Here is a 113,998-nt window from a genome sequence, read left to right as displayed (position 1 = left end):
AATACCTCTTCTAAAAGTGGTATTTTACAAAACCCCACTTTATCACCAAATTTATAACTTGCATCTAACTTGCATAAATCCTCATATACATAATTCCGAACCGCACCTTTTCCATTTGTTGTTCGGTCCACCGTTTCATCATGAATGACGACAACTTTTCCATCTTTCGTTAATTGAACATCAAGTTCAATTCCATCCGCTCTAAAAGACTCAGCCGCTTCAAATGAAATCATTGTATTTTCTGGGTACGTTCCAGCCGCACCACGATGTGCAAATATAAGAGTCATCCTCACTCCCCCAATCTTATGCTATACTATACGAAAAAGGAGGTACTTCTATGAGACCATTACAAATTTCTCCAGATACTGCAGTCCGCTTATCAAAAGCACTAGGTGTTCCACTTGAACAACTCATGCACATGCCGCAGCACATTTTAATTCAAAAGCTAGTTGAATTAGAAAAACAAAATAAAGACGAAGAATAATACAGTCCTGTTTTGCAGGGCTTTTTATTGCCCTCCATTATACCATGGATACTTTCCCTACTAAAATTCTTTAATAGATGTACTTCGGTGCAATTTAGCCGTTCCTTCATCATTTAATAATGAATCATATCTTTTCTTTTTTGTTACAAGTCATAAAGAAAGCAGACTATTTATTTATAAGTCCCCATTGCATCCTTAAAACACGATAATACAAAACTAGAAAGCCTTTATATTATTTTTTATTGAACGTGCGGAGCATCCCCTGATTCGTATAGTTCTTTCGCCTTTTCCTCCCCGAATGTAGTTAAAATATAATGTTGCTCTTCTAACGCATCCATTGCTCTAGTTGCTTTACAAACGTTATCTTCTTGAGCATCCGAGAAATAATTGTGATCTTCTACAATTTTACTAAAATCTTTTTTCACCCATCTATCAGCAATTGCTAAAAGCTCATTTTTCTTCGCAAAGCTACTCTTATTTATGATTTCTTTTAACTTTTTAGCATTATTTTGAACAATTGGGATAGAGCCCGATTTTCGTTCTGCCACCACTTTTTGATGAGTCATGTGATGCATCGCTGTAATGACTTCGCTTTCAGTAGAATTTTCAGTAACATACACATCAACAAAGACTCCATCTACCTCTCTACCTACTATCGTTTGGTCTTCTTTTTTGTCTATTTGAGCACTCACCTCTTTATCTGCTGGATTATCGGCAAGTTCTAACATTCCAAATGTAACTGCTACAGCAAGAACTCCCATAGCTGCTACTATTCCTAACCAAGTTAAAATTTTATTTTTCATTCCCCTTCTCCCTATCTATACCTATTTAATTACCTTATAAAAAACTCACTTATATGTAATATTACTAAAAATAGGTTTTATTTTCCATAGTATGAAATAATCTCTTTTTCTCAACAAAATAAAAAGACCAACGAATCATAAAATTCATTGGTCATTGAGTGAAAAGTTTATTGGTTTTAAAATTGATATTAAGTATAGATTTCAAGAATTTGTCGGCTTAGCTAAAGAGTAAACCCTTACTATCTTTACTCTCAGCTAGCTTTATGTTCAAGTCTCAGCTTATCCGCAACCATTGCGATAAACTCAGAGTTCGTAGGTTTTGCTTTTGACATGGATACTGTATAACCGAATAAGGACGAAATAGAATCAATATTCCCACGGCTCCAAGCTACTTCAATCGCGTGACGAATTGCTCGCTCCACACGGCTTGCTGTGGTATTATATTTCTTTGCGATATCTGGATACAATACTTTCGTAATCGATCCTAATAATTCGATATCGTTGTATACCATGGAGATTGCTTCTCGTAAATACATATATCCTTTAATATGAGCGGGTACACCAATTTCATGAATGATACTCGTAATACTCGCATCTAAATTTTTCGGTTTTCCATCTACTGTTGTTGCTGATCGGAATGATGGTAGTGGACGTTTAATCATAGCATTTGCTTTACCACTCACTTGACGAATATGACTCGTTAAATTCTCCATATCAAATGGTTTTAATATGAAATATGAGGCACCTAAGTCAACTGCTTTTTTCGTCACATCTTCTTGCCCGAATGCTGTCAACATAATTACGCTAGGCTGTTTTAACCTTTCAATATGTCGCATTTTTTCCAATACAGCTAAACCATCTAAGTGTGGCATAATAATGTCTAAAACGAGTACATCAGGTTGCTTATCTGTTAATAAGTTTAAACACTCTTGACCATTATAAGCAGTACCGATTACTTCCATATCATCTTGAGCAGCTACATAGCTCTCTAACATTGACACTAGTTCTTTATTATCATCCACAAGACATACTTTAATTTTCTCCACAGCTTTTCCTCCCTTACCGAATCGATTCTCCGACATGTGTATCCTTCTAGGCTACATGAATTGTTCGACAATTGTGTGAAAATTCCCTTTTAAAGTTTCTTACTTTCCGATAAAATCACAAAAAAATATGTTTATCGTTCATTTATTCCCTTTCGCAACACATTCCATCATAGAAATACAACGAAACGTTCAACCCTTTTCTTTTATTTTACAACAAAAAACACCTCTTGCGGAGCTTTTACAAAATTTCAACGAATTTTTCAACAGAAAAAGCGAGCTAATATGTATTAGCTCGCTTTTTTCTCTTGATCATAAATATTAATTCCAGCTTGATGTAACATCCATTCAATATGAACACCATATCCTGATGTTGGATCATTTACAAATACATGTGTAACAGCACCAATTACTTTTCCATTTTGTACAATTGGACTTCCACTCATTCCTTGTACGATACCGCCCGTTTTCGCTAATAGACGTTTATCTGTTACTTTTATTACCATACCCTTTGTAGCTGGGAATTTTTGCTGCACTGTACTAACGACTTCAATATCAAACGCTTCTACTTTATCTTGATCAATAACTGTTAATATTTTTGCCGGTCCTTCTTTTACTTGATGAGATAATGCGATAGGCATTGCTTTATCCATTATACCGTTTTTCATATTCGTATTTAATTTTCCAAAAATACCATATGGACTATTAATTGTAATATTGCCAATCACTTCACGATCTGGTGAAAATCTTGCTAATTTCTCGCCTGGATTCCCATGACTGCCTCTTTCAATTGATGTAACTGTCGAGCGCATAATTTGTCCATCTTCGACTTGAATCGGCTTTTTTGTATCATTATCAGAAATAACATGACCAAGCGCCCCATATTTCATAGAATCCGGATGAACAAATGTCATCGTTCCAATTCCAGCTGCCGAATCACGGATATACAAACCAATTCGATAAGACGATTCACCATTGTCTTTTTGCGGCGTTAGCTTCGTGCGAATATATTTTCCATCTCTTAACAATACAAGATTAAGCGGTTCACCTGTTTCTCCACTATTATGAATAAACGGTGCTACATCACTCATTCTTTCAATGGTTTTACCATTAATTTCAGTAATCATATCTCCAATTTGTACACCTGCTGTTTCACCAGGAGATATTTTACCTTTTTCAGTTTGAATTAAATGATGGCCTACAACAAGTACACCTTTTGTATTTAATTTCACACCAATTGATTGTCCACCTGGAATCACTTTAAAATCTTTTAACACTTTCACATTTACTTTTTTCACTGGAAAACCCGCAAGCTGAAATACCATATCAGCTTCACCATTTTGATGAGAATTTACCATAAGTCCTTGTTTTTGTTCATTCGAACTCACTGTAAATACATGACGATTTGTGGATGAAGCTTTGAAAACTGGTAATGATGATATTTCTGATTGTTGTCCTTCAAAAACAACAAGTTGTTTCGGTGATGAAATAAACGTTCGAAGCGGTTTAAAACATCCAATAAAAACTAAAGAAACAAGGAGACAAAGACCTATTATTTTTCGAAATTTTTCTAATTTCAACTTGTTCACTCTCCTCGCTCCTACCCCACATTCAGCCTCTTGGCTTCACTTTTTAATCTCTCCTTGCAGTGCTTTATTTATAACCGGAAGAATTAAGAAATCGTCATTTGAGAAAAAAAGCTATCCATTACTGGATAGCCTCTGCTGTCTGTTTAAAATGATGCGCTTGCGTAAGTAATTCTTTCGCATGCTCCGTCGTTAAATCTGTGATTTCCACACCAGAAATCATTCGAGCTATTTCTGTTACTTTATCCTCCATAGTTAAAACAGTAACTGATGTAATTGTCCGATCATTCGCTACTTGTTTTCGAATAAATAAATGCGAATCTGCCATTGAAGCTACTTGAGGTAAGTGCGTAATACAAAGCACTTGCGAGTTTACTGATACTCGATAAATTTTTTCAGCAATAGCCTGTGCGACCCGGCCACTTACACCCGTATCCACTTCATCAAAAATAACAGATGCAACCCCTTGATGCTTAGAAAAAATGCTTTTTAAAGCTAAAATGATACGAGATAACTCTCCGCCAGAAGCAACCTTTGAAAGTGGTTTTAGCGGCTCTCCTGGGTTCGTCGAAATATAAAATTCCACATGATCGTAACCATCCGCCGTAAGTCTTACCGGTGCACCTTCCACAAGGGGCTCTTCTGCATTTCCTTCTCTCTTCATAATTCTCACTTCAAATTTCGTTTTTTCCATATATAATTCTTTTAATTCCTGATGGATTGCATTTGTAAGGTGTTCTGCAAGCTCATGACGCATATTACTTAACAACGTTGCTTCTTTCAGAATAACACTTTCTAATTCCTTCAACTGTTTCTTCGTCGTTTCAATATGAACGTCTTTATTTTCAATTGTAAATATTTCTTGTTCAATTTTATCTGCATACGCTAAAATCTCTTCTACAGTATTTCCATATTTTCTCTTTAGCATACGAATTTCATTCAAACGTGTTTCGATTTCATCTAAACGATTTGGATCATATTCCATCATATCGAGCTTTTCTCTCAGTTGATATGCAACCTCTTCTAATAAGTAATAGCTATTTGCAATTGAATCATGATTCTCTTGATACATTTCATCTAAATGTGTAATACTTTCCATTTGTCCCATTGCGCTTCTTACATTATCTAATCCTTGTCCGTCAGCACTCAATGAACGATATGCATCACCTAATGCTTTATAAATCTTTTCAAAATTAGAAATTTGCAATCGTTCCTCAGTTAATTCATTTTCTTCATCCATCTTTAAATCGGCTTTGCGAATTTCTTCATGCTGAAATTGAATTAAATCTAAGCGATGTGCCATCTGTTGTTCATTTTCACTTAACGATTTCAATTGTTTTTTTAATTTTTCATAGTCAGCGTATACGTTTTGATATATGTCTAGTTGTTTAACGATTCGATCCCCATCAAAGTGATCAAGCATAAACAGATGTCGTTCTTCATTCATTAAATCTTGCGTTTCATGCTGTCCATGAATATCAACAAGTGTTTTCCCAATTTCTTTTAATATGCTAAGTGTAACAAGCTTCCCATTTACACGACATACACTCTTCCCGTTCGCAGCAATATCACGCTTTAAAATAATCATGCCATCTTCTATTTCTATATCTAACTCTTCTGCCTTTTCAATACATGGATGCTTATCATCTTCAACATAAAACAGCCCTTCAATCTCAGCCTTTTCTGTTCCATATCGAACAAATTCTGCTGACCCACGGCCACCTACAAGTAAACTAATCGCATCAATAATAATCGATTTTCCGGCCCCTGTTTCACCGCTTAAAACCGTTAAACCTTTTTGAAAAGAAATATTTAATGCTTCAATAATAGCAAAGTTTCTAATCGATAATTCCGATAACAATGCCCCATTCACCTCGTTATAAAATAATCCCTTACTAAAGGATTTTCTCAGTTCTTCATTCAAATAATCATGCTATATATTTGTATGTATATACTCTTCTAACCCGCTTCATTGTACCAAACATTTGTTTTACGGGTCAATCCATCTATTTTCTAACTTTATGCAAACAAAATATTATATTACAATTGAAAAATCATATTTTTGACCAATAAAAATATCTTGTTCACTTCCCACTTTACGATGGAAAGCAAACAAGATTTTTTGTTACAACATATTTAAGAAACGATCAGAGACAACACCTGTATCGTCAGGTGTACGGCAAATAATTAAGCAAGTATCATCACCACAGATGGTTCCGATGATCTCATCCCACTCTAAATGATCAATAAGTGCTCCAAGTGAATGAGCGTTACCAGGCAATGTTTTTAGCACAAGCATATGTCCTGCCGTGTCTAATTTTACAAATGAATCCACTAGATTTCGTTTTAATTTTTGTAACGGGTTAAATCGTTGATCTGCTGGCAAGCTATATTTATAGCGCCCATCATGTAATGGCACCTTCACTAAGTGCAGTTCTTTAATATCGCGCGATACTGTTGCTTGCGTTACATTAAATCCCTCATTACGTAAAATATCAACTAATTCATCTTGTGTTTCAATTTCTTTGTTTGCAATAATTTCCCTGATTTTAATATGGCGCTGACCTTTATTCATACATTTGCACCTCACACTATCTCTTACCATAGTTTAAACATTGGTATACCTCACTTATTTATGTTAACTTATAATTCGTTTCTTGTACACAATTGTTTTTACAATCATTATACAATTACAGCAAAAAGAGGAACAACATATGTTATTCCCCTTTCCCTTTTTGTTTTAGAACGTCATGCGCTTCTGTAACAACTTGCTCTATAGAAATCGGAGAATGATTTTCGCCATTCTCACGTTCACCATGCCATTTCAGATGAATTAAAAATTCAATATTACCATCCCCACCCGTAATTGGTGAGAATGTTAAACCTTCCACATCATAGCCCTCTTTTAAAGCAAACTCGACAATCATCTCTACAACAGCTTCATGTACTTTTCTATCACGAACGATACCCTTTTTCCCAACTTGCTCTCTTCCAGCTTCAAACTGCGGTTTAATTAACGCTGCTACATCTCCGTTAGGCATAAGCATTGTTTTTAAAACTGGCAGTATAAGCTTTAATGATATAAATGAAACATCAATACTTGCAAATTGAGGTAAACCACGTTCTAAGTCTGCTGGTGTCACGTAACGGAAGTTTGTTCGTTCCATTACAACAACACGCTCATCTTGACGTAATTTCCACGCTAGCTGATTGTATCCTACATCTAATGCATAAGATAATTTCGCTCCATTTTGAAGCGCGCAATCTGTAAAGCCACCAGTTGATGAACCAATATCTATCATAACTTTATCTTGTAAATCAAGATGAAATGTCTCTAATGCCTTTTCAAGTTTATAACCACCACGACTTACATACGGCATAACTTGTCCCTTCACCGTAATCTCAGTATCTTGCGAGATTTTCTCTCCTGGCTTATCAAGTCTCATCTCATTTGCATATACGAGTCCGGCCATAATGGCGCGCTTTGCTTTCTCACGCGTTTCTATAAGTCCTCGCTCTACTAATAGTACATCTACTCTTTCTTTTTTTACGCTCATTTGTTACGCCCTTTTTTGTTTTGATGGAATCATTGTATGAATACGGTCTACAACAGCATCTGTCGTTAAACCAATTTCTTCTAATAATTTTGTTACACTTCCGTGCTCTATGAAGCGGTCTGGAATACCCATTCGTTCAACTAATGCACTATGGTAACCATTTTCAGATGCAAATTCAACTACTCCTGTTCCAAAACCACCGATTAAACAAGCTTCTTCAATCGTTAAAATCGGTATATTCTTCCCTAGAAGATCATGTAAATATGCTTCATCCATTGGTTTAATAAAGCGAGCATTCACTACTTTCACTGAAACCCCAGCTTTTTCAAGACGCTCAGCTGCTTCCATTGCCATTGGTATTGTCGTACCAAACGTTAAAATAGCTACTTGTGTACCCTCTTTTAACGTCTCCCACGTACCGATTGGAATCGCCTTTAATTCTTCATCCATATGAACGCCAAGTCCATTACCACGAGCATAACGCAATGCGATTGGTCCATCTTCATATTGCATCGCCGTATAAACTAAATGTTGCCCTTCATTTTCATCTTTCGGCATCATAAGCACCATATTCGGCAAGTGACGTAAGAATGAGATATCAAATACGCCTTGATGCGTTTCACCATCTGCTCCTACTAATCCCGAGCGATCTATTCCGATGAAAACATTTAAATTTTGGCGGCATATATCATGAACAACTTGGTCATATGCTCTTTGTAAAAATGTCGAATAAATTGCTAAGAATGGCTTCATTCCTTGCGTTGCCATACCTGCTGCCATTGTTGTAGCGTGCTGTTCTGCAATACCTACATCAATCATACGATCTGGGAATTCTTTTTGGAATTTCTCAAGTTTTGATCCAACAGGCATTGCAGGTGTAATTGCTACGATACGCTCATCCGCTCTCGCCAGCTTAAGTACTGTTTCACTAACGACAGCACTCCATGCTGGTGCAACTTCTTTTGGCTTAACGAAGTCACCTGATTCAATTTTATAAGGTCCTGTTCCATGCCAAGTTCCAATAACGTCACTCTCAGCCGGTTTATAACCTTTTCCTTTTTTCGTAATAACGTGAACAAGTACTGGGCCTTTTGTTTTCTTTGCATATTGCAACGTTTCGAATAACTTTTCATAATCATGCCCATCGACTGGACCTAAATATGTAAAGCCTAACTCTTCGAAAAAGACACCAGATACTAGTAAATATTTAAGACTATCTTTTATTTTCTCTGCTGTCGCAGCCACTTTCCCGCCAACTGCTGGGATTTTCTTTAATATATACTCTAATTCATCTTTTACCCAGTGATATTTTCCTGCGGTACGTAAACGACCGAGTACATTATGAAGCGCACCAACGTTTGGTGCAATTGACATTTCATTATCATTCAAAATAACAATCATGTCTGTTTTTTCATGTCCAATATGGTTCAATGCCTCTAAGGCCATTCCACCTGTTAAAGCACCATCTCCAATAATTGGTATAACATATTCTTTCGTTTTCTTTAAATCACGTGCCAGAGCCATTCCCATTGCAGCCGATAACGAAGTCGAGCTATGACCAGTTTCCCATACATCATGCTCACTCTCGCAACGTTTCGGGAAACCACATAGACCTTGATATTGCCTTAATGTACCAAACTCTTTCGCGCGTCCAGTTAAAATTTTATGTACATAGGATTGATGTCCTACATCCCATAAAAATTTATCTTGCGGGCTATCAAATAATTTGTGCAGAGCAATTGTGAGTTCTACTACACCTAAATTAGGTGCAATATGTCCACCTGTTTGAGAGAGCTCTTCAATTAAAAACTTACGAATATCCTCACTCAATCCCTCTAGTTCACTGATAGACATATCTTTCAAAAAACTAGGGTTTTGAATTTGCGTTAGATCCACATGGATCACTCACTTTCATTTCATAATCTGTCAACATGTCAAATATTATAAAAAACATTTACACAAAACAAGAAATTCTCTTTTCTATTTTTCGTCTTGTCCCGCTATTAACCAGTCTATTGCGCCTTAATCCTATTATAAACCATATTTCTTTAGGCGATGAAAAAAATAGCCGCTAACACGAAGTGATAACGGCAATGTAATCTACATATATTTTTGCCAATAACAAGAAAAGAAAAACCTTTTCCTACATTTATATCATAAAATGATGAATGACTCAACAAATGAAAACGCTGTTATATTAGTTATTACGTTTTGCAATCAAATCGCAAATAGATAGTAAATATTCATCTTGTAATTGCAAGGAGCTAATTGCACCTTTTGCTTCTGCAATTGTTTCTTCTAAAATATCCTTTGCTCTATCTACAGTAAACAACGTCGTATATGTGCTCTTTTCATTAGAAAGATCGCTACCAATCGGTTTTCCAATCTCTTCTTCGGTGCCTTCGACATCTAAAATATCGTCTCGAATTTGGAAAGCTAGACCGATATATTTAGCAAACGCAAGCAACTTTTCTTCTTGCTCTTCTGTCGCATCAGAAAGTATCGCACCCGCAAGTACAGCAAATTCAAGCAGTTTTCCGGTCTTATGTTTATGGATGTACTCCAATTCATCAATCGTAAGGCGTTTCCCTTCAGCTTCCATATCTGCCACTTGTCCGCCAACCATTCCTTCTGGTCCTGCTGCTTTTGCAAGTTCAAGTACAAGTCTTACTTTTTTTTCTGCAGAAATTTCTTTTTGCTCATATGCCATAATAACTTGAAAAGCATACGTCAATAAGCCATCTCCTGCTAAAACTGCCATCGCTTCACCAAATACTTTGTGATTTGTGGGCTTTCCTCTTCTTAAATCATCATCATCCATACAAGGTAAATCGTCATGAACTAACGAATATGTATGAATCATTTCAAGAGCACAAGCTGCACCTACTCCAAGATTTCTTTCTTTCCCAAACGCTTGTAATGTTGCAAACAAAAGTAACGGGCGGAGACGTTTTCCACCCGCTTCTAAAGAATATGCCATCGCTTCACGAAGTACATTTGGACATTGTAATTCATTTGCATAGCTTACAAGTTTCTCTTCTACGAAAGTTTTACTTTCCTTCAAAAAAGTATCAAAAGCAATCGTCACTATGCTTCATCTCCTAAAGCAGTAAACGGTTCAAGCTCTCCATCTTCCCCAAGAATAACTGCCATTTGTTCTTGTACATTCTTCAACTTCTCATCACAAAGCTTAGATAATTCCATACCCTCTTTAAAATAAGAAATCGCTTCTTCTAAAGGTACGTCACCTTGTTCTAGCTTAGAAACAAGATGCTCAAGTTGCGAAATTGCCTCTTCAAAGCTTAATTTATTTTCCATTATTCAATTCACGCTCCTCTATGCCTGATACGCTACAATCTAGTATTCCATCTTGTAATTGAACTGAAACAGCATCTCCAAGGCTTACATCTTTCACACTTTTTAACACTTGCTTCTCTTCATCATATACAAGCCCGTACCCTCTCATCATTACTTTAAGCGGACTTAACGCTTCAAGTTTTTGAGCAGCTCTTACAAAGGCAAATTCTTTCGTTTGAAGTAACGTTTGCATTTCACGTTGTAATTGCTTTTGCAACGTTTCAACAGCTACCTTCGTTTGAATAATTTTTTGAGATGGGTGGTGCTTCTCTAAATAAAATGAAAGTTGCTTTAACTGATTCACCTTTTTATCAATATAGCGCTCTTTCGCTAAAACAAGCTGTTCTAGCGCTCTATCTAATTGCTCTTCCTTTTGCTCATATACTTGTCTTGGATAACGGAACGCATACGATTTTTGCAACACTTGTAGTTTTTCTTCTTTTTTATGTACTAACTCTTTCATTGCTCTTTGCAATCTCAGAGTTCTTTGTAATACCTTTTCTTGTAACTCTATAATATTAGGTGCTGCTAGCTCAGCTGCTGCAGTCGGTGTTGGCGCGCGTAAATCTGCAACAAAATCTGCGATTGTAAAATCCGTTTCATGGCCTACTGCCGAAATAATAGGAATTTCACTCTTAAAGATTGCTCTTGCAACCATTTCCTCATTGAAAGCCCATAATTCCTCAATAGAACCTCCACCACGACCAACGATTAGTACATCTATCTCTCCCATTTCATTCGCTGTACGAATCGCTTGTACAATCGAGGGAGCCGCTGACTCCCCTTGTACAAGTACCGGAAATACAATAACATTCCCAATTGGATAACGACGTTTAATCGTTGTTATAATATCACGAATCGCTGCTCCTGTTGGCGACGTAATCACACCTATTGTTTTAGCGTAAGGAGGAATTGCTTTTTTATAAACTTGAGAAAAAAGTCCTTCTTCTTCTAAGCGAACTTTTAACTGTTCGTACGCTAAATGTAAATTTCCGACTCCGTCAGGCTGCATGTCTTGAATATAAATTTGATAAGAACCACTCGCCTCGTAAACAGAGATTTTCCCTTTCACGAGTACCTTCATCCCATTTTCAGGTTTGAATTTAATATTACGATTATGACCCGCAAACATAACCGCTGCGATTCTTGCATTTTCATCTTTCAATGTAAAATACATGTGGCCACGGCTATGATTTTTAAAGTTGGAAATTTCACCTTTTAACCAAACAGACTGCAAATGCGGATCATATTCTATTTTTGTTTTTATATAGCGTGTTAACGCTGTAACGGTTAAATATTGCTTCTCCATTTCTCTCTCCTCATAGCCGACTCAAATTATTTACAAACGACACCTGCACGTTTGGCAGATTCAACAGTATTATGAAGAAGCATTGTGATTGTCATTGGACCAACACCCTTTGGCACAGGTGTAATGTAACCCGCAACATCTAACACGTTGTCAAAGTCAACATCACCACAAAGTTTTCCTGTTTCTAAACGGTTAACACCAACGTCAATTACAACCGCTCCTTCTTTAATATAATCCGCTGTTATCATTTTAGGTCGTCCAACAGCTACGATTAAAATATCAGCTAACTTCGATAACTCTTTCATATTTTGCGTCTTAGAATGACAATATGTGACAGTTGCATTTTCATTTAAAAACAATTGCCCCACTGGTTTACCGACAATATTACTTCTTCCAATTACTACTACATGTTTTCCAGAAATATCAAGATTTGTTTCTTTTACTAATTCTACAATACCATGCGGTGTACATGGAAGGAATGTATCTTGTCCCGTCATCATACGTCCCACGCTGATTGGGTGAAATCCGTCTACATCCTTTTCTGGTGAAATTCTTTCAATGATAGCTTTTTCTTCAATATGTTTTGGTAAAGGTAATTGCACTAATATGCCATTAATACGGTCATCGCCATTTAAGCGATCGATTTCAGCAAGCAAACGTTCCTCAGTAATTGTTTCAGGAAGTTCAATTAGCTCTGAGTAAATCCCTACTTGTTCACAGCCTTTTTCTTTTCCTTTCACATAAGAACGAGATGCTGGATCTTCTCCAACTAAAATAACTGCTAATCCTGGTACAATACCTTGCTCTTTCAACTTCACAACTTCTTCTGTTAATTGTGCTCGTTTTTTCTCCGCAACTTCATTTCCTTTGATGATTACTGCTACCATTTTAAGATTCCCCCTTAAAGAATTTACAGTGTATCTTTTATATTAGATAAAACGCCGTTAATAAAACGACGAGATTCCTCATCCCCAAATGTTTTGGCAATTTCAATTGCTTCGTTAATTGTTACGTTGTGTGGAATTTCTTCCATGTATTTCATTTCATACACAGCTACACGTAAAATACTGCGATCAACAATGCTAATACGCTCAAGCTTCCACTTTTTTAAGTTTTGACGAATCGCTTCATCGATTGCTTCTTTATTTTCTACAAAACCTACTACAAGTGACTCTAGAAACTCATTTGTTTCTTCGCCTTCATCTAGCGTGTTTTCCACTGCTACTTTCGGTTCTAATTCACCTGTAATATCCATTTGGTATAATGCTTGCATTGCTCTTTCTCTAGCCGTCCTACGTTTCATTGTAACTCTCCTTTATGCTTCAAGTCTTTCCTTATACTTTGTTATATTATTATAATTTATAAGCCGTCAATTCACTTACTCTTACAGTTTTCATTGATTTTCCAACCTTATAATACAATGATAATAACACAATTTATCGTTTCACACACGGGTTACAAGGCTGAAAAATAATAAAAAGATTAACTTCAAGTTCCATATCTTATCACAATGTACGTTTTTTGGAAAAACGACACATTTTCTTGTTTATTTCTTATTTTTTGAAATAGTATAATAATTAGAGGTTTGTAATTTGTGAAGAAATGAAACGATAAAAAAGATGCCTATGTTACTAGGCACCTTTTCATTCTTACACTGGTTCGATTTCTGTTTTTTGTGTTTCGAATGTTACGCCAACGATGTGAACATTCACTTCTTTTGGCTCAAGTCCTGTCATCGTAAAGAGTGCTTGGCGAATATTGTCTTGAATCTTTTGTGCAACAACTGGAATTGCTACACCAAAATACATTACAACATAAAGGTCAACGATAATATCTTCGTTTGCTAATTCAACCTTTACACCTTTACCATGATTTTTCTTACCTAACTTCTCAACAACATCTGTAGCAAAATTACCGCGCATTGCCGCTACACCTTCTACTTCAGCAGCTGCAATACCTGCAATTACTTCAATTACTTCTGGTGCAATTTCTACTTTACCAAGAGTTGTATCTTGACCCATATCTAACATATGTTCAGCCATGAAAAAAACCTCCTTTAATGTATCACTGCGTCACAAGTTCATGCTCTTCCAAAAATTTCGTATTAAACTCACCTTTTACAAAATCAGGATGATCTAGCAATTGCAAATGGAACGGGATTGTTGTATGTACGCCTTCAATGACAAATTCACTAAGTGCGCGCTTCATTTTTGCAATTGCCTCTTCACGTGTTTTTCCGTGAACAATTAATTTAGCAACCATCGAATCATAGAAAGGTGGGATTGAATATCCCGGATATACAGCTGAATCGACGCGAATACCAAATCCTCCTGGTGGTAAGTACATTTCTACTTTACCTGGAGATGGCATAAATTTTTTGGCAGGGTTTTCCGCATTAATTCGACATTCAATTGCCCAACCATTAAATTGTACTTCTTCTTGCTGTAACGATAACTTTTCTCCTGAAGCAACAAGAATTTGTTCTTTAATTAAGTCCATTCCCGTTACCATTTCAGTAACCGGATGCTCAACCTGAATTCTCGTATTCATCTCCATGAAATAAAAGGTTTTCGTTTTATATTCATAAATAAACTCAACCGTACCAGCACCTGTATAATCAACCGCTACCGCCGCTTTAACTGCCGCTTCACCCATCTGCTTGCGAATATCTTCATCAAGTGCAGGTGATGGACTTTCTTCTAATAGTTTTTGCAAACGGCGCTGAATTGTACAATCACGCTCTCCTAAATGAATGGCATTTCCGTGTGTATCTGCCATTATTTGAATCTCAACATGGCGGAAATCTTCAACGTACTTTTCTAAGTATACACCAGGGTTCCCAAAAGCGGTACTAGCTTCTTGCTGTGTAATTTGAATTCCTTTTATAAGCTCTTCTTCATGGCGTGCAACACGAATACCTTTTCCGCCGCCACCTGCAGTCGCTTTAATAATAACTGGATATCCAATTTGATTAGCAAGCTCGATCGCTTCTTCGGTATTTTTAATAATTCCTTGTGAACCTGGTACAATCGGAACCCCTGCTTCTTTCATTGTATCACGAGCAACGTCTTTTGTGCCCATCTTTGAAATAGCTTCTGGACTTGGACCAATAAAAATCAAGTTACATTCACGGCATAACTCTGCGAAATCTGCATTCTCTGCTAAAAATCCGTATCCCGGATGAATAGCATCGCAGCCTGTTAACTTCGCAACGCTAATAATATTCGTCAAATTTAAATAGCTTTCTTTCGAAATCGTTGGTCCTACACAATACGCCTCGTCTGCAATCTGTACGTGAAGTGACTCTTTATCTGCTTCTGAATAAATTGCAACTGTTTCAATATCCATTTCTTTACAAGCACGAATAATTCGTACAGCAATTTCCCCACGATTGGCTATTAATACTTTTTTTATCATCACAAAGACTCCCTTATTACGCTTTTACAAGAAATAGCGGTTGTCCATACTCAACAAGCTGTCCGTTATTAACAAGAATTTCAACAATTTCACCCTCTACATCAGCATCAATTTCGTTAAATAACTTCATAGCCTCGACAATACATACGATAGAATCTTTCGATACTCTATCCCCAACACTTACATATGGAGGTGTATCAGGTGAAGAAGAAGAATAGAATGTACCTACCATCGGTGATGTGATTTTATGTAGGTTTTCATCTTGAACAGTTTTATTTTCTTCTTGTTTTGGCGCTTCTGCTTGTGCTGCTGCTACTGTCGTTTCAACTTCAACAGGCGCTACTGGTTGCATAGCTTGTTTTGCTGCAGGTGCTTGCACAGCAACAACTTCATTACCACGCTTTTTCATTTTGATTGTTGTACCGTCTTTTTTGTATTCAAATTCATCAATATTAGAGCTATCAATTAATTTAATTAATTCACGAACTTCTTGAATTTTAAACATGTAAAATCCACTCCCATACTCTTGTTTGTCCCGTTTTTACAGATTCTCGTCACGAAAACTAGATTGACTGTAAAAATACGATGTATTCTATTAGAAAATATATTTCATTAACTAATAGAAATATTTACTATTTCCATCTTACGATAAATTTTTTAAACATTCCAATTTATATTTCTTTATAATAAATCGAAACTCCTGTAAAAATATTATTCCAATAAAAATTTAATACCTAGTAATAATACCAAGTTTCACATGAAATTGGCAAGACCACTTCTTAAAAAACATTCACTACTTTAGCAAAACGTTACACAGCAAACATGCCATTCCCTCTCCACTCTTCACTACACCTATAGTCAATAACATATTTTTACCAAATATTATTTTTTTGTTTACACGCCGTTCATCATTCCTTCATATAAGAATAGTATGTTCAAAGTGTAGAAAATATATTGTGTCGAGGTGTGGAAATATGATATGGCTCATTCTCTTTTTACCTGCTGTAATCGTTTGGGCATGTGTTCTTTGCATCCACGTCAAATCCGGAAAAAGTAATCATCAGTACCATGAACCATTAATCTTTTACTCGCAACGTGTTTCTCCATTCCGAGTTGAACATAGTAAAAATAACTACAAAGACGAAATAGAAAAAAGCTATCGAAAATGATAGCTTTTTTCTATTCACACGTTTACTTACATACTCTATTTTACTATTTGCATACCCTTGGCTTAGTAAAAGATAATAATCCGCAGGGAAATCCCTGCGGATTAAAGTTTCACTTATTTCGCTGGTGGATCAAATTTCACACCTACATCTTTTGATCCGCCTTCACTTCTTACAAGTTGAATAATTTTATTTGCTTCTTTCTGTGAATGTTTTGCCGCTTTAACCGTTACTCTAATGTCAGTACCATCAGCTCTTACAAGAGCATCTGGATATCCTCCTTGAGATTTAATTACTGTCTCAAGTAATTCTTGCTTCGTTTCCATTGTCGTAATGGCATCAAAATTTTCTTTTGCTTTATTCTTTTCTGTTGCTGAAGCTTTTGTTGAACTCATCACTTCTTGTAATTTTGCTTTCGCTTCACTACGCTGATCTTCCATTTGCATACGTAAAGCTGTGAAATTCTCATCACTTGATTGAACTGATACATTGCCCTCTTTTTTACTTGTTTCTTTTTTTGCATTTTCTTTTTTGTCTGTTTCTTTATTTGTTGTTTCCTTACTTGTATTTTCTTTTTTCGGAGTTTCTTTAGGCGCTTCGTTTGTTACTGCTTTATCAGTACCTTGTTTTTCTTGTCCAATCTTTTCACCTGTTGCCGGCGATGCTGTATTCATTTTGTCAGGAGTTGTCACGTAATACACAGATAGTACAACAACTAAACTTAACATCGTTAATAACCAAACTGTTTGTTTTTTTAACACTTTATTTCCTCCCTATCAATTTTTCGGTGAAACTGAAACGCGATGGGCCGGTACATCTAGCAGCCTTATCACAGCTTCTTTTACCATTGCTTTAACTTGTATATTATCCACTCCCTTTGCTACGACAAGAACACCACGTACTTTCGGCTTCTCTGTTCGTAAAACAACAGGAGTTTCCTTATCCCCTTCACGTATAATGACAGTCTTTTCATCAAGAGACTCGTCCTCTACTTCTCTCTTACCGCCTGTTTTATCTGTTTCACCTGTTGTTTGTGAGCGTTTCACTGTATTTTTTTCTAAAATTTTTTCTTCAGATGAATCTAAATTCACTTTAATCGTTACGTCTTTTACTCCTGCTATTTCTTCTAAAGCAGTTTTTAATTCTTGTTCATACGCTTTTTCATATTTTTCTACATTTGACATACTATCATTACTTTTTTGTCCGAAAGTTGGTACGTCTTTTTCTTGATTTTGAGTTTTTTGTTCTTTAAATACAGGTACTTCTTCTTTTTTACTTGAAAAGAGACTACTAGAAAACATAAGCAAAATTCCAAGTATGAGTAGGACAAGTAAAAACTTAGGTGTTACCTTTTTACCCTTCTCGTTGCTTTCTTTTTGATCCCCATTCAATAAGTTTCGAAAAAATGAGAACTTCGAATTTTTATCTTTATTGTCCATTTACTCTACCTGTCCTCCCTTCCATTTGAACTTGGATTTGTTTACCCTCTAGTTGCCACCTGCTTGAAAAGAAATCTTTCATTTCTACATTCGTTTCTTCCACTTTTTTTGGCGGCTCTTTCGTGTTAATTTCAATTGGCTTTACTGTTTCGATTGCATCATTTTTACTACGTTCTTTTTCTTTCAACGTCACAACAACAGATTGAATATCTTTCGCTGACTTTACTTCTTCTGTATTTTCTGCTGCGACTATTTGTATCTCAGAGACAGTCATACCATACTTTTTCTCAAACTCTTTTCCTACTTCTTTTTTCATTTTGGTAGCCATCTCTTCTAAACTATATGCACGTGTTAGAGCTTGTATTTCTTTTTTCTTCGAATCTATTGAATTTTTTACAGATCCTTCTGCTACGTACTTTTCTTCATTAAAATTTGCAATTACTTCATTTACATCTGTCTGCAATAGTTTAAAAAGGGGCGTTAAAATTAATACGACTAACAAAAGACTTACAACGAATTTAACGTATTTTTGCAAATTCGAATTTGGAAGAATAAGATGAAGCATTGTTGCTAAGAGCAAAAAAACGATAATATTTCTGATCCACTCTGTAACAAATTGCATACTCTTCACCTCCTACCGCATCATAAGTGTAATATTCCCCGCAGCAATAATAATTGTAATACTTAAAAAGAACATAAATGATACGATAGCTAAGCAAGCAAATACGTAAATGATGCTTCGTCCAATAATGTCTAAACATTGAATAATTGCTCCGCCGCCAACCGGTTGCAATACTGCTGCTGCGAATTTATAAATAAATGCAATACAGAAAATTTGAATCGCTGGAAAAGCAACAATTAAGCATAAAATGACGAGCCCAATAATTCCGACTGTGTTTTTCAATAATCCTGATGCGCTAATAACAGTATCTGCCGCTTCTGTAAACATCCTTCCAACTACTGGAATGAAGTTTCCTGTTACAAATTTAGCAGTTTTCACAGCTATTCCATCAGCAACAGCTGTTGCTGTCCCTTGTACAGATAATACTCCTAAAAAAATTGTTAAAAAGACACCGATAATCCCTACGCTAACGTTTTGCAGAAGCTTGGATAATTTCGTCACTTTATATTGATCACTCATTGTACTTACAATACTTAATATCGTTGCCAGTAATAAAAGTGGTAGAACGATATAATTCATAAGAAGCCCACTCGTATTCATTAAGAAAATGATAACCGGATGAAAAAATGATACAGATACAACCCCGCCCCCAGTTGCTATAAGCGCCAGCAAAATTGGCAATAACGCTAATATGAAATCTACCATTGTTTGTATCGTTTCTCTTGCATATGTCATAACGACATAAAAACTATTTAAAGCAAAAATAATAAGTACCATATACACAACAGCATCAGCAATTTTACTTACGCTACTTTTTGAAAAAGCGGATTGCAGTGATTGCAACAATGCACTAAAGATTGTGAGCATAATAAGTGTGCCAAGCAGTTTTCCATTAGCAGCAAGCTCATGAAATAAATATTTTAATAACCCTATCATCCACTCTTTTAGAGAGAATTCTTTTTCTCCCTTTACAAACTCCATAAAGCTCCCTTTTTGACTCTCTGGCAAATAGCCTCCATATTTTGTAACAAGCCCGTCCCAAAATTGCTTCACATCTTCAATTCCGAGCTTATCCAATTGTTGATCAACGACGTTTGTTTCTACAGGAGAAGCTTGTACAACAACCGGTAAAGAAAAGAAAAGGAAGCAAGCAAATAGCAGCTTAGCTCCAAACCTCCTCAACATTCACTCCCCCTTATCCCGTCGGTAAAAATCCGAGAATAGTTTCAATTACAACCGTCAAAATAGGAATCGCCATAACGAGAATTAAGATTTTCCCAGCAAGTTCAATTTTCGAAGCGATGGCACCTTGACCAGCATCTTTTGTAATTTGGGCTCCAAACTCAGCAATATAAGCAATTCCAATAATCTTTAGTAACGTTTCCACGTAGACGTTACTAACCTTCGCTTCACTTGCTACTCTCTCAATCATTTGTAAAATAGAATGAATTTGATCGATTAAAATAAGAAACATCACGCTACCTACGAACACAATAAATAAAGATGTAATACTAGATTTATGCTGATTCAAAACAGCAGCTAAAAACGTAGCAACGAGGCCTAATCCGACAATTTGTATAATTTCGATTCGAACCGCCTCCTTTACTGGAAGAGAAAGACACTTTTAATCTTGTCAAATAGCGTGTTAATTAAAAATGCAACATGAAATAAAATGACGACAAAACCGACAAGGATAACCCAATTTGCAATATCCTCCCGCTTTAATTCTTTTAGTACAGTATGAATGAAAGCTAAAACAATGCCGATTCCGGCGATTTGAAATATTAATCCAACATCAATGGACATCGCCTTTCTCCCCCCCTATAGCAGTAAAATTACAATAAGTAGCCCTGCTAGTACCCCTAAGCTCTTAATCATTTTTTCGTATTGCAGTTGTAGCGCTTTCGCTTCTCCTTCTTCTCTCTCCAAATGTGTAATACATAAGCGAATATGTTTTTGTTGTGATTCACGATCATGTTGCCCGAGCGTTTCACCAAATTGCTGCAGTATTTCATACTCAGTTTGTTGAAATGCGGTTAACTTCCAGTTCTCTTTCAAACTATCTATCCACGCTTCTCTTACTGTTTGTTCCCCGCTTTGTAGTCTTCTGGCGAAACTTTGAAATATCCAATTTAATGGCTTTGGCATTTGTTTAACTAATCGCTCGGCAGCCTCAGATAAAGGTGTGTGTCCATACATAATTTCTGCTTCTAATGATTGAAGTGCTGATTTTAATAATCTAAGTTGCCTCGGCCTCTCACTATATCTTTTAGCGTATGAAAACCCGAAAAAGGTGCTGACCGCAACGATTAACACTGCACCGAATATTTTCACCATACGCCCTCAGCCTTTCTACTTGATAGCACTGGTTTTCCATATTTATCTTTCACCTGCATAACCGTTCCTGGACCCCTCGCTTTTGACAACTCCACAAACCTATCAAATATACCAAGCTCTAGCACTGCCTTTAGCGATGGACGTCTCACAACATCCTCATAGGAAAATCCGTGTGCACTTATAAAAAGCTGAACACCTGCATGCACTGCCTCCATAATTGCTTCACTATCTTCTTTACGGCCAATTTCATCTACGATCAAAATATCAGGACTCATAGAACGAATCATCATCATCATTCCTTCTGCCTTTGGACACGCGTCTAACACATCGACTCGGGTACCAAAATCATATTGCGGGATCCCTTTCACACAGCCAGCAATTTCTGACCGTTCATCAACGATCCCCACTTTACAAGAAGGAATTTCCGAAGCACTTACTCCTTGACTCATGCAACGAGCTACATCTCTTAAAAGTGTCGTTTTTCCCGTTTGCGGAGGGCCAATTACCATCGTGTTTAACCATCTTTTTTCATACAAATATGGCAAAAGAGGTTCAGCAATCCCTATTTTTTGACGAGCAATACGAATATTAAAGGAAGAGACATCACGAATCATTTTCACTGCGCTTTTTTCTGTAATGACTTTTCCCGCTAATCCGATTCTATGCCCCCCGCGAAGTGTCACATACCCACGTTTTAATTCCTCTTCCATCGTATAAATTGAGAATTGACTTAACTTATTCAGTAAGTAAATAGCATCCTCTGCAGTAGTGATATAGTCATAAAAAAACACCTTTCCGTGTGCAATACACTCTAGCGGTCTTCCAATTCGAACACGAATTTCCTCTAAAGCATCGTATTGTTTACATTCTTCAATTAAATACTTCATCGTTTTTGGTAAAACTTCTAATACCTCTTTCATCGGCTTCTCCCCACTATACTCGACTTACTATTTCAGTAATGCGATAAAAATACAGCAAATTCCAAGCGCTAGAAAAAAGAGCTTCAAGAAAGAAATTTCACTTGCTACACTCGCTATCCCAATTGTCATTGTTAAAATTAATACGGTAGGTCCAACAAACGCTAACATACCATTTATAAACAACGCTTTCTTCGCATCATTCACATAAAGCATAAGCAAAGCAGCAAATATCTCCGCACTACCTGAAAATAATCGAAGTGCTCCCATAACAAGCACGGATGTTTCCATTGCCGCTAGCCACTGTTTCATTCTTCCACCTTCTCCCGTAACAGTTACTAACTTCGTATTCTTAAAAAGAATATATTTGTACAACCATATGCAGAGGTTGTCTATTTCAGAAGTAAAAACATAATTTTTCTCTAAAGCCCGAATTAGAATCTGAATATTCATATTATTTTATGGTATATTATGGTACATTTAGTTTAAAAGGGGTATAAACCATGCAGCACGTTACTTTATTACCACTCGATTTACGCTATACAAATGTGATTTTCGAGCTATCAAGTGATCCACATATAAAAAATGCATTAGGGATAACGGTAGAAAACATCGAAGACACAAAAGCATTTCTTCTTTTCGCAATAGAAGAAGAACATCAAAAGAAATCCTTATCGAGAATGATTGTGAATGAAGAGAATGAAATAATTGGCCTCACCACACTTAAACATATTAATGATGAGAAGAAGCAATCTCACATTGGTAGTTGGCTCGGCTATCCGTACTGGGGAAAAGGCTATAACAAGGCTGCTAAAAAAGAAATCTTTAAAATCGCCTTTTTAGACTTACAACTTTCCTACGTATTTGCTGGTGCTAAAACGAATAATACCCGCTCGTTAAAAGCACAAGAAAAACTACCTTATATTTCATTGCATATGGAAAACAAGTTTCCAGACGAATACGCTGCACTAGAGAAAGAAGTAAAGTCAACTTGCTCTTTGCATGTCGTGTCACGTGAAAATTTTTTAAACTGGTTGAGATTACAGAATGAGGGGGAAAAATATGAAGACATTGAAAATTAGTTTAACCGTTGTAGTAGAATTAGCTCTTATTTATCTTTTTTCCTTATTGGTCGGTTGGTCATTTATAGAGACATTTTTCCTTGGTAGTTTAGCAATATTTGCAATTATGTGGTTAATTATTATGAGTAACCATAGAAATAACATTACAGATCACGCAATAAGTAAAACATTAACTGGTGTTGAGACTGGCGAAATAAAACCATTTCAAATTATTTTGACTCCATCTATTATGGGTACTCTTTCACTTGTTTTAGTCAGTTTTATTATAACAGCTATTTACTATCTACCCTATTTCCTATAAAAAAAGCACTCGTGAATTATCACGAGTGCTTTTCTACTATGCACGAGAAACGTATTTACCTTCACCAGTGTTGATGATAAGCATTTCGCCTTCGTTAATGAAGATTGGTACTTGTACAACAAGACCAGTTTCTAATGTAGCTGGTTTTGTTACGTTAGAAGCAGTATCACCTTTAATACCAGGCTCTGTTTCTGACACTTTTAATTCAACTGTATTCGGAAGTTCAACACCAAGTACTTCGCCTTGGTAAGTCATGATTGCTACTTCCATGTTTTCTTTTAGGAATTTAAGCTCGCGCTCGATTTGGTTTTCACCAAGCTCGATTTGCTCATAAGTTCCGTTATCCATAAATACGTGAGCCTCACCACTTGCGTATAAGTATTGCATACGACGGTTTTCGATGTGTGCTTTTTCTACTTTCTCACCTGCACGGAATGTTTTCTCCTGAACAGATCCTGTGCGAATGTTACGTAGTTTAGAACGAACGAATGCAGCACCTTTACCTGGCTTTACGTGTTGGAAATCAAGTACTTGCCAAAGGGCATTGTCCACTGAAATTGTTAAACCTGTACGAAAATCGTTTACTGAAATCATGTAAAAAAATCCTCCTGTGTATTACAAAATAATAAGTTCTTTTGGTGATTTCGTAATTACTTCATTACCTTCACTTGTCACAATGATATCATCTTCAATACGTACGCCGCCAATACCTGGAATATAAATACCTGGTTCTACTGTTACAGCCATACCGGGTTCAAGTACTGTATCAGAACGGAACGCTAAACCTGGTGCTTCATGGATTTCAAGACCTATTCCATGACCAGTAGAGTGTCCAAAGTATTCACCATATCCTTTTTCCGTTATGTAATCACGCGTTAGCGCATCAGCCTCGCGACCTGTTAAACCAGCTTTAATACCGTTCACACCACGTAGTTGTGCTTCTAAAACGATATTATAAATTTCTTTTAATTTATCAGATGGTTCACCGACTGCAATCGTACGAGTAATATCAGAGCAATATCCTTTGTAATAAGCGCCGAAGTCTAATGTAACGAAATCTCCTGTTTCTATCACTTTTTCAGATGCCACGCCGTGCGGTAATGCCGAACGAAGACCTGAAGCAACGATAATATCAAACGAAGAAGATGTTGCTCCTTGTTTTCTCATGAAAAATTCAAGTTCATTTGACACTTCAATTTCAGATACTCCCGGGCGAATGAATGATAGAATATGCTCAAAGGCAGCATCTGCAATCTGTGCAGCTTCCTTTAATATCTTAATCTCTGAATCAGTCTTTATCAAGCGTAACTTTTCTACAAGTCCAGAAGTTGGGATAAATTCAGCATCAATCGCTTCCTTATGCGCTGAATAAGAACTATATGTAAGAGTATCTTGCTCAAAACCAAGCTTTTGAATTCCAAGCTCTTTCACTTGCTTTGCCACTTCATCAATGATTAATCCTGCGTGCTGTACAATCTCATATCCAACCGCTTGTTTACTTGCCTGCTCGACGTAACGGAAATCTGTAATAAATTGCGCACGATCTTTTGAAATAAGAACTACACCTGCTGTTCCTGTGAAGTTAGCCATATATCTACGACTATGTTCATTTGTTAACAAAATACCGTCAATGCCAGCCTCACCAAATGCACTTCGTAATCTTTCAATTTTCTCCATTACTTTATGCCTCCCTCAATTTCTCCATTAATGCAAATAACGCTAACTTATAGCCATAAAAACCAAATCCAACAATTTGTCCTGCACAAACAGCTGCCGTCACAGATTCGTGACGGAACGATTCACGCTGATGAATGTTAGAAATATGTACTTCAATAACAGGAATCGAAATGCTCGCAATGGCATCACGAATCGCATAGCTATAATGCGTAAATGCTCCCGGATTTAAAATGATCCCTTCATATATATCTTCCGCTTCATGAATAATGTCGATAATGGCACCTTCATGATTCGATTGGAAACATTCTAACTCCACTCCCATTGTTTCCGCTTCTTGCTTCATATCTGCTTCAAGTGTCGCTAGCGTGCCCTTTCCATATACATTTACCTCACGAACACCGAGGCGATTTAGGTTAGGACCGTTTACGAGGAGTAACTTTTTCATATTCTTAAAACTCCTTAATATTAAATATCTATACAATATTTTAACATAGGAGTTACTTATTTGAATAGTTCGTCTTCTCTTGCCCTTCTTGCTCTACTTTATTGCTATTTACTGCGTAAGAAACAGAATATGCTATAAACACACCATACAATATAAAAATACATATTGTCGTTACAATTGTCTCTTTTGGTAAATGGAGCGCACTTTTAATAACAGGAGCCATTAAACCCATCCCCAAAAACAGTAATGCCCACCAAAATAATCCATAAATAATTCCCGCAATAATCCCTTCAAACTTCGCAAAAAATGCTTTATACAAAAAGGCAATCAAAATTGAAAGAAGTCCCATACAAACTATTCCTGACACATTCCCCCATACACCTTCCTTCCAACTTCCAAACGCAAATGGTAAAAGGAAATAATTCGGTCCCGCCTCCGTGAATGAAAATATATGAAGGAAATACCATATCCCGCCCCAAAAGATTCCACCAAACAAACCGATTTGTACAAAATTCCTTGTTCCTAATTGTTCTTGACTCACATCGACACCTCCGCTCAATAGTATGCCCGAAACTATTTTGAAGCATGTTTAAATCCTGCGAAATTTGTCTATAAAAAGAATAAGAAATGTCCGACTCTCATAACATTTTCCCTTGTCATCTACTTGTATTTGCCGATAAAATAAAGGAAACTCGGTGATTGTCTTATTTCAAAACGACAGAACCCAGTATGACAATTGCCTCTTTTTCTACATAAGAGAGAAACAAATACAGGTTGGTGTTAACATGGCAGAAGAGTCAAAACAAATATATGGCGGGCAAGCGGTCATAGAAGGAGTTATGTTTGGCGGTAGAGAATATACTGTTACAGCGGTTCGTCGTAAAGATAAATCGATTGAATTTTATCGATTACCACGCGTTCGTAATAAAGTATTATCTATCCTAAAAAAAATTCCATTTTTACGAGGTATTGCCGCTATTGTGGATGCAAGTGCGAATGGAGCAAAGCATTTAAACTTCGCTTCAGAACGATTTGACGTCCACCCAGAAGATGATGAACAAATTGCAAATAAAAAAGAAGAACAATCAAAATTAACGATGGTATTAGGAGTTGCAGCTGTTGGCGTTTTATCTTTCATATTCGGTAAAGTCATCTTCACAGCAGTTCCTGCACTATTAGCTGAATTAACGAGACCGATTTTCCCATCTCATACTGGGCAAATCATTGTCGAAAGTGTCATTAAGCTCATGCTATTATTGAGCTATATATACTTTATTTCTTTAACCCCACTTATTAAGCGGGTATTTCAGTATCACGGTGCAGAGCATAAGGTAATCAATGCTTATGAGAATAACCTTCCTCTGACTGTAGAAAACGTTCAAAAGCAAACTCGCCTCCATTATAGATGCGGCAGTAGCTTTATTATATTTACAGTCATTATTGGAATGTTCGTTTATTTCCTAGTCCCTACAGATCCTCTTTGGGCACGAGTTATAAACCGAATTTTATTAATTCCAGTTGTACTTGGTATTTCTTTTGAAGTATTGCAATTTACAAATCGATTAAGAGATATTCCCGTATTACGCGTACTTGGATATCCTGGGTTATGGCTACAACTATTAACAACGAAAGAACCAACAGATGACCAAGTGGAAGTAGCAATTGCATCGTTTGAAGAATTATTACGTTTAGAGAACAAACAATAATTATTTAAAAATGGTGTTCAACTCCTTTCCTCATCGTTAATATACTAATTTTAATATACGTTTTTAGGAGGTGTCCCTTATGAACGGTCGTTCGTTTACTTTCGCTATATTTGTGCTTATTATTGGATTGGCAATATTCGGCCTTGTTTCATCTGTTATTACAAATCCCATGGGTGTATTAAGAAATATCGGGTACATGTTACTTGTTGTCGGTATCTTTTACTTGCTATACAAGATGTTTACAAATTCCAGTGGTTCCGCAAATTCGCAAAGCTCATATAAGCGTGCGGCAAAACAATCGAACCGCAAACATGGGAAACAAAATGTAGCACCCCTAGGCAATTCTTTCTTTAAGTCAAATACTTCTAATGACAAAAGTAAAAAAGGGAATTCTTCCACTTTGAAACGAAAAAGAAAACAGTCTCATTTAACTGTCATTGAAGGAAAAAAAAGTAAAAAGAAAGACCGTGCTTCCTTTTAGGAAATACGGTCTTTTTTTATACTTTGAAGCACTTCTTTTAAACTTTTCTCTCTCATACTTTCAATTCGAAGATGATGATTTTTAAATGGTAAATTCCGTGTCACATCATTAGGTACAACAACGCACGTTAATCCCGCTGCAACTGCTGCTCTCAATCCATTTAATGAATCTTCAAATACAACAGCTTCAGATGGCTTAATTCCTAATTCTTCTATTGCAACTCGATAAAGAGCTGGATCTGGTTTTACCTTCTCAACATCTTCTCTCGTTTTAATTACTTCAAAATATTCTCGAATCTGTAGCTCTTCTAAAAAATGAATAACCCATTCTCTAGACGAACTAGAAGCTAGTGCGATTTTTAATCCCATTTCTTTCGCTTCTTCTAAATATTCTTTTACCCCGTCACGAGCTTCTGGTATTTTCATTTTCTCTTTATGTAAAGTTGCCACTTTTTCTTTTAATACACTTTTGTTAAACTTCTCTTTTAATTGATCATTTAAATATGCATAAAGTACCTCATCTGTTGTTCCAATGCATTTCGCAAATTCCTCTAAAGGTAGTTCCCCGCCGTATTCACGAACAGCATCTCTGAAAGAGTGAAACCATATCGTTTCTGTGTCCACAATTAATCCATCAAAATCAAAAATAATTGCTTTCATAATTCTCCCATCCTTTTCGAATTGAAATAAAAAAGGAAACGCCATCCGTTCCCCTTAATTACTTTTCTCTTCATTTGCTTTTTGAACACCACGAAGTGTTTCCACTCGAACCTCATCTTGTTCAAAGTATTGTACTAAATCACCGATACGGTCAATTGATTCCCAACTTAAATGATGTTCAATTCCTTCTACATCATTATAAATTTTACTTTCATCCACACCGATAATGCGCATAAACTGTTCTAACAATTCATGTCGATATACGAGACGTTCCCCGATTTTTTTACCTTTTGATGTTAATACAAGCCCTCTATATTTTTCATAAATTAGATATTCGTCTTTGTCTAATTTTTGTACCATTTTTGTTACAGAGGATGGATGTACACTAAGCGCTTCAGCAATATCAGATACACGGGCATAACCCTTTTCATCAATCAACAAATAAATTTGTTCAATATAATCTTCCATACTAGGGGTAGGCATCGGTTTCCTCCATCCAATTTCATTTTGCTTATTCCGTACGAAGCAATCAATAAAATGATACACCAGAAAGAATAACGTGACAAGGTGGAAACGAGCCTAAATCTGCAAAAGTGAAAAGAACCTGTATTCAAATACAAGTTCCTTTCATGTAAAATATTGAATTTCTGCGTCAGGAAAAAAGTGATGAATATATCCTCGAATCGTTTCCTCCAATACTTCTGCATCATCTTTTTTATATACATATTTCCCAATTCCATATCGTCCCCATTTATACTTTCGCTTCTCTTCATCCATTTCAAGCTTCGTATTTGGATAACGCTCTTGAATAACCTTTTTCGCTGGTTTCGTAAAACGATGCTGAATTAATTCAAACGTTAAATTTGGTATCGTCATATCTTTCAGCGCATTGTACAGTCGCTCAAATAGTTCACGATATCCTTCTTCCCATCCTTCATGCATATAAAGTGGCGCGACTATAAAACCAAGTGGATAACCTGCACCTGCTACTTTACGTGCCGCCTCAATTCGCTCCTCAAATGGCGATGTCCCTGGTTCAAAATTTTTAATTACATATCGTGAATTTATACTAAACCTGAAACGAGTTTTCCCATTATGCTTTGCATCTAATAAATGATCAACGTGCGAATATTTCGTGACGAAACGTAAGCGCCCATATTCACTTTCTCCAATGAATTCAATCGCCCGCTTTAATGCATGTGTTAAATGATCAATCCCAACAATGTCTGATGTACACGCTGCTTCAAATCTTGTTATTTCAGGTGCCCTTTCATCCATATATTGCTTTGCCTTCTCAAATATTTCATCAAGATTCACATACACACGAACGTAAGGCTTACTCCCAAGTGTTGTTTGCAAATAGCAATAATGACAATGTCCCATACACCCTGTTGCGAGCGGAATTGCATATTCAGCTGACGGTTTTGACGTATCAAACTTTAGCGTCTTCCTTACTCCAACGACAAGTGTAGCCTTTGCATTACGATACTTTTGCAAATCATTTTCTCCTGGCAAATTTCTAATTTGATTATGTGATGTCGTTTCACGAATTTCTAATCCCATCTTCGTAAACTTCTCATAAAGCTCTTTTCCAAGCGGATATTCAAGTGCCTTTGGTTCAAAGTAAACGAGTTTTGGCATAAATGGTTTCATGTGCTTCCCTCCCTCTCGTTAGTATGGGAAACGTTAAAAAATTAACACGCATTAAAGTTTTCCACTTCAGTAACTTGCGTTGCAAGTTACTGAATGTTATAATTTGGATAACAGCTACCTTGCAACGCAAGTTACCTGAGTAAAAGGTGGTGAAATCATGCACAGCCAAATGTTAAAAGGTGTACTAGAAGGTTGCATCCTATACATCATTTCACAAGAAGAAGTGTACGGATATGAACTGAGCACAAAATTAAATAAACACGGATTTACATTCGTAAGCGAAGGAAGCATATATCCGTTATTGTTACGTATGCAAAAAGAAAAATTGATTGAAGGAACATTAAAAGCCTCCTCACTCGGTCCAAAACGAAAATATTATCACGTAACCGATAAAGGATTAGAGCAGCTTGAAGAATTTAAACAAAGCTGGGGAATGGTTTCAACTACGGTAAATAACTTATTACAGGGGGAGTGATAGGGATGAATGCACAAGACATGATTGAATTGAATAATAAAAAACGTGAGCTTCTAACACCTGAAAATGAAGTTGCTTATAGCGATATGTTAGTTTATCTTCGTTTATCTAACGTGCCAGAGCAACAAGTAGAAGAACTATTACTAGAAATATTAGACCATCTCATCGAAGCACAAACAGAAAATAAAAATGCTTATGACATTTTTGGTGATGACTTACAATCTTATTGTGATGAACTCATATCGGCTTTGCCGGTTCAAACAATGTTAGAAAAAACTTCTTTAATCGGCTTTGTTATTAGCTTACTTCTCGCTATACAGTTTGGAATGGACACCATTGCTTCTCTTTTCATTTTCTTTTTTGAAAAGAACACCGAAATAATAAGTCCACCTTTTAGTATCCTTGGAACTACTTCGTCTGTTTCAATAATTATACTAGGTATACTATTTATTTTATATTTATTAAAGCGGTACTCCTTTGATCAGAAAGTGAATTGGAAAAGAAGAATTCTATTTGGATTCGCATTTGCTATCCCGTTTTGTTCCGCTATATTCTTAAATATTTATTTTAAAAAACAACCTTATCTCATTTATCATCTAACCTTTTGGCAAAATGCCTTAATCGCTATCTTATTTTTTATTTTATATAAATTACTATATAAAAAATCAAATTTTTAACAGCCCTTCAAAAGGCTGTTTTTTCTTCTGTCTAATTTTACAAATTGAAAAATTTCATAAAGAAAATAAGAAAAATGCAAAATAATTAAAGTTAATTGTTGACGTGATGCTTTTATTATCGGTATCATAAATCTTCGTGAGCAATTATTTTTCGTTATACGATTTTTTTATTATTACTGAATTTTTGAGAGGAGAAATTAGATGTCAGTTAAGAAGAAAACGCAAGTACGCACCGGCAAAATGGTACGTGAACTAATGTTAGCAGACGAAGATGTAAATGCTTCGCTAATTATGGTATATAGTGAAAACGGTGTAAACGCAGAAATTAAAATCGAGGGCTTAACGCCGAAATGTAACGAAGAATTATTTTTGAGCGGAAACGTGGATTGGAACAAGAGTGTTATTTATAAAATTGTTGATTTCACTGGGAACGCTGAAGTTGGTAAAGTTACATTAACAGCGATGAACAAAAACAATGTTTCTCTAGAAATTGAACGCGTTATGTGGAGCAAAGAGAATAAAGAAGCTGCTGAGCAAGAAGAAACTGTTGTAGAAGCTACTCCGAAAAAAGAAGTAGTTGTAGAAGCGCCAAAAGCAGTTACACCTGCTCCAAAACCTGTTACGCGAGTAGAAACACCTGCAGCACCTAAACCTACTCCGGTACCAACACCGAAGCCAGTAAGTGTAGAAGCTGCTATGGAATTATCTACTCCAGCACCTGTGAAAAAAGCAGTACCAACTCCAGTTACAAAGCAAGAGTCTGCACCGGTTGCGCCTGCAAAACCGAAGCAATCTGCTTTGACTGAAACAAATACAAAACTACAAGAAAATTATGTGAAACTCGTGAAAAAGACAATTGAAGTTTGTCAAGATTACGAGCTTGGCATCGACATAGATGATTCTATTGAAAGCTTAAAAGAAGAACTACAAAGCCAAGGTATTAGCGTTACATTTGACAAAGAAATTATGGACGTTGTAAGTCGCCTTCGTTCTTTACAAGATAAAGGAATCAAAGTAGAAAAAGTACTTAATTTACTATAAAAAAATAAGAGGTGGCAATTGCCATCTCTTATTTTTTATAATTCCACTCATTACTTTCATACTTTTCTTTCGCTAACGTTTGAACTTCATGTAACTGTTCTTCTGTTAATTCATATGGAACAAGTTCTACATCCAATCCTTTTTCAAAGCCAACTTCAAACGCTTTAATTAACTGTTCTATCGTAAATGTACGGTCTGTTAATTCATTAATTGCTACTGCTTTAGAAGAGAACATACTCTTCATACGTTCCTTCACACGTTCATTTGGGAATAAAAATAGATCATATAGTTCATCTAAATCAATTTCTAATGGAATCGATCCATGCTGTAAAATAACACCTTTTTGACGTGTTTGAGCACTACCAGCAATTTTTCTTCCTTCCACTACAATTTCATACCAAGATGGTGCATCAAAACATACACCTGAACGTGGATTTTTCAAATTTTCACGATCTGCTTCTGTTTTTGGAACTGCATAATATGCTTCTAACCCTAATGCCTTAAAACCATCTAATAAGCCTTGCGAAATAACACGATATGCTTCTGTAACTGTTTTCGGCATATTCGGATGATCTTCAGACACAATAACACTATACGTTAACTCTTTGTCATGTAGTACACCCCTGCCGCCTGTTTGACGACGAACGAATCCATATTTTTTTTCGTTAACTACATCCATATTAATATCTTTCTCAACACGTTGAAAATATCCAACTGTTAATGTTGGTACTTCCCATTCATAAAAACGAATTGTTGGTGGCATTTTCTTTTCACTTTGCCAATTTAACAAACATTCATCTAACGCCATATTAAATGCCGGTGAACATTGACCAGAGTTAATATAACACCATTTTTCTTTTCCCATCCTGCACCTCATATAACCAATTATTTTTCACATTCTCTAGTCTACCAAATTCGACAAAATTTGTGAAAGAATACGAAATTTCTTCTTATATGCAAATGAATCTGTTGCATAAATACATATGGGCATTATAATATTGAAAGTAGGATAAGAAAAAAGGGAGCGATAGAATCGTGTCAACAACTTGGATTATTTTATTAGCCGTAATCGTAGCATTTATCGGCTACACTGTATGGATGTACTTCTATCAGAAAAAATTAATTAAAACTCTTACAGAAGAAGAATTTCGCGCTGGCTACCGTAAAGCACAGCTTATCGATATTCGTGAAGCAGACGAATATAACGCAGGGCATATTTTAGGTGCACGTAACATTCCGTTATCACAAATTCGCCTTCGCCATAAAGAACTTCGTCAAGATCAACCTGTTTACTTATATTGCCAAAGCGGATTCCGTACAGGTCGTGCAGCGCAATACTTAAAAAAACAAGGCTACAAAGATTTCTACCAATTACAAGGTGGATTTAAATCTTGGACAGGCAAAATTAAAAAGAAATAATAACATACAAAAAACTAGCTGAATAAATCAGCTAGTTTTTTCATTTCATCTTATTCGCAATGTATAATAAATTCTGCTTGATTACCTTTTCATCGTTCTCTTCTACATTCCGATACAGCAGCTGATATTCAATTCCTTTCTCTTTCCATATAAGCGTAGCAAATTCGTCACCACGTTCATAATCATCTTTATTTTTAAAATAAGCAGACGTTCCATTATTCAGTTTCATTTGTTCTTGAAATCGCTTCTCTTCCATAAGATCCGGAAAACTATAAGGAAAGTTCGCGACATTTAACTCAATATACTCATTTCTACCTGGCTCCTTCTGTTTATATTTAATCGTTAAGACAGCGTTCTTTTTCCCAAGCGTTCTTACTTCACCCTTCACATCACTTGTAATGTCGTACGGTAAAAACGTTGGAACTTTAAACTTCACCGGAAAATATTTTGGAAGTTCCTTTAGCGGAATAGGATCCGTAACACGATCCATAGCTCCTCCTGTTGTTCCCACAAAGTGTTTTCCTTCTTGCATCGTTTGCTGAAACGAACACGAACTAAGTACAAAACTAGAAAACACGAAACAAATGATTCTTTTTTTCAATTTGTTTCCGCCCTTTCATACCGCTCTCTTAACGAACGAAGCGTTGATATGCTCTTCATATTCGCTTTGTCATCAAACTCCACCTTTGAAAACTTTCCACGTTATTCTCACACATTTTGACAACACTTTTTGCAAACAAAAAAGACCCCTATCATTCTTACGCCCAAGTGAAAAGGTTACGCGAATAAAAAGAAGTCTTATTAATACCATAGTTTGTGAAAAGCTTTTCAGGTCAAGATTTTTTCTTTCTTATTATTTTCCCTTTATAATAAGGGAAAGAGGTGATACATATGGCCAATATAAAACAAATTGCTAAAACTGCTGGTGTATCGATATCAACTGTTTCTCGTGTTCTGAATAATCACCCTTACGTAAAAGAAGAAAAGCGTAAGCGTGTTCTAGACGCTGTTGAAGAATTAAACTACGCAAAAAATATAAATGCTGTCCATTTAATAAGAGGGAAAACATATACAATTGGCGTTATGCTTCCTTTCATTAACCTCCCCTACTTCAGTACCATTATTGAAGGAATCGGTAACGAAGCATTATTAGCTGGATATCACATTAATTTATGCCAAACAAATTACGATAGCCTTGAAGAAATTCGTGTTCTTGAAATGATGAAAATGAAACAATTTGATGGGATGATTATTTGCTCCCGAACGAGCTCTTGGGAACAAATCGAACCTTTCGCAAAATTTGCCCCTATTATTTCATGTGAAAAAATGAAGCACCCCCTCATTTCATCCATCTACGTAGATCATTATGAAGGTTTCCGTCTCGGTACTGCCTATTTACTAAGTAAAGGCCATGAAAAAATCGGAATTTGTTTAGCAAGAAAAACAAGTGTAAATTCCATGGAGCGCGAAAAAGCGTTCGCCGATACCCTTCGTAACGAAGGGAAAACGTTGCATCCTGAATGGATTTTCCACCAATGCTATACAATGCAGGACGGAGCACAAATACTCCATCGTATTTTAAATATGAAAAATCGTCCAACTGCTATTTTTACAGCGAACGATCAAGTTGCAGCTGGTTTATTAACAGAGGCTCGAAAACATGGTATTCGAGTACCTGAAGACCTTGCTATCCTTGGATTTGATAATCATGAAATTTCAAAGGCATTAGAAATTTCCACAATTGAACATCCCGGTCTCGCAATGGGCTCACATGCTTTTTCTTTATTCCATAAGCAGATCCAAAGCGAGCAAATTGTCGGCAGTGCAAAAGAACTTTCATTCCATTTAATTGAGCGAGAGACTGTCTAAAAAGAGCGTTACCTATAACGCTCTTTTTCAGCTCTTCACCTATTGACATTATATTTTTCATCTCATATAATGAACCTAACGAACGGTAGGTAGGGGATGAAAATGACAGCAAACCGCATTAAAGCTGTAGCACTTTCTCATTTCGCACGCTACGGCTATGAAGGAACTTCATTGGCAAATATTGCTCAAGAAGTTGGGATTAAAAAACCATCGATTTACGCACACTTTAAAGGAAAAGAAGAGCTATATTTCATATGCTTAGAATCTGCTCTTCAAAAAGATTTGCAGAGCTTTACAGGCGATATCGAAAGCTTTTCCAATTCGTCCACTGAAGAATTGCTTTTAAAATTATTAAAAGGCTATGCAAAACGCTTTGGTGAAAGTGAAGAATCAATGTTTTGGTTACGAACTTCTTATTTTCCGCCTGATGCATTTCGCGAACAAATTATTAATAAAGCAAATGTACACATTGAAAACGTCGGAAAACTTTTATTCCCTGTATTTAAAAGAGCAAGCGAACAAGATGAGCTGCATAACATTGAAGTAAAAGACGCCTTAGAGGCTTTTCTATGCTTACTCGACGGTCTTATGGTTGAACTATTATACGCAGGTTTAAATCGTTTTGAGACACGTTTAGACGCTTCTTGGAAAGTATTTTGGCGTGGACTTTCAAACTGACGGATTGCTCCTTTGCAATGCGTCGTTTTTAAGCCCTTTACCTAACGACTGGTAGGAAGGAGAAATGACATATGGCATGGATTTATGTAATAATCGCTGGTATTATTGAAATCTTTTGGGTGATTGGACTAAAAAAAGCAGAGGCACCACTTGAATGGGCTGGTGTTGCTCTATTAATTACAATTAGTTTCGTCTTATTATTTAGAGCTTATAAAGATTTACCTGTCGGCACTGTATACGCAGTCTTTACAGGAATCGGAGCTGGTGGAATCGTTCTTACAGAGATTTTCATCTTCGGAGAACCTTTCTCTATCGTAAAAGTTTTATTAATCGGTTTAATCTTCTTTGGAGTAATTGGTTTAAAACGAGTAACAGAAGAAAAAGAAGCGAAGGAGGCCGCATAAAATGGCTTGGGTATTTTTAATTCTAGCTGGTATTTGTGAAATTATTGGTGTACTCTTTATGAAAGTAGCCACTGAAAAGAAAGGCTGGGCACCAAAAGTTATTTTAATCGCTAACTTCGGCGTAAGCTTCTTCTTCTTATCTCTTGCGATGAACACATTACCGATGGGAACTGCTTACGCAATTTGGACTGGAATCGGAACTGCTGGAAGTGCACTTCTAGGCATTCTCATTTTCCGAGAATCAGCGGATTGGCGTCGTCTTGCTTTCTTAAGCTGTATTCTATGCGGCGCTGTTGGCTTAAAACTATTAAGCTAACGTGAGGTGAATGTCATGTGGAAAGAAAAAGGAAAGAAAATATTAGCATGGATCACACTTAGTATCCTCATTCTATTACAAATAAGTTTTCATATAATAGAATCATTGTTTCATAAAGTATTATCCATTCTCACATTCCTTCCTAACATGACACTTGAAATTATATCGATTGTTTGGTCCATTATCGCCTCCATTGCAATCGTCATTATATGGAGTATCGCCAAACTATGGAATAAGTTATTTAAAAAGGACAGTACTTCTGAAAAAGAATAACTGTCCTTTTTTATATTCATTCAGACTTTCTGTAGAAGTTACATGTGATAAGACAAAACAGACCAATTATGGCAATACTTATACCAACCCCTTTATGTAAACTTGGAAATAACAGTGGTATATCCGAGTAAACATTTGCTAATATGAGGCCGATTGAAAATAAAAATATTCCTATTCTATATAACCATTTTCTTTTGTTCATCATTCTCCCCTCCTAAAATTTTTCATACACTCCTTTCTTTTGGACATACTACCTAAAAAAGGAGTGGATAATATGCAAAATTCTATACATAAGCAAATTCTATTTTTATTTTTCCTATTTCTTATTCTCATCATCGTTTTCAGCTTTATATTACATACTCCGAAAGATGTACCAAATAGCGTTTCTTTTTATAAACTACTGCTCTCGTATTGTCGTTATTGAAGAAGGTGCCTTTTTTAAGGCACCTTTTAAAATTCTCTTTTTTCATATATTTTTACTGAAACGAAGATAGATGCTATGAACATGCATATTGAACCAATGAATAACAAGCTGTTATATAGCTGAATTTGTTCTAGGTTGATTCCAAAGAAAATAGAAGAAACAGCCATAGGTGCTATTAGTATAAAAATCGCAATAAAAATAGTTTTCTTATACCCTAGCCAAAAGGATAGCGGTAAAACCAAACTTAAATACACTAAAATAAAACTACTACTAGCAACCATTGTCGTTTCAATAAATTCAAATAAGTTAACCCCACTCTTCATTCTCATCGTGAAACAACCGATCGTTACACTTATAAAAAGAATAATAATTGCTACTATATATTTCGCATACACAATTTGTTTTCTCAATATTGGTAAACTATTTACTATAACTTCACTCTCATTTTTACTATCTGCTTCAAATGTTTTTACCGTTGCCCCAATTGTAATAATTACTGACATAATTATGAACAGATTTTCCGTATCTGTTAAGGCCATATAAAAGAAAACAGGATACAGTATGTACCAAATTAAAAATTTCCATTGAATAATGAAATCTTTTAAAATTAGTTGCTTGATCATGTATTACCCCTCCTAATATGAAAATGCTCCTTCTATAACTCTGCCTCCTGAAACATTTTCATTGAGAGAAACATTGATATGACTATACTTACTAACACTCCAATACTAAGAACACCCATTGCTAGTGTAGCCTCTTGAGAGTGGAGTACTTTTAGCATAATTGTTTTATCACCAAAAATATTACACATAAGGCCAATCATACCTGTTAAAGGCAAAATCATAATAACATTCAAAACAGAAGTCGCTTTATATCCTCCAATGTAATTAGCGGGTATCGTTACAACACAATAGATTAAAGTTGCTACTATTGCTGAAAATACTGCATATCCAGGCATGACTATATCCCTGCCCAATAAAATATTCCCTAATATTAAGACTATAAAAGTTACACTCAAACCAGCCATAATAAATAATGAACTTGCAATATATTTAGCTATAACTATCTCTGTTCTCGTTATAGGCAAGCTCACTAATACTTTTTCCGCTTTACTTTTCTCTTCATAATAAAAAGAAATATATATAATCGTACTACATGTTATAAATAATCCTATTGCAATCCCCATTGGTTCGACGGAATGCTTAAAAATAGATAAAATAGGTATTAAAAAATAGAAAGGAAACATCTTCTTCTGTAAGAAAAACTCCTTCAAAATCAATTGTTGCATATAAATTCTCCTCTCTATAAATCACGCGTTTCATAAATTTTAATTGTAAGAAACATAGAAACGATATAGACACTAGCTAATATCATTCCTCCAACTATAAATACACCAATATGTACTGGATTCATAATCCACTCACTGAATGAAGATGTTGTTTCATTCAGCCCATCACTAATAAATATCCAAAGAATTACACCCACTCCTATTGATGCTGCTGATCCTATACTTCTTACTACCTTCGATTTTGTACCATAATAACTAGGGAAAAACGTGACAACAAAAAATGTGGCATAAACAGCTCCATTTATGACTTCATACCATGGAATTTCAATGTATAGATTAGGATGATATACACCGATATCACTAATAACCACAATACCCCTTATAAGAAAAACAACTAACATCGTAGAGAGAATGGCACCAACAATGAATATTGCACAGGAAATATATCTAGCAATTATGATATCCTTTCGACTTACCGGTAAACTATTTATAACAATGTCACTTTTATTTCTTTCATCCATAACGGTTAACGTCATAACCGATGAAAAGGTTATAAATAGACAACTCATTGGAAATAACAATTCACCACTTGCATCTAACATAAAGAACAAAAGGGGCATAACAAGATTCACTAACCAAATTACCCGAAAAAAGAACAAATCTTTATAGATTAGCTGACGCATAGGCACCTCTCCCTTTCGCAGTGTAAACGATAATGTCATCTAATGTAGGCTTTTCTAGTACAACCTCATTTCCAAACCAATCGATAATTCCTTGTTTATCCTTCGCTAAACCTTCGAAACCGAATTTATTTTTTCGTAATCCAACAAATAGTTCTTTTCCTTCTCGATCTAATAAATCATTGCTTCCCTTAACGATTACGTAGTTCTCCATTAATTCATCTTTTTCACCAGTAAATATAATTTCTCCATCGTTGATAAACGTAATATAATCTGCAATACGTTCTAAATCCGTTGTAATGTGGGTTGAGAATAATACAGATACTTCATCTTCCATTACAATTTCTTGCAACATATCAAGTAATTCACTTCGGACAACTGGATCTAATCCTGCTGTCGGCTCATCCATAATGATAAACTCTGCATGATGTGAAAGTGCGATGGCAATCGCAAACTTCATTTTCATCCCTTTAGATAGCTCTTTAATTTTTTTATACTTTGGAACTTGCAATCTGTGCATATACGATTGGTATTGATTTTCGTCCCACTTTTTATATAACGGTGCAATAATACGTTTCATTTGTTCACACGTTAAATCTTCGTAATAATGATTTTCATCATATACAAAACCAATATTTTGTTTTATGTCCTTTTCAGCTTTCTTATTGTCTTTGCCAAAAATTTTTATATCGCCGCTATCTTTTCTAATTAAATTCATAATCATTTTGATCGTTGTACTTTTCCCAGCACCATTTGGTCCGACAAACCCCATAATATATCCTCGTGGTAATGAAAAACTTATATTTTTCACTGCAAAATCTTCATAACTTTTACAAACGTTTTTTAACTCTAACATCTCTCTCATTCCCCCTTATATAAAAACGCAATCATCTGCTGCAATTCTTCAAGTGAAAGCTGCAACACTTTACTTTCTTTTACGATTTCTTCAGCCTTACTTTCCAATAGACGTAGCCGCTGTTCTTTTAATAGTTCATTATTTTTACGTGAAACATAAGTCCCCTTCCCAGCAACAGTTTCTATATATCCTTCTTTTTCAAGCTCCTCGTACGCACGCTTCGTTGTAATTACACTAATTTGCAATTCCTTCGCTAAGCTACGAATAGACGGTAATTGGTCTCCACCCTTTAAACCACCATTTAAAATAAGCTGGCTTAATTGTTTTCTTATTTGCACATAAATAGGGTCTTGGGAAGAATTCGAAATAATAATATTCATGTTTTCCTCCAGTGTGTGTATATACTGTATATACCTTATATATACAGTATATACACAGCATCCTATTTTTGGCAAGAAAAAAAGACCAACATTTTCCTGTTGGTCTTTCGTATATGTATCACTTTTCAAAGCGATCTAACATCTCGTCTCTCATTCCGAAACTTACTACTGCAATTCCTATATACATAAACAGAAGGAATGCCGGATGAACCGTGTTGTACCAGCTGCTGTCAACGATTAAGTAAATCGTTAATGCCACAACAAGAACAAACGCTAAGATAAACATATAAAAGTGTCTTGTACTACCCATGATAAACTCCTCTCTTCTCACTTCACCATTCAACAGTTTATTTTATCGAATAATTCGATATGACTCAAGGTTAACTTTCTGTTATGTAATCAAGTTCCACCTTTACAATGTCCTCACATGCTATTGAAATGATTGTTCCTTGTTTATCAATCGCCGTCACTTCTCTATTATCCATTACACGATTTGCTACTCTTTCTAACACTTTCCCTTGGTCTCGATAGCAAAATTCTTTTACATCTTTAATTGTTTCTCCATTTTCTAAATGGTATACCATTCTATAACATCGATATCCCACACTTTCACCCCCGTCTTGCTCGTTTTTTCACATATACATAAAAATGAGTAATTTTTGCCTCATCACATCTTCTTAATTTCAATAAAATTCTAACAAAAATAAATACTTTTATCAAACCGACTTTTTCAACAAAACTACCTATAAAACTACACCTTTACACCATTAGGAAACAAAAAATATAATTTTTTAACATTTTCTTCACTATTTCTGCATAAAGTGAAACTTTAATCAGTGGGGATTTTTGTTCATCCCCACTGATTATTAGTTGAACCAATCGGGCATTTACGGACAGTTTATCTCCCACCTGGCTTCTTTGCACCAGCTAAGTTTTGAGTTGGGAGTTTACTGTCCGTTAATGCGGGACAAATTCTCCATACAAAAAAAGAACCCGCCGCAGCGAGTTCTCCTTTTGTTATTCTAATCAAACTTGTACAGGAGCTGGCTTTGCATAACGTAAAACTGGTTTACGTGCAGCCATCGTTTCGTCTAAACGTTTAATGACTGTCGTATGCGGTGCTTCTTGTACAACTTCTGGATTTTCTTCTACTTCTTTAGCGATTTGAATCATCTTATCAATGAAACCATCTAATGTTTCTTTTGATTCTGTTTCTGTCGGCTCAATCATAATACATTCTTCCACATTTAATGGGAAGTAAATTGTTGGTGGATGGTAACCGAAATCAAGCAGACGTTTTGCAATATCTAATGTACGTACGCCAAGTTTCTTTTGACGACGACCTGATAATACAAATTCATGCTTACAATGTCTATCGAATGGAAGATCGTAGAATGGCGCTAATCTTCTCATCATATAGTTCGCATTTAATACAGCATACTCAGTTACTGCACGCAAGCCATCTGGACCCATAGAGCGAATATACGTGTATGCACGAACGTTAATTCCAAAGTTACCATAGAATGGCTTCACACGACCAATTGCTTCTGGACGGTCGTAGTTGAAGTGATAACCATTTTCCGTTTTTTCTAAAATCGGTTTTGGTAAGTACGGAATTAAATCAGCTTTCACACCTACTGGACCAGAACCTGGGCCACCACCGCCGTGAGGACCTGTAAATGTTTTATGAAGGTTTAAATGCACAACGTCAAATCCCATATCTCCTGGGCGTGCTTGGCTTAATACCGCATTTAAGTTTGCACCATCATAGTATAACTTACCGCCTGCATTATGGACGATTTCTGCCATTTCTAAAATATTTTCTTCGAATAGACCTAATGTATTAGGATTTGTTAACATAAGTGCTGCTGTTTCTTCGTTTACAACACGTTTTAAGTCTTCTAAGTCAACAAGGCCATTTTCATTTGATTTTACTGTAATTGTTTCAAAACCAGCTACAGTTGCAGATGCCGGGTTCGTTCCGTGAGCAGAGTCAGGTACAATTACTTTCGTACGGTTAAAGTCACCATTCGCTTCATGGTATGCACGAATTAACATTAAACCTGTCCATTCTCCGTGTGCACCAGCTGCTGGTTGTAAAGTAACAGTATCCATACCTGTAATTTCAATTAAATGCTCTTGTAAGTCATACATTAATTCCATTGCACCTTGTACTGTCTTTTCATCTTGCAGTGGATGAATATTTGCAAATCCTGCGAAACGAGCTACACTCTCATTAATTTTCGGATTATATTTCATCGTACAAGATCCAAGTGGATAGAATCCAGAATCTACACCGTGGTTACGGTTTGAAAGTGCTGTATAGTGGCGCATAATATCAAGTTCAGATACTTCTGGTAGCTCTGCATCTTCTACTCGAATATAATCGCTCTCAAACACATCTTCTAGTTTCACTTCTTCTACATCTAATTTGGGTAAGCTATATCCTATGCGTCCTTCTTTACTCACTTCAAAGATAAGTGCTTGGTCTTGGTTCTTCATTGGATAGCCCCCATTTCGTTTACAAGTGTGTCAATTTCCTCTTTTGTACGAAGCTCAGTTACTGCTACAAGCATATGGTTTTCATGCTCTTTATAATCACGGCCTAGATCGTAACCACCGATAATATTCTTTTGTAATAATGCATCGTTTACTTCTTTCACTGGACGTTTGCAATCTACAACAAACTCATTGAAGAATGGTCCAGCAAATGTTACTGTGAAGCCTTTCGCCTCAAATTGACGTTTTGCATACTGTGCTTTAGAAATGTTTTGACGTGCCATTTCTTTCACACCTTGTTTGCCAAGTGCCGTCATTGCAACAGAAGCTGCTAATGCATTTAACGCTTGGTTTGAACAAATATTAGACGTCGCTTTATCACGGCGAATATGCTGTTCACGTGCTTGTAACGTTAATACAAATCCACGTTTACCATCTGAATCTACAGTTTGTCCAACAAGACGTCCTGGAATTTTACGCATAAATGCTTTCGTTGTTGCAAAGTAACCACAGTGCGGTCCACCAAACTGCGTTGGAATACCGAATGGTTGTGCATCACCGATTACAATATCAGCACCAAATTTCCCTGGTGGTGTTAATGCGCCTAATGATAATGGATTTGAAGAAACGATAAATAATGATTTTTGTTGATGAACGATTTTTTCAATATCAGCTAATTTTTCAACTTGTCCGAAGAAGTTTGGATATTGAACGATTACACAAGCAACTGTATCATCTACTTCACTTTGTAATACGTCTAAATCTGTTACACCATCTTTATGATTAATTTCAACAACTTCAAGATTTTGACCTTTTGCATACGTTTCAAGTACTGCTCTTGATTCTGGATGAACCGCGCTAGATACAAGAATTTTCTTTTTGCGAGTATGGCCAGCTGCTAACATTGCCGCTTCAGCTAAAGCTGTACCCCCGTCATACATAGAAGAGTTTGCTACATCCATTCCTGTTAATTCACAAATCATTGTTTGGAATTCAAAGATTGCTTGTAATTCCCCTTGTGAAATTTCCGGTTGGTATGGTGTGTAAGCTGTATAAAATTCTGAGCGAGAAATAACATGATCTACAATTACTGGAGCATAATGATCGTATACGCCTGCTCCTAAGAAAGAAGCGTATTCTTTTAAGTTAGCATTTTTACTAGCCATTTGAGATAGCTCTTTTAAAAGCTCTGGCTCTGATTTTGCTTCTTTAATTTTTAAATCCCCTTTAAAACGAACACTCTCTGGAATATCAGAGAATAATTCATCGATCGTTTGAACGCCGATCGTTTGTAACATTTCTTTTTTGTCTTCTTCTGTCATTGGAAGATAACGATGCAACATGAAATCTACCCCTCTCCCCGTTACTTTGAACGTTTGTAAAATGGTGTTGGAACAACTACTGCTTTGACGCGTTTATTACGAATTTCAATTTCTACTTCTGTATCAACTGCTGCGTATTTTACATCAATTAGTGCTAAACCAATGCTTTTCTTTAACGTTGGAGATTGTGTACCACTCGTTACTTCCCCAATTTTTTCTTCACCAATAAATACAGGGTAATGCGTACGAGGAATTCCACGTTCGATTACTTCGATGCCGACTAATTTACGAGGCGCACCGTTTTCTTTTTGCTCTTTTAACGTTGCTTTTCCAAAGAAGTCTGCTTCTTTATTTGTTTTTACCGCAAAGCCAATTCCAGCCTCAATCGGTGTAATATCTTTTGATAATTCTTGTCCATAAAGTGGTAATGTTGCTTCGAATCGAAGTGTATCACGAGCACCTAAACCACATGCTTTTAAGCCCTCTTCTGCTCCAACTTCAAGAAGTTTCTCCCAAAGTTTTGCAGCATCTTCACTCTTACAGTAAATTTCGAATCCATCTTCACCTGTATAACCTGTACGAGATACAAGTGCTGGAATTCCATCTACAAGAATATCGTTTTTAAATTTAAAGAACTTAATTTCTTTCAAATCTTCTGACACAACTTTTTGTAAAATGCCTTCTGCTTTTGGTCCTTGAATTGCAAGCTGTGCAACTTCACTAGAAACATTGACTACTGTCGCATCGCCAATTACATGACTTGCTAACCATTCGTAATCTTTCTCGATATTTGATGCATTGATTACTAATAAATAGTCTTCTTCACCACGTTTGTAGATTAATAAATCATCTACTGTACCACCATTTTCGTAGCACATAGCTGTATATTGTGCGCCCCCTACCTTTAAGGTAGATACGTCATTTGTAACAACACGTTGTAAAAATGCTAAACTATCTACACCTTTTACTTCAACTTCTCCCATATGAGACACATCGAACAAACCTGCAGCTGTACGTACAGCTTCGTGTTCTTCTTTAATGCTTGAAAATTGAACTGGTAATTCCCAACCACCGAAGTCGATTGTTTTCCCACCATACTTCGCGTATACATCAAATAACGGTGTACGTTGTAATGTAATCATGCTCTCTCCCCCTTATGCTTTGACAAATCAATAAAAGTTGCTTCCCTTTTCTAAACATTTTCATTCTGAAAAGATAGGATATACGGAATCTCATTATATTTTTTTATGAAAGCGTAAATAAAAAATCACTTTCTTGGATAAAATACGAAAGATTCCACACATTTCACACCATTATCCTAACATCATTCGCTATATTTCATCAATATTCTAGCATAAAAAATAATTTAGAATTTTTTATGTTAAAACACAATAAATACAGCTTTTGAGATTTAATACTTTATTATTGTCTATCATATAGCCTTTAATAACGATAATTATGCCTTCTTTTAAGGCAAATCATCATACATTAAAAAATAATTACTTTAGTTTATAAAAGGTGGGAGAGTCGTAATGAATGTCGATATTTCCGTAGATCGGACGTGGCAAAACAATTTTTTAAATAGAATTGATGAAGATGGTCCTTGGACAAACTGGGATTTATATCACTTAGCTTATGAAACAGAAAAATCGTTACTTGTTCCTACTTTTGATGGACTACAAGCACCGAAACATTTATCCCATTTCACACCGCTTCCGCATCAATTAGAAGTCGCTCAAAATGTAATTGAACAAATGAATGGTAAAGCGATTCTAGCAGATGAAGTAGGTCTTGGAAAAACAATCGAAGCTGGACTTATTTTGAAAGAATACATGGTCCGCGGGCTTGTGAAAAAGGTACTTATACTTGTCCCAGCTTCTCTCGTATCACAATGGGCATACGAGCTGAATACAAAGTTTTTCATTCCCGCTGTAGCACAAAAGAAAAGCTACTCGTGGGAACAAGCTGACGTAATCGTATCATCAATTGATACTGCGAAACGTTCACCACATCGCGATATCGTGTTGAACTTAGAATATGACCTTATTATTATCGATGAAGCACATAAACTGAAAAATAATAAAACAAAAAACTATGAATTTGCACAACGATTAAAAAAGAAGTTTTGTTTATTACTAACCGCTACTCCTGTTCAAAATAAGATTGATGAAATTTTTAACCTTGTTTCTTTATTAAAGCCAGGACATCTAGGCAATCAATCCAACTTTGAAGAATATTACGCTTCCAAAAATCGTTCAGCCGAATCAGATGAAGACTTAAAAGCTCTCATTAACAAAGTAATGGTGCGAAATAGACGACATAATACCGGTATCGATTGGCCGAAGAGACATGTACGTACAATTTTTATTGAGTTTAATGAACAAGAACAAGCTCTATATAATGATATCGAAAATTGGCGAGGACAAGACGCCTTCACATCTGCTTTCTCATCGTTAACTTTAAAACGGGAAGCGTGCAGTAGTCGTGAGGCTGTTTACTATTCATTGAAAAAGCATGTAGAAAAAAGACAGAAAGAAAATGAACATTATATAAAAGATCCACATATCGATGTGCTAATGGACAAAATTAATCATATTCCTTTCAACTCGAAAGCAACTAAAGCTCTAGAGCTTATAAAAGAAATTGACGATAAAGTCGTCATTTTCACGGAATACCGAGCATCACAGATGTACTTACAATGGTTTTTACAACAACACGGTATTTCTTCTGTCCCATTCCGCGGCGGATTTAAACGCGGGAAGAAAGATTGGATGAAGGAACTTTTCCAAAATCGTGCCCAAGTGTTAATTGCAACGGAAGCTGGCGGAGAAGGCATTAACTTACAGTTTTGTAGCCATATGATCAATTATGATTTGCCATGGAATCCAATGCGTCTTGAGCAAAGAATCGGACGTATTCACCGTCTCGGTCAAAAGAATGATGTTCATATTTATAACTTAGCTACAAAGCATACTGTTGAAGAACATATTCTGAAACTGTTATATGAAAAAATCAACTTATTCGAGCGTGTTATCGGTGAACTCGATGAAATTTTAACGAGAATTAATATGAAAAACATCGACGCGCACATTCAAGAAATTTTCGCGCAATCAAAAAGCGAAGGTGAAATTAGAATTAAGATGGAAAACTTAACATCTATTATCGACTTTGCGAAACGAAATGAAGCTGAGGTGCAAGGCTATGCAGCAACATGAAATTCATAATTACTTATACAATTTCTTTGAGGCGAATAACTGTGAAATTTTAGAACGTTCTCCTCATTTATTAGATGTACAGTTAACAATTGAGATGGATAAATTATTAATGAATCGCCCTTTTTATTGGCACTATCTTGAGAAAACAGGAGGCGTACCGAATCCGATGCGCCTTACTCTTATTACAAATCCAGAAAATGAAGAAAATGATGGTGAGCTTATTCACTACGGTTCACCACGTCTACATCAAATTTTCCAAACGACAAAAGAATTAGGCTCTTACATACGTTTATATGAGGATGTAAGACATAATGGGGCAACACATACACCGCTCCACCCTTGGCTCGGTATTAATATAAAAGTTTCCTATCAATGTGATCGAAAAAAAGACATCCTTCACTCGATTGGCATTCATCTCATTTCTGGAACAATGATGGCAAACTTTCATGAAACATTAACAAACATTAAACTTACACCAAAAATACCTGATTTTTGTTTTACGCTCTCGCCCATCATTAAACCTCAAAGTGGTTTACAACGCATAGAAGACGCTTTAAAAAATATAATTGCAGAAGATGACCATACGTGGGCAAAAGAAGCAAGAGTGCGTTGGAATCATGATCTAGACCTTTTAAACCGTTTTTATGAAGAAAGTGACGAACTTCCTGAGAGCTATGAAATTGAAAAACAAGCTCTGCAAGAACAGTATGAACCACATATTACAGTGCAAATTATTAACGGTGGCCTTTTTTATGTTACCGCGAATCATTTTCTATCTTGAAGAAGCTCCTTCTGCTTTAGAAGGAGCCTCTTTTGAGCTATTTTCTACCCTACTCGCTATCGCCACTACGCTCTTGCTGTTTTTTCTGTGCCATACGTTTCTGCTGTGCACGATCCTTTGCACTCACATGATTTGCATCAGTTGGAAGATTTTCTTTCGAACGTCCAATTCCATTGCTCATCTTTCCCACTCCTTTTTGCGTTTTTCAAAATACATGTTTATTTTCAGCTAGAGTTACAATCCTTATACAAAAAAATAAGAGCAGCCATTGGCTACTCTTACTCGCTCACATATTTTTGAAACATATCATGGATGCCTTTATTTACTAGGTTCGAGATCTGCTCGTCAGATTTATTCGGATAACGATCACGCAATCTGATAGATGCCTTCACCATTAAATTTTCTAATACAGAACGGCCACCTTCTCCATAAATAATTTCAGCATATTTAACAAGCCTTCCATCCTCTACTGTTGCTGGATTATGATTGAAGAAAAATTTACTCATTGTCTCCACCTCTCTCTTTTGATAACGTTTACATTTATATAGATTATTTATGTTATTTATTTCACAATATTGTATGCATGTATATTTAATTAGTTTCATTATAAAGCAACATATCGATAGTAAATATGTGATTTTCCGTCCATTTTGTGAACAAACTAAAAATGAAAGCGTTTCCTTTATTATATACTAAAAAAACTTACTACGCTAGGGGCAATTTTTTTCAATCTACTAATCCCTCAAAAATTGATATATTTTTTCTTTTCCCATTAAACCTTATACAATTTTCAGAAATTATATTATAAAATATATGTATGACTTAAGGAGGCTTTGTATGAATCAAAATAAAAAAGCTATATTAGATCTTGTCTTTTATCTCGTAATCCCATTCCTCATTTGGAAATTTGCAAAACCTTATATCGATCCTTATTACGCAATGTTACTTTCCTCTGTTCCGGGGATTATTTATACACTGTATACCTTTAAAAAAGAAAAACAGTTTAACGTGACAGGGTTCTTTATTTTAATTACACTCATTTCTAATACAACGGTAGATCTATTATCTGGGTCAGCTGAACGAATGTTATGGAACGATGCGTATTATCACATCGTACTCGGTATTATCGTCATATGTACAATTTTCATAAAAAAACCACTCATGTTATATTTCGCTGCGGATATTGCAGCGCTGCAAGGACATGATCGCGATAAAAGTCGTGAGCTTTATCGTGATAGTCGTATATATCCAGCACTGCAATATTTAACGTTATTTTTCGGGCTGCAATTTATATTAAAAAGCTTTTTAAAAATTTATTTCATCTCTGTTTTTGGTGTAGATGGCTACGGTGAAATGAGAGCGATTATGACCGCTGTCGGCTGGGGCATTTCTATTTGTATCGGAATAGGGTTCGTATGGGTGAACAATAAAATACATGCCGTTACGGAAGAACAAGAATCCGTGCAGTAAATAAAAATCCCCTAGTGTATTACGACACTAGGGGATTTTTATTTTGCTAGACATATGACTAAAATTTAACTTGATTTTTTTCTTTTACTTTTTACATTTCGATAAAACAAAGCAGCACTCAGCGGCATAACACCAAACCACTTATTCATAAATGGCTCTTTTTCAGCACGGCGTTGTTCTTTCTTTTGTTTTCGATCTTCTTTTGGAGCATCCATATACGACACAAACTGCTGCGTCACAAAGCGAACATAATCATTAGTAGACATATTATCATCACCTCTACTTGATTAGTATGTCCACTTTTTTATACATTAATCTTTTCCTTTAATTCATTCATAATTTGCTTTACAGACTTATTTGTCGTATCGATATGAATATGAGCCTCTTCATAATAAGCTCGGCGTAATTCAAATTTCGTTACAAATGCATCTATATCTTTCTTTTGAAATAGTGGACGTGTCGTATCTTCACGAAGCCTTTCTGCAATTACATGCGGATCACAATATAAATACACGACAGTTCCGTTCTCTTTCATCCACTTGCGATTTTCCGCTCGTTCAATAATTCCCCCACCAGTTGTAATAATGACATTATGGACTGGTAGCGAACGTAACATTTCGCTTTCATATTCCCGAAAAGCCGTTTCGCCTTCTTCGGCAAAAATATCACGAATTGCCTTCTCTTGCTTCTCTTCGATTTTTTGATCAGTATCTACAACATCCATTTGAAGTTCTTGACTTAATGCTTTTCCAATTGTTGTTTTCCCTGCTCCCATGTAGCCGGTTATGTATATAGATTTCATTTTCTGTCCTCTCAATCGTCATTTATTAATTGTTATTATAACGAAAGATGCTACTTTGTTTAATAAAAAAACGTTTTGTTCTTATACTATGAAGAACAAAACGTAACACTCGCTTTTACTTATAAGTACCTCTTCTCACCCACTGCGTTGCAATCCATTTCTCGCCTTTCGTTACAGGTGCCCCTCCATGTAACGTAAGCTCATTTAGTGATTGATCTTGATAAAAATACTCAAAGTATACTGCCATTCCCTTTCTAGGATGTACAGAAAGATTTAATTTCGGGAAGTACGTTTCCCCGCCTTCTTCTACATCATTTAAGTACATTACAAGCGTACTAATACGATTGTTAGCAGCTGATCTACTATGTTCCGCAAAATAATCATAGTGTGCTTTATATTGTTGATCCACTTCATAATTTAAAATGTGCAATCCTTCACCATGCGACGCAGGAACATTCATGATAGATGAAATTCGTTTTTCAATCTTTGAAGTAAGTTCATTGTCTTCCAAAAATGCACCGCTACTTGTTCGAATATCATTTACATCACGTGATGAACCAACTTTAGAACGCTTCATTTTATTTTTAGACATTTCAATCAATTCATCACACTCTTCATCACTTAGTACATTTGCTAATACGACAATAAGAGGTTCTTCGAATTTTGAAATAATGTGTATTTCTCTATCTTCTGTCATAATCGTATTTCCTTTATGATCAAAAATAGTTTGTTCCTTATTTTCACCTATTTGATTGTTGTTTGTCATTTCCCTATTCTCCCTAAAAATAATGATTGGATAGCATGAATATATCACATTCTTTCTACCTTTCTCTTTTTTGAGAAAATTTAAACTTTTAATCGTTATATTTATCCATTTCTTCTAAAAAATCAATTCAATTTACAATAGAAATCCCTGGTTTTTCTTCTTATTTTTACATATTATCCTTCTATCCAATCGACTATTTTTCCATCCTTTTTTCTATACCGAAAGCTCACCGTATAGAAAGCTTCCTGTTTGAGTGTACACTGCAACGCAACGAGAATTAAATCATTTTCAAAGATATAATTTCCACTCACTTCTCCCTTTTCATACTGAAAGAAAAATGCACCTTCTTTTTCTTTTTGCTGTAAGTCTTTTTTTATATCTGTAATAGATCGGTTAAGTAGTTCATCCAGTAAAAACTTTTGTTCTATTTCTATATAAAAATTTTTATCTGTAAACAACATATTTGTTTCGTATATAAAAAAAGAAGTTAATAAAATAAGAAAGATGAGTGTTCCAGGCATTGTAAACCCATTTTGCCCTCTCATACATTCATTTCCATTTCACTATATCGCATAACTACACCTTCATATATTTTTCCGCTAGTATCTTTCACATTTATAATGAGTACATGAGGTGTTAGTTTGTAAGAAACCGTTCCAATATTTTGTAAAACAACTTCCCTCCCGCGCCTATTTACCTTTCTTATAAGACGACTATTCTCTTTTTCATACGATACTTCACTCCCATTACGCGATCGAAATCGTAAAATACTTTCTCCATTTTCAAATGCTAGCTGTTCTCCAGATGATACTTCACGAAACTCCAATTGCATTTGACCTAAAAATACATCCCACTCCCAATCATTTAATCCTTTTGACTGTTTATTTTCCATTTCAATGAAATGTAGGCGGGGAAAGAGCAAAAAAAATATTGATAATAGAAACAGACATACAATCATTTCTATTAATGAAAAACCAAATTCTAATTTATTTTTTCTCCTACATAAAAGCATTGTTCCATCACTCTGTCTTTCACATCTCTCCACATGGTACAAACTTCATTGCCTCCCCAATATGTGTAATACACAATTCCATTTATATTCTTTTCTATTATTCGCTTTTCTTCATTTCCATACATATATATAATTGCTTCCTTTTTTAATAATCCAGATGCCTTATAACGAATTTGTATATTTTTTCTTTCTTGCATAACTAATACTGTTTGCGGTAGTAGTAACGATACAGCCATCATTAAAATACTTAACGATACAATCATTTCAGCCATTATGGATCCTTTTTGACATTTCACGATACGTAAATCTCCCTCTTCCAAGCTGAAATACAATTTCATATTTATAATTTCGATATGAAATTATAATCGTACCACCTCTATTAATATTTCCACTTGGATTATATGTCATCGGATTTGGAAACGTATGCAAATCAATTTGTATATCTTCTTCATACTCCCGCTTGACGATATAATACTTTGTACCTGACTCTTTTATAGCATACATATTTCTATCTTTATGCCAACGTAATGTATAGTGCTTTTGACGATTTATCGCTAATTGCTGCATATACAAAATATCATTTGAAAACTGTCTCAAAAATTGTTCAACTTTTTGTCGCTCGTATAAGGAATGAACACTAAAATACGTAACTACACTTAATACAGAAATAGCAAATAAAACGAGTAACATTTCTAAAAAAGTAAACCCCCGTTGTTTCACAATGCCCTAATTGATACTGCGCCATCATCTGAAATATGAATAGATTCGCCATTCGGGCACTTATCAGTTGTAATATACTTTTCATCTGTCAGTTCTTTTAACGATGGAATTTTATTATGTTGTAATTGATATACTTGTATTTGTGCTTCTATAGATTTCACGTAAGCTGCACACCCTTTTCCTTGGACCGATGAACGCTGTGTAACTACATTTGGAATAATTAATAGTAATAATATAGTTATGACAACCATTACTAATAGCATCTCTAACAGAGTAAATCCTTCCTCATTCTGCATACAAATGCCCCCTAAATAGAATTCATCATTTGAAACATCGGCATAATCATCGCTAAATACATAAGGACAACGATTCCTCCAATACATGTAAATAAAATAGGCTGAATGATAACTAACATATGTTTAATTTTCCGTTCCATCTTTTCCATAATAAGATCGCTATAGTCACCTAATTCAATCGCTAAATTGCCGTTTGCTTGTCCATGCGTAATAACATAAGAAAGTTCTTTCTCGTAATACCCACTTTTAGCAATGATAGATTGTAACTGTTCTCCTCCAATTAATTGTCTTTCAATCCGGCTCGCTTCATATTGAAAGAACGGATGATATCTTTGCTCCATCATTATTGTTAAAGCTTCGCATACTGATAGTCCACCATTTAATAAACCACTCAACTGAGTAGCAAAATAATGTGAATGCTTTAAAATAAGAAATGTTTTGATGAGGGGCATACGAAGCATGATTTTTACCTGGCTAATATGTGGAAGTTTCCTAAAATACAACATATACAAACTACATCCAATAATAACAGTTAAAATAGCGGTTAAAATAATGTAAGGTAGCAGTTTTATTGCACTTAAAATTTGTTCTGTAAGTAGTGGTGTATTAGAACCGAACGAACTATAAACCATTTCAATCTGAGGTAATAAAATGAGGTTGAAAATAAAAAGCATGATTAGTAGAAAAAACATTAAAAACATAGGATACTGCATGATTTTCATCATGTCTCTCCTATACTTATCTTTCTTATAAAGAAGTGCACTTCCTTGTTGCAAAGCAAAAGAAATATCACCATGTTGCTCGGCATAAAATAAATAACTTAACATGTCCTGATGAAACTTTAACTGATGAAAAGAATCGTGTAGACTTTTCCCATCTTTTAACCCCTCAATCATGTGCTGCAATTGTACTTTCTTTTCTACAGGTAATTGAAACTGTAAAAATTCTAATGCTTGTAAAAGAGAGTAGCCTTTTTCTAGTAATTCTCCTAAACGTTTCAACAATACTACTTGATCACTTAAACTCCAAGTTTTCTTAAACATAAACATCATCTTCTAAAAAACCTAAAGCATATCCTTTTCTTATTGACGATTCTAAAGTCTCATGTTTGTAAGTAACACATTCTCCATCTGCTTCTTTAAGCGCTTGTTTTAACTCATATCCATATAGCAGCTCATAAATGCTTGCTTGCCTTACTTGCCTCATTGATTTACATAAAGTTGAGCACTTTCCTCTGCAAAACGGACACTTCAATTCGACAAGTCGCTGTGCAGCTACAGCCAATAAAGACTGTTCAATCTCTTGCCTCGTTATACCATAATCCATGAAACGAATGATTGCTCCTTTCGCATCATTCGTATGCAGCGTTGTCATGACTAAATGTCCTGTCAAACTTGCTCTTATAGCTATTTTTGCTGTTTCTTCATCACGGATTTCACCGACTAAAATAATATCTGGATCATGACGTAAAATAGCCTTTAATCCTGTTTCATATGTGAGACCCGCTTTTTCATTTATTTGAATTTGTAATACATCGTCACTTCTTTTTTCAACCGGATCTTCAAGTGTAATGATGCGACGTGTTTTCTTTTTTCTAATTACCTCTAATAATGCATACATTGTCGTTGTCTTCCCAGAACCAGTCGGTCCAGTAAACACGAGTAGCCCCTGTGAATAGCGTAAAAACGAGAGTAGTTTTGCTGCCGTACTTGGAAATAACGAAAGATGTGATAAGGGCTGCACAGATGCTTGTAAATGAAGGCGAATAACGAGACTTTCTTGATATACTGTTGGAAGTGTTGAAAGGCGTAAATACACTTCTTGTCCATCAATTTGCAAATACAACGAACCATTCTGTGGCTTCCGTTTCTCTCCTATGTCCATAGATGCTAAAAATTTAAAATGTGAGACAAGTTTTTCTCCAAACTCCTTTTCAATACAATGTCTCGTCATTAAATCTTTTCCTACACGTAGTTGCACCGCTACATCCTTCTGCCGGGGCACAATATGTAAATCTGACGCTTGTACCCTACACGCTTCTTTTAAAATTGTATTCGCAAAAAGTTCAATCCCATTCATCACTTTTCCCTCCTTACTATGTATATAGCATGAAAACATGCACAATAAAAATTTGGAATTTTGTATTTTCACTAGAACAAAAAGGAAAAATATGTTTGTGAAATTATGAACAATTTCTGAATTATTGTCTGAAATTACCTATACTCATGTTTATCTGTATTATAATGTTATTATCTTGGATAAAGTGATAAAGGTGGAGATCCTCATGGAACAAGCTTTAAAAATTACAGGTGTTTTAGCTGACCCAACTCGTTATTACATTTATAAATATATTTCGCAAAAACATAGTTACGTAACTGTACAAGAAATTGCAGATGAATTCGATATTCATCCAAACGTAGCGCGTTTACATTTATCTAAATTAGAAGATGTTCATATGCTTAAATCGGAAACGAAGAAAACTGGAAAAGGCGGAAGACCAAGCAGATTATATGTCTTATCTGAAGATGTTATTCAATTGCAATTTCCATTCCGTGATTATCAATTGTTAGCAAGAATAGCATTTAATTCTTTACTTAGCCTTGGCGCTGCTGGTGAAAAAGCGCTATACGAAACAGGAAAACAATTCGGGGCCGAATTAATGCAACAACATATGCAACGTTTAAATGTGAGTGAAGATGCTTTAACAGTAGAGCAAAAAGTTCAAATTGCAAAAGAAGCTTTCTCAACAGCCGGCTTATCACCTGCATTTGAATTAAGTGCAGATGGAACAAAAATTTTCTATGATGTACACAATTGTCCATTTAAAGAAGTTGCTGTTCATCATCCAACTGAAATTTGTAACATGCACGGAGATATGATGAAAGGCATTTTTGAAATCCTATTCCCTAACATGGAATTAACTCGACATGATAGTCTATTAGATGGATGTAAATCTTGTAATTATAAACTAACAATTTAATTTATCATATAAAAAGAAGCCAATAATAATTGGCTTCTTTTTATATGAATGAATATTTACAATAGTAAGAAAAATAAACTATAATGAAAAGAGGTTTTACTTTTTCTAGAAAAGGAGGGAAATAGCATGGATCGCATGTTTCGCGTTCTCGGTTTTTGGACTGGAATTTTCTCGGTTATGTTTTACGTAGGAGATATGCAACAGGCTGCACTACTATTTTTAGGACAAACAGGTTTCTTCGTACTTTTAAGCTATTTAAAATTAACAGAGCGTATGTATATATACGTATTCGGGGCATATTTAACTGTTTTCTTCATAGGATTTACATACTACACGACATTTTTACTTGTCCCTGGGGCTGGACATTAAAAGATGGCATTTTGCCATCTTTTTTTTAATCCCGGAATTTCCTAGTTGACTTATAGGTTTTATTACCTTATATTCTATATAACAGATTGGAATTAGGGGGAATCAACATGAATACACTGCTTGTCGGAATTAACGTTGCAGTCATGCTCATCTTAGTTGGCGTATTATATTATATGCAACGTAAGCATGTATCTTTTAATAAACGTGTATTTACCGCTTTAGGAGTCGGAATTTTATTCGGTCTTATATTACAATTCATTTATGAGCCAACTTCTAAAGTAATTATTGAATCAAATACTTGGTTTGGCTTAATTGGTAACGGTTATGTGAAATTACTTCAAATGATCGTTATGCCACTTATTTTAGTATCTATTATTTCAGCATTTACAAAATTACAGTTAACGAAAAACCTTGGTAAAATTAGTGGTCTTATTATCGGAATTTTAATTCTTACTACAGGAATCGCTGCAGCTGTCGGTATCGCTGCAAGTGCAGGATTTGATGTATCTGCAACAGGCTTGCAACAAGGTGATGCAGAATCTGCTCGTCTGAAACTAGTTGAAGAAAGATTTACTTCTATTGAAAAGACAACAATTCCAGATAAATTATTAGAGCTATTGCCTACAAATCCGTTTCTTGATTTAACAGGCGCTCGTCCAACATCAACAATCTCTGTCGTAATATTTGCAGCCTTTATCGGCATTGCCTTTATAGGTGTAAAACGAAAATATCCAGAACAAGCAGAGCTATTTAAGAAAATGCTTGATGCTGTATATGCAATCGTAATGCGTATGGTAACATTAATTTTACGCCTTACTCCATACGGCGTATTAGCTCTTATGGCAAAAACAGTTGCTGGTAGCGATATAAATGCTATTTTAAAGCTTGGTAACTTCGTGTTAGCCTCTTATGTAGCACTTATCGTAATGTTTATCATTCACTTATTATTAATTGCATTGTCTGGTTTAAATCCAATTCAATATTTGAAAAAAGTGTTCCCTGTACTAACTTTTGCATTCACATCTCGCTCTAGTGCTGGTGCGATGCCATTAAATATTGAAGCTCAAAAAGAAAAGCTTGGTATCTCCGAAGGAATTGCAAACTTCGCAGCTTCATTTGGGGTATCTATCGGACAAAACGGTTGCGCAGGTATTTATCCAGCAATGCTTGCAATGATGGTCGCTCCAACTGTAGGAATTGATCCATTACAACCACAATTTATTTTAACTTTAATCGCTGTTGTTGCTATTAGCTCATTCGGTGTTGCCGGAGTTGGTGGCGGTGCAACATTCGCAGCTTTAATCGTACTATCTACAATGAACTTACCAATCGGTATTGTTGCTCTAGTTATCTCGGTTGAGCCATTAATCGATATGGGTCGTACAGCTCTTAACGTAAGTGGTTCTATGACAGCAGGTCTTATTTCAAGTAAATGGCTTGGTGAATTAGATCAAGATACGTACAATCAAGATGATACAAAAACTGGTGAAATTGCTTCATAATGAAAAAAAGACGCTAACATACAATTGTTAGCGTCTTTTTTATTCCGTTCCCTCTTTATAGATCTTATCTTGAGAATTATCACTCCAAGTATTCTTCTAATTGCTCTTTTAACTCTTCCTCAATCTCATAACAAGATTCATCAGCGAGTTCTCCTACTTTCTTACTACCCAAAATGTTTGATTGAATTGGCATTCCTAAAAAGATTCTTTCACATTCCTAAATTGGAATATCGTGAAATTTAATCATCTCTTTTTCTTCATCTAATATAGCTATAGCAACTGTTGAATAATAACCCACCTCAAAGGGATTCTCTTTTTCTCTTGCAAATCCCATATCTAATTCCATGTTTTTTTCTATGTATAAATGCGAATACTCTTTATACAATTTAAGTGACATTCGCTCTATTCCTTCTCCATACATTGAATGTTCTCTTTTAACTCCAACGTAAACTCCTGTTCTTTATATTTCATTTTCGCCTCCTTAAACATAGAAAAAGAGAATACAATAATATATTCTCTTTCCTCAAATATATTTCATTATCTCACAGCCCGTCCTTTTCACAAATAACCATTTTGTTCGCACCATTTATGAAATTGTCCTACGTCTACTCCAACTAACACGATATCCTTTAGCTCTACATCAATAATTTGTTCTCCAATTACAATAGCAAACTGCGATGCTAATTTTGTCTCATTTTTCTTTACAATTCCAATTCGGTTCCGATGCGGTCCATCTTTTATATATGCTTTTTGTCCTACAATATCAAAGTTCAAGATTCTCACCTCTTTTACTGCGCTCAAATTGGAAATACGATCTCCACCTCGGAAAATTTCCTTTCATTGCACTATTTCTCTATATATATGACGAAACAATAAAAGAGTCCTTCCTTCTTTACAATTATTTTTTCTTTGTTTCATTTTTGTGATTGAAACGTAAAGTTTATAATAAAATACACTTGGAAGCGCTTTCTATGTAATTTTTTATGTTATAATATAAAAGTAGAACTTCGTAAAGAGGGTTAAAAAAATGAATACAAAAATGATTAAAAAAGTAATTGAAGCATTAAAAGTATATGGCTTTCAGGATGTATCATTCTGTGACAAAACGAGGCAATTTTTATTTCATAACGAAACCGATATTATGAGCGGCTATGCAGAAATAACATATAGTAGTCAATTTGAAAAATTCAACGTACAAATTCATCCAATTGAAACACATCACCAAGCAGAGTTACAAGAGGTTGAAAGACATATACAAGCTTGTATAAGAAAAGTGGAATATTTAAACGCACTTCTTACCGGGCAGACAAAACTAGATGATAAAATTATTATTATGTAAAAAAAGAACGTGATTGAATCACGTTCTTTTTTCATTATATGTTCATCTTTTCCTTTAGTTGTAATCCTGTAACAGATTCTAATACATCCATCGATTCTCCAAATGTCATATCAAAAATTGTATTGTCCTCTATGTACGGAAACTGTCTGAAACGCTTTTCTAACACCTTTACAGCATCTGATGTAAAGTTTGCACTATCAATGCCAAATTCTGTTTCAAGAAGAACGATCCAATCTAACACATGAAAACCTAATCCATTGACGAATGCAATAAGTTTTTCTTCTGGGTTTGAAGATAAGAATACTTGGCGTTCCATCTCACTAAAAAGTTCTTCTCCTAAGATTTCAGCTAACTCATCATCATGTTCACGTTCAACAAGTTCTTCGTAGCCGTAATCATCCACAAGCTCTTCTACTTCTTCACTATCCTGACAAAGCAATTGACTAAGAAGTGCCTCTTTCTTAAATTCACTATTTTGTACGACTTCTAAAAAGCTCGTTTCCCATCCATTTTCTAATTTCATATTATGTACTCCTTTATATACGTTTCTTATCATCACTGTACCCAAAAGATCACTTTTATAACCTTTTAGGTAGTTACTATTATTTCACATGATTCATAACATAAGATGCAAACTCAGCTACATCTCCTTCAAAAATATTTATTTCTGGCAAGTGATAGAACGTTGTTTGGAGCGGGTTTCCTGCATGATATACATATATCGTTTTCTCTAGTGCAATCGCCATTCCAAACTCTGTATGGCTCCCGTTTCCGCCATCTAATATAAGTAAAAACACATCCGCTTCTTTTACAGCATTTTTTTCTGCCTGACCAATTTCTCTTAATTGTTCTTGATTCACTGCTCTTTCGTTTTTGGTCCAATCATATGTATGGTGCCATCCTGCATGTTTCAGTTCATTTGCTACGGAACATACAAGATGTTTATTTTGGAAACCTGAGGCGATATAAAAATTCATTTATATACACTCCTTCATTATGTATCGGGAAACTCCTTTTTAGCGTTATTTGTTATAGCTATAATAAATAACAACTTCAAAAAAAATCCCCATCTTTAAAACTTATTTGCGTTTAAATGATGGGATGCTTCATGGTCTTCTTTTATTTTTTGTTTTTTATAACTTTCATCAGCTAACATTTCTAGTTCAGCTGTTATCTCTGATTTTTCAAGCTCTCTTTCTTGCGAAAATTTCCTTGAAATATAAACAATAACACTACCAACGTACAACACAAAGCATATAATAAGTGCAGTATTTTCATAGAGACTTAGCTCCAACACAGTCACTCCTAATCCATTCGTATTTTCACGCTTCATTAATTGGAATTTCCCTATTAACCCATTTTTGTTATCCCGCTATTTGAGGGCAGTAAAACCCCCTCCTCAAATTCCAGTGAAAGCAAAGAAGTTAGATGGAGGATGCCCCCAACTGATTAAAGTTTCACTTTATTGTAACATAAAAATATCAATTCTTGGAATCTTTCACCCTACTAAAAGAGGCATGATTGTTTCATCATGCCTCTGAAATATTTTGAATGATTGTTTTAATTGCTTCTTTTCCATTATATTTTTTTAGTGCTGTTTTATACTTCTCATTATTTTGATTCAATTCTTCGACATACTTTATAAGAGATTTTACAGTTACATCTTCTTCATATAATACGGAGGCATACCCTTGCCTTTCAAAGGACTCTGCATTTAATATTTGATCTCCACGGCTTGCAAATTTCGATAATGGAATTAAAACCATCGGCTTTTGTAATGTTAAAAATTCAAAAATTGCGTTGGAGCCCGCGCGTGAAATAACAAAATCTGTTACCGCTAATATATCTGGCAGTTCTCCATGTACATATTCAAATTGTCTATATCCTTCTTTATTTTGTAAACTTTTATCAAGGTTACCTTTTCCGCAAAGGTGAACAATTTGATACTTTTTAAGAAGTTCTGGTAATGCTTCTCGAGCCGTATCATTAATTTTTTTCGCGCCCAAGCTACCTCCCATAATCGTAATAACTGGCTTTTTACGTGAAAAACCTAAAAATGCTAAACCTGTTTCACGATTTCCCTTCAGCACTTCTTCACGTACAGGAGATCCCGTATATATTACTTTTTCTCTCGGTAAATGTTTCGCCGCTTCTTCAAATGTAACAAATATTTTCGAAGCAAAACGAAGCGCAATTTTATTTGCTAGTCCTGGCGTCATATCAGATTCATGTAATAAAACTGGTACTCTATTTAGCCATCCTCCAATTACGACTGGTACGGATACGAAACCGCCTTTTGAAAAAATCACATCTGGTTTTAGTTTTCGAATCCTTACATACGCATCCATAACCCCCTTCATTACAAGAAAAGGATCTTTTATATTTTTTAAATCAAAATAACGACGTAGCTTTCCACTCGAAATACTATAGTAGGGAATGCCTTCCTTTTCTATAATCGTTTTCTCAATACCTTGGTGAGAACCAATATAAGAGATATCCCAGTTGTCTTCCTGTAAATATGGGATAATGGCTAAATTAGGTGTTACATGTCCTGCCGAACCGCCACCTGTAAAGACTATTTTCTTCATACGTCTCCCCCTTCTAGACTATAATACACTAAAATATCTTGCCTCAGGGTGAGAAAATACCATAGCCGTTACGGACGCTTCTGGCTCCATCATGAATCCTTCTGTTAATGAAATACCTATTTCCTCTGGATGAATTAAGCGAAATAGCTTTTCTTGATCTGCAAGTTCTGGACACGCCGGATAACCAAATGACACGCGTATTCCTCTATATTTCGTACGGAAACGTTCTTCCATCGTCAGTTCAGGTGAGTCTGGAATGCCCCAGCGGTCACGAATGAGCATATGTGTTTTTTCAGCAAGTCCTTCTGCTAATTCAAGCGCTAACGATTGAATGGCATGACTACGTAAGTAATCACCTTTCGCCTTCCACTCTTCAGCAATGTCCCGAACTCCTTCCCCAACCGTAACAGATAAGAAAGCAACATAGTCCATCTCATCTCCAATTGGGCGCAAATAATCGCCTAAAGTACGATAGGGAGCCTTTCCTTGTCTAGGGAATGTGAAACGCTCTATAACACGCGTATGATTTTCTGGATCATATATTACAATGTTTTGTCCGTCGCTTTGCGCTGGGAAAAATTGATACACTGCTTTCGGCTTTAACCAAGATTGTCCTTCCTGCAATAATTCATCTATTAAATCATTTAATTCATGTGCTCTCTTATCTCCCTCTTTCAAAAGCTTCTTCACATTTCCTTTTAATCCAAGGTGATGCCCAAGTAGCATTTGTCTATTTAAAAATGGAGCGAGATGAAGAGCCGGAATATCACGTAATACAATTCGTTTTGTTGAATCAGGCACCATAACCTCAGCCTTCGGTAATGGCTCAATTACTGTTGGAATTTCTATTTTCTTCTCCTCTTTTTTTACGATATGAAGATGACGTTCTTTTTTATCCTGTTTCATCTTCTCACGCTCTTCTTCTTTTTGAAGCTTATTAATAATATCGAGCCCCGTCATCGCATCACTCGCATAACAAACGAGCCCTTTATATGATGGTGAAATTCGATTATCTGTAAACTTTCTCGTTAACGCTGCACCACCTACAACAATGGGCACATCAATATTTGCTGCTTTTAAATCTTCAGCAGTCGTTACCATTTGTTGCGCTGATTTTACTAATAAACCTGAAAGGCCTATAATGTCCGGCTTCTTTTCTTGTACTTCTTGAACAATTCGATCCGAACGTACATTAATTCCTAAATTAATAATCTCATATCCGTTATTCGCTAAAATAATTTCAACGAGATTTTTCCCAATATCATGCACATCACCTTTTACAGTTGCTAATAATACTTTCCCTTTTTTTGCACTATCGCTAGATTCCATATGTGGCTCTAAATAACTTACAGCAGCTTTCATACTTTCGGCACTTTGCAATACTTCAGCAACAATAAGTTCATTATTATTAAATAGTCGTCCTACCTCATCCATCCCTGTCATAAGCGGACCGTTAATAATATCAAGAGGTTTTCTTCCTTCTTCAAGTGCAAGACTTAAATCCTCGTGTAATCCTTGTTTCGTACCTTCTACAATATAATTTGCTAGTCGTTCATCTAGCGTTAACGTTTCTTGCACAACGACATCTTTCTTTTTAGCGACTCGGTAAAAGTTTGTAAATTCTTCTAACGTCTCTTTCGTCGTTTCAAACAGTAATGCATCTGCAAGGTGTTTTTCTTCCTCTGGAATCGACGCATAGCGTTCTAATTTTTCCGTATTAACAATCGCGTAATCTAATCCAGCCTTCGTAGCATGATATAAAAAGACGGAATTCAATACTTCACGTCCAGCCGGTGGTAAACCAAATGATATGTTACTTACACCTAAAATCGTTAAACACTCTGGTAACGCTTCTTTAATAAGGCGAATGCCCTCTATAGTCGCTGCCGCTGAACCAATATATTCTTCATCACCTGTCCCTACTGGAAACACAAGTGCATCAAAAATAATATCTGACGGGCGTATCCCATATTTCGTCGTTAATAATTCGTAACTTCTTTTTGCAATTTCTAATTTTCTTTCAGCACTTACTGCCATACCATCTTCATCGATTGTACCAACTACAATTGCAGCACCATACTTACGAAGAAGCGGTGTTACCTTTTCAAAACGCTCTTCTCCATCTTCTAAATTAATAGAGTTGATAACAGCTTTTCCTTGAATATAAGTAAGTGCTCTTGCCATAACATTTTCATCCGTTGAATCAATCATAATCGGTACTTTTAACACTTTCGTAACTTCTGTCAAAAATTTCTCCATATCTTCTATTTCATCACGATCAGGATCTGCCATACAAATATCAATAATATGAGCATTTTTCTTCACTTGCGCTCTTGCCACTTCAGCAGCCTCTTCAAATTTCCCTTCTGCTACTAATCGTTTAAATTTACGTGATCCAATAACATTCGTTCTTTCACCTACAAATAACGGTCTCATAGACTCATCATATTGCAGTGCCTCTAATCCACTAATTCCATGTCCTTCTCTCTCATGATGGTCACGAGGCTTAAGAGATGCTAGTGCTTCTTTCATTGCTTTTATATGTTCTGGTGTCGTGCCACAACAACCACCGATAATATTAACCCATCCTTCTTCAGCAAATCGCTTCACCTTTTCAGCGAGAGAAGATGGAGACTCATGGTAATGTCCATCTTCATCAGGAAGACCTGCATTTGGATAACAAGAAATGTAACACTCCGATAAATCAGATAGTGAACGAATATGGTCCCTCATAAACTCCGGACCAGTCGCACAATTTAACCCAACAGATAATGGTTTCATATGTTCTACTGATAAATAAAAAGCTTCAATTGTTTGCCCAGCCAGAGTCGTTCCCATTGGCTCAATCGTTCCTGAAATCATAATAGGAACCGTTTTTTTCAGTTCTTCAAAAGCAGCTTGAATTCCAATATAAGCTGCTTTCACGTTACGCATATCTTGACTCGTCTCAACGAGTAATACATCAACTTCTCCCTTTAATAATCCTCGTGCCTGCCTTGTATAAGCCTCAATCAATTCTTCAAAAGTCACACCACCAGTAACACTAATTGCTTTCGTTGTTGGTCCCATCGCTCCCGCAACATATACTTCCTTACCGCTTTCTTTAACAGCTTGCTTCGCCAAAAGTGCTGCCTTTTCATTTAGTTCTTCATCTAAATGAGACAGCTCATAATCACTTAGTACAATATTCGTTGCCCCAAATGTATTTGTTTCAATAATATCCGCTCCAGCTTCAATATAAGCTTTATGAATCTTTAAAATAACGTCTGGTCTTGTTTCTACTAAATATTCATTACAGCCCTCGTACTCTTCTCCTCCGAAATCTTCAGCAGTTAAATCCTCTTGCTGAATCATTGTTCCCATTGCACCATCTAATATTAAAATGCTATTTTGTAATTTTTCTTCTATACACTTCATCAATTAATACCTTCTTTCACTTCTTGCTTTTCTCTTACATATTTAACAAGATGTTCTGTAATTTCATATTTTAAAAATGGTGTAATAAGATAAATACCATTAAAATATTTCATCGCTGCGTCGATCAATTCTTGCGAAATGCGAATCCCTTCCTCAATTGCCGCCTCTTTCGTTTCGTGTCCATCCATTCTCTCTCTTATTTCTTCTGGAAGAGTAATACCCGGTACCTCAAAATGAAGAAAATCTGCATTCCGCTTACTTACTAACGGCATAATTCCAATAAAAATAGGTTGTTCCAAATGCTTTGTCGCTTCATACACTTCTTCAATTAACGCGATATCGTAAATTGGCTGAGTTAAAAAATATTCCGCTCCAGCATCTATTTTTCGTTCCATTCGCTTAACCGCTGCTTTTAAGTGCCTCACGTGAGGATTAAATGCGCCGCCTACAGAAAACCTTGTCGCCGATCCAATTGATTTCCCTAAAATTGAACGTCCATCGTTCATTTCTTTAATCATTTTAATGAGCTCAATAGAGGACAAATCGTATACAGAAGTTGCACCAGGAAAATCACCAACGCGCGCTGGATCACCAGTTAAAGCTAACACTTCTTCCATCCCTAACGCCGATAAACCTAACAAATGAGATTGTAGTCCAATGACGTTATGATCCCTACACGTTAAATGTGTCAATACCGGGATATCATGCTTCGTTAATAACGCACCCATTGCCATATTAGAAATACGAGGCGATGCTAATGAATTATCTGCTAGAGTAATAGCATCTGCTCCCGCTCTTTTTAAAGCTCTTGCTCCTTCAAAAAACCGCTGTGTATCTAACGTTTTCGGTGGATCTAATTCCACTACAACTGTCGTTTGTTTTTTCGCTTTCTCTGCTAGAGTGACGTGAGCCTTCGAACGTTTCTCATGCGTATGAACAACTTTCGGCCTTTGAATGGTGTCTTTTTCTATTACAGGTGTAACATTCGCAACAGCGTGCTTCATACTTTGAATATGTTCTGGAGTCGTACCACAACAACCACCTAATAACCGAATACCTTGCTCAATAAATCTCGGCGTCATCGCCTCAAAATAAGCTGGGCTTCCCTCATATACGTAACGTCCCTCCACATAATTCGGGAGACCTGCATTTGGGTATGCTGATAAATAGCCATTTTGCGGAATCGATATCATTTTGAAAGCCTCCGTCATATGAAGCGGCCCTAGTTGACAATTTAATCCAACAACATTTGCACCGTAATCTATAAGTTGCTTTAATATTTCATTGACATCATTTCCATTTTGAGTCGTACCTGCTTCATGTAACGCTAATTGAGCAACAATTGGAATGTTCGTTTGCTTACGCAATACTTTAACAGCATGAAGTAATTCAAATTCATCGTAAAAAGTTTCTAATAGTAATCCATCAACCTGTTCTTCTAGTAAAGCCCCTGCCTGTTCAAGTAGCATAAACTCCCTTTCCATATCAGTCGTTGTAACGGCTCCGATATGTTTCATACCACCAATTGTTCCTAAAATTGCATTTTTATCTGTAACAGATGCTTTCGCCAGTTTTACTGCCGCTCTATTAATTTCTGTAACTTGATTTTCTAAGCCGTACATACGTAATTTCGCCTCATTTGCTCCATACGTATTCGTTTGAATTACATCTGCTCCAGCAGCTACATATTGTTTATGAATCGATATAATTAAGTCTGGATCAGATACATTCAATTCTTCAAAGCTACTTTGCAAGCCATGTGAATGCAATAACGTCCCAACCGCACCATCACCTATTACAATTCCTTTTGATAATAAATCTAGTAATTTCACGAATCTCCCTCATTTCTATCAATATAAAAACCCCCTCTTCACTTTGAAGAGGGGGACATAATCGTTCCTCCTCTTATTATGCAAAACATTCGTTTTGCAGGTATTAGCACCGTTTCAAACATTTCGTTTGAAGGTTGCCGGGTTTCACAGGGCCTTTCCCTCCACCGCTCTCAATAAGAGTTGTCTTTATTATTTTATTTATGTAGCTAAAAGGAAATGCGTTCCCCTTTTAACAATGTTTGTTAATTTTTTAATAAATTTAGCATGCACAAAAGTAAAAGTCAATGACACTTGCGGAAAAATAAAAAATATTTAAAATAAAGTTGCAATTCAATTATCTTTTGTTGTAAAGTTAAAAACATAATAAAAATTTCATACGAACATTCTTATCTAGAGAGGTAGAGGGACTGGCCCTGTGACGCCTCAGCAACCATTAACATTTTGTTAATAAGGTGCTAATTCCAGCAAATTGTGAAAGATTTGACAGATGAGAAGAAGACTCTATTCAAACCGAAAGCCTTCTTCTTAGAAGGCTTTTTTTATTTTATATTCACTTAATGTTTCAATTTAAAAAGGAGGAATTTTCACATGTCAACAATCGAAACAAAACTAGCACAAATCGGCAATCGCAGTGAAACTACAACTGGAACGGTTAATCCACCAGTTTATTTCTCAACCGCTTATCGTCATGAAGGAATTGGTAAATCTACTGGCTTTGACTATTCACGAACTGGCAATCCAACTCGAGGTCTTTTAGAACAGGCAATCGCAGACTTAGAATATGGCGAACAAGGTTATGCCTGTAGTTCAGGGATGGCGGCTGTTCTCCTCGTCCTTTCTCTATTCCGCTCTGGAGACGAACTTATTGTATCTGAAGATTTATACGGTGGAACGTATCGATTATTTTCTGAACATGAAAAAAAGTGGAATGTTCGATGTAGATACGTAAATACACAGTCTATTAAACAAATTGAGCAAGCTATCACAACTGAAACGAAGGCTATTTTCATAGAAACTCCAACTAATCCATTAATGCAAGTTACTGATATTGCTGCTGTCGCAACTGTAGCGAAAAGGCACGGACTACTTCTTATTATAGACAACACATTCTACACACCTTATATACAGCAACCATTAACAGAAGGTGCTGACATTGTACTTCACAGCGCAACGAAATATTTAGGGGGACATAACGATGTACTAAGCGGACTTGTCGTTGCAAAAGGAAAGGAACTTTGTGAAGAAATCGCTCATTATCATAATGCATCAGGTGCAGTTTTAAGCCCATTTGACTCATGGTTATTAATTCGCGGTATGAAAACGTTAGCGCTTCGCATGAGACAGCATGAAGAAAATGCGAAAGCAGTTGTTGCATATTTAAATGATGAAGACGGGGTGACAGATGTATTTTATCCTGGAAGAGGCGGCATGATTTCATTTCGCCTTAAAGATGAAGCTTGGATTAATCCATTCTTACAATCTTTATCCTTAATTACATTTGCCGAAAGTCTTGGTGGTGTAGAAAGTTTAATGACTTATCCAGCAACGCAAACACATGCTGATATTCCTGAAGAAATTAGAACAGCAAACGGTGTATGTAATCGTCTTCTTCGATTCTCCGTTGGCATTGAAAATAGTAACGATTTAATTCAAGACTTAAAGCAAGCCATTAAACTTGTAAAAGAAGGTGTAAGAATATGAGTTATTCTATAGATACACTCTTACTACACAACCAATATAAACATGACTCGCAAACAGGAGCTGTGAACGTTCCTATCTATAACACATCAACTTTTCACCAGTTTGATGTAGATACGTTCGGAAAATATGACTATAGCAGGTCAGGAAATCCAACTCGTGAAGCTCTTGAAGATATCATTGCTTTATTAGAAGGTGGAACAAAGGGATTCGCCTTTGCATCAGGCATTGCAGCGATTTCCACTGCATTCCTCCTTCTTTCACAAGGTGATCACGTACTCATTTCAGAAGATGTATACGGAGGCACTTACCGAGTGATAACTGAGGTACTCTCCCGTTACGGTGTTTCACATACATTTGTTGATATGACCAATTTAGAAGAAATAAAACAAAGCATTAAACCAAATACAAAGCTCTTTTATGTAGAAACACCTTCTAATCCACTTTTAAAGGTGACAGATATTCGCGAGATTTCTAAACTTGCAAAATCTATTGGGGCTCTTACTTTTGTTGATAATACATTTTTGACACCACTATTCCAAAAACCACTTGAACTTGGAGCTGATGTTGTTCTTCATAGTGCCACAAAATTTATTGCTGGGCATAGTGATGTTACTGCCGGATTAGCAGTAGTAAAAGATGCAGAACTCGCTCAAAAGCTTGGATTTTTACAAAATGCATTCGGCGCTATTTTAGGACCTCAAGATTGTTCTCTCGTACTTCGCGGTCTAAAAACATTACATGTACGCCTCGAGCATTCAGCTAAAAATGCCAATAAAATTGCACATTATTTACAAGAGCACGCTAAAGTACAAAATGTCTATTATCCGGGATTACAAACACATCTCGGATTTGATATTCAACAATCTCAAGCAACATCAGCTGGAGCAGTCTTATCATTTACTTTGCAGTCAGAAGATGCACTCCGCCAATTTTTATCAAAAGTAAAATTACCTGTTTTTGCAGTTAGTTTAGGAGCTGTAGAGTCAATTCTTTCTTATCCAGCAAAAATGTCACATGCAGCACTGTCGCAAGAAGCTCGTGATGAAAGAGGAATCTCTAATTCATTACTTCGGTTATCAGTCGGTCTTGAAAATGTTAACGATTTAATATCCGATTTTGAAAATGCCCTTTCTTATGTAGAAGAACCTGTAAATGCATAGAGAAAAAAGAAGATATGAGAATAGGTTTTCATATCTTCTTTTTATGCGATTTAGTTATAGTCATTTGAAATTTTTCTTATAGTCCATAAAAAATAAAAGTATATCATCTATTTCTAAATAATGGGTTAATTGATATATTAAGAAATAAAAAAGGGGTAAAAATAATGGATACTTGTGCAGATATTTTAATCGTTATCGATTTACAAAATGGCGTATGTTATGGCGGAGAGCATTTATTTGATTTACAGAACTTACTAACAAAAGTAAATAAAAGAATTTCTTCATACAGAAAATTAAATAAACCAATCCTTTTTGTTCAACATTGTGATGATGATTTAGTACCCGAGAAAGAACTTTGGGCTATTCATACCGATCTTGATGTTCAAAAACAAGATTTTTTTGTAAGAAAAACACATGCAAATTCATTTTATAAAACAAACTTAAAAGAAATTTTAGATCAATTATCTGTAAATCGCATTGAATTTTGCGGTGCCCAAACAGAGTACTGTATGGATGCTACGATTAAGTTTGCCCACGGACTGGGATACGAAAACTTTATGGTACAGAAAACAACCTCTACGTTGAATAATCCTTTTATGTCCGCAAAAGAGACAATTGATTTTTACGAGAACATATGGAATCACAGATTTTTAACGTTGCTAAAAGATGAATTTTAGAATAAATGACTAATGACTTGATTATCCTAAGATTTATCAGCCGTAATCAAATATTTTATGATCACCATAAAGAAGCGAATTACATTCAGCTTCTTTTCTTTTAACCTGTTTTATATTCTATATATATCATTATAATTCCTTTGTCATATTATTTTAAAAATTTTGTATATTCATTTGAAAGAATAAGAAAATCATGATAAAATTGTGTTACAAATATATCTATATCTTTCAATTTTTAAAACGCATCGAAATTTTCACCCAAAAATGTCATTTTACAAAAACGTGCTAATTTACCTATTTTATTTACATCATGGTCTCTTTTCTTACAATTTCTTTACTTTAGGACTTTTTTTCTGCAACAACTATTTTCTTTTCTTTAAATTTTTGGTATGTATAGTATGGTATAATAGCTCACACGGAGGTGGAAAAGAACATGTTAGAAACCTTTCAAAAAGAATTAGAACTATATGAAAGTAATGCAGAATTATTAAAAGTGCTGGCTCATCCTGTTCGTTTATGTATCGTAAAAGGATTAATTGAGCGCGGTCCAAGCAACGTTTCTACAATGTACACTGGCTTAAACATGCCACAATCTACAATTTCACAGCATTTAGCAAAATTAAAAAGCGCTAAAATCGTTTCTAGTGAAAGAAAAGGATTAGAAATTTATTACAAAGTAGAGAACGAAACAATAATTCAACTCGTTCGCGTATTATTAGGTTAGGGACTAATAATCGAAGAAAAAGAACGTATTCTATATTTTTTATCTCATATCTTTAATATAAATATATATCATGAGAGGAAATATATAATACTACATAAGTCGTATTAAAAAACAAGACACAGTATATACTGTGTCTTGTTTTTTATATTGTTACATACCGCTCCAAATGTAAATGTTGCATATCTTTTGTATGTATAACAACATCAAACGCACTCCCTACTCCTCCATTCAAAATCATAGAACGAACTGCTCGATTTTGTTTTTGCGTTTCAGAAAAAGGATTCATATCTTGATGGCTCGTAAGCTGTTCTAATATCCCTGCAGCTAACAAGAACTCAGATTGTTTCTTATGCCATACTGCACTCATTCCTTGCAGACTAAACATCTCCTTTAGCTCGTCCCAATGAATATGAGTAGTAAGATCCATTTCACCTGGATGCGCTAGTGGGTTACGTATTAGCTTATGCTGATAATAACCTCGCAAACTTCCTTCACGGTGTGCTGGATGCATCCATTCTTCTTTTGTGTATCCGTAATCAACTGTAATACATATACCTTTTTGAAACCATTTCGCAATTTCTTTTACATACTCCTCCATCACAAGTGGTACTTCAAAACGTTGCCCTTCAGCAATATGAATATTATATTTCAATAAATATCGACCAATTCTTTTATCTAACGGCCTACATACTTCTGAAAGGTTTCCTTCCTCTGTATATGTAATACGCACTTCATACAACATACCATTTCTTTTCTCAATTATTTCAACAGGAAATGCATCAAACAACTCATTCGAAAAGAGAATTCCCTCAAAAGAATCTCCCATTTCACTATAGGAGGTATAGTACGATACATTAGAAAATGAGCCAAGTTGCTCCTGCTGTAATTTCCTATGAAAAGGGCTCACTTCAATCATTGAATAGTTTAAATCAATAAAGGTTTTTGGAGATAATTGCTTCCATTCTTGTAAAACATCATAGGCAAACTTTCCAGTTCCCCCACCAACCTCACAAATATTCGAAGCAACTTCACCACTTTCAACAAGACGAATAAAAAATTTAGCAAAAGTTTTTGCAAAAACAGAGGATACATTGCTACTTGTAAAAAAATCCCCTTGTCTTCCAATCTTTTCACGTTCTTTCATATAATATCCATGACCTTCTGTATACAATACAAGGTTCATATACGTACTATATGAAATTGAATAATCCTTTTCTTTCCTCATCCATTCTCTTAAAATGAGCTCCATTCCCATAATGATTCCTTATTGTAAAAACGGATTATTTTCTTTTTCAAAACCAATGCTTGTTTCTGGACCATGTCCACATAACACCGCTGTCTCATCTGGTAATACAAATAATTTCTCTTCAATACTTCCAATTAATTCAGCAAAACTTCCACCAGGCAAATCTGTTCTTCCAATGCTCATTTGGAACAATACATCTCCTGAGAATACAGCATTTGCCTCTTTACTATAATAAGAAATACTTCCTGGAGAATGTCCTGGCGTCTCAAAAATTTCAAAATTAAATGATCCAATTGTTAATGTACCTTCTGCATCAATAATATGATCCGCTGGTTTTGCTGTAATACTGCGGTTCATCATAAAAATTTGAGAGCCGTTTACAGTTGCATCTCCTAACCAATCTGCTTCTTCTTTATGTACGTATACAGGAATATGAAAAGCGTCTCTTACCGCATCAACAGCACCGATATGATCAAAGTGAGCATGCGTTAATAAAACAGCCAATGGTTTTAATTGTTCTTCTTGTAAATATGTAACGAGCTTTTCACCTTCGTGACCGGGGTCAAAGATAATGCACTCTTTTTGATCATTCATTAAAATATAAGCATTTGTTTGTAATGGGCCTAACGGCATTTGTATCCATTTCATATGAAAATCTCCTCCAGTTATTAAACTTACTTTTAATGATACAACATTTCTTTCTCTTAGGAAAAGAAAGGATGCTATCTCGACAATCATTTTTAAAACATGTACAATATAAAAGAGTAAATATTCCAAAAACTCATAATAAGAAATGGGTAGACAGAGGAGGATATTGCATGGGCCTTGTTATTATTTTTACACTTGTCACTCTGTTAGCTGTATTTGCTACGCTTAGAACACTTCGTGAAAAAAACTTTTTCGCGAGCGGCTTTGCAATTGCAACTGTACTCGTTTTCGGATGGTTTACGATCATGACTGTTCTATATAACGGGTATCCACCAGCAGCTTAATTCGTTTACACTTTATTCTTCATCGAGATTTCACACAAAAAGAGGAAGGGTTCCCCTTCCTCTTTTCATATTTCAAAACTTATATCATCTTCGCTTCGTATTTGTGCTTTTTTACAAGCCAAGCTCCTCCGATAACACCTGCATCATTACCAAGTGTTGCAATAGCTAACTTCGTGCTCTTTACAGCACGTGAGAAAGCGTATTGCTCGAAATAGCGTTGAATTGGTTCTAATAGCGCATCTCCAGCTTTAGACACGCCTCCACCAATAACAATTTTCTCTGGATTCAACGTACTAGATAGGTTCGCTACAGCTAACCCTAAATAAGAAGCTACTTTTTCTACTACTTCGCCTGCTAATTCATCACCTTGTCCAAGTGCTTCAAAGACATCTTTTGATGTAATACGTCCTTCTTCAGCTAACATAGAACGCAACATGCTTTCTTTATTAGTCTCTTGTATTTTTTGCATAGCAACACGTACAATACCTGTCGCAGATGCTACTGTTTCTAAGCAACCAGACTTCCCGCAATTACATGGGAAAGCATTTTCTGTAACTACTGTAATATGTCCAATCTCACCAGCAGCACCACTCACGCCGTGTACAATCTCACCATTGGCGATTACACCACCACCAACGCCCGTACCAAGTGTCATGCAGATTAAATCTTTTGCACCTTCACCAGCACCTTTCCACATTTCACCAAGCGCTGCTAAGTTTGCATCATTATCAATAACAACAGGTAATCCTGTTTCTACTTCTAATAAATCTTTTAGCGGATAGTTTTTCCACCCTAAATTAACCGCTTCATAAATCATTCCAGATGCCACATGTACAGGGCCAGGAGCTCCCATACCAATACCAATTAACTTGCTCTTCAATTCGCCTAATTCTTCTAGCTTTTTATCAATTGCTTTCGCAACATCAAGTGTAATATGTTTTCCTTGCTCACCTGTATTTGTAGGGATTTCCCACTTATGTAAAATTTCGCCGTATACATTAATAAATGCTAATTTAATCGTTGTACCACCAAGGTCAACACCAACTAACCATTTCTCTTCCATGTTGCTTACCTACCTTTATCTAATTCTTATTTAGCTCTTTTTGAATTTCTTGCTTCAATAAAAATAAAGCTGTTTGATAGTCTTGTGGATCGATTAGCTGTGATTGATTTAATTCACGCAATTCATCTTGCATTAATTGTAAATCTGCAATTCGATCTCCCGTATAAATAATCGTACCAAATTTCTTTAGCAATTGCTGAATATCATAAATAGATACCATTTCATCACCCTCTATGCTCACTTACTATAAAAATTATAATAAGAAAACGTTCACATATTTTATTATAATCAAGAAGAAAAAGTCTCGTCAATTTTTATTTGTCTATACAAGCTCATTTATAAGCATTGTTCCTTTTTCTGTAATAATTTTTTCTATATTTTTATCAAATGGCTCTACCGGAATGTGTTTTACCATTTGAAAATCATATGCTAATGATAGCGTTTTCCCTTTATAATGCACGAGATAACGATCATAATAGCCCCCGCCGTATCCAATCCGTTCTCCTCGCTCTGTATAAGCTACGCCTGGCACAATTTGAAGATCAATGTCATCCGCACTGACTTCTTCCGTAAGTCCCGGAATCGGTTCACGTAAATTCATATACACCGTTTCTAATTGATCAAAATCACTAATTTTCCGGAAGGACATCGTTCTTTTTCCTTTATTACACTTAGGAACTACAACTTTCTTCCCTTCTTCCCAAGCTTTTTCGATAATAGGATATGTATTCACTTCATTTTCCATTGAAAGAGTAATTCCAATTGTTTTAGCTTCAACCCACTCTTTTTGCGCATACAACGAAAATGCAATCTGTTCTGATAAAGTTGTATATTGTTCTTCTGATAAAGAATTCATGTGTTCTATTATTTGTTTACGCAAACGCACTTTCTCTTCTTTCACACATTCTCCTCCTTACAGTGACACTTTACTCTATGATGATAGTGTATCACTTTTAACATAGGAATCGAATAAAAAAAGAAACAGTAGGAAAATATTCCTACTGCTTACTTTGTTTCACGGTGTAACGTAGACTTCTTGTCACGCTTGCAATACTTTTTAAGCTCGATACGCTCAGCGTTGTTACGTTTATTTTTCTTTGAGATATAGTTACGATCTCCGCATTCTGTACATGCTAGAGTAATATTCACACGCATTCTTATTTCCCTCCAGTACTAATAACTTAAATCAGACTATACTATAATACCACTTTTAAAATAAAAATTCTACACCTTTTGATATTGTCTAATTTTTTCTATAAGATTTTTCATGTTTTCCCTTGCTATTACTGGGTTTCTAGCATGTGAATACACTAAAAATTTTGGTTGTTTTGTGTCAGAAACGATATAAGACCACTCTTTTTCAGTATATTTGAACTGTACTCCTTCAAATATACCTTCTCCCTTCCTTTCAATATCATCCAATAATTTCCTCATAATTTTCCCTTTTTCATTCCATGAACATACCACTTCATCATAAAGTAAATAGAGCGGAGGTGATTGCTCTACTATGCTGAGAAACGTTTTTCCTTGCAATGCTATTAGCTCAAATAATTTTCCAATTCGATATAAAATATCTCGCTTCCACCTTACTTGAAACGACTTCCTTTCATCCTGCGTATAAAACAGAAGATAACATTCTCCTAATTTCAAAGACATTGGGTAAATATTTCCTGTAGATTCGAGTAAGAAATCTGGAATAGCTACCTCTTCCAAATCTGTACCCTGGTAAATATTACTATGTTTATCGTATAACTCGAAATGATTTCCTTGCTCAGAAAACATAAGAGCCATATTCGCTTTACTTGATTTCATCAAAGCTTTCACATGATCTTTTTGTTCGCTTGCATAAATCCATGTAACTGTACAACCAAGTCTTTGTAGAAAGAGCATAAGTAAATGTTGCAACGTATCATTTCTCTTATTAATAAGAAGATGAAACTTCTGCATCTGTATTTTCTCGATATCAATATGCCCCAATATAACTTCTATATACTCATTCATAGAAACATGAACCAGCTTATTTCGCCCCATCTCTTTCTCATGCACGTAATAAAATAATTCGGACATATATACTTGTTCTATCTCTTTTTGCTGCTTATACGTTAACGGCATGCCAGCTTGACCATACAACTTTATAACAATCTCATTCTCATTCTCCACTTGAATGAAAACCCCACCTGCACATTGCAAATGATGAACACTATATTGAAAAAGTGACTCGTTCATTTCTTTGCATTCCATCGTATGAATCCCTATACCATGAATAGCATGTAAAAATAAATTTTTATAAGAGGTTGTTTCTATATTTTCTTGACTTCCAATTAATATACTTTCTCCTTTTGTAAAAAGAGAGCCATACGCCATCGCAATCTTCACGATAAACTGGGGAGTAATTTCAACATTCCCTCTTCCTACAATGCGGCTTTTTTGTAACCACCCTGCACTCATTTCACTCTCTTGAATACCAGCCGCTCCTACTATCGAATGACTATCAATCGCCTTATAAGGCCATAGTTTTCCTTTTTGCTTAATTATCGTACTTCTCCCGATATGACAGTGATCCGCTACAATGCTTTTTTGAAACAGTGTAACGTCATCTTCAACTATTGTACGCTCTCCTATTGTCGTTTCTAATAGTTCACAATACTTTCCAATATGGGCATTTGCAAAAACAATACTTTTTTGAAGATGAGAATAATTTGAAACGATACTATTTTTTCCAATAATAGAATATGGCTCAATTACAGCTCCTGTACCAATCTTTGCTCCTTCTCCAATGAAAGAGGGGCCATGAATTTTTGTCCCTTTCCCAATCGTCACCCCTTCTCCCATCCATACCATCGGTAATACTTCCGTATAAGGAATAGGTACTTGTAACTTTTTCGTTAACAAATCAAATTGTGCTTGTCGATATTGATTAAATGTGCCGATATCTAACCAATAACCTTCTGACAAATATGCGAATAACACATTTTTGTTTGCCAATAACGGAAACACATCATGACTGAAATCAAAAAATTGTCTAGGCGGTATGTAAGAAAAGATTTCTGGCTCCATAATATATATGCCTGTATTCACAACATTAGATACTACCTCATTCCAGCCCGGCTTTTCTATATATCGTGTAACCTCCTGGTCTTTATTCATTACAACCAATCCAAATGAGAGTGGATTTTCTACTTCTTTCACAAACATTGTTACCATTCTTCTCTTTTGTTCATGAAACCTAATTCCTTCTGATAATTGAAAGTCAGTTAATGCATCCCCGCTTATTACAACAAATGTTTCATCTAAAAATTGTTCTGCTTGTTTAATACTCCCTGCTGTACCAAGCGGAGGAGAGTCTTCAAAATAATACAAGTTAACTCCCCATTTACTACCATCACCAAAATATCGCTTAATCGTCGTACTCATATATTGAACAGTAATTGCAATTTCACGAATACCATGCTGGCGTAATAACTCAATATTGTATTCTAAAACTGGTTTTTCTAATAATGGTAACATCGGCTTTGGAGTATTACATGTTAATGGTCTAAGGCGTCTTCCTTTTCCTCCAGCTAAAATAACCCCCTTCATATACTTCAGCCTCCACTTATATAATGTTCAGTAGCTCCATATACCATATGTATATTCTCTATCCCACATGAACTAGCAGCATAAACTTGATTAGTTAAACGAATCCTCATTTAAAAGACCCTATAATTAAATTTCCCACCTATAAAAACGTACGTTTAAAACGACAAGAAAGCGCTTACTATTAATTGATAAATAATACTTATTAACGAACAACATATATACTAATTTTCCCATTACATTATGATACATCTTATCATCATAAACTAAAGGAAACAACGAGCTTTTTTTGTCATGTTTTGACTAAAAAAAGCAGGTGATTTCTCATCACCTACTTTCATTCCTACTCATTCAATAAATAATGCTTTCCTTTTACTAAATAAAATACATTTTCAGCAATATTTGTAATATGGTCTGCTACACGCTCAATATATCTCGCCACAAATGATAATTGTGTAATTTGCGTAATTGCTTCTGGTTGTTCCGGAACTGAAGATATAAACTCACGAATTGCTTTTCCATATATTTCATCAACGGAATCATCCATTTCAGCAATTTGTTTCGCGAAAGTTAAATTTTCTTGTTCATATGCTTCTAACGCTAAATGCAACATCTTATTTGCAACCGCAAACATTTCATCCAGGTTGTGCAAACTAACAGCCACTTCTTTTTCCCCAAGACGAATTGTAGCCTTTGCAATATTAACAGCATGATCTGCAATACGCTCTAAATCTGTCGCTGTTTTAATTGAAATAAAGATTTTTCTTAAGTCACTTGCTACAGGTTGCTGCTTTGTAATGAGCATAAGCGCAAGATCGTTTATTTCCTCTTCTAAATTATCCATACGGTAATCACCATCAATGACCTCTAACGCTTTCTCTACATCCCTTGTATGCAGACCTTCCATAGCAATCAATAAAGCCGCATTCGCTAATTCGCCAAGCTCAATCACCTTTTGCTGTAACACTTTTAAATCACCTTGAAACTGTTCTCTTACCATTTTTTCTTCCCCCTCAATATTATGTGCCATTATATACAAAGTGAAACTTTAATCACCCCTCATCAATCGGGCTTTTACAGGCCGCCCGCCCACCTAACTTCTTTGCTTTTGCTGAATTTTGAGGTGGGGTCTTACTGCCCGCAAATAGCGGGATAAATCTCCTACATAACCTCTTACGCTTGTAATAAACCTTAAGATAAAGAGAAGGTATTACTTCCCTATTAAAGTGAGATAAAAATAAGAAATGCCCTCTGTTAAGAGGGCATTTTCTCTTAGCTTTGCAACGATATCAACCAAAGCGACCTGTAATATAATCTTCTGTACGCTTATCTGAAGGCGTCGTAAATAATTTGTTTGTATCTGTATACTCCACAACTTCCCCGCTTAAGAAGAAAGCGGTTTTGTCTGAAATACGCGCTGCTTGTTGCATATTATGCGTTACGATAACAATACTAAAGTCTTTTTTTAACTCTTGAATTAATTCTTCTACTTTTAATGTTGAAATTGGATCTAGTGCCGATGTTGGCTCATCCATTAAAATAACGTCTGGCTCAATAGCTAAGCAACGTGCGATACATAGACGCTGTTGCTGTCCACCAGATAAACCGTATGCATTATCGTGCAAACGATCTTTTAACTCATCCCAAATCGCTGCTCCGCGTAAACTTTTCTCAACAATTTCATCTAATGTCTTTTTGTCACGAATACCATGGATTTTTGGACCGTATGCTACATTCTCATAAATAGATTTTGGAAATGGATTTGGCTTTTGGAACACCATTCCTACGTGCGTTCTTAATTCTTCAACTGGATATGATTTATCAAATATATTGCGTTCTCTATATTCAATTACACCTGTAGTTCGAACGATCGGTACTAACTCTACCATGCGATTTAACGTTTTTAAGTACGTTGATTTACCACAGCCACTTGGACCGATAATTGCTGTAACTTCATTCTCATGAATACTTAAATTAATATCTTTTAAAGCATGGTCTTCCCCATACCATAAATTTAAGTTTTTCGTATCAAATACTACTTTCTTTGGCGCAGTCTCGATTTTCTCTTCGTTTTTCACCTGTACATTTACTACTGTTGCTACCATTTGAATTCCCCTTTCATCCACTTCCAACTTATTTTCGATTTCGTAACCATAAAACAAATATATTGATAAATAGCAACAAACCTAACAAAACAATCATCCCAGCTGCTGCTACATACTGAAATTCTTCTTGTGGCCTACTCATCCAATTAAAAATTTGAATTGGTAAAACTGTAAATCTATCAAACATACTAAATGGAACATAATTTGCAAACGCAAGTGCCCCAATAACTAATAGTGGTGCTGCTTCTCCAATTGCTCTTGATATCGCTAACGTACAGCCCGTTATAATCCCCGGGAAAGCATATGGCAATACAATTTGATACATCGTTTGCCACTTCGTAGCACCTAATCCGTAAGAACCCTCTAATAATGCACTTGGTACTGATCGGATTGCTTCTTGACTCGCCACAACAACTGTTGGTAAGACGAGTAAACTCATCGTCAGTGCTGCTGCAACTATACTCTCTCCTAAATGAAGAGCATATACAAAAATAGTTAAACCAAGCAATCCAAATACAACGGATGGTACTCCTGCTAACGTTTGATTATTAATCTCTACTATTTTTTTAAATAGAGATTCCTTCGCATATTGCTCTAAATAAAGAGCTGTTCCAACTCCAAATATAAAAGAAACAGGTATAACAATACTCATAAATAATATTGTCCCTGACAAAGCTGCAGCAATACCAGCTTCTTTCGGATTACGCGAAGCGAAATTTGTAAAGAAATCTATTGAAAGATAGCTTATACCTTTTTCAACAATTTGAAACAGTAACACAAACAAAATTACGATTGAAAATAAAATTGCTATATAAAATAACAATTTGTAAATTCGATCTTTTAAAAAGCGTGATGCCATGTTTTTTTGTATTTTTTTATGATTCAACATCCGCATATTATGTCATCCTCCTAAAACGGCGCATAATTGACTGCGAAATGATGTTCATAATAAAAGTAAACAAAAATAATGTTGCACCTACAGCATACATGCTGTAATACGTAATCGTTCCATGCGGAGCATCACCTAAACTTACTTGCACAATATAGGCTGTTAACGTTTGAATAGAATGTGTCGGATCAAGCGATACATTTGGTGTGGATCCTGCCGCAATTACAACAATCATCGTTTCACCAATTGCACGCGAAGCCGCTAATATAATTGCTGCCATAATCCCTGTAAAAGCGGACGGAAACACCACTTGTTTTACCATTTCAAACCGCGTCGCTCCGAGTGCTAATGAAGCTTCTTTCGTCCCTTTCGCCACAGCTCTCATCGCGTCTTCAGATAGAGATGCAACTGTAGGCATCATCATAAATCCGATAACGATTCCTGGGCTAATCGCATTAAAAAACTGTAAATCTGGTATAATCCTTTGTAAAAGCGGCGTAAAAATTGTTAATGCAAAAAAACCATATACAATTGTCGGGATACCTGCTAATAGCTCTAACATCGGCTTTAATATTTTCCGTGCACTATTTGAAGCATATTCGCTTAAAAATACGGCACACGCTAAACCGATAGGAATTGCTACAAACATAGCGATTGCTGTTACAAGGAACGTTCCACATATAAGTGGTAATATACCGAATTTAGGATTTTCAAAAAACGGTAACCATTCTTTCTCCGTCAAAAAGGAGTACAATGATATTTTTTGAAAAAACATGATTGTTTCATTAGAGAGCGTAAAAACAATTCCAAGTGTCGTAACAATAGAAACGCTAGCAATTATTTTTAGTAACAAAGGCATTATTCGATTGATTCGCTGCGTTTTTTTTCTTTGTTTTGTATTTCTTTCAATCAAATGTTGTACAGAAAATGTAATTTGACTTTTGTCATTATGAGCCAAAGATGAAAACCCCTTTCCACCCTGACATTACCTTATTATTTCTGTTAACATACGCAGCTGTTCATTGTATTTTTCTTTTCGTAATTTTACATACCCGACCTCTTCAGCGAGGTTACCAACATGCTGAATCATAAACTCAACATAGTTTGCTACATTCATTTTATTTCGGATAGATGCATTATTCACATAAGTAAGTAGCGGCCTAGATAACGGCTTATACTTCCCTGACTGAATGGTCTCTTTCGTCGGAAATACACCATTCACTTTTATTGCTTTCACCTTATCTCGATTAGCCATATAATAAGCATATCCTACAAAAGCAATGGCATGTTTATCATTCATTACCCCTTGCATAATAACTTGATCATCTTCAGACAAAGAGACTTTTTTTACAATGCGATGATTTTGTAAGATGACATTTTGAAAATAATCATAAGTACCAGAGTCTACGCCTGGTGCATAAAACTTCACTTGTTCACGTGGCCATGTTGAATGAATTTGTGACCATCGCTTCTCTCTTCCATCTTCACTCCACAGTAAACGTAACTCGTCTACTGACATATCGTCTACCCATGTATTGTTCCGATTCACAACAATTGTAAGACCATCGTTAGCGACCTCAAAAGGTGTGAACTGAATAGAGTTTTTCTTCATCTCATTTTTCTCGACTTGTTTCATTACTCTCGAAGCATTATTTATATCTACTTCTCCTTTACTGAAACGATTAAATCCTCCTCCAGTTCCAGAAACACTGATGGAAATTTTCACGTCTGGATGCACCTTTGTATATTCCTCCGCTACTGCTTCTATAATAGGAAAAACCGTTGAGGATCCATCAACTCTCACTTCTCCCATATCATTTAAAGCAAATGCAGTAGACATTTCAAAACAGAGGAACCATATCGATAGTACGAAAATTATAATCGGTGTACGCATCCATTTCACGTGTTCTTCCTCCTAGAAGTAACCGGAAATAACAGGATTACAGATATAAGAATACTGCTAAACTATTAATTCGGTTTTAATTGTTTGTAAAAGTTTTGTAAAGTTCCACAAAAATCAACATACGATAAAGTGAAACTTTAATCAGCCCTCACCAATCGGGCTTTTACGGACAGCCCGACCCCCCACCTAACTTCTTTGCTTTCGCTGAATTTTGAGATGGGAGTCTTACTGCCCGTTAATAGCGGGATACAATTTTAATCGGTAGTAGTTATTCATTTTCTCTGATAATTCCCCTATAAAACAGTTATCCCATATCTCATCATATACAAGTATTATTTATAAGGCCGCGTGTTTTCCCAATATTGTATACTTGTCCACATTTATTACACGATATGCATAAACCATAAAAAAAAGCACACTATCTTTTCAGATAGTGTGCTTTTTTAAAATTTTTTTATTCATCATCTTGATCTTTATTTTTATTGTTTTTGTCATCTTTTGGAGCTTCACCATTTACTTCTTGGTTTTTCAAATCAAAGTAAGCGTCCATAATTTCACGACCAATATATCCATTAATACCAGTCTTATCATCATGTACCCATGGAACAACAACAGAGAATGCTACTTCTGGATCTTCAAGTGGCGCATAACCTACTAATGTTAAGTTATATGTCTCCACACGTTCACCGTTTGCTTTTCTACCAATCTCTTTATCTCCGCCATACACAGTTTGCGCGGTACCTGTCTTCCCTGCCGCTTTATATTTTGCACCTGTAAAGTATTTTGTAGCTGTACCACCTGAATCATTATACACTTGTCTAAATCCTTCTTGAACACGTTTAATTTGTGATTCTGGCATATCAATACGATTTAATACTTTCGGTTCCATAGATTGAACAACTTTCCCAACTTCATCTGGTTTCACTGCCGGTTGACGAATTTCTTTTACAACTTGTGGTTGCATACGATATCCACCATTGGCAATCGTCGAAATATATTGCGCTAATTGAAGCGGTGTATACGTATCATACTGTCCAATTGATAAATCTAGTAAGAAACCTGGTTGACTACCTCTCCCCATCTGACCAGCAGATTCATTCGGTAAATCAATTCCTGTTTTTACACCAAGTCCAAACTGTCCGAAATAATAACGCATCGTATCAAATGCTTTTTGAGGTATATCTAACGTACCACCTCTCACATATGGAACACCAGCGATATTCATCGCTGTTTTAAACATATAAACGTTAGAAGACATTTTTAAAGCTGTAAGGTCATTAATATATCCCATCGTTTTCCAAGATGACTTCGTAGGTGTACCTTTTAATTTAATTGGTTCATCCAATTGTACTGAACCTGGTTGAATCGCACCAGTTTGATATCCAGTAAGTACTGTTGCACCTTTTACAGTTGACCCCATCGGATAAGAACTTGTCATGGTACCTAATGCAAAGTCATTTACTTTCGTTTGACCATCTTCGTTAACTAATTGTTTCCCAGCCATAGATAAAACTTCACCATTTTTTGGGTTCATCATTACAACGAATGCGCGATCTAAAAGAGGTTCGCTTCCTTTAAATCTCATTAAATTCTTCGTAAGAATATCCTCCACGCGCTTTTGTAATTCCATATCAATCGTTAAATTCAGGTCATTACCACTTTGTCCTTTTGATACATTAATCGTTTCTAAAATATTACCGTTTTTATCTGTAACATTTCTAACTTCTGCTTTCGTACCGTGCAGACTATCTTCATACTGTTGTTCAAGATAACTTTTTCCTACTCGGTCATTTCGATTATAATCACGAACAAGATAGTAATCTAGTCTTTCTCTTGGTAAACCTTCGTCAGAAGTTGTTACACCACCAAGTACACTTCGGAACAAATCACCATCATATGCATATTTTCGTTCCCAATCAACACTTGTATCTACTCCCGGCAATTGTGCTAAATTTTCACTAATAATCGCATATTCTTCATCTGTTGCATTTTTCTTAAGAACTTGAGGTGTCATTGCATATCCGCCATCCATCTTACTCTTAATCGCTAGTATTTCTAGATCTTTTGCGGATAATTGATTAATCTCTTCTTCTGTTACACGACTGCGCTGACGCTCGTCTAATTCTTTATCATCAATTTTTTTATCTTTAAACTCTTGACGATCTTTATTCGTAATTTTTTCTTTAGCTTCCTCTTTATGCATAGCAAGCCAATAATCTTTTTTATCGCGATCTGTTAATTTATCTGTCGGTACTTCAATCAAATCTGCTAGCTTTTTCGCTGTTTCTAAGCGATCCTCTGCAGTTGATCCTTTCATTTTTGTAAATGTAATAGTACGAATGGCTGCATTATCTACTACAGGTCGCCCATAACGGTCAAATATTTTCCCACGCGGTACAGGATTACTTATCGTTGAGTTTTCTTTCTTCTCCACTTCATTCTTATATTCTTCACCGCGAACAATTTGTACATATCCGAGCCTTACAATAACCGCGGAGAACATTAAAAACACGCAGAAAAACAGCACGTTTAACCGAAAAGGAACGTGGGTCTTTTTCTTATTTTGCTTCTGCTTCTTGCTCATACAAACCCCCTCTACCAACAGCTATGTAATGTGAAAGGGACACCTTCATACAGGTGTCCTCACTGCTGTCTTACATCTTTTTCTATTCTAGCATAAAACAAACGAGAAGTTAACCTTCTGGTTCAGTTTGGTTTTGCGCGTTTCCTTGCGTTACAACACTTGTTTTACTCGCATTTCCCTCATCATATTTGACATTTTTAACTGCAAAATAAATAAGAAAATGTCCAGCACCTAAAATACATAATAAGTAAGGTAAACTTTTTTCAGGTGGAAAGAATAGTACAGCACATAAAAAACTTAAAATGGAACAGATTCTTCCGGCGTTTAACCACAGCTCCCGAACAACGACATATTCCACACGCCATTCTCTCGCATTTTTCGCTCTACCAATTACGTCATATGTCATTGATCCATACGGAACAAGTAAAATAGGATATGCAATCGCAATACATGCCGCATAAATAAGTAATTTCGTGTATGTAACATTGAAAATAACTAAAAAGACGACAGCATATAAAATAATGCCTCCAAGTAAAATTGCTTTTTTTCGCCACTCCTTCTTTAACATACGAGCAACTAAGTAATAACATACAAAGGATACAGCAGAGTTCACTAAACTATATTTCCCTAATGCGAACTCACTATTAGTTGCTAAATAAACATATACTGAAATGACAAAAATAAACGTTCCTTCTCTCAATCCTTGGAAAAAATGAGCTCGTGTAATCTTTCCCCAGTTTTTATCAATCCGTCGTTCTTTCAATACTTGCACGATTTCATAACGCCCTTCACATTCTCTTTTAGATAAAAAGAAGCTTAAGACGACAGCAATTGCAAATAGAACTAATGAAAGAAAGAATATAACAGTATAGCCACTCCATTTCTCCATACGTGAAATTGTGTATCCTGCTGCTATTGGTCCGATCATCCCAGAGAAGGATGTAAGAAGTCCAAGAAACCCATTAAAGAAATCTCTTGTTTCTGGTTCTGTAATTTCAAATGTCAATAAGTTAAAAGCCAACCAGTAAAAACCGTATCCTACTCCTAAAAGAGCCCCCATTAATAAAATATACTGAGAAGCACTTTTCCCCGCTACTAAGACAACAATAAAAAAAATTGCGAGCGTTCCTACTCCTATTCGTAATAAAATCGAGCGATCGATACGTTTCGCTAATTTTCCCCCTACAAGAAATGTGAGAGGCTGTAATATAACGCTGGCCAAATTATACAATCCAAGATTCACATAATTTTGTGTTTGTTTCCATAAATAAATATTTACAAACGTATTCGATAAAGAAATTGCGAGCGTGTATAAACCTCCTATAAGGAGCAATAACACTAAATCCCGATTCACTTCAACGTCACCAATTATATGTTTCCACTTCATACACAACTCTCCTTTACTTCATGTTCTAGTCTTCCAAAGACAAGCTCAATTATGTAAAAGGAAAGCATAGAAAAAAGCTAGGGGTTCTCCCCTAGCTTTTTTCTATATTTATTACACTTATTTTGCTTCTTGGTAACGTTTTTCAGCAGCGTTCCAATCTACAACGTTCCAGAATGCACCGATGTAGTCTGGACGACGGTTTTGGTAGTTTAAGTAGTAAGCATGCTCCCAAACATCTAAACCGATAACTGGCGTTTTACCTTCAGTTAAAGGAGAATCTTGGTTTGGAGTGCTTGTTACTTCTAGCTCACCATTGTTTACTACTAACCAAGCCCAACCAGAACCGAAGCGAGTTGCGCCAGCTTTTGCGAATTCTTCTTTGAATGCATCGAAGCTACCGAATTTTGCTTCAATTGCAGTTGCAAGTTCACCTACAGGTTGTCCTCCGCCGTTTGGAGATAGGATTGTCCAGAAGAATGTATGGTTAGCATGTCCGCCACCATTGTTACGTACTGCTGTACGGATTGCTTCTGGTACTTCGTTTAAGTTTGTAACTAATTCTTCTACGCTTTTGTCAGCTAATTCTGCATGACCTTCTAAAGCAGCGTTTAAGTTTGTAATGTACGTGTTGTGATGTTTTGTATGATGGATGTTCATTGTTTCTTTGTCAAAGTGAGGCTCTAAAGCATCATACGCATAAGGTAAATTTGGTAATTCGTGTTTTGCCATTGTTATATTCCTCCCAGTTTATGTATTGCCACTTAAGTGACATACAACTTCATTCTACCCTAATTGCCATAGGGTGCAAACAAATAAATCACATTGTCTTGCTATCATTAAAGTAGCAAAATTCCCACTTCTTTTCAATTAAAATGCTCATATATTCCGTAAAAAAAGCTTCCTTCTACAAGGAAGCTTCCTGCTAACATAATAAACATGCGAAATGGATATGGACCCTGTAGGACTCGAACCTACGACCGGACGGTTATGAGCCGTCTGCTCTAACCAGCTGAGCTAAGGGTCCACAATTATGTATGTAACAACATATCAAATAAAGGAATTCCTATCGGATATGCCCTTTAAGAAATGTAAGATAAATTTACCATATAGAAAAGAAAAGTGTCAATTGTATTTTTCTTATTTAAAAGAAGAAAGTTAATAAAAAGAAATTTAGTTATCTCCACTATATGTAAATATAATATATCTTGAGATTCTCTAGATTCCTACGTTACAATGATTTTATACATACATAAAGGAAGTGAATCTATGTCCATATTTACCCAATTCGTAAAAAGCATATACTCGCCTAAAGATATGGCGCTATTCCGTTTTCAAAAAATCGGTAAAACCATTTTGTATATTATGCTACTTTGCTTAATTACTACTATTCCAAGAACTTTTTTGTACGGTAGTTTTATCCAAGATGGTGTAGGCATGGTAAATCAAGTCATCGATAAAGATTTACCTGATTTTAAAATTGAAAATGGCGAACTAAAAGCCGATATTGATCAGCCTATTGAAAAAGAAGAAGGAAATGCACTTTTCGTATTTGATCCAAATTCAACAGACCTAGAAAAATATCAAAATAAAACAGGTTTATTTGTTTTAAAAGATAAAGTAGTCTCTATGGGAAATGGTCAAACACAAACGTATTCTTATAACGATTTGTTAGGTGCATCTATTGAGAAAAAAGATCTACAAGAATTTATTTCTTTATTCGATAATATTTATCCAATTTTATTATTTGTTATTGGATTCTTAGTGTACCTATTCCAATTATTCATCACTTTTGTAGGCGTGACTTTACTTGCGTTCATCGGTTCTGCTATGAGCGGTCAACGTAAACTATCCTATAAACAAGTTTGGACACTAACTGCATACAGCTACACAATCCCAACCATTTTCTTCATGATTATGGATTTATTCAAAATCGTCGTACCTGGGGCAACATTCATTTATATCGCTGTTGTTTTAATCGTTCTATACTTAACGATTAAAGAGGTACCCCAACCGAAGGAAAAATAAAAAAATGCCTAAATAGGCATTTTTTTTTTGGACAAGCATATATTCCTAGCAAAGGAGTGAAGAATATGAAGAGGTTAGGTATATTCCTATTCGTGCTTGTTCTCGGTTATATATTTTATTACGATATAAAAATCGGTACTTTACCGATGTTAAGTTCATATAAAAAAACAACTGCTGCCCAAACGATTAAAAAAGAAAACACAGACAGCCAACAAAATAAAGAGAATAAAACAGAAAAAGAAACGGATACATCTTATAAAACAATTGAAGTAAAAACTGGCGAGACAGTTCTTTCTATTACAGAACAAATTAACAAGAAAAAAATTCCTTCCATAGAAAAAGTCATTGACGACTTTAAACAATTAAACAAAAGTACATCTGCTACAAAAATACAAATTGGAAAGTCTTATAAATTCCCGTTATATCAATAAGCCATCACTTAATCCTTGTCAATTACATAAAGGCGCTGATACAATAGTAAAAGTGAAACCGAGCACTTCGGTTTCTATAGCCCTATATCACGTATACTATTATTGATATGAGGGACTAAATAAGAAACTTCTTTTATAAGGAGAGCGATCTATTCGTGAATGAAATGACTCATCGTACAAAAACACGTCCAGTTAAAGTCGGTAATTTAACAATCGGCGGTAATAATGAATTAATTATACAAAGTATGACAACAACAAAAACACATGATGTTGAAGCAACAGTTGCTGAAATCAAGCGTTTAGAAGAAGCTGGCTGTCAAGTCGTCCGTGTTGCCGTTCCAGATGAACGCGCAGCAGATGCTATTGCTGATATAAAAAAACAAATCAACATTCCACTTGTTGCTGATATTCATTTTGATTATCGCCTTGCTTTAAAAGCAATTGAAGGTGGCATCGATAAAGTACGTATCAATCCAGGTAATATTGGTCGTCGCCATAAAGTAGAAGCTGTTGTAAATGCAGCAAAAGAGCGCGGTATTCCAATCCGTATTGGTGTAAACGCTGGTTCATTAGAGCGTCACATTTTAGAAAAATACGGGTACCCAACTGCAGATGGTATGGTTGAGAGCGCGCTACATCATATTAAAATTTTAGAGGACTTAGATTTCCACGATATTATCGTATCTATGAAAGCCTCTGATGTTAACTTAGCAATCGAAGCATACGAGAAAGCTGCTCGCGCTTTTGATTACCCATTACATTTAGGTATTACAGAATCTGGAACATTGTTTGCTGGAACTGTAAAAAGTGCCGCTGGTCTTGGAGCAATCTTAAGTAAAGGCATCGGAAATACACTACGTATTTCATTAAGTGCTGATCCAGTTGAAGAAGTAAAAGTTGCTCGTGAATTATTAAAATCATTCGGTCTTGCTTCTAACGCAGCGACACTTATCTCTTGTCCAACTTGTGGTCGTATTGAAATCGATTTAATTAGCATCGCTAACGAAGTGGAAGAATACATCTCTACACTTCAAGTACCAATTAAAGTTGCAGTACTTGGTTGCGCTGTAAATGGTCCTGGTGAAGCTCGTGAAGCTGATATCGGTATTGCTGGTGCACGTGGAGAGGGATTATTATTCCGTAAAGGGCAAGTCGTTCGTAAAGTACCAGAAGAAACAATGGTAGAAGAACTGAAAAAAGAAATCGACGTAATTGCTGCTGAAATGGCTGCTGAACGAGAAAAAGAAAAAGAGACACAAGAACAATAAAAAGAAGGTTGCCACAATATTTGTGAGCAACCTTCTTTTCTACGTAAAAAAAGCTCGTCAGTTATATAACCGACGAGCTTTTACTTTGCACATTTTGGACAACGACCATATATTTCAAACTTATGACCCGTTACTTCATAACCAGTAAAATCTTTATTCATAAAATCCATTGGGCAGGAAGTAATCTCTTTCGTCCCCCCACAATCCAAACAAATAAAATGATGATGATGTTCCATAATAGAACAAGTGAAACGAAAATGTTTTTCACCATTTAATTCCGTTTGTTCTAAAACACCAATCTCAGCAAAAACTGTTAAGTTACGATAAATCGTATCAAAACTAAGCCCTGGATAATCGTCTTTCATATGCTCTAAAACGTCTTTCGCAGTTAAATAACGATTATGTGCTGCAAATAATCTGAGCATCTCTTCTCTTTTTCCAGTATGTTTGTATCCTTTTTCCTTCATTAGGCGTAAAGCTTCTGTTAGATTCATACCTATCCCTACTTTATGCAGTTTTTTTCTTCTTCCATAAAATCGCACCGATTAAAATAAGAACTGCTATCATAACAATTGTACCACCTGGTGCTAGATCAAGTTGATACGAAGCAAACATTCCACCAATTACTGCAATTTCACCAAATAAAATGGAAAAGAAAATTGTTTGTTTAAATCCTTTAGCAATACGAATACTTGCTGCAACTGGTAACGTCATTAATGATGATACGAGAAGAACCCCTACTACACGCATTGATACTGCAATGACAAGAGCAACTAATATAATGAAAATAAAGTGAATCCATTTCGCTCTTAAACCAGTTGATACTGCGTATTCCTCATCAAATGATAGTAGAAACAGCTCTTTATATAATAAAATAATTGTCGCAACAACAACAATTGCTACAATCCCAATAATAATTAAATCCGTACTTGTTACAGCACTGACACTACCAAATAAATAACTAAATAAGTCTGTGTTAAATCCATTTGCAAGTGAAATGAAAATAACTCCAACTCCCATCCCTGCCGAAAGGATAATCGGAATTGCTAATTCTTGATAGTGCTTATATACAGTTCTTAACTTTTCGATTAATAGCGCTCCACCAATTGAAAAAACCATCCCCATATATAAGGGGTTTAAAAATCCACCTGTAAAAATGGTTTTTTCAAGTAATAAACTTGCTGCAATACCTGATAACGTCACGTGACTTAATGCATCCGCAATAAGAGATAAACGACGAATAACAACAAACACACCTATTAGCGGTGCAACAAGTCCAATTAAAATACCTGCGTATAAAGAATTACGTAAAAAGTCATATTGTAAAAAATCTTGTATCATTATATCCTCCCGTGATGCTCATGTTCGTGTTCTAAACGATGAACATGATGTCCATATAAGACGGACATTTCTGCATCTTCTAACTCTCGGAACTTCTCTACATTTCCATGGAAATGTAGATGTTGGTTTAGGCATGCAACATGTGTTACTTTTTCGGTAACAGCTCCCATATCATGAGTAACAAGAATTAATGTGATCCCGAGCCTTTTGTTTAAATCCTCTAATATTTCGTAAAAACTTTCCACATTTTTTACATCGATTCCAACAGTAGGCTCGTCTAAAATAAGCAATTCAGGATCACTAACGAGCGCACGAGCAATAAATACACGCTGTTGCTGTCCACCAGAAAGCTCTCCAATATTACGACCTTGAAACTCACTCATCCCTACATCAGCAATTGCTTTTTCTACCTTTTTCTTATCCTCTTTTGTGAAAAAGCGAAAAAGCCCTTTTTTCGAAACAAGTCCCATTGACACAACTTCAGAAACAGTTGCTGGAAAACCAGAATTGAAACTATTTGCTTTTTGAGATACATAACCAACTTTATTCCATTCCTTAAACTTCTTACTATCAACGCCAAACACACGAATGCTTCCTTCTTTTGGCTTTAAAACGCCTAATAAACACTTAAGTAAAGTTGATTTACCTGAACCATTCGGTCCCACTAAACCTAAAAAAGCTCCCTTCGGAACTTGCAAATTAATATTTTCTAACACATTCCGATCTTCGTATCGGAATGTTAAACCTTCAATCTCTAATATATTATTCATAGCATCTCACCTATTTTAATTCAGAATGATTCCGATTTATATCTATTTGAATTATAGTACAGCTTATTATAGTTGTAAACCAATCTGCCTAAAATATATCTATTTTTTCAAGAAACCTTACTATTATAACAAAAAGCAGAGAAAAATTCTCTGCTTTCGAAAAATATTCCTATATACGTTTAGTGAATAGCCGATTTAAACTTACCACCATTTGTCTCTTGCGTGCTCATAATCGTAACAAACGCATTTTCATCAATTTCATGCACAATTGACTTTAACTTCGTCACTTCTAGACGCGTTACAACTGCATAAATAACTTCTTTTTCTTTATCTGTATAACCACCTTTTGCTACAAGCTTTGTAGTTCCACGGCCGAGTCGATGTAAAATCGCATTTGATACTTCCTCATATTGATCAGATACAATTAAAACTGCTTTCGTTTCATCTAGCCCTTGAATTACTGTATCGATCGTTTTAAATGCAATATAGTACGTCATAACAGAATACATCGCTTGTTCCACACCAAACACAAATGCTGCCCATGCAAAAATAAATAAGTTCACAAACATTACGAATTCACCAACAGAGAACGGTAATTTCTTCGTTAATAAAATCCCCATAATTTCAGTTCCATCTAACGATCCACCATGACGAATTACAAGTCCTACACCAAGACCTAAAATAAGACCACCAAACACAGTCGCTAAAATAGGCTCTGTTGTAAACGGTGGCACCGCATGTAACGTTGACTCAATGAACGCTAACGCTACAATACCAAATGCCGAAGATAACATAAATGTTTTTCCAATTTGCTTATAACCCGAATACATAAATGGGATATTGAGAACAACGACTAAAGTAGAAAAACTTAACCACCAAATATTAGGAGTAAGATAATCTAATATAAGAGAAATACCAATAATTCCACCATCAATAATTTTATTTGGCATTAAAAATAGTTCAATCGCTACCGCTGCGCATGCTGCCCCAAAAATAATCATAACTAAACGATAAATGAGATGAATAACACTTTCTTTTCGATGTTGCTTTTGCTCCATAGGTCCTCCCTTTACTCTTTTTCTGTAGTTTTGTCCTTATATTATAACATACGCTTCTTTTCCTCATGAAAAAAGAAACTCTATACGAATATGTACAAGCTATATGCTCATATATTTCGATAGAAGAACGCGTGAAGGAGGATAACAAGATGAACCTCATTAAACAAATTGTTAATAAAAAATTAAATCATATTTCTACAAAAGAGTTATTAAAATATAGCAAAGAATATGAAGTTTCTATTACGACTGCACAAGCTGACCAAATCGTTTTACTTATGAAAGGTAAAAATATTAATATTTACGATAACAACGAGCGACTAGAGCTCTTAAAACAGATCGCAAAAGTAACTTCCCCTGCCACTGCCCAACAAGTAAATACATTATTTCAGCAATTACTAAAATAAGGAGGGGAAATCCCCTCCTTATTGCGCTTTAATTTTTTCAAGAAGCCCTTCATCAAAAGTACCGTTTTTCAGCATTTCGATTTCCAATTTGTATGGTGGCTTCTTATCTTTTTTATCTTCCCCTACATACGGTGTTTCAAGAATTTTTGGTACATGCATTAACTGTGGATGATGTACAATGTGATGCAACGCTTTATACCCAATGTGACCAAATCCGATGTTTTCATGACGGTCTTTTCCTGCTCCGCGTACATTTTTACTATCATTAATATGAAGTACTTGTAAACGATCTATACCAACGATCTTATCAAATTCGTTTAATACACCGTCAAAGTCATTTACAATATCATATCCTGCATCGTGCGTATGACACGTATCAAAGCATACAGATAGCTTTTCATTATATTTTACGCCATCAATGATCTTTGCAATTTCTTCAAAGCTACGACCACATTCTGTTCCTTTTCCTGCCATCGTCTCTAACGCAATGTTAACCGTCTGTTCTGGCGTTAGTACTTCATTAAGCCCTTTAATAATTTGTTGAATACCAGCATCTGCTCCAGCACCAACGTGCGCTCCTGGGTGAAGAACAATTTGTTTCGCTACACCTAATGCCGATGTTCTTTCAATTTCCATACGAAGGAAGTCTACACCTAATTGGAATGTTTCTGGCTTCGTCGTATTCCCAACATTAATAATATACGGCGCATGGACGATAATTTCCTCAATACCATTCAGCTCCATATGTTTTCTTCCTGCTTCTATGTTCAATTCTTCAATTGGTTTTCTTCGTGTATTTTGCGGTGCACCTGTATAAATCATAAACGTTGTTGCACCGTATGAAACAGCCTCTTCACTTGCTGCTAATAACATGTTCTTACCACTCATGGAAACATGAGATCCAATCTTTAACATACAATCACCTCTTCAATATACAATAGATATAATGATAGCATAATTTGTAGAAATATGTAGTGAATTGTTTGTTCACAAAAGACGCACTACACAAATTTATATGAGTATTTAAACAGACTATACTCTTCATTTAAATTAGCGGGATTAAAAAAAGATAAGGGAAACCCCTTATCTTTTTTTATTGCTATATTTTCTCTTCACTTTGTCACGTTCTGTTGCAAGTTTACGTTTATAGTTTGGTTTTACTTTTTTCGGTTTTTTAATAACTTTCGTTGCCATAACATCAAGTTCGTCATTTGGTTTTTTACGGCTCTTACGACGACGACGCTCACCTAAATCCGCCCACTCATCTCCGCGTAAATCTACATGTTTAAACTCGATATGACGTTGTTTTTCTAAGCTATCTAATGCTTCTTCGTTTGCTGGATCATAAATCGTCACTGCAATACCAGAATGCCCCGCACGTGCTGTTCTTCCAACGCGGTGAACGAAGAAATCTAAATCTGATGGTAGCTCATAGTTAATAACATGGCTAATTCCTTCAATATCAATACCACGTGCTGCTAAATCAGTCGCAACAATATATTGGAATTCAAGGTCACGAATTTGTTTCATCATTTTTTTACGATCACGTGGTGATAAATCCCCGTGAATTCGTCCAACTTTTAAGCCGCGTTCCATTAATCCATCAGCAACTTGATCTGCCATTTTTTTCGTATTCGTGAAAACAACTGCTAAATACGGTTTAAATTGAAGTAGCATTTTATTCACTAAATCAATTTTATTACGATGTTTAGAAGGCACTAAATAGTGTTCAATGTTTCCAGCTGCAACTTGTTTTGGATTGATATGAACATGCTCTGGATTCTCCATATATTTCTTCAGAAACGGTTTTAGTTTTTGAGGAATTGTTGCAGAGAAAACTAGCATTTGCAAGTTTTTAGGCATGCGTGCTGCAATTTTATCTACATCGTGAATGAATCCCATATCAAGCATTAAGTCAGCTTCATCGACAATAATCGTATTTGCTTTATGAACAAATAATGCTTGTTCTTCTACTAAGTCTTTAATACGTCCTGGTGTCCCGACTACGATATGAGGTTGTTTTTTCAACTTTTCAATTGAACGTTGTTTATCAGTTCCACCAATTAAACAACGCGCTGTAATCATTTGATCTTCCGTACAGAATTTTGTTAATTTCACAATCTCTTCGTAAATTTGTTGTGCTAACTCACGAGTAGGTGCTGTAATAACAAGTTGTACTTCTTCACGGCTTGCATTAATTCTGTTCAATGTAGGAAGTAAGTATGCATGTGTTTTCCCAGAACCTGTTTGGGATTGTCCAATTACACTTACACCTTTTTTCACGACCGGGAAAATTTTCTGCTGAATTCCTGTCGGCTCTGTAAAGCGTAGTTCACGAACTGCATCTATTAAAAATGGTTTAAAATCATACTGTGTAAAAGTTTGTTGTGTCATAAGTTACACCTTCTTTCTAAATTTCTACTGCGCGCACAAATCAGTCAAGTCTACATTATATCGAAATCTACAAGTAAAATCCATCTTTAGTTTAGGTTTTCCCTTCAAAAACTAACCTTCTTCCCCCTTATTGCATATTGTATGTGTATATACCTAACTGAAGAAAGGAGGATTTCTCACATGTTTCCAAAATCTCCCACAAGACAAATGTATCCGAATCAAGGGCAGCAACCTTATACACCATATCCAATTCCACAACTACCACCGATGGCACAAAAAAAGAAAGGGTTCCTTGCTAAACTCTTTAAAAAACACGATCCAACCGAACCTTACATGCAAATGGTTCCGCCTTATCGACAAATGGAAGGACCGCCACCAATGATGCACCAGCACCAGCAACCGCCACCTCAATATCGGCAACAATATCAACCCCAATATCAACAGCAATACCCACAGCAGTACTCACAGCAATATCAACCATACATGCAGCAGCATCCAGAGCAAATGATTCCCCCTCAAATGTACGAATCAAACGAAACGCGCGGCGGTGCAACAACTACAGCAGCATCCAGTAGCGGCATCGGCAGTTTTTTTGTGAATTTAATTTCGAATCCAACTAATATGATAAACAATATAGAAAAAGTATCCCAAGTCGTTCAATCTGTAAGCCCTGTCGTCGAACAGTACGGCCCTATTATGCGTAACCTACCAAGTATTGTTAAAATCCTCACCTCTGGAAAAAGTACGGAAGAAGATTCAACTAAAAATCAGGCTGAAGACATAACAGAAAAGGTTGAGGTAGCAACTCCGCCTCCTCCACAAAAAAAAAGAAAAAGAAAAAAAATAGTGATTGAGCCAGTCATAGAAAAAGAATTACGAGAGGAGCCTGTTCAAAAAACAGCAACAAAACCAAAACTATATGTGTAACAATCCTTTGTTTTCTATCCACTCCTCCTTTATAATGTAAAAGACTATGCACAAAAGTATCCCTTGTTTAGAAGGAGAGGATTACTCATATGAAAATTGTTAAAATTTCCCCTCGTGGTTATTGCTACGGTGTTGTCGATGCAATGGTAATTGCACGTAACGCCGCATTAGATAAATCATTGCCGAGACCCATTTATATTTTAGGTATGATTGTTCACAATAAACATGTTACAGACGCTTTTGAAGAAGATGGAATCATCACATTAGACGGTCCAAGTCGCTTAGAAATTTTAGATAAAATTGATTCTGGTACTGTTATTTTCACTGCACACGGTGTTTCTCCAGAAGTTAAACAACGCGCAAAAGAAAAAGGTTTAACAACAATCGATGCCACTTGTCCAGATGTTACCAAGACACATGACCTTATCGAAGCTAAGAAAGCGGAAGGGTATCATGTCATTTATATCGGTAAAAAAAATCATCCAGAGCCAGAAGGCGCAGTTGGTATTGCACCTGACATCGTTCACCTTATCGAAAAAGCCGATGATTTAAAAACATTAGAAATCCCAACAGATAAAATTTTAGTAACGAATCAAACAACGATGAGTCAATGGGATGTTCAACATTTAATGGAGGACATTCAAAAAAAATTCCCAACAGCAGAATTCCATAAAGAAATTTGTTTAGCAACTCAAGTTCGCCAAGAAGCTGTCGCTAAACAAGCTGATGTTGCAGACTTAACAATTGTTGTCGGTGATCCGAAAAGTAACAACTCAAACCGTTTAGCACAAGTGTCACAAGAAATTGCTGGTACGAAAGCATACCGCGTTGCAGACGTAAGTGAGATTAAATTAGAGTGGCTACAAGGTGTAGAAAACGTAGCTGTTACAGCAGGTGCTTCTACTCCAACTCCAATTACAAAAGAAGTTATCGCTTTCTTAGATCAATATGACCCAATGAATCCCGCTACATGGGAGAGAGTTCGAAAAGTACCGTTACAAAAAATATTACCTCGTGTAAAAGTGAAAAAAGAACAATAATAAAAACCGTTGCCTATATGAGCAACGGTTTTTATTTTTCTTATACAAATGTAAATGGATCTGTATGTAATTGCGAAGCATGAATGTGTACATTGAGTTTCTTTGCATCCACTTTTTCTTGTAATTGCTTTTGCACACCTTGCTTCATTACTTTTTCAACGTTATGTCCTGGGTCAACTATATTTAAACCGAGCATCATCGCATCATGAGCAACATGATAATACATGTCACCTGTTACATATACATCTGCTCCTTTAAATTTAGCTTGATTGATGTATTTGTTACCATCACCACCAAGTACAGCTACTTTGCGCACTTTATCATCTAATTTCCCAACAACTCGTGCACCCTTTACATCTAATGATTGCTTTACATGTTCTGCAAACTGTCCAAGTGTCATTTCTTCTTTTAAGTATCCTATTTTCCCAAGCCCTAATGTTTCGCCTTTGTTATCAAGTGGATACACATCATACGCTACTTCTTCATATGGATGTGCCGTTACCATTGCTTTAATCACTTTTCGTTGTAGTGAAACTGGAATAATCGTTTCGATCCGCACTTCTTCTACGCGCTCTAACTGTCCAGTTTCCCCTACATAAGGATTTGTCCCCTCTTGAGGTACAAACGTACCTGTACCCTCGCTACTAAACGTACAGTGGCTATAATTGCCGATATGACCAGCACCTGCGTCTCCTAATGCTTTTCGTACTTCCTCTGCATGAGTTACTGGCACAAACACAACAACTTTTTTCATTTCTTCTGCATATGTCGGTGCCAAAACTTCTGTATTTTGCAACCCTAACGCCTCAGCAAGTAAATCATTTACCCCGCCCTTGGCAACATCCACATTTGTATGCGCTGCATAAATGGCAATATCATTTTTAATACACGTTTCAATAATTCTTCCGTACGCTTTATCTGTATGAATCGCTTTTAACGGATTAAAAATTAAAGGATGATGCGCGATAATGATATTCGCCCCTAATTGAATCGCTTCCTCCACAACTTCCTCCGTTACATCTAATGCAATTAATACGTGTTGTACAGATTTATTAAGCGCTCCAATCTGCAGACCAATTTTATCTCCTTCCATCGCCAGATGCTTCGGATACATACTTTCAAATAAAGAAATAATTTCATGGCCGTTTGGAATTTTACTCATGATAAAATCTCCCCTATCATTTTCATTTTCGCTTCTACTTCTGCACGTTTCGCTTTTGTTTCTTCAGAATTAGCCGCACGTTCTAACTGTTTTAAAATATTTTGGAAGTTTTTCAATTCCCCTTCCCATTTTTCAACGAAAGCTTCACTTTTTTCTTTTATTAAAAATGGCCCCATAAACAATCCCGCTTGTTTATTTTCCGAGTAAGGTGCTTCGACATTTCCTCGCTCTCCTACTAAAATCTCATAAATTTTCCCATCTTCTTTTACGATTTTTTCATGGATAAGCTCCCAACCATTTTCAACAAACCATTCACGAATATGATGTGCTGCAATATTCGGCTGTAAAATTAAACGTGTTACACCTTCTAATTTTTCTTTACCACTTTCTAAAATGTCACGAATTAACGCTCCGCCCATTCCAGCAACCGTAATTACATCTACTTCTCCTGGCGCTATAACAGCTAATCCATTCCCTTTACGCACATCTACTTTATCTTGCAAGCCACTTTCAGCTACAGTTGCTTGTGCAGAGCGAAACGGTCCATCTACAACCTCTCCAGCAACTGCTTTTGTAGCAATATTATTTATAATTGTATAACACGGTAAATACGCATGATCCGATCCAATATCAGCAACTGTAGATCCTACCGGTATTTCACGCACAACTTCTTCTAATCGTTTTGAAAGCTTTACTTCATTCATGTATTTCCATTACTCCTTCTCTTGTCAGTCTGTCTCCATGATAATGAATTTATAGTAGTTGTTGCAAGCCTATAACAACAATTCACTTCTCTATCATTCATCGTATTTTAGAAAATATAGAAAAACAAGCCCTTTGCATAAGCAAAAGACTTGTCATACGGAACTTTATTTTTTCTTCGATAACCAATCAGCTACTTTAGTGGCTTGATCAGCTGGAACTATATTAGCAGGCATATTGCCCTTTCCTTTCGAAAGAATTTCTTTAATTTCATCCTTTGAAAGTTTCCCACCAATTTTTTGTAAGTTAGGTCCTACTGCCCCTTGTAACTGATCACCGTGGCAGCTCGTACAGCTTTGCTTCACAATATCCTCTGGTTTTGATGCTGTTTGTGCTGGCTTCCCGCCATTTTTTGCATCAGCTAACTCTTTAGATTTATTTAGCCCCTGAAATGAAAATACAAACATAACGATAATACCCAATGCTGCAATAAGAGCGAACGGAATCAGCGGATTACGTTTCATATCTCTTCTCCCCCCTCTATACCCCTAAATAGTTAGATGATTCAGTCATTTCCATTGTACTTGAAAACGCTCTATCAGAAAAGAGAAAACTACTACTTGTTAAAAATATTCCATAAATTCAGTTTATTGTTTTTTATTGTCATATAGCTTATTATTTCGATAATTATTAACGTTTCTCATCATATTTTTCGCTTTTCTACATATATTTTTGTATAGAATAAACAAAATTAATCGAAAAATCGAAAAATGAGCATTTGCAAATCAAAAGACAATTCTGTAAAATAAATTACAAGAAATTGTAATCGTTGCCGATAGCTAAATTTTAACAAAAATTAACAAAATAAAAAAGTTTACTTCACAAAGGTGAAGTAAACTTAAAAAATAACCTATTCTAAGAAATCCTTAAGACGCTTACTACGACTTGGATGTCTTAATTTGCGAAGTGCTTTTGCTTCAATTTGACGGATACGCTCTCTCGTTACGCCGAATACTTTCCCAACTTCTTCAAGCGTACGAGTTCGTCCATCATCTAAACCGAAACGAAGACGCAGAACATTTTCTTCACGATCTGTTAGTGTATCTAACACATCTTCTAATTGTTCTTTTAGCAATTCATAGGCTGCATGGTCCGCAGGCGATGTTGCTTCTTGGTCTTCAATAAAGTCACCTAAATGGGAGTCATCTTCTTCACCAATTGGTGTTTCAAGAGAAACTGGCTCCTGTGCAATTTTTAAGATTTCACGTACTTTTTCTGGAGCAAGATCCATTTCTTCACCAATCTCTTCAGGAGACGGTTCGCGACCTAAATCTTGTAATAATTGACGTTGTACACGAATTAACTTATTAATCGTTTCAACCATATGAACTGGAATACGAATTGTTCGCGCTTGGTCCGCAATCGCACGTGTAATAGCTTGGCGAATCCACCAAGTTGCATACGTACTAAATTTGAAACCTTTACGATAATCGAACTTTTCAACAGCTTTAATTAGACCCATATTACCTTCTTGAATTAAGTCTAAGAAAAGCATACCACGGCCTACGTAGCGCTTTGCAATACTTACTACAAGACGTAAGTTTGCTTCTGCAAGACGACGTTTCGCTTCTTCATCGCCTTCTTCAATACGCGTTGCAAGTCGAATTTCTTCTTCTGCAGATAGTAAGTCTACACGACCAATTTCTTTTAAATACATACGAACAGGATCGTTGATTTTAACCCCAGGTGGTACACTTAAATCATTGAGGTCAAACTCTTCTTCTGTTTTTGTAATTTGGCGATTATTAGGGCCTTCTTCGTTGTCATTATCACCAACTAAGTCAATGCCTTGTTCACCTAAATATTCATAGTATTCATCCATTTGATCGGATTCAATTTCAAATCCATTCATGCGTTCTGCAATCTCTTCATATGTAAGAACGCCACGTTTTTTTCCGAGCTCAGTGAGTTGTTCTTTCACTTGCTCAAGGGTCATTTCAGTTTCAATTTGTTTAGAACGAGCTGGTTTGTCAGCCATCTGTTCCCCTCCTTACGCGAGATACAAACATTCATTATACTAAAACTTTATCAAAAAAGCTATTTTCTCGCTTTTTGATTTTGTAAATATGCTACATAATATTTAGCAGCCTCTACAGGATCTGTTTTTTCCATTTGTTTCACTTTAAAGATGATCTCCATCTTTTCAAGTTTTTCCTGATGCCGCCTAAGCGTCTCCAAATGGCCTTGCAACACTTCTTCTGTGTATTCTGGATTAATAAATTCATCCGTCGAAATATCAGTGATAATATTTTTCAACTTTTCATCAGAGAGCCAACTTAAAAATGTTCCGACTGAAGGTTCATTTCCCTTTTCATAATATGCGTATAGTTCATATAAAATCCCTTTATGTTCTTCTGTATGAAAATCTTCTATATGGGATTCCATACGAACAGCTACTTCTGCACTTTGCAACATATGGTAAATAATTTCTCTTTCCGCTCTTTCAAAACCTGTTAACTTCGGTTTTGTTTGAACGACTTGAGACGGTTTAGCAACCTGCTTTATTTGTTTTTGCTGTACCTTTTGTTCTTTGCGATATTGGTGCAATTGATTCAAAAGTGTTTCCATTGAATACGAAAATTCTTGCGATAATGACTTCAAATATGACTCTGCCTGCATCGCATCTTGTAACAACGATAACTCTTTTAAAACACTTTTCACATATTCTTCTTTGCCAGACTCATCTTGCAAATTTTTCCCTAAACGCAAATAATTTATTTTAAAACCAACAAAACTCACACTTGATTTCACAAGATTTTCAAAAGCGGTAGTCCCATATTGTTGCACATATTCATCAGGATCAAGCTTATCTGGCAAGGATGTGACTTTCACTTGGCAACCAACTTTTAGCAATAATTGCCCTGCTTTCATCGTCGCTTCTCGCCCTGCTTTATCACCATCATAGCAAAGAACAACAGTTTCAACGTTACGTCGCAGAAGTTTTGCTTGTTCTTCAGTTAAAGCTGTTCCCATTGTCGCAACAGCTTCTTCCACACCACTTTTTACCGCAGCTAGTACATCGGCATATCCTTCAAAAAGAACCACTTGCCCACGCTTTCTAATAAACGGTCTTGCTTGGTGGAAGTTATACAACAATTTACTTTTGTGAAAAATCGGTGTTTCAGGGCTATTTAAATATTTCGGAGTGTCATCCCCTAACGCCCTTCCACTAAACGCTATCACCTTACCTTGTAACGTATAGATCGGGAACATAACTCTTCCACGGAAGCGATCGTAATGACTACCATCCTTCTCACTTCTTATTAGAAGGCCAGCTTGTTCCATACTAGACAGCGATAAACCTCTTTTTTGTAAAATTTTCGTCGCTGCATCCCAAGCAGGTGATGCATAACCAATTTCAAACTTCTCAATCATCTCTTTCGTAATACCACGGTTTAATAAATATGAAAGTGCTTCATTTCCCTCTTCCGTATTTACTAATAAATGATGATAATACTTTTTCAATAATTCATGAGCTTGTTGCATGATGACAGTGTCATCAGATATGTCTTCTTGTTGCCCTTGTCCTGATGTGTACTCTGCAACCGCAATTCCATTTCTTTCACCTAGCTTTTGAACAGCCTCGGTAAAAGCCAGTCCTTCCATTTTCATTAGAAAGGAAAATACATTTCCACCTTCTCCACATCCGAAGCAATGAAAAATTTGCTTATCAGATGAAACAGAGAATGAAGGAGAATTCTCACCATGAAATGGACAAAGGCCGAAATAGTTACGCCCCTGTTTTCTAAGTTGAACGTATTCACCAATGACTTCTACAATATCGGATGATGTCCGAATCTGTTCAACAACTTCTTCGGGAATTCTGTTCCCCATAACTCCATCTCCGTGTCGTATTTTGTATTCGATATAAATTAAAAAATTCCTTTATAATTCGACAATATTTTTCTAAACTTGTTAGAAAGTGTTGCCGATTACATTGTATAAACGATTTTGAACCTTTCCTATAGGTCCTTTATCTGCATAAATCGCATATACATACTTGCTATATAAAATTGTATACATTTGCTCATCTGTTACAAATGTATCTCTTAGAAACAATACATATACACCTTTTTACAAGAAGAGTAGCAAGCCACATATACTGTTTGATCTTGAAATCTGTAACTTTTTCATGTTGATCCATATAACAATCAACTCCATTTTGTTCAGTATCTACAATGATCCAATTGCCTTGCTATTTCCTTAAAGGATGAGCATATGATGCGACAAACAAAATTCCGACATGAAATTCCGCTCCAACTTGCACAATTTCAGCCTTCACGGGATATACATCTACACCAACTAATATGTTGTTGATGTTTTGCATATTTCTGTATTCTACATCCCTTCTGTGAATCCTTCCATAATGTGCGTTTTCTTGTATAGATTTTGTCGATTTAACGTAATTACATGTCTTTTTCGTAAATCCTATCCCTAGTTTATTCTGAAAAATTAAAGTCTAAACGTAAAATATAGGTTTTTATCACAATTTTTTATTATAATATATTTTCTTCAACTACGCTACATATCCCTTTATTTTTTCAGCTTACATTTCAGGATGACAAACTCACACCTTGAATATACTAAAAGACAAAGGAGTATAAGTATAACCATTACACTACAATCTATTACAAAATCCATAGGTATCATATTTCACACGAGCGAAAAAAGCACATTCACCTTTGGTAAATGTGCTAAAACATTTTTTGGTTTTGCACTGCATTCACAATAATATTTGCTGTTTCTTCAATCGCTTTATTCGATACATCGATTACTTGGCAATTTATTTTACTAATTACTTCCTCAAAGTGATCAATTTCTTCTTGAATACGATTAATATTTGCATATGTTGCTCCATCACTTAATCCAAGTGATTTTAATCGTTCTTTTCGAATATGATTTAACTTATCTGGCGTAATTTTCAAACCGAAACATTTTTCTTTTGCCACTTGATATAGTTCTTCAGGTGGGTCAACTTCTGGCACGAGTGGTACATTCGCAACTTTCAAGCGTTTGTTATGAGCTAAATATTGGGAAAGTGGTGTTTTTGATGTACGCGAAACACCAATCAACACGATATCTGCTTTTAAAATACCTCGTGCATCTCTGCCGTCATCATACTTCACAGCAAACTCAATCGCTTCAATCTTTTTAAAGTATTCTTCATCTAACCTACGGACAACACCTGGCTCATATCTCGGCACTTGCCCCGTAATTTCTTCAATTTGATCAATAAGAGGGCCGATAATATCGTATGCCTCTACCCCTTCTTTTGCAGCCTCTGTTACTAAATACTGGCGCATATCAGGCTTAACTAACGTAAAACATATAAGTGCTTGATTACTCTTAGCAATCGAAATCACTTCTTTTAATGTCCCTGTATCTTCTACATACGGTACACGTCTAATATCAGGAGCAAACGGGAATTGCCCCATTGCTGCTCGAACAACCAAATCAGCCGTTTCCCCTACAGAGTCAGATACGACATATACGATTTTATTATCCATTACATTACCTCACTTTAAACAAATTACACTTATTCGTTATTTACTAAATTTACAAACGCACGTGTAATATTTGTTTTTGTAATTCGCCCAATCACTTCTAAACCTTGTTTCGTATCTTTTACAACTGGCATTGCATCAATCTGTCTTTCTATTAATTCCATCGCAATATCATATAAAGAATCCTCTCTACGACACATCGCAATGTTTGGCATCCTTGTCATGATAATATTAACCGGAAGAGAGGTTAAATCCTGCTTTCCTAAGCTCGCTCTTAATAAATCTTTACGAGACACAACACCAACTAATAGAGTCATCTGATCTACAACGAACAATGTACCAACGTCCTCTAAAAACATCGTACAAATTGCATCGTATACGGAAACATTTTTATCAATTACAACCGGTCTAGATTGATAATCTTGTACTTTAATTTTCTTAACAGCTTCAGATAATAGCTGCCCCCCAGTTTTACCCGTATAAAAATAACCTACGCGTGGACGTGCTTCTAAATAACCAGCCATCGTTAAAATTGCTAAGTCTGGTCTTAGCGTTGCACGTGTTAGACCCAATTGCGCTGCAATTGATTCCCCTGTAATAGGACCGTGATCTTTTACAATCTGAATGATATGTTCTTGCCGTTTATTCAGCTCTATGATAATCACCACCTTTAATGCACAACGAAAAAAGTTATACTATCTCTTAAATATTATATACTAAATATGCTATTCGAAAAAGAAAGTATGTAAAAAGGACCGTATACGGTCCAAAATTATATTTGAAACTTATCAAGTTGTTCTAAAAAACGTCTTGATTTCAAATAAATTCCGCAATATTCATCATAATATGTATTCAATACTAAACGCATTTGTTTTTTTGTGCTATCCTTTACCGATACATTTCCGAGCCTATGTAAATCGAAATGGAAGAAAAGACGTAATAATTTATGAACAGCTTCTCCTACCGGTATACGATATGGGTCTTGCTCTGCATGACGTGAGCACAGAAAACCGCCTTCCCTTACGGAGAAGGCGACAAAGTCTGTTTCTTGATGACAAATCGCACATGTATCAAAGTACGGGCGCATCCCTAATACCGGAAGCATTTTCGTTTGATAAATTAATGATAATACTTCTGAATCAACACCCTCACACATATAATGCAACGTTTGATATAACATTTCAAATAAATACGGATTATGTTTTTTATCTTCTGTTGCTTTATCAGTTAACTCAACAATAAATGATGCATAAGCAGTTAAAAATATATCCTCGCGAATTTCTTTCATAGTTGAAATAATCTCGCCTTGTTGCAATGTTCCAAGCCCAGATCCCATTTGAATAAGAAAATGGCCATGTGTCATTAATTGCGACACAGATGCTAATCGGCTTTTCGGTTTTTTTGCCCCTCTTGCCATTGCACTTACCTTACCAAGTTCTCTTGAGAATATTGTAACAATCTTGTTCGTTTCTCCGTAATCTGTCGTACGGATAACGATGCCCTCAACTTTTTGAAACATGTTCGTCACCATCCAAGGTTTGAACAAAACGGGTCAAGAAATTGGAGAGTCTAGATGCGCTAGCTCCTCTTCATGTTGATCCATCTCATCGTTTACGTCTTTTTCCATTTCTTTCAAAAGCAAGTACGTTTCAATGCTTCCTGTTTTGGAGAAAAACTTCCAGGTAAAATCTAGCATAAGAATCCACCTTTCTCAATAAGCGTAGCCTATAAACCAATTTCCTTTGTTGTTATTAAATTGACCCATTTTGTCCATTTTCATGTGAGAAAAATTTTTCCTAATTTATCAAAGTTCATAAAAACCAATAATCAGTGGATGAACCAACCATCCACTGATTACAACTTTACTCTATTTTAGTACTCATCCTCGCGGAAACCTAGGTCACGAAGCTGAGACATTTTATTACGCCAATCTTTTTGCACTTTTACCCATACTTCTAAAAATACTTTAGAACCAAGTAGCGCTTCAATATCAAAACGAGCTCGCTTACCAACTTCTTTTAACATTTTTCCTTGTTTTCCGATGATGATTCCTTTTTGTGATGCACGTTCAACAACAATCGTTGCATTTATATAAACTGCCCCGCCCTCACGCTTTTGAATCGCATCGATAACAACAGCCACAGAATGCGGCACTTCTTCACGTGTTAAATGTAGTACTTTCTCACGAATAAGCTCTGCAATAATAAATCTCTCCGGATGATCCGTTACTTGATTCTCTGGATAGTATTGTGGTCCTTCTGGTAAATACTTTTTAATTGTTCCAATTAAAGCGTCCACATTATTACCGTCTAACGCAGAAATTGGTACAATCTCTGCAAACTCATGTAGTTTACGATATTGATCAATTAACTCTAGTAATTGCTCTGGATGAAGTTGGTCAATTTTATTAATGACTAAAAATACTGGTTGTTTCGTTTCTTTTAATTTCTCAATGATGAATTCCTCACCACGACCAAATCCTTCAACTGCATTAACCATAAACAGAACAATATCAACTTCTTTTAATGTCGTTTGCGCCATCTTTACCATGAAGTCGCCTAATTTATGTTTAGGTTTATGTATTCCTGGTGTATCAATGAAAATAACTTGTGCATCATTTTCTGTATATACACCTTGAATTTTATTACGAGTCGTTTGTGGCTTATCACTCATAATAGCAATTTTCTGGCCGATAATACGGTTTAAAAATGTAGATTTTCCAACATTCGGTCTGCCAATAATAGAGACAAAACCTGATTTATAACCTTTTCTATTCATGTAAATCCTCCGCTAAAAATGCTCCTGGTAACAATTCTCCGACTGTCGTCTCTTGAACGTCACCATGTAAGTTTGATAAGTATACTTTCGTATCCTGTTTACATAATTCTACCATAACTTGTCGACATGCTCCACAAGGAGGTACTGGGCGCTTTGTATCTGCTACAACCGCAATGGCTACAAATTCTTTATCTCCTTCAGAAACCGCCTTAAATAAAGCTGTTCTTTCAGCACAATTACATAAGCCATATGATGCATTCTCAACATTACATCCACGATATACTTTTCCACCGCGCGTTAATAATGCTGCACCTACTTGAAATTTAGAATATGGTACGTACGCTTGTTTACGCGCTTCGATTGCTTCTAGAATTAATTGTTTACTATTCATATTCCCGCATCCTTCCTGTTCACAGCTATGAAGAGATACACTCTCTCATTAAAGGCCCTTACAGCACTTCCAAAGCTTAATAAAAGCTTCGGAATGCAACTATACCATATACGGTAAAAAGATAATAGCACCAATTATAACAGCTATAATTGCAAACAATAAAACCGCTCCTGCCGCAACATCCTTTGCAATTTTTGCAAACGGATGAATATCGGCAGTCGCTAAATCTACTGTTTTTTCCACAGCCGTATTTACCATCTCTAAACTCATTACACTCCCTATTACAATAAGTAATATCATCCACTCTATTTTCGTAATATGGAAATAAAAGCCGCAGCATATAACAATGACTGCGGCTAAATAATGGATTTTCATATTTCGTTCATGACGAAAACAAAAGAATATACCAGCTATAGCATATCCAAAACTATCTATAAGTTTTCCTTTTTTCATCGTCCTAATCCAAAAGCTTCTAAAATTTCTTTTTGTCTTCCGAACATTTCTTTTTCATCTTCTTCTGTCATGTGATCATAACCAAGTAAATGTAAAAAGCCATGTAACGCCAAAAATCCAAGTTCACGATCGAAAGAATGTCCGTACTCTTCAGCTTGCTCTTTCGCCCTTGGAATAGAGATAATAAGATCCCCTAACATGCGCGGCATCTCTGCACCAACAATCTCCATTTCTCCTTCTCCCATCTCTTCCATGGCAAAGGATATTACATCTGTAGGTTGATCTTTATCTCGGTAATCACGATTAATTTCTCTAATGCGCTCATTATCTACAAATGTCACCGATACCTCCGCACCATCCTCGATATTTTCCATTTGAGCTGCTTTTTCTAACACTTCACGAATTAAACTCATATACTCTTCTTTTACTTCTTCTGTTTCATCAATAAAATCAATTAACAAACTCATTCTTTCTCCTTTTCTTCCGGAGGTTCCGGATATGTAATACGCGAATGGAAAATACCATTTAACGTTTCACACAACGTTTTTCCAACGATTTGTAGTTCCTTAAACGTCAAATCACATTCACTAAATTGACCGTCTTGCAGTCGATCTTTAATAATACTTTGCACCAAATTATTAATTTGTTCTGGCGTTGGGTGATTCATAGAACGTACCGCAGCTTCTACACTATCAGCAATACCAACAATTGCCGATTCTTTCGAAGTTGCTTTTGAACCTGGATAACGGAACATCTCTTCTGTATATTTTTCTTTATCTTCTTTAATAGCTTTATAATAAAAATATTTCAGTAACGTTGTACCGTGATGTTGCCCAGCGATATCAATAATTTCTTGTGGAATATGATATTCTTCGAGCATTCTTACTCCATCCGTTACGTGAGCAATTATAATATCTTTACTCGTTACAGGATCTAATTTATCATGCGGGTTTTTAATTCCCATTTGGTTTTCAATAAAGAATTGCGGTTGTACTGTTTTTCCTACATCATGATAATATGCCCCTACACGCGCTAATACACCATTTGCCCCAACTGCTTCACAAGCAGCCTCAGAAAGATTCGCTACCATTACACTATGATGATATGTCCCTGGCGCTTCTAACAAAATTCTGCGTAAAAGCGGATGATTTGGACTTGATAGTTCCATAAGCTTCATACTTGATACGATTCCAAGTCCACTTTCTAAATATGGTAAAATCCCCATAGCCAAAACGGATGATATAATCCCTGAAAGTGAAGCCATTAATAATTGCGTACCAATTTCAAGAGGCGAAAAATTCCCATTACGTAATAATAAGAGCGCCGCTAATACGACTACATTTAATACAGAAACGAGTATACCAGCTTGTAAAATCATTGTACGACGATTTTTTTCTCGCAAGAAAATACTAACCGATAATGAACTTAACAATACGTAAATCCCTACACTATAATTTAATGTACTCGTTACCCCTTCATTAAACATAATACTTCCGCATACAGAAAAAATCATACTCGTTAAAAAGACGAATCGATCACCAATCATTAGTTTTACAAGTATTGTTCCCATCGCAACTGGGACAACATATGCAATCCCTGCGTATTCAAGTTTTTGAAACAAACTAATGATTTTCATTAAGACGATTGTGATAGACAAAATTGTAATATACGCTAAAACATACGGTCTATCTTCTCTTTTTCTCTTTAAAAATAATTCAAATTGTTTATGCATAAAGTATAGTAATACACCAATGAGTACCGCTAATCCAACATAAGGTTGAAAGCCGTTCCCTTTTTCTAACAAACCAACTAATTTCAACTGATTATACACATCACTTGAAATCGTTTCACCTTCTCTAACAAGAACTTGTCCTTGAAGAATATAAACAGGTGGAACTAAATCTTCCTCTGCTTTTCTCTTCTCTTTCGTTAAGATCGGGTCATAAAAATAGTTCGCTGAAATTGCATATCTTCCTAGCGCCTTAATTGACTCTTTTAAACCATTATCAACATTAACACTATTCATCTCACTTACATATCGTTCTTTCGCATCTTTCAATTCGTCCATTTTAATATGCTCAGTCATGATACTATTAATCGCTGTGACCGCAGCATCTTTCGCTAATACTAATTGGCTCGAATCTGCATTAATCAAATTTAGTAAGTTTGAATCAGATAATTCTTTCGTTAAGTCAGCGGGTAGTTTCTTTTTTAACTTATCCACTTTCTCAGCATCAGTCATCTTTTTTTGATCATCCGGTCCAACAGCTTTAATCTCTTGCACCACTTCATCCACTTTAGCAAAGACGTCATTCACAATATCAACTTTGTTTTGTTTATACTCACTTTTATATGTATATTGATCTTCAACTTTTGTAGCGGCTTCTTTTTTCTTTTTATCCGTTGTAACTTTATCTTCAATTTTTATAGGAGAATGGATTGTCTTTTTCGCAATAGAATACATATTAACATCTAATTGTTCTGGTTTTACATTATTCATAAGCGCAAAAAACAGCACTGCTCCTAACACAACGTAAGAAATCCAACTTAGTTTTTTCGAATGTTGTAAATTACGAAACCACTTAGAAATTTCTTGAGATCTTGACATGATTTCAATACCTTCTCCTCTCCAGAAATAAAGTGAAACTATTTATAGCTTTCATTTCTTCTACCCAACGATACTTTGAGGCAACATTTTACACACCAGTACCTATAGTTTATTTTCCTTATCTTTCATGATAGTAAAAAATATGACATTCGCCAACCTTATCATACAAAAAGAAATGATCCTGACAAATAGGATCATTCCATTTTATCATATGCCTCAATAATACGTTGCACCAATGGATGTCTCACAACGTCCGTTTGTTCTAATGTAATAAATGACAGACCTGATACACCAGATAAAATATTAGCAGCTATAGATAGCCCTGATTTTACCCCTTTTGGCAAGTCTACTTGTGAAGGGTCCCCTGTAATAACCATTTTAGAGCTAAAACCTAATCTTGTTAAAAACATTTTTATTTGAGCACCCGTTGTATTTTGAGCCTCATCTAAAATAACAAATGAATCATCAAGCGTACGCCCCCTCATATAAGCAAGCGGAGCTATTTCAATTACTCCTCGCTCCATCATACGCTGCGTATATTCTTGTCCAAGAATATCATGTAAGGCATCATATAATGGACGTAAGTATGGATCTACCTTCTCTTTCAAATCCCCTGGTAAAAAACCTAAATTTTCTCCAGCTTCTACAGCAGGTCTTGTTAAAATAATTTTCTTTACATATCCTTGTTTTAAAGCTCTCACAGCCATTACTACAGCTAAGTATGTTTTTCCAGTTCCTGCAGGCCCTATCCCAAAGACAATATCATTCTTCTTCATCGCATGAATATATCTTCTTTGCCCCATTGTTTTTACACGAATGGATTTACCTTTTGCAGTCTTGAAAATTTCTTCTTCATATAACTCTTCAAATTGAGCAATTTTCCCTTGTTGCGCGAGCTGAATTGCATACGCAACATCTCTCTCTGAAATTGATATACTTTTACG

At 35.7% G+C, this 113,998-nt stretch carries 135 protein-coding genes, 1 tRNA gene, 1 pseudogene and 2 riboswitches (2 of these 139 cut by a window edge); of the genes and pseudogenes, 34 read left to right on the top strand and 103 right to left on the bottom strand.

Annotated features, from left to right (window positions below):
• Positions 1–287: the beginning of a glycerophosphodiester phosphodiesterase gene (locus H6481_RS01285; RefSeq protein ID WP_071729682.1), read on the bottom strand. The gene continues 442 nt to the left of window position 1, outside the view; only the first 287 of its 729 coding nucleotides appear in the window; it begins with the start codon at positions 285–287; its stop codon lies beyond the left edge, outside the window.
• Between the two features lie 50 nt (positions 288–337).
• On the opposite strand from H6481_RS01285, the gene H6481_RS01280 reads away from it, so the two are divergent.
• On the top strand, positions 338–484 hold the full coding sequence (locus H6481_RS01280; RefSeq protein ID WP_001247671.1) for a YycC family protein: 147 nt from the start codon (positions 338–340) through the stop codon (positions 482–484).
• Between the two features lie 239 nt (positions 485–723).
• Here H6481_RS01280 and H6481_RS01275 read toward each other — a convergent pair whose 3' ends face one another.
• From H6481_RS01275 to accB, 15 genes are all read right to left on the bottom strand, one after another.
• Complete coding sequence (locus tag H6481_RS01275) at positions 724–1,287, bottom strand: PRK06770 family protein (protein ID WP_182810943.1); 564 nt, start codon at positions 1,285–1,287, stop codon at positions 724–726.
• A 251-nt stretch (positions 1,288–1,538) separates the two neighbouring features.
• Positions 1,539–2,333, bottom strand: coding sequence for a sporulation transcription factor Spo0A (gene spo0A / locus H6481_RS01270; protein WP_011110369.1), 795 nt, complete (start codon positions 2,331–2,333; stop codon positions 1,539–1,541).
• Between the two features lie 287 nt (positions 2,334–2,620).
• The gene (gene spoIVB / locus H6481_RS01265; RefSeq protein WP_002000940.1) at positions 2,621–3,919 is read right to left on the bottom strand and encodes a SpoIVB peptidase; all 1,299 of its coding nucleotides are present in this window, start codon (positions 3,917–3,919) and stop codon (positions 2,621–2,623) included.
• 118 nt (positions 3,920–4,037) lie between these two features.
• Complete coding sequence (recN, locus tag H6481_RS01260; RefSeq protein ID WP_000947734.1) at positions 4,038–5,777, bottom strand: DNA repair protein RecN; 1,740 nt, start codon at positions 5,775–5,777, stop codon at positions 4,038–4,040.
• 264 nt (positions 5,778–6,041) lie between these two features.
• A complete protein-coding gene (argR, locus tag H6481_RS01255) occupies positions 6,042–6,491 on the bottom strand; it encodes an arginine repressor ArgR (protein WP_001032580.1) in 450 nt (149 codons plus the stop codon).
• A gap of 142 nt (positions 6,492–6,633) precedes the next feature.
• A complete protein-coding gene (locus tag H6481_RS01250; RefSeq protein WP_000111874.1) occupies positions 6,634–7,473 on the bottom strand; it encodes a TlyA family RNA methyltransferase in 840 nt (279 codons plus the stop codon).
• Positions 7,474–7,476: 3 nt separating this feature from the next.
• On the bottom strand, positions 7,477–9,369 hold the full coding sequence (dxs, locus tag H6481_RS01245) for a 1-deoxy-D-xylulose-5-phosphate synthase (RefSeq protein WP_071729677.1): 1,893 nt from the start codon (positions 9,367–9,369) through the stop codon (positions 7,477–7,479).
• Positions 9,370–9,670: 301 nt separating this feature from the next.
• The gene (ispA, locus tag H6481_RS01240; RefSeq protein ID WP_071729675.1) at positions 9,671–10,561 is read right to left on the bottom strand and encodes a (2E,6E)-farnesyl diphosphate synthase; all 891 of its coding nucleotides are present in this window, start codon (positions 10,559–10,561) and stop codon (positions 9,671–9,673) included.
• Complete coding sequence (xseB, locus tag H6481_RS01235; RefSeq protein WP_000428423.1) at positions 10,561–10,791, bottom strand: exodeoxyribonuclease VII small subunit; 231 nt, start codon at positions 10,789–10,791, stop codon at positions 10,561–10,563. Before xseB ends, ispA begins: the two co-directional genes overlap by 1 nt.
• On the bottom strand, positions 10,781–12,139 hold the full coding sequence (xseA, locus tag H6481_RS01230) for an exodeoxyribonuclease VII large subunit (RefSeq protein ID WP_000415244.1): 1,359 nt from the start codon (positions 12,137–12,139) through the stop codon (positions 10,781–10,783). The genes xseB and xseA overlap by 11 nt, the downstream gene beginning before the upstream one ends.
• A gap of 26 nt (positions 12,140–12,165) precedes the next feature.
• Positions 12,166–13,026: a bifunctional methylenetetrahydrofolate dehydrogenase/methenyltetrahydrofolate cyclohydrolase FolD gene (folD, locus tag H6481_RS01225; RefSeq protein WP_000226732.1), complete on the bottom strand. Its 861-nt coding sequence runs from the start codon at positions 13,024–13,026 to the stop codon at positions 12,166–12,168.
• 23 nt (positions 13,027–13,049) lie between these two features.
• On the bottom strand, positions 13,050–13,442 hold the full coding sequence (nusB, locus tag H6481_RS01220) for a N utilization substance protein NusB (RefSeq protein ID WP_000830247.1): 393 nt from the start codon (positions 13,440–13,442) through the stop codon (positions 13,050–13,052).
• Between the two features lie 346 nt (positions 13,443–13,788).
• Positions 13,789–14,181 (bottom strand): Asp23/Gls24 family envelope stress response protein, encoded by a 393-nt coding sequence (locus H6481_RS01215; RefSeq protein ID WP_000807630.1) that lies wholly within the window; start codon positions 14,179–14,181, stop codon positions 13,789–13,791.
• 22 nt (positions 14,182–14,203) lie between these two features.
• Entirely contained in the window at positions 14,204–15,556 is a 1,353-nt protein-coding gene (gene accC, locus H6481_RS01210; RefSeq protein WP_000592870.1) for an acetyl-CoA carboxylase biotin carboxylase subunit, read from the bottom strand.
• 16 nt (positions 15,557–15,572) lie between these two features.
• Complete coding sequence (accB, locus tag H6481_RS01205) at positions 15,573–16,061, bottom strand: acetyl-CoA carboxylase biotin carboxyl carrier protein (RefSeq protein ID WP_000472864.1); 489 nt, start codon at positions 16,059–16,061, stop codon at positions 15,573–15,575.
• Positions 16,062–16,530: 469 nt separating this feature from the next.
• Between accB and H6481_RS01200 the strand changes: the two genes are divergently transcribed.
• Positions 16,531–16,725, top strand: coding sequence for a hypothetical protein (locus tag H6481_RS01200; protein ID WP_002000935.1), 195 nt, complete (start codon positions 16,531–16,533; stop codon positions 16,723–16,725).
• A gap of 113 nt (positions 16,726–16,838) precedes the next feature.
• Here the strand turns inward: H6481_RS01200 and H6481_RS01195 are convergent, their stop codons facing one another.
• From H6481_RS01195 to H6481_RS01155, 9 genes are read right to left on the bottom strand one after another with little or no spacing between them, the layout of a single operon-like run.
• Positions 16,839–17,483, bottom strand: coding sequence for a SpoIIIAH-like family protein (locus H6481_RS01195; RefSeq protein ID WP_065485172.1), 645 nt, complete (start codon positions 17,481–17,483; stop codon positions 16,839–16,841).
• Positions 17,484–17,498: 15 nt separating this feature from the next.
• Positions 17,499–18,161: a stage III sporulation protein AG gene (spoIIIAG, locus tag H6481_RS01190; RefSeq protein WP_000368890.1), complete on the bottom strand. Its 663-nt coding sequence runs from the start codon at positions 18,159–18,161 to the stop codon at positions 17,499–17,501.
• The gene (spoIIIAF, locus tag H6481_RS01185) at positions 18,151–18,783 is read right to left on the bottom strand and encodes a stage III sporulation protein AF (protein WP_001161037.1); all 633 of its coding nucleotides are present in this window, start codon (positions 18,781–18,783) and stop codon (positions 18,151–18,153) included. The genes spoIIIAG and spoIIIAF overlap by 11 nt, the downstream gene beginning before the upstream one ends.
• A 12-nt stretch (positions 18,784–18,795) precedes the next feature.
• Positions 18,796–19,968 carry a stage III sporulation protein AE gene (gene spoIIIAE, locus H6481_RS01180; protein WP_000946113.1) on the bottom strand — a complete coding sequence of 391 codons (1,173 nt, stop codon included), beginning with the start codon at positions 19,966–19,968 and terminating at the stop codon, positions 18,796–18,798.
• A gap of 10 nt (positions 19,969–19,978) precedes the next feature.
• Positions 19,979–20,362: a stage III sporulation protein AD gene (gene spoIIIAD, locus H6481_RS01175; RefSeq protein ID WP_077393170.1), complete on the bottom strand. Its 384-nt coding sequence runs from the start codon at positions 20,360–20,362 to the stop codon at positions 19,979–19,981.
• 23 nt (positions 20,363–20,385) lie between these two features.
• Positions 20,386–20,589, bottom strand: coding sequence for a stage III sporulation protein AC (spoIIIAC, locus tag H6481_RS01170; RefSeq protein ID WP_000020914.1), 204 nt, complete (start codon positions 20,587–20,589; stop codon positions 20,386–20,388).
• 15 nt (positions 20,590–20,604) lie between these two features.
• Positions 20,605–21,120, bottom strand: coding sequence for a stage III sporulation protein SpoIIIAB (spoIIIAB, locus tag H6481_RS01165; RefSeq protein ID WP_000238703.1), 516 nt, complete (start codon positions 21,118–21,120; stop codon positions 20,605–20,607).
• Positions 21,114–22,040, bottom strand: coding sequence for a stage III sporulation protein AA (spoIIIAA, locus tag H6481_RS01160; protein ID WP_000665907.1), 927 nt, complete (start codon positions 22,038–22,040; stop codon positions 21,114–21,116). Before spoIIIAA ends, spoIIIAB begins: the two co-directional genes overlap by 7 nt.
• A 27-nt stretch (positions 22,041–22,067) precedes the next feature.
• On the bottom strand, positions 22,068–22,349 hold the full coding sequence (locus tag H6481_RS01155; protein ID WP_000816050.1) for a YqhV family protein: 282 nt from the start codon (positions 22,347–22,349) through the stop codon (positions 22,068–22,070).
• Between the two features lie 191 nt (positions 22,350–22,540).
• Between H6481_RS01155 and H6481_RS01150 the strand changes: the two genes are divergently transcribed.
• Positions 22,541–23,119 (top strand): GNAT family N-acetyltransferase, encoded by a 579-nt coding sequence (locus tag H6481_RS01150; protein ID WP_182810941.1) that lies wholly within the window; start codon positions 22,541–22,543, stop codon positions 23,117–23,119.
• The gene (locus H6481_RS01145; RefSeq protein WP_071729671.1) at positions 23,100–23,420 is read left to right on the top strand and encodes a hypothetical protein; all 321 of its coding nucleotides are present in this window, start codon (positions 23,100–23,102) and stop codon (positions 23,418–23,420) included. The genes H6481_RS01150 and H6481_RS01145 overlap by 20 nt, the downstream gene beginning before the upstream one ends.
• 36 nt (positions 23,421–23,456) lie before the next feature.
• Here the strand turns inward: H6481_RS01145 and efp are convergent, their stop codons facing one another.
• Genes efp through H6481_RS01125 form a run of 4 tightly spaced genes read right to left on the bottom strand, consistent with a single transcriptional unit; the run spans position 23,457 to position 26,083 of the window.
• On the bottom strand, positions 23,457–24,014 hold the full coding sequence (gene efp, locus H6481_RS01140) for an elongation factor P (RefSeq protein ID WP_016080316.1): 558 nt from the start codon (positions 24,012–24,014) through the stop codon (positions 23,457–23,459).
• 21 nt (positions 24,015–24,035) lie between these two features.
• A complete protein-coding gene (pepQ, locus tag H6481_RS01135) occupies positions 24,036–25,097 on the bottom strand; it encodes a Xaa-Pro dipeptidase (RefSeq protein WP_000411057.1) in 1,062 nt (353 codons plus the stop codon).
• A 4-nt stretch (positions 25,098–25,101) separates the two neighbouring features.
• Positions 25,102–25,542 (bottom strand): type II 3-dehydroquinate dehydratase, encoded by a 441-nt coding sequence (aroQ, locus tag H6481_RS01130; protein WP_000735140.1) that lies wholly within the window; start codon positions 25,540–25,542, stop codon positions 25,102–25,104.
• 52 nt (positions 25,543–25,594) lie between these two features.
• Positions 25,595–26,083, bottom strand: coding sequence for a YqhR family membrane protein (locus tag H6481_RS01125; RefSeq protein ID WP_000076885.1), 489 nt, complete (start codon positions 26,081–26,083; stop codon positions 25,595–25,597).
• Positions 26,084–26,327: 244 nt separating this feature from the next.
• On the opposite strand from H6481_RS01125, the gene H6481_RS01120 reads away from it, so the two are divergent.
• Positions 26,328–27,248: a DUF1385 domain-containing protein gene (locus H6481_RS01120; RefSeq protein ID WP_000807120.1), complete on the top strand. Its 921-nt coding sequence runs from the start codon at positions 26,328–26,330 to the stop codon at positions 27,246–27,248.
• 79 nt (positions 27,249–27,327) lie between these two features.
• Complete coding sequence (locus H6481_RS01115; RefSeq protein WP_001014463.1) at positions 27,328–27,729, top strand: SA1362 family protein; 402 nt, start codon at positions 27,328–27,330, stop codon at positions 27,727–27,729.
• Here the strand turns inward: H6481_RS01115 and H6481_RS01110 are convergent.
• The 3 genes from H6481_RS01110 to splB form a co-directional block, all read right to left on the bottom strand.
• The gene (locus H6481_RS01110) at positions 27,726–28,388 is read right to left on the bottom strand and encodes an HAD family hydrolase (RefSeq protein ID WP_053565474.1); all 663 of its coding nucleotides are present in this window, start codon (positions 28,386–28,388) and stop codon (positions 27,726–27,728) included. The two genes, H6481_RS01115 and H6481_RS01110, sit on opposite strands and share 4 nt — an antisense overlap.
• Before the next feature lie 54 nt (positions 28,389–28,442).
• Positions 28,443–28,871: a transcriptional regulator MntR gene (gene mntR, locus H6481_RS01105; RefSeq protein ID WP_001143080.1), complete on the bottom strand. Its 429-nt coding sequence runs from the start codon at positions 28,869–28,871 to the stop codon at positions 28,443–28,445.
• A gap of 144 nt (positions 28,872–29,015) precedes the next feature.
• The gene (splB, locus tag H6481_RS01100; RefSeq protein ID WP_065485176.1) at positions 29,016–30,041 is read right to left on the bottom strand and encodes a spore photoproduct lyase; all 1,026 of its coding nucleotides are present in this window, start codon (positions 30,039–30,041) and stop codon (positions 29,016–29,018) included.
• Positions 30,042–30,198: 157 nt separating this feature from the next.
• On the opposite strand from splB, the gene H6481_RS01095 reads away from it, so the two are divergent.
• From H6481_RS01095 to H6481_RS01085, 3 genes are all read left to right on the top strand, one after another.
• On the top strand, positions 30,199–30,516 hold the full coding sequence (locus tag H6481_RS01095) for a PadR family transcriptional regulator (protein ID WP_000556083.1): 318 nt from the start codon (positions 30,199–30,201) through the stop codon (positions 30,514–30,516).
• 5 nt (positions 30,517–30,521) lie between these two features.
• Positions 30,522–31,193, top strand: a complete 672-nt coding sequence (locus tag H6481_RS01090; RefSeq protein ID WP_069356190.1) for a DUF1129 family protein — start codon at positions 30,522–30,524, stop codon at positions 31,191–31,193.
• 201 nt (positions 31,194–31,394) lie between these two features.
• A complete protein-coding gene (locus tag H6481_RS01085) occupies positions 31,395–32,234 on the top strand; it encodes a hypothetical protein (RefSeq protein WP_053563664.1) in 840 nt (279 codons plus the stop codon).
• A gap of 28 nt (positions 32,235–32,262) precedes the next feature.
• Here H6481_RS01085 and H6481_RS01080 read toward each other — a convergent pair whose 3' ends face one another.
• The gene (locus tag H6481_RS01080; RefSeq protein ID WP_000514081.1) at positions 32,263–33,099 is read right to left on the bottom strand and encodes a biotin/lipoate A/B protein ligase family protein; all 837 of its coding nucleotides are present in this window, start codon (positions 33,097–33,099) and stop codon (positions 32,263–32,265) included.
• 170 nt (positions 33,100–33,269) lie between these two features.
• On the opposite strand from H6481_RS01080, the gene H6481_RS01075 reads away from it, so the two are divergent.
• Positions 33,270–33,653, top strand: a complete 384-nt coding sequence (locus H6481_RS01075; protein ID WP_000108653.1) for a rhodanese-like domain-containing protein — start codon at positions 33,270–33,272, stop codon at positions 33,651–33,653.
• A gap of 40 nt (positions 33,654–33,693) precedes the next feature.
• On the opposite strand, the gene H6481_RS01070 is transcribed toward H6481_RS01075, so the two are convergent.
• On the bottom strand, positions 33,694–34,230 hold the full coding sequence (locus H6481_RS01070) for a DNA polymerase III subunit delta (RefSeq protein ID WP_071729690.1): 537 nt from the start codon (positions 34,228–34,230) through the stop codon (positions 33,694–33,696).
• A 314-nt stretch (positions 34,231–34,544) separates the two neighbouring features.
• Between H6481_RS01070 and H6481_RS01065 the strand changes: the two genes are divergently transcribed.
• From H6481_RS01065 to H6481_RS01045, 5 genes are all read left to right on the top strand, one after another.
• On the top strand, positions 34,545–35,522 hold the full coding sequence (locus H6481_RS01065; protein ID WP_001273986.1) for a LacI family DNA-binding transcriptional regulator: 978 nt from the start codon (positions 34,545–34,547) through the stop codon (positions 35,520–35,522).
• A gap of 96 nt (positions 35,523–35,618) precedes the next feature.
• Entirely contained in the window at positions 35,619–36,200 is a 582-nt protein-coding gene (locus H6481_RS01060) for a TetR/AcrR family transcriptional regulator (protein ID WP_002005730.1), read from the top strand.
• Between the two features lie 71 nt (positions 36,201–36,271).
• Positions 36,272–36,604 carry a multidrug efflux SMR transporter gene (locus tag H6481_RS01055; RefSeq protein ID WP_000312339.1) on the top strand — a complete coding sequence of 111 codons (333 nt, stop codon included), beginning with the start codon at positions 36,272–36,274 and terminating at the stop codon, positions 36,602–36,604.
• A gap of 1 nt (position 36,605) precedes the next feature.
• A complete protein-coding gene (locus tag H6481_RS01050) occupies positions 36,606–36,920 on the top strand; it encodes a multidrug efflux SMR transporter (protein ID WP_000312623.1) in 315 nt (104 codons plus the stop codon).
• Between the two features lie 15 nt (positions 36,921–36,935).
• Entirely contained in the window at positions 36,936–37,193 is a 258-nt protein-coding gene (locus H6481_RS01045) for a DUF3975 family protein (protein ID WP_000265372.1), read from the top strand.
• A gap of 16 nt (positions 37,194–37,209) precedes the next feature.
• Here H6481_RS01045 and H6481_RS01040 read toward each other — a convergent pair whose 3' ends face one another.
• From H6481_RS01040 to gcvT, 11 genes are all read right to left on the bottom strand, one after another.
• Entirely contained in the window at positions 37,210–37,398 is a 189-nt protein-coding gene (locus H6481_RS01040; RefSeq protein WP_016123326.1) for a hypothetical protein, read from the bottom strand.
• Between the two features lie 245 nt (positions 37,399–37,643).
• On the bottom strand, positions 37,644–38,240 hold the full coding sequence (locus H6481_RS01035) for an ABC-2 transporter permease (protein WP_071729668.1): 597 nt from the start codon (positions 38,238–38,240) through the stop codon (positions 37,644–37,646).
• A gap of 32 nt (positions 38,241–38,272) precedes the next feature.
• Complete coding sequence (locus H6481_RS01030) at positions 38,273–38,905, bottom strand: ABC-2 transporter permease (RefSeq protein ID WP_098852221.1); 633 nt, start codon at positions 38,903–38,905, stop codon at positions 38,273–38,275.
• A 14-nt stretch (positions 38,906–38,919) separates the two neighbouring features.
• A complete protein-coding gene (locus H6481_RS01025) occupies positions 38,920–39,588 on the bottom strand; it encodes an ABC-2 transporter permease (RefSeq protein ID WP_071729664.1) in 669 nt (222 codons plus the stop codon).
• On the bottom strand, positions 39,569–40,441 hold the full coding sequence (locus H6481_RS01020; RefSeq protein ID WP_182810939.1) for an ABC transporter ATP-binding protein: 873 nt from the start codon (positions 40,439–40,441) through the stop codon (positions 39,569–39,571). Before H6481_RS01020 ends, H6481_RS01025 begins: the two co-directional genes overlap by 20 nt.
• Before the next feature lie 5 nt (positions 40,442–40,446).
• Positions 40,447–40,821 carry a GntR family transcriptional regulator gene (locus H6481_RS01015; protein WP_001021350.1) on the bottom strand — a complete coding sequence of 125 codons (375 nt, stop codon included), beginning with the start codon at positions 40,819–40,821 and terminating at the stop codon, positions 40,447–40,449.
• Positions 40,822–40,939: 118 nt separating this feature from the next.
• Entirely contained in the window at positions 40,940–41,131 is a 192-nt protein-coding gene (locus tag H6481_RS01010; protein WP_000535933.1) for a hypothetical protein, read from the bottom strand.
• Positions 41,132–41,201: 70 nt separating this feature from the next.
• Complete coding sequence (locus H6481_RS01005; RefSeq protein WP_000262496.1) at positions 41,202–41,405, bottom strand: DUF3929 family protein; 204 nt, start codon at positions 41,403–41,405, stop codon at positions 41,202–41,204.
• Between the two features lie 442 nt (positions 41,406–41,847).
• Positions 41,848–43,323 (bottom strand): aminomethyl-transferring glycine dehydrogenase subunit 2, encoded by a 1,476-nt coding sequence (gcvPB, locus tag H6481_RS01000; protein ID WP_000795702.1) that lies wholly within the window; start codon positions 43,321–43,323, stop codon positions 41,848–41,850.
• Positions 43,320–44,663, bottom strand: coding sequence for an aminomethyl-transferring glycine dehydrogenase subunit 1 (gene gcvPA / locus H6481_RS00995; protein WP_000903240.1), 1,344 nt, complete (start codon positions 44,661–44,663; stop codon positions 43,320–43,322). The genes gcvPB and gcvPA overlap by 4 nt, the downstream gene beginning before the upstream one ends.
• Positions 44,664–44,683: 20 nt before the next feature.
• On the bottom strand, positions 44,684–45,784 hold the full coding sequence (gene gcvT / locus H6481_RS00990; protein ID WP_000631769.1) for a glycine cleavage system aminomethyltransferase GcvT: 1,101 nt from the start codon (positions 45,782–45,784) through the stop codon (positions 44,684–44,686).
• Positions 45,785–46,174: 390 nt separating this feature from the next.
• Between gcvT and H6481_RS00985 the strand changes: the two genes are divergently transcribed.
• Positions 46,175–47,857 (top strand): SNF2-related protein, encoded by a 1,683-nt coding sequence (locus H6481_RS00985; RefSeq protein ID WP_071729662.1) that lies wholly within the window; start codon positions 46,175–46,177, stop codon positions 47,855–47,857.
• Positions 47,844–48,638, top strand: a complete 795-nt coding sequence (locus tag H6481_RS00980; protein ID WP_044784477.1) for a YqhG family protein — start codon at positions 47,844–47,846, stop codon at positions 48,636–48,638. Before H6481_RS00985 ends, H6481_RS00980 begins: the two co-directional genes overlap by 14 nt.
• Before the next feature lie 49 nt (positions 48,639–48,687).
• On the opposite strand, the gene H6481_RS28740 is transcribed toward H6481_RS00980, so the two are convergent.
• Positions 48,688–48,819, bottom strand: a complete 132-nt coding sequence (locus H6481_RS28740; RefSeq protein ID WP_000064665.1) for a hypothetical protein — start codon at positions 48,817–48,819, stop codon at positions 48,688–48,690.
• 97 nt (positions 48,820–48,916) lie between these two features.
• Positions 48,917–49,144 carry a hypothetical protein gene (locus H6481_RS00975; RefSeq protein ID WP_000032702.1) on the bottom strand — a complete coding sequence of 76 codons (228 nt, stop codon included), beginning with the start codon at positions 49,142–49,144 and terminating at the stop codon, positions 48,917–48,919.
• A 73-nt stretch (positions 49,145–49,217) separates the two neighbouring features.
• Here H6481_RS00975 and H6481_RS00970 point away from each other — a divergent pair, with 73 nt between their 5' ends.
• Both H6481_RS00970 and H6481_RS00965 read left to right on the top strand, forming a co-directional pair.
• Positions 49,218–49,334, top strand: coding sequence for a hypothetical protein (locus tag H6481_RS00970; protein ID WP_003279814.1), 117 nt, complete (start codon positions 49,218–49,220; stop codon positions 49,332–49,334).
• Between the two features lie 141 nt (positions 49,335–49,475).
• Positions 49,476–50,108: a VC0807 family protein gene (locus tag H6481_RS00965; protein WP_001073111.1), complete on the top strand. Its 633-nt coding sequence runs from the start codon at positions 49,476–49,478 to the stop codon at positions 50,106–50,108.
• Between the two features lie 65 nt (positions 50,109–50,173).
• Here the strand turns inward: H6481_RS00965 and H6481_RS00960 are convergent, their stop codons facing one another.
• The 10 genes from H6481_RS00960 to comGA all read right to left on the bottom strand — a co-directional run bounded on the left by H6481_RS00960 (position 50,174) and on the right by comGA (position 55,783).
• Positions 50,174–50,374 (bottom strand): YqzE family protein, encoded by a 201-nt coding sequence (locus tag H6481_RS00960; protein WP_000106083.1) that lies wholly within the window; start codon positions 50,372–50,374, stop codon positions 50,174–50,176.
• A 38-nt stretch (positions 50,375–50,412) separates the two neighbouring features.
• Positions 50,413–50,910 carry a shikimate kinase gene (locus tag H6481_RS00955; RefSeq protein WP_000836660.1) on the bottom strand — a complete coding sequence of 166 codons (498 nt, stop codon included), beginning with the start codon at positions 50,908–50,910 and terminating at the stop codon, positions 50,413–50,415.
• Positions 50,911–51,025: 115 nt separating this feature from the next.
• Entirely contained in the window at positions 51,026–51,676 is a 651-nt protein-coding gene (locus tag H6481_RS00950; RefSeq protein WP_000183863.1) for a 2OG-Fe(II) oxygenase, read from the bottom strand.
• A 173-nt stretch (positions 51,677–51,849) separates the two neighbouring features.
• Entirely contained in the window at positions 51,850–52,221 is a 372-nt protein-coding gene (gene comGG / locus H6481_RS00945; RefSeq protein WP_023523011.1) for a competence type IV pilus minor pilin ComGG, read from the bottom strand.
• Entirely contained in the window at positions 52,218–52,688 is a 471-nt protein-coding gene (gene comGF, locus H6481_RS00940; protein WP_000923097.1) for a competence type IV pilus minor pilin ComGF, read from the bottom strand. The genes comGG and comGF overlap by 4 nt, the downstream gene beginning before the upstream one ends.
• Positions 52,658–52,960: a hypothetical protein gene (locus H6481_RS00935; RefSeq protein WP_000829462.1), complete on the bottom strand. Its 303-nt coding sequence runs from the start codon at positions 52,958–52,960 to the stop codon at positions 52,658–52,660. The genes comGF and H6481_RS00935 overlap by 31 nt, the downstream gene beginning before the upstream one ends.
• Positions 52,953–53,408: a competence type IV pilus minor pilin ComGD gene (gene comGD / locus H6481_RS00930; RefSeq protein WP_182810937.1), complete on the bottom strand. Its 456-nt coding sequence runs from the start codon at positions 53,406–53,408 to the stop codon at positions 52,953–52,955. Before comGD ends, H6481_RS00935 begins: the two co-directional genes overlap by 8 nt.
• The gene (gene comGC / locus H6481_RS00925) at positions 53,405–53,704 is read right to left on the bottom strand and encodes a competence type IV pilus major pilin ComGC (protein WP_001178687.1); all 300 of its coding nucleotides are present in this window, start codon (positions 53,702–53,704) and stop codon (positions 53,405–53,407) included. The genes comGD and comGC overlap by 4 nt, the downstream gene beginning before the upstream one ends.
• 11 nt (positions 53,705–53,715) lie before the next feature.
• Positions 53,716–54,747 carry a competence type IV pilus assembly protein ComGB gene (gene comGB, locus H6481_RS00920; protein WP_182810935.1) on the bottom strand — a complete coding sequence of 344 codons (1,032 nt, stop codon included), beginning with the start codon at positions 54,745–54,747 and terminating at the stop codon, positions 53,716–53,718.
• Positions 54,740–55,783 (bottom strand): competence type IV pilus ATPase ComGA, encoded by a 1,044-nt coding sequence (comGA, locus tag H6481_RS00915; protein WP_098562482.1) that lies wholly within the window; start codon positions 55,781–55,783, stop codon positions 54,740–54,742. Before comGA ends, comGB begins: the two co-directional genes overlap by 8 nt.
• A 205-nt stretch (positions 55,784–55,988) precedes the next feature.
• On the opposite strand from comGA, the gene H6481_RS00910 reads away from it, so the two are divergent.
• From H6481_RS00910 to H6481_RS00900, 3 genes are all read left to right on the top strand, one after another.
• Positions 55,989–56,684, top strand: coding sequence for a helix-turn-helix domain-containing protein (locus tag H6481_RS00910; protein WP_000434107.1), 696 nt, complete (start codon positions 55,989–55,991; stop codon positions 56,682–56,684).
• A gap of 126 nt (positions 56,685–56,810) precedes the next feature.
• Entirely contained in the window at positions 56,811–57,053 is a 243-nt protein-coding gene (locus H6481_RS00905) for a DUF2626 domain-containing protein (protein ID WP_000375619.1), read from the top strand.
• Positions 57,054–57,160: 107 nt separating this feature from the next.
• Positions 57,161–58,555 carry an L-cystine transporter gene (locus H6481_RS00900; protein ID WP_001094344.1) on the top strand — a complete coding sequence of 465 codons (1,395 nt, stop codon included), beginning with the start codon at positions 57,161–57,163 and terminating at the stop codon, positions 58,553–58,555.
• A 79-nt stretch (positions 58,556–58,634) separates the two neighbouring features.
• On the opposite strand, the pseudogene H6481_RS28735 reads toward H6481_RS00900, so the two are convergent.
• A pseudogene (locus tag H6481_RS28735) lies at positions 58,635–59,026 on the bottom strand (hypothetical protein).
• Between the two features lie 87 nt (positions 59,027–59,113).
• Positions 59,114–59,329, bottom strand: coding sequence for a DUF3912 family protein (locus H6481_RS00890; RefSeq protein ID WP_001008326.1), 216 nt, complete (start codon positions 59,327–59,329; stop codon positions 59,114–59,116).
• 253 nt (positions 59,330–59,582) lie between these two features.
• On the opposite strand from H6481_RS00890, the gene H6481_RS00885 reads away from it, so the two are divergent.
• The gene (locus H6481_RS00885; RefSeq protein ID WP_001093240.1) at positions 59,583–59,894 is read left to right on the top strand and encodes a hypothetical protein; all 312 of its coding nucleotides are present in this window, start codon (positions 59,583–59,585) and stop codon (positions 59,892–59,894) included.
• Positions 59,895–59,928: 34 nt separating this feature from the next.
• On the opposite strand, the gene H6481_RS00880 is transcribed toward H6481_RS00885, so the two are convergent.
• The 6 genes from H6481_RS00880 to H6481_RS00855 form a co-directional block, all read right to left on the bottom strand.
• Complete coding sequence (locus H6481_RS00880) at positions 59,929–60,417, bottom strand: hypothetical protein (RefSeq protein ID WP_000764263.1); 489 nt, start codon at positions 60,415–60,417, stop codon at positions 59,929–59,931.
• Positions 60,418–60,496: 79 nt separating this feature from the next.
• The gene (locus H6481_RS00875) at positions 60,497–60,871 is read right to left on the bottom strand and encodes a nucleoside 2-deoxyribosyltransferase (RefSeq protein ID WP_001012331.1); all 375 of its coding nucleotides are present in this window, start codon (positions 60,869–60,871) and stop codon (positions 60,497–60,499) included.
• A 95-nt stretch (positions 60,872–60,966) separates the two neighbouring features.
• Positions 60,967–61,227, bottom strand: a complete 261-nt coding sequence (locus H6481_RS00870) for a DUF3966 domain-containing protein (protein ID WP_000817964.1) — start codon at positions 61,225–61,227, stop codon at positions 60,967–60,969.
• A 196-nt stretch (positions 61,228–61,423) separates the two neighbouring features.
• Positions 61,424–62,482, bottom strand: coding sequence for an undecaprenyldiphospho-muramoylpentapeptide beta-N-acetylglucosaminyltransferase (gene murG, locus H6481_RS00865; protein WP_182810933.1), 1,059 nt, complete (start codon positions 62,480–62,482; stop codon positions 61,424–61,426).
• Between the two features lie 18 nt (positions 62,483–62,500).
• Complete coding sequence (gene metH / locus H6481_RS00860; RefSeq protein ID WP_063548638.1) at positions 62,501–65,899, bottom strand: methionine synthase; 3,399 nt, start codon at positions 65,897–65,899, stop codon at positions 62,501–62,503.
• Positions 65,899–67,731, bottom strand: coding sequence for a bifunctional homocysteine S-methyltransferase/methylenetetrahydrofolate reductase (locus H6481_RS00855; protein WP_023523019.1), 1,833 nt, complete (start codon positions 67,729–67,731; stop codon positions 65,899–65,901). Before H6481_RS00855 ends, metH begins: the two co-directional genes overlap by 1 nt.
• A gap of 70 nt (positions 67,732–67,801) precedes the next feature.
• A riboswitch (SAM riboswitch) is annotated at positions 67,802–67,911 on the bottom strand.
• A gap of 203 nt (positions 67,912–68,114) precedes the next feature.
• Positions 68,115–68,225, top strand: a riboswitch (SAM riboswitch).
• Positions 68,226–68,319: 94 nt separating this feature from the next.
• Between H6481_RS00855 and metI the strand changes: the two genes are divergently transcribed.
• From metI to H6481_RS00835, 4 genes are all read left to right on the top strand, one after another.
• Entirely contained in the window at positions 68,320–69,432 is a 1,113-nt protein-coding gene (gene metI / locus H6481_RS00850) for a cystathionine gamma-synthase/O-acetylhomoserine thiolyase (protein ID WP_182810931.1), read from the top strand.
• Positions 69,429–70,592: a cystathionine beta-lyase gene (gene metC / locus H6481_RS00845; RefSeq protein WP_063548642.1), complete on the top strand. Its 1,164-nt coding sequence runs from the start codon at positions 69,429–69,431 to the stop codon at positions 70,590–70,592. Before metI ends, metC begins: the two co-directional genes overlap by 4 nt.
• Positions 70,593–70,756: 164 nt before the next feature.
• On the top strand, positions 70,757–71,269 hold the full coding sequence (locus H6481_RS00840) for a cysteine hydrolase family protein (protein ID WP_182810929.1): 513 nt from the start codon (positions 70,757–70,759) through the stop codon (positions 71,267–71,269).
• A 433-nt stretch (positions 71,270–71,702) separates the two neighbouring features.
• Positions 71,703–71,993: a metalloregulator ArsR/SmtB family transcription factor gene (locus tag H6481_RS00835; RefSeq protein ID WP_000894377.1), complete on the top strand. Its 291-nt coding sequence runs from the start codon at positions 71,703–71,705 to the stop codon at positions 71,991–71,993.
• A 142-nt stretch (positions 71,994–72,135) separates the two neighbouring features.
• Here H6481_RS00835 and H6481_RS00830 read toward each other — a convergent pair whose 3' ends face one another.
• Both H6481_RS00830 and H6481_RS00825 read right to left on the bottom strand, forming a co-directional pair.
• Positions 72,136–73,248, bottom strand: coding sequence for an SAM-dependent methyltransferase (locus tag H6481_RS00830; protein ID WP_063548644.1), 1,113 nt, complete (start codon positions 73,246–73,248; stop codon positions 72,136–72,138).
• Positions 73,249–73,257: 9 nt separating this feature from the next.
• On the bottom strand, positions 73,258–73,887 hold the full coding sequence (locus tag H6481_RS00825; RefSeq protein ID WP_000871225.1) for an MBL fold metallo-hydrolase: 630 nt from the start codon (positions 73,885–73,887) through the stop codon (positions 73,258–73,260).
• Positions 73,888–74,057: 170 nt separating this feature from the next.
• On the opposite strand from H6481_RS00825, the gene H6481_RS00820 reads away from it, so the two are divergent.
• Complete coding sequence (locus H6481_RS00820) at positions 74,058–74,231, top strand: DUF2759 domain-containing protein (protein ID WP_000524852.1); 174 nt, start codon at positions 74,058–74,060, stop codon at positions 74,229–74,231.
• A 79-nt stretch (positions 74,232–74,310) separates the two neighbouring features.
• Here the strand turns inward: H6481_RS00820 and glcK are convergent, their stop codons facing one another.
• From glcK to H6481_RS00750, 14 genes are all read right to left on the bottom strand, one after another.
• Positions 74,311–75,294: a glucokinase gene (gene glcK, locus H6481_RS00815; protein WP_000391701.1), complete on the bottom strand. Its 984-nt coding sequence runs from the start codon at positions 75,292–75,294 to the stop codon at positions 74,311–74,313.
• A 19-nt stretch (positions 75,295–75,313) separates the two neighbouring features.
• On the bottom strand, positions 75,314–75,514 hold the full coding sequence (locus H6481_RS00810) for a YqgQ family protein (RefSeq protein ID WP_000253699.1): 201 nt from the start codon (positions 75,512–75,514) through the stop codon (positions 75,314–75,316).
• A gap of 102 nt (positions 75,515–75,616) precedes the next feature.
• Entirely contained in the window at positions 75,617–76,195 is a 579-nt protein-coding gene (locus tag H6481_RS00805) for a 5-formyltetrahydrofolate cyclo-ligase (RefSeq protein WP_182810927.1), read from the bottom strand.
• Positions 76,196–76,299: 104 nt separating this feature from the next.
• The gene (gene rpmG, locus H6481_RS00800; protein WP_001265616.1) at positions 76,300–76,449 is read right to left on the bottom strand and encodes a 50S ribosomal protein L33; all 150 of its coding nucleotides are present in this window, start codon (positions 76,447–76,449) and stop codon (positions 76,300–76,302) included.
• Between the two features lie 69 nt (positions 76,450–76,518).
• Positions 76,519–78,873 (bottom strand): sugar phosphate nucleotidyltransferase, encoded by a 2,355-nt coding sequence (locus H6481_RS00795; protein WP_097961873.1) that lies wholly within the window; start codon positions 78,871–78,873, stop codon positions 76,519–76,521.
• Positions 78,874–79,213: 340 nt separating this feature from the next.
• Positions 79,214–79,870 (bottom strand): phosphate signaling complex protein PhoU, encoded by a 657-nt coding sequence (phoU, locus tag H6481_RS00790; RefSeq protein WP_182810925.1) that lies wholly within the window; start codon positions 79,868–79,870, stop codon positions 79,214–79,216.
• A 289-nt stretch (positions 79,871–80,159) separates the two neighbouring features.
• Entirely contained in the window at positions 80,160–80,975 is an 816-nt protein-coding gene (pstB, locus tag H6481_RS00785) for a phosphate ABC transporter ATP-binding protein (RefSeq protein ID WP_000226681.1), read from the bottom strand.
• 28 nt (positions 80,976–81,003) lie between these two features.
• Complete coding sequence (pstA, locus tag H6481_RS00780) at positions 81,004–81,870, bottom strand: phosphate ABC transporter permease PstA (protein WP_029443309.1); 867 nt, start codon at positions 81,868–81,870, stop codon at positions 81,004–81,006.
• A gap of 1 nt (position 81,871) precedes the next feature.
• Positions 81,872–82,822, bottom strand: coding sequence for a phosphate ABC transporter permease subunit PstC (pstC, locus tag H6481_RS00775; protein WP_182810923.1), 951 nt, complete (start codon positions 82,820–82,822; stop codon positions 81,872–81,874).
• A gap of 27 nt (positions 82,823–82,849) precedes the next feature.
• Positions 82,850–83,767 (bottom strand): PstS family phosphate ABC transporter substrate-binding protein, encoded by a 918-nt coding sequence (locus H6481_RS00770; RefSeq protein ID WP_157417553.1) that lies wholly within the window; start codon positions 83,765–83,767, stop codon positions 82,850–82,852.
• A 454-nt stretch (positions 83,768–84,221) separates the two neighbouring features.
• Positions 84,222–86,351 (bottom strand): penicillin-binding protein 2, encoded by a 2,130-nt coding sequence (locus H6481_RS00765; protein WP_157417551.1) that lies wholly within the window; start codon positions 86,349–86,351, stop codon positions 84,222–84,224.
• 109 nt (positions 86,352–86,460) lie between these two features.
• Positions 86,461–87,738, bottom strand: a complete 1,278-nt coding sequence (locus H6481_RS00760; RefSeq protein WP_023523062.1) for an MFS transporter — start codon at positions 87,736–87,738, stop codon at positions 86,461–86,463.
• 117 nt (positions 87,739–87,855) lie between these two features.
• Complete coding sequence (gene sodA, locus H6481_RS00755; RefSeq protein WP_001052036.1) at positions 87,856–88,467, bottom strand: superoxide dismutase [Mn]; 612 nt, start codon at positions 88,465–88,467, stop codon at positions 87,856–87,858.
• Positions 88,468–88,688: 221 nt separating this feature from the next.
• Positions 88,689–88,762 (bottom strand) — tRNA-Ile (locus H6481_RS00750).
• Positions 88,763–89,004: 242 nt separating this feature from the next.
• Between H6481_RS00750 and yqgB the strand changes: the two genes are divergently transcribed.
• From yqgB to ispG, 3 genes are all read left to right on the top strand, one after another.
• Positions 89,005–89,763 (top strand): protein YqgB, encoded by a 759-nt coding sequence (gene yqgB / locus H6481_RS00745; RefSeq protein WP_000021893.1) that lies wholly within the window; start codon positions 89,005–89,007, stop codon positions 89,761–89,763.
• A gap of 65 nt (positions 89,764–89,828) precedes the next feature.
• The gene (yqfZ, locus tag H6481_RS00740) at positions 89,829–90,194 is read left to right on the top strand and encodes a protein YqfZ (protein WP_000825415.1); all 366 of its coding nucleotides are present in this window, start codon (positions 89,829–89,831) and stop codon (positions 90,192–90,194) included.
• Positions 90,195–90,358: 164 nt separating this feature from the next.
• Complete coding sequence (gene ispG / locus H6481_RS00735; RefSeq protein ID WP_153578351.1) at positions 90,359–91,462, top strand: flavodoxin-dependent (E)-4-hydroxy-3-methylbut-2-enyl-diphosphate synthase; 1,104 nt, start codon at positions 90,359–90,361, stop codon at positions 91,460–91,462.
• Positions 91,463–91,542: 80 nt separating this feature from the next.
• Here the strand turns inward: ispG and H6481_RS00730 are convergent, their stop codons facing one another.
• From H6481_RS00730 to H6481_RS00715, 4 genes are all read right to left on the bottom strand, one after another.
• A complete protein-coding gene (locus tag H6481_RS00730) occupies positions 91,543–91,956 on the bottom strand; it encodes a Fur family transcriptional regulator (protein WP_001054516.1) in 414 nt (137 codons plus the stop codon).
• Positions 91,957–91,969: 13 nt separating this feature from the next.
• On the bottom strand, positions 91,970–92,803 hold the full coding sequence (locus H6481_RS00725) for a metal ABC transporter permease (RefSeq protein WP_000613817.1): 834 nt from the start codon (positions 92,801–92,803) through the stop codon (positions 91,970–91,972).
• A complete protein-coding gene (locus H6481_RS00720) occupies positions 92,803–93,573 on the bottom strand; it encodes a metal ABC transporter ATP-binding protein (protein ID WP_001059662.1) in 771 nt (256 codons plus the stop codon). Before H6481_RS00720 ends, H6481_RS00725 begins: the two co-directional genes overlap by 1 nt.
• A gap of 179 nt (positions 93,574–93,752) precedes the next feature.
• Positions 93,753–94,631, bottom strand: a complete 879-nt coding sequence (locus H6481_RS00715; protein WP_000435960.1) for a YitT family protein — start codon at positions 94,629–94,631, stop codon at positions 93,753–93,755.
• A 149-nt stretch (positions 94,632–94,780) separates the two neighbouring features.
• Here H6481_RS00715 and H6481_RS00710 point away from each other — a divergent pair, with 149 nt between their 5' ends.
• Positions 94,781–95,035, top strand: a complete 255-nt coding sequence (locus H6481_RS00710; protein WP_001048958.1) for a DUF2624 domain-containing protein — start codon at positions 94,781–94,783, stop codon at positions 95,033–95,035.
• A gap of 18 nt (positions 95,036–95,053) precedes the next feature.
• Here the strand turns inward: H6481_RS00710 and H6481_RS00705 are convergent, their stop codons facing one another.
• Together H6481_RS00705 and H6481_RS00700 are read right to left on the bottom strand one after the other, a co-directional pair.
• Positions 95,054–95,950 carry a deoxyribonuclease IV gene (locus H6481_RS00705; RefSeq protein WP_000912471.1) on the bottom strand — a complete coding sequence of 299 codons (897 nt, stop codon included), beginning with the start codon at positions 95,948–95,950 and terminating at the stop codon, positions 95,054–95,056.
• A 168-nt stretch (positions 95,951–96,118) separates the two neighbouring features.
• Positions 96,119–97,429, bottom strand: a complete 1,311-nt coding sequence (locus tag H6481_RS00700; protein ID WP_182810921.1) for a DEAD/DEAH box helicase — start codon at positions 97,427–97,429, stop codon at positions 96,119–96,121.
• A gap of 180 nt (positions 97,430–97,609) precedes the next feature.
• Here H6481_RS00700 and vrrA point away from each other — a divergent pair, with 180 nt between their 5' ends.
• Both vrrA and H6481_RS00690 read left to right on the top strand, forming a co-directional pair.
• Positions 97,610–98,356 (top strand): VrrA/YqfQ family protein, encoded by a 747-nt coding sequence (gene vrrA / locus H6481_RS00695; protein WP_182810919.1) that lies wholly within the window; start codon positions 97,610–97,612, stop codon positions 98,354–98,356.
• An 89-nt stretch (positions 98,357–98,445) separates the two neighbouring features.
• Complete coding sequence (locus H6481_RS00690; protein ID WP_000706657.1) at positions 98,446–99,396, top strand: 4-hydroxy-3-methylbut-2-enyl diphosphate reductase; 951 nt, start codon at positions 98,446–98,448, stop codon at positions 99,394–99,396.
• Between the two features lie 40 nt (positions 99,397–99,436).
• Here the strand turns inward: H6481_RS00690 and H6481_RS00685 are convergent, their stop codons facing one another.
• The 16 genes from H6481_RS00685 to H6481_RS00610 all read right to left on the bottom strand — a co-directional run.
• Positions 99,437–100,558 (bottom strand): Nif3-like dinuclear metal center hexameric protein, encoded by a 1,122-nt coding sequence (locus H6481_RS00685; RefSeq protein ID WP_182810917.1) that lies wholly within the window; start codon positions 100,556–100,558, stop codon positions 99,437–99,439.
• On the bottom strand, positions 100,555–101,262 hold the full coding sequence (locus H6481_RS00680) for a tRNA (adenine(22)-N(1))-methyltransferase TrmK (RefSeq protein WP_001006547.1): 708 nt from the start codon (positions 101,260–101,262) through the stop codon (positions 100,555–100,557). The genes H6481_RS00685 and H6481_RS00680 overlap by 4 nt, the downstream gene beginning before the upstream one ends.
• A gap of 165 nt (positions 101,263–101,427) precedes the next feature.
• Positions 101,428–101,784 (bottom strand): cytochrome c550, encoded by a 357-nt coding sequence (gene cccA / locus H6481_RS00675; RefSeq protein WP_000828142.1) that lies wholly within the window; start codon positions 101,782–101,784, stop codon positions 101,428–101,430.
• 386 nt (positions 101,785–102,170) lie between these two features.
• Complete coding sequence (gene rpoD / locus H6481_RS00670; protein WP_000764066.1) at positions 102,171–103,298, bottom strand: RNA polymerase sigma factor RpoD; 1,128 nt, start codon at positions 103,296–103,298, stop codon at positions 102,171–102,173.
• 59 nt (positions 103,299–103,357) lie between these two features.
• Positions 103,358–105,154 (bottom strand): DNA primase, encoded by a 1,797-nt coding sequence (gene dnaG / locus H6481_RS00665; protein ID WP_000528221.1) that lies wholly within the window; start codon positions 105,152–105,154, stop codon positions 103,358–103,360.
• Positions 105,155–105,235: 81 nt separating this feature from the next.
• On the bottom strand, positions 105,236–105,379 hold the full coding sequence (locus H6481_RS00660) for a hypothetical protein (protein WP_000479733.1): 144 nt from the start codon (positions 105,377–105,379) through the stop codon (positions 105,236–105,238).
• A 635-nt stretch (positions 105,380–106,014) separates the two neighbouring features.
• Positions 106,015–106,827: a pyruvate, water dikinase regulatory protein gene (locus tag H6481_RS00655; protein ID WP_000368944.1), complete on the bottom strand. Its 813-nt coding sequence runs from the start codon at positions 106,825–106,827 to the stop codon at positions 106,015–106,017.
• Positions 106,828–106,856: 29 nt separating this feature from the next.
• A complete protein-coding gene (locus H6481_RS00650; RefSeq protein WP_000583756.1) occupies positions 106,857–107,489 on the bottom strand; it encodes a helix-turn-helix transcriptional regulator in 633 nt (210 codons plus the stop codon).
• Positions 107,490–107,596: 107 nt separating this feature from the next.
• On the bottom strand, positions 107,597–108,343 hold the full coding sequence (gene recO, locus H6481_RS00645; protein ID WP_000487011.1) for a DNA repair protein RecO: 747 nt from the start codon (positions 108,341–108,343) through the stop codon (positions 107,597–107,599).
• Positions 108,344–108,376: 33 nt separating this feature from the next.
• The gene (locus tag H6481_RS00640; RefSeq protein ID WP_000883924.1) at positions 108,377–108,520 is read right to left on the bottom strand and encodes a YqzL family protein; all 144 of its coding nucleotides are present in this window, start codon (positions 108,518–108,520) and stop codon (positions 108,377–108,379) included.
• A gap of 176 nt (positions 108,521–108,696) precedes the next feature.
• A complete protein-coding gene (gene era, locus H6481_RS00635) occupies positions 108,697–109,602 on the bottom strand; it encodes a GTPase Era (protein ID WP_001080230.1) in 906 nt (301 codons plus the stop codon).
• The gene (locus H6481_RS00630; RefSeq protein ID WP_001086285.1) at positions 109,595–109,993 is read right to left on the bottom strand and encodes a cytidine deaminase; all 399 of its coding nucleotides are present in this window, start codon (positions 109,991–109,993) and stop codon (positions 109,595–109,597) included. Before H6481_RS00630 ends, era begins: the two co-directional genes overlap by 8 nt.
• Positions 109,994–110,092: 99 nt before the next feature.
• Positions 110,093–110,446: a diacylglycerol kinase family protein gene (locus tag H6481_RS00625; RefSeq protein ID WP_000715464.1), complete on the bottom strand. Its 354-nt coding sequence runs from the start codon at positions 110,444–110,446 to the stop codon at positions 110,093–110,095.
• On the bottom strand, positions 110,443–110,913 hold the full coding sequence (gene ybeY / locus H6481_RS00620; RefSeq protein ID WP_000054684.1) for an rRNA maturation RNase YbeY: 471 nt from the start codon (positions 110,911–110,913) through the stop codon (positions 110,443–110,445). Before ybeY ends, H6481_RS00625 begins: the two co-directional genes overlap by 4 nt.
• On the bottom strand, positions 110,910–113,054 hold the full coding sequence (locus tag H6481_RS00615; RefSeq protein WP_000091513.1) for an HD family phosphohydrolase: 2,145 nt from the start codon (positions 113,052–113,054) through the stop codon (positions 110,910–110,912). The genes ybeY and H6481_RS00615 overlap by 4 nt, the downstream gene beginning before the upstream one ends.
• 194 nt (positions 113,055–113,248) lie before the next feature.
• Positions 113,249–113,998: the 3' portion of a PhoH family protein gene (locus H6481_RS00610; RefSeq protein WP_000840520.1), read on the bottom strand. 210 nt of this gene lie beyond the right edge of the window; 750 of the gene's 960 nt are visible here — the last part of the coding sequence; the start codon falls outside the window, past its right edge — the gene reads right to left on this strand; it ends in the stop codon at positions 113,249–113,251.

It is taken from the genome of Bacillus sp. ME78 (assembly GCF_903970865.1).
Taxonomy (GTDB): Bacteria; Bacillota; Bacilli; order Bacillales; family Bacillaceae_G; genus Bacillus_A; species Bacillus_A cereus.
This window is presented reverse-complemented; position numbering and strand designations above follow the sequence as displayed.

Excerpts from the sequence above, each read along its gene's own strand:
- H6481_RS01280 (WP_001247671.1), top strand. The coding sequence starts at position 338 with ATGAGACCATTACAAATTTCTCCAGATACTGCAGTCCGCTTATCAAAA.
- H6481_RS01275 (WP_182810943.1), bottom strand. The coding sequence starts at position 1,287 with ATGAAAAATAAAATTTTAACTTGGTTAGGAATAGTAGCAGCTATGGGA.
- argR (WP_001032580.1), bottom strand. The coding sequence starts at position 6,491 with ATGAATAAAGGTCAGCGCCATATTAAAATCAGGGAAATTATTGCAAAC.
- H6481_RS01250 (WP_000111874.1), bottom strand. The coding sequence starts at position 7,473 with ATGAGCGTAAAAAAAGAAAGAGTAGATGTACTATTAGTAGAGCGAGGA.
- xseB (WP_000428423.1), bottom strand. The coding sequence starts at position 10,791 with ATGGAAAATAAATTAAGCTTTGAAGAGGCAATTTCGCAACTTGAGCAT.
- xseA (WP_000415244.1), bottom strand. The coding sequence starts at position 12,139 with ATGGAGAAGCAATATTTAACCGTTACAGCGTTAACACGCTATATAAAA.
- folD (WP_000226732.1), bottom strand. The coding sequence starts at position 13,026 with ATGGTAGCAGTAATCATCAAAGGAAATGAAGTTGCGGAGAAAAAACGA.
- nusB (WP_000830247.1), bottom strand. The coding sequence starts at position 13,442 with ATGAAACGTAGGACGGCTAGAGAAAGAGCAATGCAAGCATTATACCAA.
- H6481_RS01215 (WP_000807630.1), bottom strand. The coding sequence starts at position 14,181 with ATGGCTGAACATATGTTAGATATGGGTCAAGATACAACTCTTGGTAAA.
- accC (WP_000592870.1), bottom strand. The coding sequence starts at position 15,556 with ATGATAAAAAAAGTATTAATAGCCAATCGTGGGGAAATTGCTGTACGA.
- accB (WP_000472864.1), bottom strand. The coding sequence starts at position 16,061 with ATGTTTAAAATTCAAGAAGTTCGTGAATTAATTAAATTAATTGATAGC.
- H6481_RS01200 (WP_002000935.1), top strand. The coding sequence starts at position 16,531 with ATGATATGGCTCATTCTCTTTTTACCTGCTGTAATCGTTTGGGCATGT.
- spoIIIAG (WP_000368890.1), bottom strand. The coding sequence starts at position 18,161 with ATGGACAATAAAGATAAAAATTCGAAGTTCTCATTTTTTCGAAACTTA.
- spoIIIAF (WP_001161037.1), bottom strand. The coding sequence starts at position 18,783 with ATGCAATTTGTTACAGAGTGGATCAGAAATATTATCGTTTTTTTGCTC.
- spoIIIAE (WP_000946113.1), bottom strand. The coding sequence starts at position 19,968 with ATGTTGAGGAGGTTTGGAGCTAAGCTGCTATTTGCTTGCTTCCTTTTC.
- spoIIIAC (WP_000020914.1), bottom strand. The coding sequence starts at position 20,589 with ATGTCCATTGATGTTGGATTAATATTTCAAATCGCCGGAATCGGCATT.
- spoIIIAB (WP_000238703.1), bottom strand. The coding sequence starts at position 21,120 with ATGGTGAAAATATTCGGTGCAGTGTTAATCGTTGCGGTCAGCACCTTT.
- spoIIIAA (WP_000665907.1), bottom strand. The coding sequence starts at position 22,040 with ATGAAAGAGGTATTAGAAGTTTTACCAAAAACGATGAAGTATTTAATT.
- H6481_RS01155 (WP_000816050.1), bottom strand. The coding sequence starts at position 22,349 with ATGAAACAGTGGCTAGCGGCAATGGAAACATCCGTGCTTGTTATGGGA.
- H6481_RS01150 (WP_182810941.1), top strand. The coding sequence starts at position 22,541 with ATGCAGCACGTTACTTTATTACCACTCGATTTACGCTATACAAATGTG.
- H6481_RS01145 (WP_071729671.1), top strand. The coding sequence starts at position 23,100 with ATGAAGACATTGAAAATTAGTTTAACCGTTGTAGTAGAATTAGCTCTT.
- efp (WP_016080316.1), bottom strand. The coding sequence starts at position 24,014 with ATGATTTCAGTAAACGATTTTCGTACAGGTTTAACAATTTCAGTGGAC.
- pepQ (WP_000411057.1), bottom strand. The coding sequence starts at position 25,097 with ATGGAGAAAATTGAAAGATTACGAAGTGCATTTGGTGAGGCTGGCATT.
- aroQ (WP_000735140.1), bottom strand. The coding sequence starts at position 25,542 with ATGAAAAAGTTACTCCTCGTAAACGGTCCTAACCTAAATCGCCTCGGT.
- H6481_RS01120 (WP_000807120.1), top strand. The coding sequence starts at position 26,328 with ATGGCAGAAGAGTCAAAACAAATATATGGCGGGCAAGCGGTCATAGAA.
- H6481_RS01115 (WP_001014463.1), top strand. The coding sequence starts at position 27,328 with ATGAACGGTCGTTCGTTTACTTTCGCTATATTTGTGCTTATTATTGGA.
- H6481_RS01110 (WP_053565474.1), bottom strand. The coding sequence starts at position 28,388 with ATGAAAGCAATTATTTTTGATTTTGATGGATTAATTGTGGACACAGAA.
- mntR (WP_001143080.1), bottom strand. The coding sequence starts at position 28,871 with ATGCCTACCCCTAGTATGGAAGATTATATTGAACAAATTTATTTGTTG.
- splB (WP_065485176.1), bottom strand. The coding sequence starts at position 30,041 with ATGAAACCATTTATGCCAAAACTCGTTTACTTTGAACCAAAGGCACTT.
- H6481_RS01095 (WP_000556083.1), top strand. The coding sequence starts at position 30,199 with ATGCACAGCCAAATGTTAAAAGGTGTACTAGAAGGTTGCATCCTATAC.
- H6481_RS01090 (WP_069356190.1), top strand. The coding sequence starts at position 30,522 with ATGAATGCACAAGACATGATTGAATTGAATAATAAAAAACGTGAGCTT.
- H6481_RS01085 (WP_053563664.1), top strand. The coding sequence starts at position 31,395 with ATGTCAGTTAAGAAGAAAACGCAAGTACGCACCGGCAAAATGGTACGT.
- H6481_RS01080 (WP_000514081.1), bottom strand. The coding sequence starts at position 33,099 with ATGGGAAAAGAAAAATGGTGTTATATTAACTCTGGTCAATGTTCACCG.
- H6481_RS01065 (WP_001273986.1), top strand. The coding sequence starts at position 34,545 with ATGGCCAATATAAAACAAATTGCTAAAACTGCTGGTGTATCGATATCA.
- H6481_RS01060 (WP_002005730.1), top strand. The coding sequence starts at position 35,619 with ATGAAAATGACAGCAAACCGCATTAAAGCTGTAGCACTTTCTCATTTC.
- H6481_RS01055 (WP_000312339.1), top strand. The coding sequence starts at position 36,272 with ATGGCATGGATTTATGTAATAATCGCTGGTATTATTGAAATCTTTTGG.
- H6481_RS01050 (WP_000312623.1), top strand. The coding sequence starts at position 36,606 with ATGGCTTGGGTATTTTTAATTCTAGCTGGTATTTGTGAAATTATTGGT.
- H6481_RS01045 (WP_000265372.1), top strand. The coding sequence starts at position 36,936 with ATGTGGAAAGAAAAAGGAAAGAAAATATTAGCATGGATCACACTTAGT.
- H6481_RS01040 (WP_016123326.1), bottom strand. The coding sequence starts at position 37,398 with ATGATGAACAAAAGAAAATGGTTATATAGAATAGGAATATTTTTATTT.
- H6481_RS01035 (WP_071729668.1), bottom strand. The coding sequence starts at position 38,240 with ATGATCAAGCAACTAATTTTAAAAGATTTCATTATTCAATGGAAATTT.
- H6481_RS01030 (WP_098852221.1), bottom strand. The coding sequence starts at position 38,905 with ATGCAACAATTGATTTTGAAGGAGTTTTTCTTACAGAAGAAGATGTTT.
- H6481_RS01025 (WP_071729664.1), bottom strand. The coding sequence starts at position 39,588 with ATGCGTCAGCTAATCTATAAAGATTTGTTCTTTTTTCGGGTAATTTGG.
- H6481_RS01020 (WP_182810939.1), bottom strand. The coding sequence starts at position 40,441 with ATGTTAGAGTTAAAAAACGTTTGTAAAAGTTATGAAGATTTTGCAGTG.
- H6481_RS01015 (WP_001021350.1), bottom strand. The coding sequence starts at position 40,821 with ATGAATATTATTATTTCGAATTCTTCCCAAGACCCTATTTATGTGCAA.
- H6481_RS01010 (WP_000535933.1), bottom strand. The coding sequence starts at position 41,131 with ATGGGTAGTACAAGACACTTTTATATGTTTATCTTAGCGTTTGTTCTT.
- H6481_RS01005 (WP_000262496.1), bottom strand. The coding sequence starts at position 41,405 with ATGGTATACCATTTAGAAAATGGAGAAACAATTAAAGATGTAAAAGAA.
- gcvPB (WP_000795702.1), bottom strand. The coding sequence starts at position 43,323 with ATGAAGAACCAAGACCAAGCACTTATCTTTGAAGTGAGTAAAGAAGGA.
- gcvPA (WP_000903240.1), bottom strand. The coding sequence starts at position 44,663 with ATGTTGCATCGTTATCTTCCAATGACAGAAGAAGACAAAAAAGAAATG.
- gcvT (WP_000631769.1), bottom strand. The coding sequence starts at position 45,784 with ATGATTACATTACAACGTACACCGTTATTTGATGTATACGCGAAGTAT.
- H6481_RS00985 (WP_071729662.1), top strand. The coding sequence starts at position 46,175 with ATGAATGTCGATATTTCCGTAGATCGGACGTGGCAAAACAATTTTTTA.
- H6481_RS00980 (WP_044784477.1), top strand. The coding sequence starts at position 47,844 with ATGCAGCAACATGAAATTCATAATTACTTATACAATTTCTTTGAGGCG.
- H6481_RS28740 (WP_000064665.1), bottom strand. The coding sequence starts at position 48,819 with ATGAGCAATGGAATTGGACGTTCGAAAGAAAATCTTCCAACTGATGCA.
- H6481_RS00975 (WP_000032702.1), bottom strand. The coding sequence starts at position 49,144 with ATGAGTAAATTTTTCTTCAATCATAATCCAGCAACAGTAGAGGATGGA.
- H6481_RS00970 (WP_003279814.1), top strand. The coding sequence starts at position 49,218 with ATGCATGTATATTTAATTAGTTTCATTATAAAGCAACATATCGATAGT.
- H6481_RS00965 (WP_001073111.1), top strand. The coding sequence starts at position 49,476 with ATGAATCAAAATAAAAAAGCTATATTAGATCTTGTCTTTTATCTCGTA.
- H6481_RS00960 (WP_000106083.1), bottom strand. The coding sequence starts at position 50,374 with ATGTCTACTAATGATTATGTTCGCTTTGTGACGCAGCAGTTTGTGTCG.
- H6481_RS00955 (WP_000836660.1), bottom strand. The coding sequence starts at position 50,910 with ATGAAATCTATATACATAACCGGCTACATGGGAGCAGGGAAAACAACA.
- H6481_RS00950 (WP_000183863.1), bottom strand. The coding sequence starts at position 51,676 with ATGACAAACAACAATCAAATAGGTGAAAATAAGGAACAAACTATTTTT.
- comGG (WP_023523011.1), bottom strand. The coding sequence starts at position 52,221 with ATGAGAGGGCAAAATGGGTTTACAATGCCTGGAACACTCATCTTTCTT.
- comGF (WP_000923097.1), bottom strand. The coding sequence starts at position 52,688 with ATGCTTTTATGTAGGAGAAAAAATAAATTAGAATTTGGTTTTTCATTA.
- H6481_RS00935 (WP_000829462.1), bottom strand. The coding sequence starts at position 52,960 with ATGGCTGAAATGATTGTATCGTTAAGTATTTTAATGATGGCTGTATCG.
- comGC (WP_001178687.1), bottom strand. The coding sequence starts at position 53,704 with ATGCAGAATGAGGAAGGATTTACTCTGTTAGAGATGCTATTAGTAATG.
- comGB (WP_182810935.1), bottom strand. The coding sequence starts at position 54,747 with ATGTTTAAGAAAACTTGGAGTTTAAGTGATCAAGTAGTATTGTTGAAA.
- comGA (WP_098562482.1), bottom strand. The coding sequence starts at position 55,783 with ATGAATGGGATTGAACTTTTTGCGAATACAATTTTAAAAGAAGCGTGT.
- H6481_RS00910 (WP_000434107.1), top strand. The coding sequence starts at position 55,989 with ATGGAACAAGCTTTAAAAATTACAGGTGTTTTAGCTGACCCAACTCGT.
- H6481_RS00905 (WP_000375619.1), top strand. The coding sequence starts at position 56,811 with ATGGATCGCATGTTTCGCGTTCTCGGTTTTTGGACTGGAATTTTCTCG.
- H6481_RS00900 (WP_001094344.1), top strand. The coding sequence starts at position 57,161 with ATGAATACACTGCTTGTCGGAATTAACGTTGCAGTCATGCTCATCTTA.
- H6481_RS00885 (WP_001093240.1), top strand. The coding sequence starts at position 59,583 with ATGAATACAAAAATGATTAAAAAAGTAATTGAAGCATTAAAAGTATAT.
- H6481_RS00880 (WP_000764263.1), bottom strand. The coding sequence starts at position 60,417 with ATGAAATTAGAAAATGGATGGGAAACGAGCTTTTTAGAAGTCGTACAA.
- H6481_RS00875 (WP_001012331.1), bottom strand. The coding sequence starts at position 60,871 with ATGAATTTTTATATCGCCTCAGGTTTCCAAAATAAACATCTTGTATGT.
- H6481_RS00870 (WP_000817964.1), bottom strand. The coding sequence starts at position 61,227 with ATGAAGCGTGAAAATACGAATGGATTAGGAGTGACTGTGTTGGAGCTA.
- murG (WP_182810933.1), bottom strand. The coding sequence starts at position 62,482 with ATGAAGAAAATAGTCTTTACAGGTGGCGGTTCGGCAGGACATGTAACA.
- metH (WP_063548638.1), bottom strand. The coding sequence starts at position 65,899 with ATGAAGTGTATAGAAGAAAAATTACAAAATAGCATTTTAATATTAGAT.
- metI (WP_182810931.1), top strand. The coding sequence starts at position 68,320 with ATGTCAACAATCGAAACAAAACTAGCACAAATCGGCAATCGCAGTGAA.
- metC (WP_063548642.1), top strand. The coding sequence starts at position 69,429 with ATGAGTTATTCTATAGATACACTCTTACTACACAACCAATATAAACAT.
- H6481_RS00840 (WP_182810929.1), top strand. The coding sequence starts at position 70,757 with ATGGATACTTGTGCAGATATTTTAATCGTTATCGATTTACAAAATGGC.
- H6481_RS00835 (WP_000894377.1), top strand. The coding sequence starts at position 71,703 with ATGTTAGAAACCTTTCAAAAAGAATTAGAACTATATGAAAGTAATGCA.
- H6481_RS00830 (WP_063548644.1), bottom strand. The coding sequence starts at position 73,248 with ATGGGAATGGAGCTCATTTTAAGAGAATGGATGAGGAAAGAAAAGGAT.
- H6481_RS00825 (WP_000871225.1), bottom strand. The coding sequence starts at position 73,887 with ATGAAATGGATACAAATGCCGTTAGGCCCATTACAAACAAATGCTTAT.
- H6481_RS00820 (WP_000524852.1), top strand. The coding sequence starts at position 74,058 with ATGGGCCTTGTTATTATTTTTACACTTGTCACTCTGTTAGCTGTATTT.
- glcK (WP_000391701.1), bottom strand. The coding sequence starts at position 75,294 with ATGGAAGAGAAATGGTTAGTTGGTGTTGACCTTGGTGGTACAACGATT.
- H6481_RS00810 (WP_000253699.1), bottom strand. The coding sequence starts at position 75,514 with ATGGTATCTATTTATGATATTCAGCAATTGCTAAAGAAATTTGGTACG.
- rpmG (WP_001265616.1), bottom strand. The coding sequence starts at position 76,449 with ATGCGTGTGAATATTACTCTAGCATGTACAGAATGCGGAGATCGTAAC.
- H6481_RS00795 (WP_097961873.1), bottom strand. The coding sequence starts at position 78,873 with ATGAAGGGGGTTATTTTAGCTGGAGGAAAAGGAAGACGCCTTAGACCA.
- phoU (WP_182810925.1), bottom strand. The coding sequence starts at position 79,870 with ATGGTAAGAGAACAGTTTCAAGGTGATTTAAAAGTGTTACAGCAAAAG.
- pstB (WP_000226681.1), bottom strand. The coding sequence starts at position 80,975 with ATGGTAGCAACAGTAGTAAATGTACAGGTGAAAAACGAAGAGAAAATC.
- pstA (WP_029443309.1), bottom strand. The coding sequence starts at position 81,870 with ATGCGGATGTTGAATCATAAAAAAATACAAAAAAACATGGCATCACGC.
- H6481_RS00765 (WP_157417551.1), bottom strand. The coding sequence starts at position 86,351 with ATGAGCAAGAAGCAGAAGCAAAATAAGAAAAAGACCCACGTTCCTTTT.
- H6481_RS00760 (WP_023523062.1), bottom strand. The coding sequence starts at position 87,738 with ATGAAGTGGAAACATATAATTGGTGACGTTGAAGTGAATCGGGATTTA.
- sodA (WP_001052036.1), bottom strand. The coding sequence starts at position 88,467 with ATGGCAAAACACGAATTACCAAATTTACCTTATGCGTATGATGCTTTA.
- yqgB (WP_000021893.1), top strand. The coding sequence starts at position 89,005 with ATGTCCATATTTACCCAATTCGTAAAAAGCATATACTCGCCTAAAGAT.
- yqfZ (WP_000825415.1), top strand. The coding sequence starts at position 89,829 with ATGAAGAGGTTAGGTATATTCCTATTCGTGCTTGTTCTCGGTTATATA.
- ispG (WP_153578351.1), top strand. The coding sequence starts at position 90,359 with ATGACTCATCGTACAAAAACACGTCCAGTTAAAGTCGGTAATTTAACA.
- H6481_RS00730 (WP_001054516.1), bottom strand. The coding sequence starts at position 91,956 with ATGAATCTAACAGAAGCTTTACGCCTAATGAAGGAAAAAGGATACAAA.
- H6481_RS00725 (WP_000613817.1), bottom strand. The coding sequence starts at position 92,803 with ATGATACAAGATTTTTTACAATATGACTTTTTACGTAATTCTTTATAC.
- H6481_RS00720 (WP_001059662.1), bottom strand. The coding sequence starts at position 93,573 with ATGAATAATATATTAGAGATTGAAGGTTTAACATTCCGATACGAAGAT.
- H6481_RS00715 (WP_000435960.1), bottom strand. The coding sequence starts at position 94,631 with ATGGAGCAAAAGCAACATCGAAAAGAAAGTGTTATTCATCTCATTTAT.
- H6481_RS00710 (WP_001048958.1), top strand. The coding sequence starts at position 94,781 with ATGAACCTCATTAAACAAATTGTTAATAAAAAATTAAATCATATTTCT.
- H6481_RS00705 (WP_000912471.1), bottom strand. The coding sequence starts at position 95,950 with ATGTTAAAGATTGGATCTCATGTTTCCATGAGTGGTAAGAACATGTTA.
- H6481_RS00700 (WP_182810921.1), bottom strand. The coding sequence starts at position 97,429 with ATGACACAACAAACTTTTACACAGTATGATTTTAAACCATTTTTAATA.
- vrrA (WP_182810919.1), top strand. The coding sequence starts at position 97,610 with ATGTTTCCAAAATCTCCCACAAGACAAATGTATCCGAATCAAGGGCAG.
- H6481_RS00690 (WP_000706657.1), top strand. The coding sequence starts at position 98,446 with ATGAAAATTGTTAAAATTTCCCCTCGTGGTTATTGCTACGGTGTTGTC.
- H6481_RS00685 (WP_182810917.1), bottom strand. The coding sequence starts at position 100,558 with ATGAGTAAAATTCCAAACGGCCATGAAATTATTTCTTTATTTGAAAGT.
- H6481_RS00680 (WP_001006547.1), bottom strand. The coding sequence starts at position 101,262 with ATGAATGAAGTAAAGCTTTCAAAACGATTAGAAGAAGTTGTGCGTGAA.
- cccA (WP_000828142.1), bottom strand. The coding sequence starts at position 101,784 with ATGAAACGTAATCCGCTGATTCCGTTCGCTCTTATTGCAGCATTGGGT.
- rpoD (WP_000764066.1), bottom strand. The coding sequence starts at position 103,298 with ATGGCTGACAAACCAGCTCGTTCTAAACAAATTGAAACTGAAATGACC.
- dnaG (WP_000528221.1), bottom strand. The coding sequence starts at position 105,154 with ATGGGGAACAGAATTCCCGAAGAAGTTGTTGAACAGATTCGGACATCA.
- H6481_RS00655 (WP_000368944.1), bottom strand. The coding sequence starts at position 106,827 with ATGGATAATAAAATCGTATATGTCGTATCTGACTCTGTAGGGGAAACG.
- recO (WP_000487011.1), bottom strand. The coding sequence starts at position 108,343 with ATGTTTCAAAAAGTTGAGGGCATCGTTATCCGTACGACAGATTACGGA.
- H6481_RS00640 (WP_000883924.1), bottom strand. The coding sequence starts at position 108,520 with ATGCTAGATTTTACCTGGAAGTTTTTCTCCAAAACAGGAAGCATTGAA.
- era (WP_001080230.1), bottom strand. The coding sequence starts at position 109,602 with ATGAATAGAAAAGGTTATAAATCAGGTTTTGTCTCTATTATTGGCAGA.
- H6481_RS00630 (WP_001086285.1), bottom strand. The coding sequence starts at position 109,993 with ATGAATAGTAAACAATTAATTCTAGAAGCAATCGAAGCGCGTAAACAA.
- H6481_RS00625 (WP_000715464.1), bottom strand. The coding sequence starts at position 110,446 with ATGAAAAAAGGAAAACTTATAGATAGTTTTGGATATGCTATAGCTGGT.
- ybeY (WP_000054684.1), bottom strand. The coding sequence starts at position 110,913 with ATGAGTTTGTTAATTGATTTTATTGATGAAACAGAAGAAGTAAAAGAA.
- H6481_RS00615 (WP_000091513.1), bottom strand. The coding sequence starts at position 113,054 with ATGTCAAGATCTCAAGAAATTTCTAAGTGGTTTCGTAATTTACAACAT.